The organism is Ramlibacter rhizophilus, assembly GCF_004681965.1.
Classification (GTDB): domain Bacteria; phylum Pseudomonadota; class Gammaproteobacteria; order Burkholderiales; family Burkholderiaceae_C; genus Ramlibacter; species Ramlibacter rhizophilus.
In genome coordinates, this window is record NZ_SMLL01000002.1 from 1 (window position 1) to 111400 (window position 111400).

General features: G+C 70.1%; 106 protein-coding genes and 2 pseudogenes (1 of these 108 cut by a window edge). 38 read left to right on the forward strand and 70 right to left on the reverse strand.

Annotated elements, in window-relative coordinates; genetic code table 11:
- The 5 genes and pseudogenes from EZ242_RS04670 to EZ242_RS04690 form a co-directional block, all read right to left on the reverse strand.
- Positions 1 to 827: pseudogene (locus tag EZ242_RS04670) on the reverse strand (hybrid sensor histidine kinase/response regulator); the annotation flags it as partial.
- Between the two features lie 266 nt (positions 828 to 1093).
- Complete coding sequence (locus EZ242_RS04675; RefSeq protein ID WP_135283986.1) at positions 1094 to 2227, reverse strand: branched-chain amino acid ABC transporter substrate-binding protein; 1134 nt, start codon at positions 2225 to 2227, stop codon at positions 1094 to 1096.
- A gap of 142 nt (positions 2228 to 2369) precedes the next feature.
- On the reverse strand, positions 2370 to 2657 hold the full coding sequence (locus tag EZ242_RS04680; RefSeq protein WP_135283987.1) for a hypothetical protein: 288 nt from the start codon (positions 2655 to 2657) through the stop codon (positions 2370 to 2372).
- The gene (locus EZ242_RS04685) at positions 2654 to 3088 is read right to left on the reverse strand and encodes a DNA polymerase III subunit chi (RefSeq protein ID WP_135283988.1); all 435 of its coding nucleotides are present in this window, start codon (positions 3086 to 3088) and stop codon (positions 2654 to 2656) included. Before EZ242_RS04685 ends, EZ242_RS04680 begins: the two co-directional genes overlap by 4 nt.
- Positions 3085 to 4662: a leucyl aminopeptidase gene (locus EZ242_RS04690; protein ID WP_135283989.1), complete on the reverse strand. Its 1578-nt coding sequence runs from the start codon at positions 4660 to 4662 to the stop codon at positions 3085 to 3087. Before EZ242_RS04690 ends, EZ242_RS04685 begins: the two co-directional genes overlap by 4 nt.
- 36 nt (positions 4663 to 4698) lie before the next feature.
- Here EZ242_RS04690 and lptF point away from each other — a divergent pair, with 36 nt between their 5' ends.
- Genes lptF through EZ242_RS04715 form a run of 5 tightly spaced genes read left to right on the forward strand, consistent with a single transcriptional unit; the run spans position 4699 to position 9429 of the window.
- Positions 4699 to 5808 carry an LPS export ABC transporter permease LptF gene (gene lptF, locus EZ242_RS04695; RefSeq protein WP_135283990.1) on the forward strand — a complete coding sequence of 370 codons (1110 nt, stop codon included), beginning with the start codon at positions 4699 to 4701 and terminating at the stop codon, positions 5806 to 5808.
- On the forward strand, positions 5805 to 6905 hold the full coding sequence (gene lptG / locus EZ242_RS04700; protein WP_135283991.1) for an LPS export ABC transporter permease LptG: 1101 nt from the start codon (positions 5805 to 5807) through the stop codon (positions 6903 to 6905). Before lptF ends, lptG begins: the two co-directional genes overlap by 4 nt.
- Positions 6902 to 7276: a sirohydrochlorin chelatase gene (locus EZ242_RS04705; protein WP_135283992.1), complete on the forward strand. Its 375-nt coding sequence runs from the start codon at positions 6902 to 6904 to the stop codon at positions 7274 to 7276. The genes lptG and EZ242_RS04705 overlap by 4 nt, the downstream gene beginning before the upstream one ends.
- 46 nt (positions 7277 to 7322) lie before the next feature.
- Complete coding sequence (locus EZ242_RS04710; protein ID WP_135283993.1) at positions 7323 to 8270, forward strand: CysB family HTH-type transcriptional regulator; 948 nt, start codon at positions 7323 to 7325, stop codon at positions 8268 to 8270.
- Entirely contained in the window at positions 8260 to 9429 is a 1170-nt protein-coding gene (locus EZ242_RS04715) for a pyridoxal phosphate-dependent aminotransferase (protein ID WP_135283994.1), read from the forward strand. The genes EZ242_RS04710 and EZ242_RS04715 overlap by 11 nt, the downstream gene beginning before the upstream one ends.
- Positions 9430 to 9435: 6 nt before the next feature.
- On the opposite strand, the gene EZ242_RS04720 is transcribed toward EZ242_RS04715, so the two are convergent.
- Positions 9436 to 10137 carry a Rieske (2Fe-2S) protein gene (locus tag EZ242_RS04720; protein WP_205960593.1) on the reverse strand — a complete coding sequence of 234 codons (702 nt, stop codon included), beginning with the start codon at positions 10135 to 10137 and terminating at the stop codon, positions 9436 to 9438.
- A 143-nt stretch (positions 10138 to 10280) separates the two neighbouring features.
- Entirely contained in the window at positions 10281 to 12413 is a 2133-nt protein-coding gene (locus tag EZ242_RS04725) for an AAA family ATPase (RefSeq protein WP_135283995.1), read from the reverse strand.
- 269 nt (positions 12414 to 12682) lie between these two features.
- Between EZ242_RS04725 and EZ242_RS04730 the strand changes: the two genes are divergently transcribed.
- Positions 12683 to 13276, forward strand: coding sequence for a chromate transporter (locus EZ242_RS04730; protein ID WP_135283996.1), 594 nt, complete (start codon positions 12683 to 12685; stop codon positions 13274 to 13276).
- A complete protein-coding gene (locus EZ242_RS04735) occupies positions 13273 to 13839 on the forward strand; it encodes a chromate transporter (protein ID WP_135283997.1) in 567 nt (188 codons plus the stop codon). Before EZ242_RS04730 ends, EZ242_RS04735 begins: the two co-directional genes overlap by 4 nt.
- Before the next feature lie 8 nt (positions 13840 to 13847).
- Here EZ242_RS04735 and rlmB read toward each other — a convergent pair whose 3' ends face one another.
- Positions 13848 to 14582 (reverse strand): 23S rRNA (guanosine(2251)-2'-O)-methyltransferase RlmB, encoded by a 735-nt coding sequence (gene rlmB / locus EZ242_RS04740; RefSeq protein ID WP_135283998.1) that lies wholly within the window; start codon positions 14580 to 14582, stop codon positions 13848 to 13850.
- 89 nt (positions 14583 to 14671) lie between these two features.
- Here rlmB and EZ242_RS04745 point away from each other — a divergent pair, with 89 nt between their 5' ends.
- The gene (locus tag EZ242_RS04745; protein ID WP_167784645.1) at positions 14672 to 15469 is read left to right on the forward strand and encodes a c-type heme family protein; all 798 of its coding nucleotides are present in this window, start codon (positions 14672 to 14674) and stop codon (positions 15467 to 15469) included.
- Positions 15470 to 15543: 74 nt separating this feature from the next.
- Positions 15544 to 16695 (forward strand): adenylate/guanylate cyclase domain-containing protein, encoded by a 1152-nt coding sequence (locus tag EZ242_RS04750; protein WP_135284000.1) that lies wholly within the window; start codon positions 15544 to 15546, stop codon positions 16693 to 16695.
- A gap of 12 nt (positions 16696 to 16707) precedes the next feature.
- On the opposite strand, the gene EZ242_RS04755 is transcribed toward EZ242_RS04750, so the two are convergent.
- Entirely contained in the window at positions 16708 to 17382 is a 675-nt protein-coding gene (locus tag EZ242_RS04755) for an ABC transporter ATP-binding protein (RefSeq protein WP_135284001.1), read from the reverse strand.
- A 12-nt stretch (positions 17383 to 17394) separates the two neighbouring features.
- Here EZ242_RS04755 and EZ242_RS04760 point away from each other — a divergent pair, with 12 nt between their 5' ends.
- Complete coding sequence (locus EZ242_RS04760; protein WP_135284002.1) at positions 17395 to 18024, forward strand: arylesterase; 630 nt, start codon at positions 17395 to 17397, stop codon at positions 18022 to 18024.
- Positions 18021 to 19076 carry a tRNA 2-selenouridine(34) synthase MnmH gene (gene mnmH, locus EZ242_RS04765; RefSeq protein ID WP_135284003.1) on the forward strand — a complete coding sequence of 352 codons (1056 nt, stop codon included), beginning with the start codon at positions 18021 to 18023 and terminating at the stop codon, positions 19074 to 19076. The genes EZ242_RS04760 and mnmH overlap by 4 nt, the downstream gene beginning before the upstream one ends.
- Before the next feature lie 23 nt (positions 19077 to 19099).
- Here mnmH and EZ242_RS04770 read toward each other — a convergent pair whose 3' ends face one another.
- The 23 genes from EZ242_RS04770 to EZ242_RS04880 all read right to left on the reverse strand — a co-directional run bounded on the left by EZ242_RS04770 (position 19100) and on the right by EZ242_RS04880 (position 41262).
- On the reverse strand, positions 19100 to 19615 hold the full coding sequence (locus tag EZ242_RS04770; protein WP_135284004.1) for a hypothetical protein: 516 nt from the start codon (positions 19613 to 19615) through the stop codon (positions 19100 to 19102).
- Positions 19616 to 19735: 120 nt separating this feature from the next.
- Positions 19736 to 19939 (reverse strand): hypothetical protein, encoded by a 204-nt coding sequence (locus EZ242_RS04775; RefSeq protein ID WP_135284005.1) that lies wholly within the window; start codon positions 19937 to 19939, stop codon positions 19736 to 19738.
- 75 nt (positions 19940 to 20014) lie between these two features.
- Positions 20015 to 21199, reverse strand: a complete 1185-nt coding sequence (locus EZ242_RS04780; RefSeq protein WP_135284006.1) for a PLP-dependent transferase — start codon at positions 21197 to 21199, stop codon at positions 20015 to 20017.
- Positions 21200 to 21231: 32 nt separating this feature from the next.
- Positions 21232 to 21756 carry a phosphoribosyltransferase gene (locus EZ242_RS04785; RefSeq protein WP_135284007.1) on the reverse strand — a complete coding sequence of 175 codons (525 nt, stop codon included), beginning with the start codon at positions 21754 to 21756 and terminating at the stop codon, positions 21232 to 21234.
- 30 nt (positions 21757 to 21786) lie between these two features.
- Positions 21787 to 23118, reverse strand: coding sequence for an adenylosuccinate synthase (locus EZ242_RS04790; protein ID WP_135284008.1), 1332 nt, complete (start codon positions 23116 to 23118; stop codon positions 21787 to 21789).
- Positions 23119 to 23141: 23 nt separating this feature from the next.
- Positions 23142 to 24290, reverse strand: a complete 1149-nt coding sequence (locus EZ242_RS04795; protein WP_135284009.1) for an ATP phosphoribosyltransferase regulatory subunit — start codon at positions 24288 to 24290, stop codon at positions 23142 to 23144.
- A gap of 79 nt (positions 24291 to 24369) precedes the next feature.
- Positions 24370 to 24558 (reverse strand): DUF2065 domain-containing protein, encoded by a 189-nt coding sequence (locus EZ242_RS04800; RefSeq protein ID WP_135284010.1) that lies wholly within the window; start codon positions 24556 to 24558, stop codon positions 24370 to 24372.
- 17 nt (positions 24559 to 24575) lie between these two features.
- Positions 24576 to 25535, reverse strand: a complete 960-nt coding sequence (gene hflC / locus EZ242_RS04805; protein WP_135284011.1) for a protease modulator HflC — start codon at positions 25533 to 25535, stop codon at positions 24576 to 24578.
- 21 nt (positions 25536 to 25556) lie between these two features.
- Positions 25557 to 26882: an FtsH protease activity modulator HflK gene (gene hflK, locus EZ242_RS04810; protein ID WP_135284012.1), complete on the reverse strand. Its 1326-nt coding sequence runs from the start codon at positions 26880 to 26882 to the stop codon at positions 25557 to 25559.
- Between the two features lie 45 nt (positions 26883 to 26927).
- On the reverse strand, positions 26928 to 28103 hold the full coding sequence (gene hflX / locus EZ242_RS04815; RefSeq protein ID WP_135284013.1) for a GTPase HflX: 1176 nt from the start codon (positions 28101 to 28103) through the stop codon (positions 26928 to 26930).
- Positions 28104 to 28170: 67 nt separating this feature from the next.
- A complete protein-coding gene (gene hfq, locus EZ242_RS04820; protein WP_135284014.1) occupies positions 28171 to 28419 on the reverse strand; it encodes an RNA chaperone Hfq in 249 nt (82 codons plus the stop codon).
- A 161-nt stretch (positions 28420 to 28580) separates the two neighbouring features.
- Positions 28581 to 29918, reverse strand: a complete 1338-nt coding sequence (gene der / locus EZ242_RS04825) for a ribosome biogenesis GTPase Der (protein WP_135284015.1) — start codon at positions 29916 to 29918, stop codon at positions 28581 to 28583.
- Between the two features lie 22 nt (positions 29919 to 29940).
- Complete coding sequence (bamB, locus tag EZ242_RS04830) at positions 29941 to 31098, reverse strand: outer membrane protein assembly factor BamB (protein WP_135284016.1); 1158 nt, start codon at positions 31096 to 31098, stop codon at positions 29941 to 29943.
- The gene (locus tag EZ242_RS04835) at positions 31095 to 31745 is read right to left on the reverse strand and encodes a YfgM family protein (RefSeq protein ID WP_135284017.1); all 651 of its coding nucleotides are present in this window, start codon (positions 31743 to 31745) and stop codon (positions 31095 to 31097) included. Before EZ242_RS04835 ends, bamB begins: the two co-directional genes overlap by 4 nt.
- Before the next feature lie 43 nt (positions 31746 to 31788).
- Positions 31789 to 33075: a histidine--tRNA ligase gene (hisS, locus tag EZ242_RS04840; protein ID WP_135284018.1), complete on the reverse strand. Its 1287-nt coding sequence runs from the start codon at positions 33073 to 33075 to the stop codon at positions 31789 to 31791.
- Between the two features lie 104 nt (positions 33076 to 33179).
- On the reverse strand, positions 33180 to 34469 hold the full coding sequence (gene ispG / locus EZ242_RS04845) for a flavodoxin-dependent (E)-4-hydroxy-3-methylbut-2-enyl-diphosphate synthase (protein WP_420821230.1): 1290 nt from the start codon (positions 34467 to 34469) through the stop codon (positions 33180 to 33182).
- Complete coding sequence (locus EZ242_RS04850) at positions 34466 to 35401, reverse strand: helix-turn-helix domain-containing protein (protein ID WP_135284020.1); 936 nt, start codon at positions 35399 to 35401, stop codon at positions 34466 to 34468. Before EZ242_RS04850 ends, ispG begins: the two co-directional genes overlap by 4 nt.
- Entirely contained in the window at positions 35394 to 36236 is an 843-nt protein-coding gene (pilW, locus tag EZ242_RS04855) for a type IV pilus biogenesis/stability protein PilW (RefSeq protein ID WP_135284021.1), read from the reverse strand. The genes EZ242_RS04850 and pilW overlap by 8 nt, the downstream gene beginning before the upstream one ends.
- Positions 36233 to 37384, reverse strand: coding sequence for a dual-specificity RNA methyltransferase RlmN (gene rlmN / locus EZ242_RS04860; RefSeq protein ID WP_135284022.1), 1152 nt, complete (start codon positions 37382 to 37384; stop codon positions 36233 to 36235). The genes pilW and rlmN overlap by 4 nt, the downstream gene beginning before the upstream one ends.
- A 16-nt stretch (positions 37385 to 37400) precedes the next feature.
- The gene (gene ndk, locus EZ242_RS04865) at positions 37401 to 37826 is read right to left on the reverse strand and encodes a nucleoside-diphosphate kinase (RefSeq protein ID WP_135284023.1); all 426 of its coding nucleotides are present in this window, start codon (positions 37824 to 37826) and stop codon (positions 37401 to 37403) included.
- A gap of 155 nt (positions 37827 to 37981) precedes the next feature.
- Positions 37982 to 39439 carry a pseudouridine synthase gene (locus EZ242_RS04870; RefSeq protein ID WP_240786994.1) on the reverse strand — a complete coding sequence of 486 codons (1458 nt, stop codon included), beginning with the start codon at positions 39437 to 39439 and terminating at the stop codon, positions 37982 to 37984.
- On the reverse strand, positions 39436 to 40065 hold the full coding sequence (gene scpB, locus EZ242_RS04875; protein WP_135284024.1) for an SMC-Scp complex subunit ScpB: 630 nt from the start codon (positions 40063 to 40065) through the stop codon (positions 39436 to 39438). Before scpB ends, EZ242_RS04870 begins: the two co-directional genes overlap by 4 nt.
- A gap of 132 nt (positions 40066 to 40197) precedes the next feature.
- Positions 40198 to 41262, reverse strand: coding sequence for an RluA family pseudouridine synthase (locus tag EZ242_RS04880; RefSeq protein ID WP_135284025.1), 1065 nt, complete (start codon positions 41260 to 41262; stop codon positions 40198 to 40200).
- 13 nt (positions 41263 to 41275) lie between these two features.
- Here EZ242_RS04880 and EZ242_RS04885 point away from each other — a divergent pair, with 13 nt between their 5' ends.
- Positions 41276 to 42082: an outer membrane protein assembly factor BamD gene (locus EZ242_RS04885; protein ID WP_135284026.1), complete on the forward strand. Its 807-nt coding sequence runs from the start codon at positions 41276 to 41278 to the stop codon at positions 42080 to 42082.
- Here EZ242_RS04885 and EZ242_RS04890 read toward each other — a convergent pair.
- Positions 42045 to 44168, reverse strand: coding sequence for a DNA repair helicase YoaA (locus EZ242_RS04890; protein WP_135284027.1), 2124 nt, complete (start codon positions 44166 to 44168; stop codon positions 42045 to 42047). The genes EZ242_RS04885 and EZ242_RS04890 overlap by 38 nt on opposite strands.
- A gap of 83 nt (positions 44169 to 44251) precedes the next feature.
- On the opposite strand from EZ242_RS04890, the gene EZ242_RS04895 reads away from it, so the two are divergent.
- Positions 44252 to 45013 carry a PP2C family protein-serine/threonine phosphatase gene (locus tag EZ242_RS04895; RefSeq protein WP_135284028.1) on the forward strand — a complete coding sequence of 254 codons (762 nt, stop codon included), beginning with the start codon at positions 44252 to 44254 and terminating at the stop codon, positions 45011 to 45013.
- 11 nt (positions 45014 to 45024) lie between these two features.
- On the opposite strand, the gene EZ242_RS04900 is transcribed toward EZ242_RS04895, so the two are convergent.
- The 7 genes from EZ242_RS04900 to EZ242_RS04930 all read right to left on the reverse strand — a co-directional run bounded on the left by EZ242_RS04900 (position 45025) and on the right by EZ242_RS04930 (position 54958).
- Positions 45025 to 45360: a hypothetical protein gene (locus EZ242_RS04900; RefSeq protein WP_135284029.1), complete on the reverse strand. Its 336-nt coding sequence runs from the start codon at positions 45358 to 45360 to the stop codon at positions 45025 to 45027.
- Entirely contained in the window at positions 45357 to 46460 is a 1104-nt protein-coding gene (gene zapE, locus EZ242_RS04905) for a cell division protein ZapE (protein ID WP_135284030.1), read from the reverse strand. Before zapE ends, EZ242_RS04900 begins: the two co-directional genes overlap by 4 nt.
- A gap of 10 nt (positions 46461 to 46470) precedes the next feature.
- Positions 46471 to 47904, reverse strand: a complete 1434-nt coding sequence (lpdA, locus tag EZ242_RS04910; RefSeq protein ID WP_135284031.1) for a dihydrolipoyl dehydrogenase — start codon at positions 47902 to 47904, stop codon at positions 46471 to 46473.
- Positions 47905 to 47915: 11 nt separating this feature from the next.
- Entirely contained in the window at positions 47916 to 49202 is a 1287-nt protein-coding gene (odhB, locus tag EZ242_RS04915) for a 2-oxoglutarate dehydrogenase complex dihydrolipoyllysine-residue succinyltransferase (RefSeq protein ID WP_135284032.1), read from the reverse strand.
- 92 nt (positions 49203 to 49294) lie between these two features.
- The gene (locus EZ242_RS04920) at positions 49295 to 52165 is read right to left on the reverse strand and encodes a 2-oxoglutarate dehydrogenase E1 component (RefSeq protein ID WP_135284033.1); all 2871 of its coding nucleotides are present in this window, start codon (positions 52163 to 52165) and stop codon (positions 49295 to 49297) included.
- A 261-nt stretch (positions 52166 to 52426) separates the two neighbouring features.
- Positions 52427 to 54334: a propionate--CoA ligase gene (locus EZ242_RS04925; RefSeq protein WP_276606533.1), complete on the reverse strand. Its 1908-nt coding sequence runs from the start codon at positions 54332 to 54334 to the stop codon at positions 52427 to 52429.
- A 24-nt stretch (positions 54335 to 54358) separates the two neighbouring features.
- A complete protein-coding gene (locus EZ242_RS04930) occupies positions 54359 to 54958 on the reverse strand; it encodes an isochorismatase family protein (protein WP_135284035.1) in 600 nt (199 codons plus the stop codon).
- Positions 54959 to 55108: 150 nt separating this feature from the next.
- On the opposite strand from EZ242_RS04930, the gene EZ242_RS04935 reads away from it, so the two are divergent.
- The 3 genes from EZ242_RS04935 (at position 55109) to EZ242_RS04945 (ending at position 57593) form a co-directional block, all read left to right on the forward strand.
- The gene (locus EZ242_RS04935) at positions 55109 to 56203 is read left to right on the forward strand and encodes an ATP-binding response regulator (RefSeq protein WP_135284036.1); all 1095 of its coding nucleotides are present in this window, start codon (positions 55109 to 55111) and stop codon (positions 56201 to 56203) included.
- 31 nt (positions 56204 to 56234) lie between these two features.
- Positions 56235 to 56885: a response regulator gene (locus tag EZ242_RS04940; protein WP_135284037.1), complete on the forward strand. Its 651-nt coding sequence runs from the start codon at positions 56235 to 56237 to the stop codon at positions 56883 to 56885.
- Positions 56886 to 57056: 171 nt separating this feature from the next.
- Complete coding sequence (locus EZ242_RS04945; protein WP_205960594.1) at positions 57057 to 57593, forward strand: C40 family peptidase; 537 nt, start codon at positions 57057 to 57059, stop codon at positions 57591 to 57593.
- A 16-nt stretch (positions 57594 to 57609) separates the two neighbouring features.
- On the opposite strand, the gene lpdA (EZ242_RS04950) is transcribed toward EZ242_RS04945, so the two are convergent.
- Genes lpdA (EZ242_RS04950) through aceE form a run of 4 tightly spaced genes read right to left on the reverse strand, consistent with a single transcriptional unit; the run spans position 57610 to position 64483 of the window.
- The gene (gene lpdA / locus EZ242_RS04950; protein ID WP_135284039.1) at positions 57610 to 59445 is read right to left on the reverse strand and encodes a dihydrolipoyl dehydrogenase; all 1836 of its coding nucleotides are present in this window, start codon (positions 59443 to 59445) and stop codon (positions 57610 to 57612) included.
- Positions 59442 to 60035 (reverse strand): Ntn hydrolase family protein, encoded by a 594-nt coding sequence (locus EZ242_RS04955; protein ID WP_135284040.1) that lies wholly within the window; start codon positions 60033 to 60035, stop codon positions 59442 to 59444. The genes lpdA (EZ242_RS04950) and EZ242_RS04955 overlap by 4 nt, the downstream gene beginning before the upstream one ends.
- Positions 60036 to 60055: 20 nt before the next feature.
- The gene (gene aceF / locus EZ242_RS04960; protein ID WP_135284041.1) at positions 60056 to 61738 is read right to left on the reverse strand and encodes a dihydrolipoyllysine-residue acetyltransferase; all 1683 of its coding nucleotides are present in this window, start codon (positions 61736 to 61738) and stop codon (positions 60056 to 60058) included.
- 36 nt (positions 61739 to 61774) lie between these two features.
- Complete coding sequence (gene aceE, locus EZ242_RS04965) at positions 61775 to 64483, reverse strand: pyruvate dehydrogenase (acetyl-transferring), homodimeric type (RefSeq protein ID WP_135284042.1); 2709 nt, start codon at positions 64481 to 64483, stop codon at positions 61775 to 61777.
- A gap of 189 nt (positions 64484 to 64672) precedes the next feature.
- On the opposite strand from aceE, the gene EZ242_RS04970 reads away from it, so the two are divergent.
- The 6 genes from EZ242_RS04970 to EZ242_RS04995 all read left to right on the forward strand — a co-directional run bounded on the left by EZ242_RS04970 (position 64673) and on the right by EZ242_RS04995 (position 72145).
- Positions 64673 to 67210, forward strand: coding sequence for a PAS domain-containing sensor histidine kinase (locus EZ242_RS04970; protein ID WP_135284043.1), 2538 nt, complete (start codon positions 64673 to 64675; stop codon positions 67208 to 67210).
- Positions 67207 to 67833, forward strand: coding sequence for a response regulator transcription factor (locus tag EZ242_RS04975; RefSeq protein ID WP_135284044.1), 627 nt, complete (start codon positions 67207 to 67209; stop codon positions 67831 to 67833). The genes EZ242_RS04970 and EZ242_RS04975 overlap by 4 nt, the downstream gene beginning before the upstream one ends.
- A 4-nt stretch (positions 67834 to 67837) precedes the next feature.
- Positions 67838 to 68689: a bifunctional methylenetetrahydrofolate dehydrogenase/methenyltetrahydrofolate cyclohydrolase gene (locus EZ242_RS04980; protein WP_135284045.1), complete on the forward strand. Its 852-nt coding sequence runs from the start codon at positions 67838 to 67840 to the stop codon at positions 68687 to 68689.
- A 69-nt stretch (positions 68690 to 68758) separates the two neighbouring features.
- Positions 68759 to 70789 (forward strand): M3 family metallopeptidase, encoded by a 2031-nt coding sequence (locus EZ242_RS04985; RefSeq protein WP_135284046.1) that lies wholly within the window; start codon positions 68759 to 68761, stop codon positions 70787 to 70789.
- A 42-nt stretch (positions 70790 to 70831) separates the two neighbouring features.
- On the forward strand, positions 70832 to 71497 hold the full coding sequence (locus tag EZ242_RS04990) for a glutaredoxin family protein (protein ID WP_135284047.1): 666 nt from the start codon (positions 70832 to 70834) through the stop codon (positions 71495 to 71497).
- 168 nt (positions 71498 to 71665) lie between these two features.
- Positions 71666 to 72145: a type III secretion system chaperone gene (locus EZ242_RS04995; RefSeq protein WP_135284048.1), complete on the forward strand. Its 480-nt coding sequence runs from the start codon at positions 71666 to 71668 to the stop codon at positions 72143 to 72145.
- Between the two features lie 105 nt (positions 72146 to 72250).
- On the opposite strand, the gene rpiA is transcribed toward EZ242_RS04995, so the two are convergent.
- Positions 72251 to 72925: a ribose-5-phosphate isomerase RpiA gene (gene rpiA / locus EZ242_RS05000; protein ID WP_135284049.1), complete on the reverse strand. Its 675-nt coding sequence runs from the start codon at positions 72923 to 72925 to the stop codon at positions 72251 to 72253.
- 35 nt (positions 72926 to 72960) lie between these two features.
- On the opposite strand from rpiA, the gene EZ242_RS05005 reads away from it, so the two are divergent.
- On the forward strand, positions 72961 to 74016 hold the full coding sequence (locus EZ242_RS05005; protein WP_135284050.1) for a quinone-dependent dihydroorotate dehydrogenase: 1056 nt from the start codon (positions 72961 to 72963) through the stop codon (positions 74014 to 74016).
- On the opposite strand, the gene EZ242_RS05010 is transcribed toward EZ242_RS05005, so the two are convergent.
- Genes EZ242_RS05010 through EZ242_RS05045 form a run of 8 tightly spaced genes read right to left on the reverse strand, consistent with a single transcriptional unit; the run spans position 74013 to position 81997 of the window.
- The gene (locus tag EZ242_RS05010) at positions 74013 to 75131 is read right to left on the reverse strand and encodes an NAD(P)/FAD-dependent oxidoreductase (protein ID WP_205960595.1); all 1119 of its coding nucleotides are present in this window, start codon (positions 75129 to 75131) and stop codon (positions 74013 to 74015) included. The genes EZ242_RS05005 and EZ242_RS05010 overlap by 4 nt on opposite strands.
- Entirely contained in the window at positions 75131 to 75982 is an 852-nt protein-coding gene (locus EZ242_RS05015; RefSeq protein WP_135284052.1) for an N-formylglutamate amidohydrolase, read from the reverse strand. Before EZ242_RS05015 ends, EZ242_RS05010 begins: the two co-directional genes overlap by 1 nt.
- A gap of 36 nt (positions 75983 to 76018) precedes the next feature.
- The gene (locus EZ242_RS05020) at positions 76019 to 76621 is read right to left on the reverse strand and encodes an ABC transporter permease subunit (protein ID WP_135284053.1); all 603 of its coding nucleotides are present in this window, start codon (positions 76619 to 76621) and stop codon (positions 76019 to 76021) included.
- Positions 76618 to 78309, reverse strand: a complete 1692-nt coding sequence (locus tag EZ242_RS05025; protein WP_135284054.1) for a transporter substrate-binding domain-containing protein — start codon at positions 78307 to 78309, stop codon at positions 76618 to 76620. Before EZ242_RS05025 ends, EZ242_RS05020 begins: the two co-directional genes overlap by 4 nt.
- Complete coding sequence (locus tag EZ242_RS05030) at positions 78306 to 79103, reverse strand: class I SAM-dependent methyltransferase (RefSeq protein ID WP_167784646.1); 798 nt, start codon at positions 79101 to 79103, stop codon at positions 78306 to 78308. The genes EZ242_RS05025 and EZ242_RS05030 overlap by 4 nt, the downstream gene beginning before the upstream one ends.
- Positions 79100 to 79981, reverse strand: a complete 882-nt coding sequence (locus EZ242_RS05035; RefSeq protein WP_135284055.1) for a transporter substrate-binding domain-containing protein — start codon at positions 79979 to 79981, stop codon at positions 79100 to 79102. Before EZ242_RS05035 ends, EZ242_RS05030 begins: the two co-directional genes overlap by 4 nt.
- A complete protein-coding gene (locus EZ242_RS05040; RefSeq protein WP_167784647.1) occupies positions 79978 to 80613 on the reverse strand; it encodes a PP2C family protein-serine/threonine phosphatase in 636 nt (211 codons plus the stop codon). Before EZ242_RS05040 ends, EZ242_RS05035 begins: the two co-directional genes overlap by 4 nt.
- A 1-nt stretch (position 80614) precedes the next feature.
- Positions 80615 to 81997: a PDC sensor domain-containing protein gene (locus tag EZ242_RS05045; protein ID WP_135284057.1), complete on the reverse strand. Its 1383-nt coding sequence runs from the start codon at positions 81995 to 81997 to the stop codon at positions 80615 to 80617.
- 229 nt (positions 81998 to 82226) lie between these two features.
- Between EZ242_RS05045 and EZ242_RS05050 the strand changes: the two genes are divergently transcribed.
- On the forward strand, positions 82227 to 83147 hold the full coding sequence (locus EZ242_RS05050; protein WP_135284058.1) for a fasciclin domain-containing protein: 921 nt from the start codon (positions 82227 to 82229) through the stop codon (positions 83145 to 83147).
- Positions 83148 to 83184: 37 nt separating this feature from the next.
- On the opposite strand, the gene EZ242_RS05055 is transcribed toward EZ242_RS05050, so the two are convergent.
- The 3 genes from EZ242_RS05055 to EZ242_RS05065 are packed head-to-tail and all read right to left on the reverse strand — an operon-like array spanning position 83185 to position 87190.
- Entirely contained in the window at positions 83185 to 83973 is a 789-nt protein-coding gene (locus EZ242_RS05055) for an SDR family NAD(P)-dependent oxidoreductase (RefSeq protein WP_135284059.1), read from the reverse strand.
- Positions 83974 to 83984: 11 nt separating this feature from the next.
- Complete coding sequence (locus tag EZ242_RS05060; protein ID WP_135284060.1) at positions 83985 to 85172, reverse strand: acetyl-CoA C-acyltransferase family protein; 1188 nt, start codon at positions 85170 to 85172, stop codon at positions 83985 to 83987.
- Positions 85173 to 85225: 53 nt separating this feature from the next.
- Positions 85226 to 87190, reverse strand: a complete 1965-nt coding sequence (locus EZ242_RS05065; protein WP_167784648.1) for an ATP-binding protein — start codon at positions 87188 to 87190, stop codon at positions 85226 to 85228.
- A gap of 251 nt (positions 87191 to 87441) precedes the next feature.
- Here EZ242_RS05065 and EZ242_RS05070 point away from each other — a divergent pair, with 251 nt between their 5' ends.
- On the forward strand, positions 87442 to 88041 hold the full coding sequence (locus tag EZ242_RS05070) for a DUF2939 domain-containing protein (protein WP_167784649.1): 600 nt from the start codon (positions 87442 to 87444) through the stop codon (positions 88039 to 88041).
- Between the two features lie 7 nt (positions 88042 to 88048).
- On the opposite strand, the gene EZ242_RS05075 is transcribed toward EZ242_RS05070, so the two are convergent.
- On the reverse strand, positions 88049 to 88858 hold the full coding sequence (locus EZ242_RS05075) for a metallophosphoesterase family protein (protein ID WP_135284063.1): 810 nt from the start codon (positions 88856 to 88858) through the stop codon (positions 88049 to 88051).
- A gap of 157 nt (positions 88859 to 89015) precedes the next feature.
- Between EZ242_RS05075 and EZ242_RS05080 the strand changes: the two genes are divergently transcribed.
- Positions 89016 to 89864, forward strand: coding sequence for a nucleotidyltransferase (locus tag EZ242_RS05080; protein WP_135284064.1), 849 nt, complete (start codon positions 89016 to 89018; stop codon positions 89862 to 89864).
- 8 nt (positions 89865 to 89872) lie between these two features.
- Here the strand turns inward: EZ242_RS05080 and EZ242_RS05085 are convergent, their stop codons facing one another.
- Complete coding sequence (locus EZ242_RS05085) at positions 89873 to 90115, reverse strand: hypothetical protein (protein ID WP_135284065.1); 243 nt, start codon at positions 90113 to 90115, stop codon at positions 89873 to 89875.
- 108 nt (positions 90116 to 90223) lie between these two features.
- Positions 90224 to 91273 carry a GlxA family transcriptional regulator gene (locus EZ242_RS05090; protein ID WP_135284066.1) on the reverse strand — a complete coding sequence of 350 codons (1050 nt, stop codon included), beginning with the start codon at positions 91271 to 91273 and terminating at the stop codon, positions 90224 to 90226.
- Between the two features lie 108 nt (positions 91274 to 91381).
- Here EZ242_RS05090 and EZ242_RS05095 point away from each other — a divergent pair, with 108 nt between their 5' ends.
- Positions 91382 to 92686, forward strand: a complete 1305-nt coding sequence (locus tag EZ242_RS05095; protein WP_135284067.1) for a tetratricopeptide repeat protein — start codon at positions 91382 to 91384, stop codon at positions 92684 to 92686.
- A 16-nt stretch (positions 92687 to 92702) separates the two neighbouring features.
- On the opposite strand, the gene EZ242_RS21925 is transcribed toward EZ242_RS05095, so the two are convergent.
- Entirely contained in the window at positions 92703 to 93212 is a 510-nt protein-coding gene (locus EZ242_RS21925) for a glycine zipper domain-containing protein (protein ID WP_167784650.1), read from the reverse strand.
- Between the two features lie 361 nt (positions 93213 to 93573).
- Between EZ242_RS21925 and EZ242_RS05105 the strand changes: the two genes are divergently transcribed.
- Positions 93574 to 93894 (forward strand): winged helix-turn-helix domain-containing protein, encoded by a 321-nt coding sequence (locus tag EZ242_RS05105; protein WP_420821235.1) that lies wholly within the window; start codon positions 93574 to 93576, stop codon positions 93892 to 93894.
- A 40-nt stretch (positions 93895 to 93934) separates the two neighbouring features.
- Here EZ242_RS05105 and EZ242_RS05110 read toward each other — a convergent pair whose 3' ends face one another.
- The 5 genes and pseudogenes from EZ242_RS05110 to EZ242_RS05125 form a co-directional block, all read right to left on the reverse strand.
- Positions 93935 to 95800: a sodium:solute symporter family protein gene (locus EZ242_RS05110; RefSeq protein WP_135284069.1), complete on the reverse strand. Its 1866-nt coding sequence runs from the start codon at positions 95798 to 95800 to the stop codon at positions 93935 to 93937.
- Positions 95797 to 97029 (reverse strand): fimbria/pilus outer membrane usher protein, encoded by a 1233-nt coding sequence (locus tag EZ242_RS21930; RefSeq protein WP_240786995.1) that lies wholly within the window; start codon positions 97027 to 97029, stop codon positions 95797 to 95799. The genes EZ242_RS05110 and EZ242_RS21930 overlap by 4 nt, the downstream gene beginning before the upstream one ends.
- A gap of 175 nt (positions 97030 to 97204) precedes the next feature.
- A pseudogene (locus EZ242_RS22630) lies at positions 97205 to 97651 on the reverse strand (gluconokinase); the annotation flags it as partial.
- Positions 97651 to 98292 (reverse strand): NrsF family protein, encoded by a 642-nt coding sequence (locus EZ242_RS05120; RefSeq protein ID WP_135284071.1) that lies wholly within the window; start codon positions 98290 to 98292, stop codon positions 97651 to 97653. The pseudogene EZ242_RS22630 and the gene EZ242_RS05120, both read right to left, overlap by 1 nt.
- Positions 98289 to 98849 (reverse strand): sigma-70 family RNA polymerase sigma factor, encoded by a 561-nt coding sequence (locus EZ242_RS05125; protein ID WP_135284072.1) that lies wholly within the window; start codon positions 98847 to 98849, stop codon positions 98289 to 98291. Before EZ242_RS05125 ends, EZ242_RS05120 begins: the two co-directional genes overlap by 4 nt.
- A gap of 170 nt (positions 98850 to 99019) precedes the next feature.
- Here EZ242_RS05125 and EZ242_RS05130 point away from each other — a divergent pair, with 170 nt between their 5' ends.
- From EZ242_RS05130 to EZ242_RS05165, 8 genes are all read left to right on the forward strand, one after another.
- Positions 99020 to 99316, forward strand: coding sequence for a BufA1 family periplasmic bufferin-type metallophore (locus EZ242_RS05130; RefSeq protein WP_135284073.1), 297 nt, complete (start codon positions 99020 to 99022; stop codon positions 99314 to 99316).
- A 13-nt stretch (positions 99317 to 99329) separates the two neighbouring features.
- On the forward strand, positions 99330 to 100184 hold the full coding sequence (gene bufB / locus EZ242_RS05135) for an MNIO family bufferin maturase (RefSeq protein WP_135284074.1): 855 nt from the start codon (positions 99330 to 99332) through the stop codon (positions 100182 to 100184).
- Positions 100181 to 100951, forward strand: a complete 771-nt coding sequence (locus EZ242_RS05140; RefSeq protein ID WP_135284075.1) for an HvfC/BufC N-terminal domain-containing protein — start codon at positions 100181 to 100183, stop codon at positions 100949 to 100951. Before bufB ends, EZ242_RS05140 begins: the two co-directional genes overlap by 4 nt.
- Before the next feature lie 5 nt (positions 100952 to 100956).
- On the forward strand, positions 100957 to 101445 hold the full coding sequence (locus tag EZ242_RS05145; protein ID WP_167784671.1) for a DoxX family protein: 489 nt from the start codon (positions 100957 to 100959) through the stop codon (positions 101443 to 101445).
- A gap of 13 nt (positions 101446 to 101458) precedes the next feature.
- On the forward strand, positions 101459 to 102562 hold the full coding sequence (locus tag EZ242_RS05150) for a sensor histidine kinase (protein ID WP_135284077.1): 1104 nt from the start codon (positions 101459 to 101461) through the stop codon (positions 102560 to 102562).
- Positions 102562 to 103260, forward strand: coding sequence for a response regulator (locus EZ242_RS05155; RefSeq protein WP_135284078.1), 699 nt, complete (start codon positions 102562 to 102564; stop codon positions 103258 to 103260). Before EZ242_RS05150 ends, EZ242_RS05155 begins: the two co-directional genes overlap by 1 nt.
- A gap of 108 nt (positions 103261 to 103368) precedes the next feature.
- Entirely contained in the window at positions 103369 to 103908 is a 540-nt protein-coding gene (locus EZ242_RS05160) for a TRAP transporter small permease subunit (protein WP_135284079.1), read from the forward strand.
- Positions 103905 to 105413, forward strand: coding sequence for a TRAP transporter large permease (locus tag EZ242_RS05165; RefSeq protein ID WP_135284080.1), 1509 nt, complete (start codon positions 103905 to 103907; stop codon positions 105411 to 105413). Before EZ242_RS05160 ends, EZ242_RS05165 begins: the two co-directional genes overlap by 4 nt.
- 472 nt (positions 105414 to 105885) lie before the next feature.
- On the opposite strand, the gene EZ242_RS05170 is transcribed toward EZ242_RS05165, so the two are convergent.
- From EZ242_RS05170 to EZ242_RS05190, 5 genes are all read right to left on the reverse strand, one after another.
- Complete coding sequence (locus tag EZ242_RS05170; RefSeq protein WP_135284081.1) at positions 105886 to 106584, reverse strand: DUF599 domain-containing protein; 699 nt, start codon at positions 106582 to 106584, stop codon at positions 105886 to 105888.
- Between the two features lie 60 nt (positions 106585 to 106644).
- On the reverse strand, positions 106645 to 107568 hold the full coding sequence (locus EZ242_RS05175; RefSeq protein WP_135284082.1) for a pirin family protein: 924 nt from the start codon (positions 107566 to 107568) through the stop codon (positions 106645 to 106647).
- A 10-nt stretch (positions 107569 to 107578) separates the two neighbouring features.
- Entirely contained in the window at positions 107579 to 108133 is a 555-nt protein-coding gene (locus EZ242_RS05180) for a flavodoxin family protein (RefSeq protein WP_135284083.1), read from the reverse strand.
- A 53-nt stretch (positions 108134 to 108186) separates the two neighbouring features.
- Positions 108187 to 108636 carry a DoxX family protein gene (locus EZ242_RS05185; protein WP_240786996.1) on the reverse strand — a complete coding sequence of 150 codons (450 nt, stop codon included), beginning with the start codon at positions 108634 to 108636 and terminating at the stop codon, positions 108187 to 108189.
- A 64-nt stretch (positions 108637 to 108700) separates the two neighbouring features.
- On the reverse strand, positions 108701 to 109402 hold the full coding sequence (locus tag EZ242_RS05190) for a pirin family protein (protein ID WP_135284084.1): 702 nt from the start codon (positions 109400 to 109402) through the stop codon (positions 108701 to 108703).
- Positions 109403 to 109509: 107 nt separating this feature from the next.
- Here EZ242_RS05190 and EZ242_RS05195 point away from each other — a divergent pair, with 107 nt between their 5' ends.
- Together EZ242_RS05195 and EZ242_RS05200 are read left to right on the forward strand one after the other, a co-directional pair.
- Positions 109510 to 110460 (forward strand): LysR family transcriptional regulator, encoded by a 951-nt coding sequence (locus EZ242_RS05195; protein ID WP_135284085.1) that lies wholly within the window; start codon positions 109510 to 109512, stop codon positions 110458 to 110460.
- Positions 110461 to 110477: 17 nt separating this feature from the next.
- On the forward strand, positions 110478 to 111400 hold the 5' portion of the coding sequence (locus EZ242_RS05200) for an NAD(P)/FAD-dependent oxidoreductase (protein ID WP_135284086.1). The gene runs 181 nt beyond the window's last position; only the first 923 of its 1104 coding nucleotides appear in the window; its start codon is at positions 110478 to 110480; the stop codon falls past the right edge of the window.

A 111400-nucleotide genomic window follows, 5' to 3' on the forward strand; every position in this document is an offset into this window, starting at 1 on the left:
TGCACCTCGGCCTGCCCGCCCAGCTTGCCCTCGGTGCCCACCTCGCGCGCCACGCGCGTGACTTCCGCGGCGAAGGTGCCGAGCTGGCGCACCATGCGGTTGATGATGGTGGCCGTGCGCAGGAACTCGCCCTGCAGCGCCCTGCCCTCGGCTTCCAGCGCCATCGACTTGGACAGGTCACCCTGCGCCACCGCGCCGATCACCCGGGCCACTTCCGAAGTGGGGTGCACCAGGTCGGCCATGAGGGAGTTGATGCAGTCCACCTGCTCGCGCCAGAAGCCCGCCGCGTGCGCCATCTGCGCGCGCTCCTTGAGCTTGCCTTCCTTGCCCACCACGCGCGACAGGCGCGACAGCTCGCGCGCCATGCGCAGGTTCTCGTCCACCACGTCGTTGAAGGCATCGGCGACCTTGCCGTACACGCCGGGCCAGTCCTGGGGCAGGCGCGCCTCGGGGTCGCCCTTCTTGAGGCGCTGCAGGGCGGCAAGACCCATGCGGGTGCGCTCGTTCGCACGCTCGGTCTGCTCGATCAGCACGTTGACGGCCGCGACGTCGTCGAGCCAGAAGCCCATGAGGCGGTCCTCCGGCAGGCGCCGGGGCTCGCTGCCGCCGGCAACATTGGCCTGCAGGCCACGCAGGCGGTGCGAAGAGCGGGCCGTCTGGGCCACCAGCTCGTTGAATTCGGCAGCGATGCGGCCGTGGATGCCGCCCCAGTCGGTCGGCAGGCTCACGCCGCTGTCACCCCGGCGGAACGCCCCCAAGGCCTGGAGGATCGCCGCCAGCTCGCGTTCGCGCCAGTCGGCAGGGTCCCGCTTCGCCACTACTTCCATACCTCGATCCTTGTCCTGAGCGCCGCCTGACGACAGCGCGCGGTGGAGGTTAGTGACTTCACGGTCGCATCACAAGCCGAAGAGGCTACGGATGAGCCGGAAGTGCCCTGCTGGCGCGGCATGTAGGCCGGCGCCTACCCCAACAGGAGGCGCAGGCCGACAGGCGTGACGGCTGCCGCTTGCAGCCGGCGCAGGCGCCGGGATGACGCGCCGGAAGGAAAAAAGCCGCCCGAAGGCGGCTTGGTGGCTGACGCGGAAAACGCCGATCAGTTCATCGGGGTCTTCTCACCCTTCTTGTAGGTGTAGAGCGTGGTGGCCGGGTTCTTCAGCTCACCGTTGGGCTCGAAGGCGATGTTGGCCGTGACGCCCTTGTAGCTGGTCTTGCCCAGGTGGGGGATGTAGTCCTTCGGGTTGGTGGAGTTGGCGCGCTTCATGGCGTCGACCAGCACGAAGGTGGCGTCGTAGGTGTAGGGGCTGTACACCTGGAACTGGCCGGGGAACTTGGCGTCGTACTTCTTCTTCCACTCGGCGCCGCCGGGCATCTTGTCGATGGACGAGCCGCCCACGGCGCAGATGACGTTCTCCAGCGTCTTGGCACCGCCGGCGAGCTTGGCGATTTCCGAGGTGCAGATGCCGTCGCCGCCGAAGTACTTCACGTTCGTCATGCCCAGCTGCTCCATCTGGCGCAGCATCGGGCCGGCTTGCGGGTCCATGCCGCCAAAGAAGATGGCGTCGGGGTTCTTGGACTTGATGGCCGTGAGGATGGCCATGAAGTCGGTGGCCTTGTCGGTCGTGAACTGCTGGTCCACCACCTGCATGCCCTTCTTCTGGGCGGTCTGCTTGAAGACGTCGGCCACGCCTTGCCCATAAGCGGTGCGGTCATCGATGATCGCGACCTTCTTGAGCTTGAGCGTGTCCGCTGCATGCAGTGCCAGCGCGGCGCCCAGGGCGTTGTCGTTGGCGATGATGCGGTAGGTGGTCTTGTAGCCGGGCTTGGTCAGGGCCGGGTTGGTGGCCGCACCCGTGACGTGCGGGATGCCGCAGTCGTTGTAGACCTTGGAGGCCGGGATGGTGGTGCCGGAGTTCAGGTGGCCCACGACGCCCGCGACGCGCGAGTCGCACAGCTTCTGGGCGGCGGCCGTGCCCTGCTTCGGGTCGGCGGCGTCGTCCTCGGCCTGGATCTCGAACTTGACCGGCTTGCCGCCGATGCGCAGGTTCTGCTTGTTCAGGTCCTCGATGGCCATGCGCACGCCGTTCTCGTTGTCCTTGCCGTAGTGCGCCTGGGCACCCGACATGGGAGCGACGTGGCCGATCTTCACGACCTGGGCGTCTTGCGCCGAGGCGATGGCGGCGACCGCGGCCAGGGTGGCGGCCACGGACAGTTTCATCTTCATTTGCATGGGTTCTAACCTCCAGATGGGAAATAGGTTGAGTTCAGGTTTCTCAACCGGGGGAACATATCGCAATTCCCGCGCCAGCAGCCTAGAGGAAAGCCTAGGTAGGGACGTCCCGGAGCCGTTCGAAGACCCAGCCGCAATCCGCTCAGGATTTCGCGGCCGCCTGCTCGGCCAGGGCCTGCGTCACGGCCAGGCGCACCTCTTCTTCGATCTCCTGGCGCAGTCGCGGACCGAGCGCGCGCGTCTGCTCCACCACCAGGGAGGCGACCGCCTCGCGCAGCCGCTGGTCGAGCTCGGCGTCGATGCGCTGCATGACCCGCTGCACGATGCGCTCCTCGGCGCTGGCCGGCGCGCTGGCGAAGACCTGTTGCGGCCCGGGCTCCACCACCTCGGTGAGAGTGGGCACGTTGCGGGGCACGGGACGCGTGGTCATGACGCGGCCTGCCCCAGGTCATGGCGCTGGATGGCAAGGCCCTGGTCGGCGTAGCGCTTCCAGCGCCTGCGGGCCCGCTGCCGCTCGTCCTCGTCCAGCGCCACCACCTCGATGACGCGCTCGAACTGCTCGAAGCCTTCCGGCACCTCGTCCCCGAGGTTGACCAGCACGTCGCGGTGCGGCGCCATCAAAGGCGCTCCGCTCAGCACGATGGGGCTGTGTCGCAACACCGCCTCGGAAGCGCCCGGCAGCCGGCAGTGCGGCAGGAAGTCGGTGGCAGAGAAGGTCCAGAGGGCGGTGTCGAGTTCGTCCAGCGTCTCGTCGCCGGCGGCGACGACCACCGTGGCACCCCCGGCAGTGGCCTTGCGCAGCAGCCGGCAGGCATAGGCCAGCCGCCCGGGCGCGTTGAAGTGGAAGGCGACCTGCGTCATGTTCCCCGGGCGCCACCCTGCGCCGTGGCCCGGCTGCGCGCGGCGCGGGCCGGCTTGTCGCGCTTGGCCGCGGGCCGTGCGGCCTTGCTGGCCCTATCGGCTGCCTTGCCGGCCTTGGGCACGGGGGCCGGTCGATGCTGCGCCTGCCCGAGCAGGTATTGCACCAGCAGGCCCACGGGCCGGCCGGTCGCGCCCTTGGCGGCGCCGCCCTTCCAGGCGGTGCCGGCGATGTCCAGGTGCGCCCAGGGCGCCTTGCCCGCGAAACGCTGGAGGAACTTGGCGGCCGTCACCGCGCCCGCAGGACGGCCACCCACGTTGGCGACGTCGGCGAAATTGGACTTGAGCGACTCGCCGTACTCCTCGTCCAAGGGCATGCGCCAGCAGGGGTCGAGCGCGACCTCGCCGGCCGACTGCAGCGCCTGGGCGAGGCCCTCGTCGCTGCAGAAGAGGCCGCTGCGCACGCCACCGAGCGCAATGACGCACGCGCCGGTGAGGGTGGCGATGTCGATGACCGCGCGCGGCTTGAAGCGCTCGGCATAGCTCAGTGCGTCGCAAAGAATGAGGCGGCCTTCGGCGTCGGTATTGAGGACCTCGATGGTCTGGCCGCTCAGGCTGGTGACCACGTCGCCCGGCTTGAAGGCACGGCCGCTGGGCATGTTCTCGCAGGCGGGGATCAGGCCGACCACGTTCAGGGCCGGCTTGAGCTCGGCCAGCGCGCGGAACGTTCCCAGCACGCTGGCGGCGCCGCCCATGTCGAACTTCATCTCGTCCATCTCGGGCGCGGGTTTGATCGAGATGCCGCCGCTGTCGAAGGTGATGCCCTTGCCGATGACGACCACGGGCGCCTCCGAGGCGGCCGCGCCCTGGTACTTCAGGACAATGAATCGCAGCGGCTCCTCCGAGCCCTGGGCGACCGCCATGAACGATCCCATGCCGGCCTTGGCCACTTCCTTGGGACCGAGCACCTCGCACTGGAAGCCGCCGGCCTTGGCCATGCGCTTGGCCTCCTCGCCCAGGCGGGTGGGGGTGGCCATGTTCGGCGGGAGGTTGCCCAGTTCGCGTGCCAGCTCGATGCCGGTGGCCGCGCCGCGGGCCGCGGTGAAATCGTCCTGGCAGGCCGCCGCATCGGCGCAGCCGATGACCACCTTCTCGATCTCCCGCGATTCGGGCTTGGACTTGGTGGAGGTATAGACGTAACTGGCTTCGGCGGCCGCGGCAACGGCGGCGCGCACCGCATGCGCCCCCGCCTCGCGCGGCAGGCAGACCACCAGGCGCCTGACGGCGGCGCTGCGCAGCGAGGCCGCCACCGCATGCACCGCGGCATGTACGCGGCGGGCGCTGCCGTCGCCGCAGCCGGCGAGGATCACGCGGGGCGATGCGATGTCGGCGGGGCGCCAGGCCTGCAGCGTCTTGCCCGGCTTGGCCTCGAACACCTTGGACTTGATGGCATCGGCGGCGAGCCGGGAGAGCGCATCGGCGCCCGGCTTGAACCCCTCCTCGACCAGGACCACCAGGGCGTCGCCCTTTTCGTTCGCCGCACCGGCCCAGTCCAGGGTCTTGAGTTCGAAGTCCATAATGCCTTGTTGTTTCGCCACTGCCTTTGCGCGTCGATGTTATTCCATTCCTCCGTCCGCAAGGAGCTCGCCAGAAGCTTCGGCGCGACGCTGGTGGTGCTGATCACCATCGTCATGACCATGACCCTGATCCGCACGCTGAGCCAGGCCAGCCGCGGCAGCGTGAACCCGCAGGAGGTGCTCATGGTCATGGGCTACACGGTGCTCGGCTACCTGGCGCCGCTGCTCGCCCTGTCGCTCTTCGTCGCCATCGTCGCAGTGCTGTCGCGCATGTGGCGGGACAGCGAGATGGTGATCTGGTTCGGGGCCGGCCGTGGTCTGTCGGCCCTGCTCGCGCCGCTCCTTCGCTTCGCCTGGCCCGTGCTGGCGGTCATCGGGCTGCTCGCCCTCTTCGGCTGGCCCTGGGCCAACGAGCAGGCCCGCGAGCTGCGCGATCGCTATGGCAGCCGCGGCGACCTCGAGCGCGTGGCGCCAGGGCAGTTCCAGGAGTCCGCCAGCGGCACGCGGGTGTTTTTCCTGGACAAGGACACGCCGGACAACAAGTCGGGCAAGAACATCTTCATCGCCACCCAGGAGAAGGGACGCGAGACCGTCACCTCGGCCCGCACGGGCCAGGTCGTCACCCAGGGCGACAGCCAGTTCCTGCTGCTGTCCGACGGCCAGCGCATGGAGCGCTCCACCGGCAACGACGAGGTCAAGCTCAGTGTGTTCGAGGAACTCGGGACCCGGGTGGGCGCGGCCTCGGGCGCCGAGCGTGACGAGGCGCCGGCGAAGGCCCGCGCTTCCATCGAGCTGCTGCGCGATCCGACCCCGCGCAACCGCGGCGAGCTGGCCTGGCGCATCGGCCTGCTGCTGGCCGCGTGCAATCTGGTGGTGATCGCGGCCGTGGTCTCCGGCGTGAATCCGCGCGTGGGGCGCAGCGGCCACCTGCTGTTCGCCCTGTTTGCCTTCGTCGTGTACTTCAACCTCCTGAACCTTGGCCAGAGCTGGATCGGCGGCGAACGCATCGGCGCCCTGCGCTTCACACTGCTGCTGCACGGCGGCGTGCTGGTGCTTGCACTGCTCACACTGGCCAAACAGCACAACAACTGGGTGCTGCGGCTGCGTCCGCGCCGGCGCGGCCGTGCGCCCGGGGGCAGCGCTTGAAGACGATCCGCCGCCTCATCTACCGCGAGGTGCTGGGGTCCGTGAGCTTCGTGGCCGCGGGCTTTCTGGCCCTCTTCTTCTTCTTCGACTTCGTGGACGAACTGCCCGACGTGGGCCGCAGGGGCGGGGCCTACGGCCTCACGCAGGCCCTGACCTACGTGCTGCTGCTCGTGCCCAGCCACCTCTACGAGCTGATCCCCATCGCCGTGCTGATCGGGACCATCTTCGTGATGGCCCGGCTGGCCCAGAGTTCGGAGTACACCATCCTGCGCACCTCGGGCCTGGGCCCCTGGCGCGCGATGCGGACACTGCTGCTGCTGGGCGCCGTGTTCACCGTGGTCACCTTCGCGGTGGGTGACTACCTGGCGCCCGTGGCCGACCGGACGGCGCAGCTGCTCAAGGCGCGCTTCCAGGGCAACATCAGCATCGGCCAGACCGGCGCCTGGCTCAAGGAACGCCGCGGCGACCACACCATCACCGTCAATGTCGGCGCACTGCGCGCCGACGGCACGCTGGAATCCATCCGCATCTTCGAGGCCGACCGCAGCGGCGCGCTGGTCTCGGCGACGCAGGCCGAACAGGCGCGCTTCGCACCCGAGGGCTGGACCCTCGCCAGCGTCCAGCAACGCGTGTTCGGCACCAGCGCGCAAGGCGTGCCCGTGGTGCGCAACCAGCAGCACGCCTCCCTGCACTGGCCGACCGACCTGAGCCCCGAGATGGTGACCGTGGCGCTGCTCAAGCCCGAGCGCATGCGCACCCTGGACCTGTTCCAGTACATCCGCCACCTGGAGGCGAACGCACAGAACACGCAGCGCTACGAGATCGAGTTCTGGCGCAAGGTCTTCTATCCGCTCAGCTGCCTGGTGATGGTGGTGATGGCCCTGCCCTTCGCCTACCTGCACTTCCGCTCCGGCAGCATCACGGGCTTCGTTTTCGCGGGGGTGCTCATCGGCATCAGCTTCTTCCTGCTGAACAACGTGTTCGGCTACATCGGCAACCTGCGCAACTGGTGGCCCTGGCTCACGGCGGCGGCCCCAGGGCTCATCTACTCCCTGCTCTCCCTGGCGGCCTTCGGCTGGCTGGTGCTGCGACGATGAGCGAGCACGCCGTCATCCTCTTTGCCCATGGCTCGCGCGATCCGCTGTGGCGCGCGCCCATGGACGCGGTGGCGCAGCGCATCGCCGCGCGCGCCCCCGGGCTGTCGGTGCGCTGCGCCTTCCTGGAGCTCACGGCGCCCGATCTGGCGACGGTGGCCAGCGAACTCGCCGGCCTGGGGATCGGTCGGGCGCGGATCGTTCCGCTGTTCCTCGGGGTGGGCCGCCATGCCCGGGAGGACCTGCCCGCGCTGGTGGATCAACTGCGCAAGACGCATCCGCAGGTCACCTGGGAGCTCGCCCAGGCGGTCGGCGAGGACCCGCGCCTGCTGGACCTGCTGGCCGAAATGGCCTTGGGTCGTGCTGGGTCGTGAGTCGGCCCGGCGGCATAATGAAGCCCTCTCTTATTAGAAATTTGGCATGAACCTCCACCAGTTCCGCTTCGTCCAGGAGGCGGTTCGGCGCAACCTCAACCTGACCGAAGCGGCCAAGGCGCTGCACACCTCGCAGCCGGGTGTCTCCAAGGCCATCATCGAGCTGGAAGAGGAACTGGGCATCGAGATCTTCGCGCGCCACGGCAAGCGCCTGAAGCGCGTGACCGAGCCAGGGCAGCACGTGCTTCGCAGCATCGAGCTGATCATGCGGGAGGTGGGCAATCTCAGGCGCATCGGCGAGCAGTTCAGCGCGCAGGACAGCGGCACCCTGTCCATTGCCACCACCCACACCCAGGCGCGCTACGTGTTGCCGCTGCCGGTGGCGAAGCTGCGCGAGTCCTACCCCAAGGTGAACGTGAGCCTGCACCAGGGCTCGCCCGAGCAGGTGGCCCGCATGCTGCTGGACGAGGTGGCGGAGATCGGCATTGCCACCGAATCGCTGTCCGCTTACGCCGACCTGGTCACCCTGCCCTGCTACGAGTGGCAGCACGTGCTGGTACTCGCGCCCGAGCACCCGCTGGTGCAAAAGGAGCGGATCACGCTGGAGGACCTGGCGAACGAGCCGCTGATCACCTACCACCCCTCGTTCACGGGCCGCACCCGCATCGACGCTGCCTTCGCACAGCGCAAGCTCACGCCGCGCATCGCGCTGGAGGCGATCGACTCCGACGTGATCAAGACCTATGTGCGCCTGGGCCTGGGCGTGGGCATCGTGGCGGAAATGGCCGTGCGCGACGAGGAAGCGCCCGGCGCCCGCCTGGCCGTGCGCCCCCTGGGACACCTGCTGGGCCAGAACGTCGCGCGCGTGGCCTTCAAGCGCGGCGCCTACCTGCGCAACTTCGTCTACCACTTCGCCGAGCTGTTGTCCGACCGGCTCGACCGTCACCTGATCGCCAAGGCCATGACCGGCCACGTGAACGACTATGAACTCTGAATTCCCGGTCCGCACCCCCACACTCGCCAGCAAGCTGCCGGCCGTGGGCACGACCATCTTCACCGTGATGTCGCAGCTGGCGAGCGAGCTTGGCGCCGTGAACCTGGGCCAGGGGTTCCCGGACTTCGACTGCGACCCGCGGCTGCTGGATGCCGTGAACGAGGCCATGCGCGACGGGCACAACCAGTACCCGCCGATGGCGGGCGTGCCCGCCCTGCGCGAAGCGATCGCCGCCAAGATGGAGGCGCTCTACCGGCGCCGCTACGACCCGCTGGGCGAGATCACCGTCACGGCCGGTGCCACGCAGGCCATCATCACCGCCGTCCTGGCCGTGGCACGCGCCGGCGACGAGGTGATCGTGCTGGACCCCTGCTACGACAGCTACGTGCCCAACATCGAGCTGGCGGGCGCCACGCCGGTGCGGGTGCCGCTGACGCCGCACAGCTTCCGCCCCGACTTCGACCGCATCGCCGCGGCGCTGGGGCCGCGCACGCGCGCCATCATCGTCAACACGCCGCACAACCCGAGCGCCACCGCCTGGACGCGCGAGGACATGCTGCGCCTGCAGGAGCTGCTGGCGCCGACCGACGTCCTGGTGATCAGCGACGAGGTGTACGAGCACATGGTCTTCGACGGCTGCGAACACCAGAGCGCGGCGCGCTTCGACGGGCTGGCCGCGCGCAGCTTCATCGTCTCCAGCTTTGGCAAGACCTATCACGTCACGGGCTGGAAGGTCGGCTACGTGGCCGCGCCGGCGCCGCTCATGGCCGAGTTCCGCAAGGTGCACCAGTTCAACGTGTTCACGGTGAACACGCCGATGCAGCATGGGCTCGCGCGCTACATGGCCGACCCCCGGCCCCACCTGGACCTGCCCGCCTTCTACCAGCGCAAGCGCGACCTGTTCCGCCAGGGCCTTGCCGGCTCGCGCCTGCGCCTGCTGCCCAGCGAGGGCAGCTACTTCCAGTGCGTGGACATCTCCGCCGTGAGCGAGCTGTCCGAATCGGAGTTCTGCCTCTGGCTCACGCGGGAAATCGGCGTCGCCGCCATCCCGCTGTCGGCCTTCTACGGCAACGGCTTCGACCAGCGGGTGGTGCGCTTCTGCTTCGCCAAGCGCGACGAGACGCTGCGCAGCGCGCTGGAGCGCCTGTCCCGCCTCTGACGGGGTTCAGCAACTGACGGGGTTGCGGCAGAAGCGCTCGAGCTCCATCACGCGCGCGTTGGCGCTGACGGGAAGCACCGCCTGCGGGCCCACGTCCAGGGCGAGCTTGGCGGCGTACTTCTCGAAGAACTGCTTGAACAGCTCCGGCCCGACGGTGCCGTAGGCCGTGAGCGTGTCTTCCCTGGCATCGTGACGCAGCAGCACGGCGGCCAGCGGCTGCTCGGCCGGGCCGGAGACCACGCGCGCGCCTGCGGCCGGGTCGTACTGGCTGTTCTCGGCGCAGCAGTGGATCAGCCCGTCCTGCACGCCGCGCCGCGCGCGCCCCTTGCGAAAGCTGATGAAGCTCACGTCCTTGTTGGGATAGACCAGCTTGTGCGCGCAGATCGCGGAGAAGGCGACGATGCTGCGATCCGGGCCGATGCCCCCCGGCCAGTCGTAGGAACCGCTGGGCCCCCGAACGGCTTGCCCGGGGACGGTGCGCCCCAGCCGCAGCAGGAACACCGGCGTGGCCACATAGGGATAGTGGAAGACGTAGTTCACCTGCGGCTTGAGGCTCGCCGCCTTCAGCGGCCGCCCGGACTCGTCGCCGAGCACCACGGGCTCGTACTCGGTGACGCGCGCGTTGCCCGCCAACGCCGGCAGCGCCGCCACCCATGAAGTGCAGGCAGTCGCTGCACTGCAGGTGCCGATGAAGTGCCGCCGGTCCATACGTCCATTTCCTGGGAGTGCGCCGGCCAGTGTGCCGGGCAGCCGCGGATCGCCAGACCCAGGGTTTCCCCGAAGAAAAAACGCTCAGCCGAAAAACGAAAAGCCGCCTCTCGGCGGCTGTTCCGTGTCCGGCGCGAAGCCCCTCAGACCGGCTGGACCAGGCCGACGCGGGCGTTGAAGCTCTGGCATGCGGCTTCGAAGTTGCGGATCTCGCCGAGCGCCTCCTTCAGGCTCATCTCGCCGGCTTCCATCAGCTTGCCCGCCAGGTGCTCGGTCAGCGGCTTCAGGCGCGACAGCGAGGCCTTGGTCTCGGTGTAGAGGCGCTCGCTCTGCGCCTCCATGATGCTGCGCGTTTCCTCGTCGACGTTGCGGCCACCGCCTTCCGAGGCCAGGGCGCCGAAGTTCAGGCGCGTCTTGCGGTACATGCCCATTTCGCCCACGGCGTGGTGCAGCAGGCGCGTGACGCGGGTGATGTCGTTGTGGGCGCCGTTGGTGGTGCCTTCCTCGCCGAAGAACAGTTCCTCGTTCGCCATGCCACCCAGCAGGACGCGCACGTCGTGCTCGATATCGCCCTTGGTCTTGAGCAGGTTGGCGCCCTGCTTGTGGAACACGAAGCCCAGCGCGTTGTTGCGCGGGTTGGCCTTCAGCGAGATCTTGAGCGTCTTCATTTCGCTCAGGATGCGCTCCCAGTCGTCGCCGCAGCGCTTGCGCTCCTGCTCGAAGTCCACCAGGAAGTGGCCCCATTCGTGGATGGCGATGATGCGGCGGTCGCGCTCGCGCTCCTTGGTGGTGTTGGTGTTGACGTTGCCCACCATCACCCGCTCGGCCGCCTGCATCAGCGTGTCCGCGCCGATCATGTCGCCGGCCTGCACGGCCGAGATGCCGGCCTGGTTGACGATGGTCTCGAGGTCCGCCGGGCTGCGGCCTTCGGTGATCTCCACCAGGTGGCGCAGGTCCAGGTCGGGCAGCACCTTGTCCGCACGCTGCGAGAGGTAGTGGCCGATGATGGCCGCGCGCTCTTCCTTGTTCGGCAGGCGGAAGTCCACCTTCATCTGGAAGCGGCGCAGCATGGCCTCGTCCATCTGCATGGTCTCGCTGTTGAAGTTGCTGGCCACGATCCAGATGATCTCGGCGTCGCTCTTGGTGCGCACCCCGTCGAGCACGGCCAGCAGCATGTTCTGCGTGTCGTCGTCGAACTTGCGGTGGCCGCCGCGCTTCATGAACAGGTCCTGCGCCTCGTCGAGGAAGACGATGCAGCGTTTGCGGCGCTTGGCCATGGACACGATGCGGTTGAGCGTGCTGGCGCCGCCGCCCACGTAGCCGGTCTCCAGGTTGACGGCCGAGTGGAACAGAATCGGGAGGTTCAACTCCTTGGCCAGGTAGCTCGCCAGCTTGGTCTTGCCGGTACCGGCGGGGCCGCTGAACATCACGTTGAACGGCTTCTTGATGCCGTACTCCGCGTACTCGGCGCGTCGCTGGTACTGGTCCTTGATCTGGGAGACCTCGGACTTGATGTCGTCCATGCCCACCAGGTCTTCCAGCGAACCCTGCACCTGCGCCGGCTCGATGAATTTGAGCGACTTGTGCTGCCCGCGCAGCTGGAAGTACAGGAAGCCGAGCAGGCCCAGGGTCAGCGAGGCCGACAGCACGCCGCTCACGCCGGCCTTCCAGGCGTCCTTCTCGGACTGCGGGCGGGCGCCTTCGAAGCGCTGGTCAAGGCGCGCGACCATCTGCTGGCTGCTGGGGCTGAGTTCGGCCTTGGGCACGAAGCTCAGCTTGCCGCCCCACGGCGCCGCCACGGCCTTGTCGGCAAAGATCTTGGTTTCCATGTCCGAGGGATAGAAGGCGTGCTGCCTGCCGCCGGACTCGACCAGGATGAAACGTTCGGACACATTCCACATCAGCGGGCGGTAGATCACCGTGATGCGCTCGATGGGGTTGTTCTCCAGGAAGGAAAGCACCGAGCCTGAGCCGAAGACGACCGGAAGCGACTCGTTGAGCTTCCACATCCCCTCGGCGCCCTGCCCCGCGCTCATGCGCTTGACCTCTTCGGCGACGGCCGCCTGGCGCTGCGTCAGGATGATGGAGTAGATCCCGGTGGCCGGGATCATCAAGGCGAGGGCCAGCAGCAGCAGCTTGACCGCGGTGGACTGGATCACGAACCAATCCGATAGCCTGGAAGCCGCCTTCTTGACGGCCAGCCACAAGCTGCCCTCGGGCGGCTCGTCCTTGGTGAATTCGGGTCTCTGGGGGGTGCTGGCCGATAAATCCGACATGTTGTCTTTCAAGGGCAGAACGTGGCACAAAGAATGTCGGAGCCATCCTACAGAGACACGGGCATAGCGCCGCAGCATGCAAGAGCATCTGCCGTGCTAGGGCGTACTCCCGTGACTTTTTTTGAAGGGAACCCACAGGCGCTTTGTTGCTCAAACGCAAGCCGGGTTTTCTTTCAAGTTTCTTCCCCCGGCAGTTCCCCCCCGGCGCGCAAGGCCGTGGGGGATTTTTTTCGTCCGGCTTACGGCCTGCGTGGCTCGATAATCCGGGCGTGATTCCGTCCCTTCCGACTGGCCAGGAGGCTGCGCCCGAGACGCCGCGGCCAGGCTCCCTCCTCGATCTCTTCCTCTCCTTCAGCTGGCTGGCCCTGCAGGGCTTCGGCGGCGTGCTGGCCGTGGTGCAGCGCGAACTGGTCGAACGCAAGCGCTGGATGACACGCGAGGAGTTCGTGGAGGACTGGGCGGTGGCGCAGATCATGCCCGGCCCCAACGTGGTGAACCTGTCCCTGATGATCGGCCACCGCTACTTCGGCCTGCGCGGCGCACTGGCCGCGCTGGCGGGCATGCTGGTGTTCCCGCTCCTGGTCGTGATCGGCCTGGCACTCGCGTACGCGGGCTATGCCGGGCATCCGCAGGTCATGGGCGCGCTGCGCGGCATGGGCGCGGTCGCGGCCGGGCTCGTCACCGCCACCGGGCTGAAGCTGCTGTCCACCCTCGGCCGCAACCCGATGGGGATGTTCGCCTGCGTCGGCCTCTCGGTGGCGACCTTCGTGGCCATCGCGCTGCTGCGCGTCCCGCTCGCCTGGGTGCTGCTCGTGCTGGGATCGCTCGCGTTCTGGCTGACCTGGCGACGGCTCGCCCCATGAGCGTCGCCACCGTCGACTGGCTCGCTTTCTTCGGCCACTTCCTCGCCTTGTCGCTGCTGTCCATCGGCGGCGCCATCACGACCGCGCCGGACATGCACCGTTACCTGGTGGACCGGCAGCAGTGGCTGACGGACGCGCAGTTCACCGCCTCCATTGCCATCGCGCAGGCCGCACCGGGGCCGAACGTGCTGTTCGTCGGGCTCCTCGGCTGGAACGTCGGACTGAACGCGGGCGGCCTGCCGGGTGCGGCCACGGGCATGTTCCTGGCGCTCCTGGGCATCCTGCTGCCCAGCACCACCCTCACCTATGCCGCCGCGAGCTGGGGCCACCGCAATCGGGAGCTGCGGGCCGTGCGCGCCTTCAAGCAGGGCATGACGCCCATCGTGCTGGCGCTGCTGGTCGCCACGGGCTGGCTGCTGGCCACGGGCGGGGGCTATGACCTCGGGCGCTGGCCTCTGTGGCTTGTCAGCGCCATCGCGACGCTGGTGGTGTGGCGCACCCGCATCCACCTGCTGTGGCTGCTCGGCGCGGGCGCGGTCCTGGGCTGGTTCGGCTGGGTCTAGGCTGGGCATCAGCCGCGCTGGCGGCGCGCCTCGTACAGGCAGATGCCGCTGGCGACCGAGACGTTGAGGCTTTCGACCGCGCCACGCATGGGGATGCTGACCAGCTCGTCGCAGGTCTTGCGCGTGAGCTGGCGCATGCCGGCGCCCTCGGCGCCGAGGACGAGGGCCAGCGGCACTTTCAGGTCCGCCTCGTAGAGGGTGCGGGGTGCGTCCCCGCTGGTGCCGACGCACCAGATGTTGCGCTCCTGGAGCTCGCCGAGCGTGCGCGCGAGGTTGGTCACCATGAAATAAGGCACCGTCTCGGCGGCGCCGCTCGCGACCTTGGCCACCGTGGCATTGAGGCCCACCGCGTGGTCCTTGGGCGCGATCACGGCGTGGGCGCCCGCGCCGTCGGCCACGCGCAGGCAGGCACCCAGGTTGTGGGGATCGGTCACGCCGTCCAGCACGAGGAGAAGTGGCGGGTCCTCCAGCGCATCGAGGAGATCGTCGAGCGAACGCGCCACTTCGACAGGCTCCACACGTGCGGCCACCCCCTGGTGGCCGGCACTCCCCGCGAGCTTGGCCAGCCGCAGGCTGTCCGCCTCGACGAGCCGCGCGCCGGCTTCGCGCGCCCGCTCCAGGAATTGGCGCATGCGCGCGTCGCGGCGGCCGGGATCGAAGAACACCTCGATGACCGTCTGGGGTGCCGTCTTGAGGCGCACGCCCACCGCGTGGAAGCCGAACAGGATCTTGGGAGCTGACATGGCGCGATTATCCGGGTGCCCCAGCACTAGAATCCGGCCACTGGAGGGAGATGAATACGATGGGATTACGCCCAAAGTTCAGCGTCGCCATGGGAGTCGGCCTCCTGGCGGGCTTGGCAGCCACGCTCCTGCTGTGCGAGCACGAACTGGAGCAGAACGCGAGGCGGGACGTCATTCGCCAGGCCCGTCTCGTTCTGGACGCCGCAGAAACGGCCCGCCGCGACACAATGGACCAACACCAGTCTCGAAGCCTCGTGATGCCTACCCCCCTCCTGCCGCCATCCGAGCCGTCGTTCGCGGCGTACGAGGCGGTGGAGCGCGTTCGCCGACGCCACGCCGAATTCCACTACACGGAAGCCGTCGCAAATCCGGTGCAGCCCGGCGGACCGGACGCGGATTGGGAACACGCACTGATCGACCGCTTCCGGCTGCAGGCGCAGCTGCATGAGCTGGTCACTGAGGCGGCCGGTGGGACACTCCTGGTACTGGCCCGCGCGGTCAGGACCGGCGGCGCTTTCCAGAGCGACGGGGCAGCGGACGGAACCACCCGAGGCGCCGGCGAACTGGCATCGGTGCAGATCGTCTCCGTGCCGGCGATCGTGGCGGCGCGGCAGGCGGACGCGGTGTTCTGGCCGCTGGCGCTCAAGTTGGCGGGTCTCTTCATCGCCGTGTTCGTGGTACTCGAACGCCTTTATGCCTGCTTCGTGGGGCGCCCCCTGCGGGAGTTGGCCGAGATCTCGACCCGCGTGAGCCTCGGTGACTTCGACCAGCCGGAGTTCTCGGACGCGAGCGCGGACGACATCGCACTGCTGGGTCATGCCTTCAACCGCATGCGCCGCAGCGTGACGCTCGCACTGCGGCTTCTCACGCCGGAGCCTTCCGCATGAATACAGCCATCGGGCCGACGCCAAGCCGAACGGACCTGTCGTCCGCCGCAGGCGTACGCGGTCCGCATGTCGCGATGGCGCCATCGCCTTTTTCCACCGCCTGCAACCGGCGCGACCTCCTGTGCACCATCCTGTTCGTCGACCTGGTCGGCTACACCATGCTGCCCGTGGACGGGCAGGTCGCAGCCAAGCACGCCATGAACCGGCTGGTGGCCCGCGCCATCCACGGCGTCCCCCGCCGCAACCGCCTGGCCATCGACACGGGCGACGGCGCCGCGATCTGCTTCATCGCCGACCCGCAGCAGACGCTGGAGGCGGCCGTGGTGCTGCGCGGGCTGCTGCAGCGGCTCCACCATCCGCGCCTGCGCGCCCGCATCGGGCTGCACCTGGGCTTCGTGCGCATCGTTCCGGACATCAACGACCACAAAAACGTGGTGGGCGACGGCATCAACGTGGCCCAGCGCATCATGGACTTCGCGCAGCCCGACCAGATCCTCGTGTCCAGCCCCTTCCGCTCGCTGCTGCTGCGCACCGGGGAACTCGGCCCCGGTGCCTGCGTGTCGCTGGGGCGCCTGCGCGACAAGCATGGGCGTGCGCACGAGGTGCATCGCCTCGCGCTGGAGCGCATCGATCGCTGGAGCTGCCGCGAGTCCGGTGGCGATCGTGCGCACCCGGACGGCGACGGCAAGGAGGCCGAGCGGCAGCGGATCGCGATTGAACTGACGGGCCTCGTCGGCCCCATCGCACCCATCCTGGTCGCGCGCCTTGCCGAGCGGGGCGCCACGCCGGCGCAGATGCGCCAGTGGCTGGCGGAGCTCCTGCCCGACCCCGCGGTGCGGAGGGCCTTCCTGGGCGACGCGTCGGGGGGTGTCCATCCCGGGCCGGCGGCCGGCCCCAAGGGTGCCGGCGAAGCCCGGCCACTGCACGAGGTGGCACCGCGCCCCCGTCCGCGGCGCGCACGCGCTGCACCCGCTGCGGTGGCGCCGTCCACCGTGGCCAAGTCGCCCGCGCCCCGTGCGCGGCGCGCGGCGCCGGCGCGGCCTGAGCCCCTGGATCGGCTCGAATCGGTGCTCGGCCGGTTCATCGGGCCCCTGGCCCGAGCGACCCTCGAGCGTGCGCTTTCCGCGGGCCTGCGTGGCCCCGAGCTGGTCGCCGCACTGGCCGAACAGCTGCCGGAAGGTCCGGACCGTGAAGGCTTCCTGCGGGCGGTCGCGCGCGAGCTGTAAGAGTCCTGACGTTCAGGCCACTGCGATGCGGCCGGCCTCGATGGTGATGCGCCGATCGCAGCGCGCCGCGATCTCGCGGTCGTGCGTGACCAGCACCAGGGTGGTCCCCTGCTCGCGGTTGAGGTCCAGCATCAGGGCCATCACGGTTTCGCCCGTCGCGAAGTCCAGGCTGCCGGTCGGTTCGTCGGCCAGCAAGACCGCCGGCTGCACGACGAAGGCACGGGCCAGGGCCACCCGCTGCTGTTCACCGCCGGACAGCACGCGCGGGTAGTGTCCCAGCCGCTCGGACAGGCCCACGCGGCGAAGCATCTCGGCGGCGGCCGCGCGCGCGTCACGCCGGCCCGCGAGTTCGAGCGGCAGCATCACGTTCTCCAGCGCGCTGAGGTTCGCCATGAGCTGGAAGCTCTGGAACACGAAGCCGATCTTCTGGGCGCGCCAGCCGGCACGCTCGTCCTCGTCCATGGCGAACAGATCGCGGCCCCCTAGGCGAACGGTGCCCCGCGTCGGCGTGTCCAGGCCGGCGACGATGGACAAGAGCGTGCTCTTGCCCGACCCGGAGGCCCCCACGATGGCGACTGTCTCCCGGTGCGCCAGGGTGAAATCGATATCGCGGAGAATCTCCAGGGTGCCCGTCGAGTCGGTGACCGATTTGTGGACGTGCTCGACGGCGATGATGGCTTCGGACATGGAGTGGTGGATTTGGAGCGAAGGCAATTTCTAGCCAGCCTGCTGCTGGGGCCCGCGGCCCTGGGGGCTGCGGCGGCAGCGGAGCCGGTGATTCTCGTGCTTGGCGATTCGCTGAGTGCGGAGTATGGCCTCAAACGCGGCAGCGGCTGGGTCGCCCTGCTGGAGCAGCGCCTGGCGCGCGAGAAGATCGCGGCCCGCGTGGTCAATGCCAGCATCAGCGGCGACACCACCTCGGGCGGGCGGGCGCGCCTGCCGGCCCTGCTGCAGCAGCACCGGCCCAGCCACGTGGTCATCGAACTCGGTGGCAACGATGCCCTGCGCGGGCTGCCGCTGGAGATGACGCAAGGCAATCTCGCGGCGATGGTCGAGGCGGCACGCCGGGCCGGTGCCAAGGTGCTGCTGGCCGGCATGCAGCTGCCGCCGAACTACGGGCGCGAGTATGGCGAGCGCTTCGCGGGGCTCTATGAGGCGGTGTCGCGGCGCCAGGGAACGGCCCTGGTGCCCTTCCTGCTCAAGGGCGTGGCCGACGGGCCGGACGCGCTGCGCCTCTTCCAGGCAGACCGCATCCACCCCACCGAGGAGGCGCAGCCCCTCATCCTGGCCAACGTGTGGCCGGAACTGCGCAAGCTGCTCGTCCCGTGAGCCTCGTTCGCATCACGGCCGCCGAGGCCATGCAGCGGCTCGGCGAGTTCGACACCCTCATCGACGCTCGCAGCCAGGCCGAGTACGAGGAAGACCGCCTGCCCGGCGCCGTGAACTGGCCGTCGCTGGACGACGCCCAGCGGCATCGCATCGGAACGCTGTACAAGCAGGTCAGCCCCTTCGAGGCCAAGAAACAGGGCGCCGCTCTGGTGGCCGCCAACATCGCGCGGCACATCGAGCGCGAGGTGCTGGACAAGCCCAAGGGCTGGCAGCCCCTTGTGTACTGCTGGCGTGGCGGCAAGCGAAGCGGCGCCCTCGCGCTGGTGCTGGACCAGATCGGGTTCCGCGTTCACTGGCTCGACGGCGGCTACAAGGCCTTCCGAACGCAGCTGCTGGCGCAGTTGCCCGCACTGGCGCAATGCCTGTCCTACCGCGTCGTCTGCGGTCCGACCGGCTCCGGCAAGACCCGGTTGCTGCAGGCGCTGGCCGAAGCCGGCGCCCAGGTGCTGGACCTGGAAGCCCTGGCCCAGCACCGCAGCTCGGTGCTGGGGCTGGCGCCCGGTGAAACCCAGCCGAGCCAGAAGCAGTTCGACACCCGCATCTGGGAACGCCTGCGCGGCTTCGATCCCGCCCGGGTGGTCTGGGTCGAAAGCGAAAGCAAGAAGGTGGGCAACGTGGCCGTGCCCGAGGCGCTCATCAGTGCCATGCGGGCCAGCCCCTGCTTCCACCTGGCGCTTCGCGACGAGGAGCGCGTCGCGTTGCTGCTGGAGGACTACGACTGGTTCGTCAAGGATCCCGAGCACTTCTGCAGCCGCCTGGACGCGTTGGCCGAGCTGCGCGGCAGGGGCGTGGTGCGCGAGTGGCAGGACCGGGTCCGCGCGGGCTTCACGTCGCAGGTGGTCCAGGAACTGCTCGTGCAGCACTACGACCCCATGTACGCGGCCTCGATCCGGCGCAACTTCGCCCAGTGGGAATCGGCCCGCACCGTGGAGGCCGCCAGCCGCGCCCCCAGCGCGATGCGGGACCTCGCCCGCGTCCTCATCGAGGCCTGAAGCGCCGCGGCTGCCGCACCGCGTCAGCGGGCGCCCGCCGGCTCGGGGTCGGCCAGGTGCACGCCCAGGGCGCCCAGGGGGTCCAGCCAGTGCTGCGGCGCGCACCAGCCCTTGAAGGTCAAGGGGCGGCGCTGCCCAGGCTGCAGCGCGCCGACGAGCTTGCCTCCGGATGCCTGGATGTAGGCCACGCTCAGGAGCGGCCGATGGCTTCCCGCGTCCAGGTAGATGCGGCGGTGCAGATGCATGGGCACCAGCGTGCCCTCCAGGAGTTCGGGCGGCACGTCGGTCTCGTAGGCAGTGCGGCCGCGGAGGCGGTCGGCATGCAGGGACACGTTGGCCTTGGTCGCGCACAGCTGGTCGAACTGCGGCTTGGCCAAGAGCTCGTCGATGACCGGCACGGGGAGCAAGGCCAGGAACATGACGATCTTGAGCTCCAGGCGCAGCGGCGACTCGATGAAGGCGTCTCCGATCCGGTGGGCAAGCCAGGCACAGGCGGCGGCCCAGCCGAGCGCGAGCGACCATACGAAAAAGCCGGTCATGTGACCGGCTCCTGGGACTGCTGCCCGGCGGTGCCCGCCGGGCGATGGACAACAACACGCAAACCCGAACCTTCGAACGAACGAAGCTTCGGATGCTAATCGTTAGGAACTATTTCTTTGCTAGCTGGAAGCTGACGCGTCGCGTGTGGAAGGGAAATTTTGCGCGGAACCGTCGCCTTCTTCGCCCTGCTCCGACGGGGTTTGCTCATCTGCAGGCCCTTGGCCGGATTTGCGTTCGGCCTTGGCGCGCAGCTTGTCTTCTTTTTTGCGCTTCTTGGCCAGTTCCTTCTGGCGCTTTTCATAGCCGTAATTGGGTGTGGGCACATCGACTCCTGAGACCGTTGACTGGCCCACTGTACGCCATTCGGGGCGCAGAGGACATTGGCCACCGGTGCCTGCTCAGGCGAGTGCCCGCAAGGCCTGGGCCAGGTCGTCCTGAAGGTCGGCGCGGGATTCGAGCCCGACCGAAAAACGCACCAGCACCCCGCGCCACCGGCCGGTGCCCAGATCGGCGCTGCGCATGGAGGAGAGCTCATAAGGCACGGCCAGGCTCACCGGTCCGCCCCAGGAGTACCCGAGCCGGAACAGGCGCAGCGCGTCGCAGAACGCATCGACGCGGCGGGGCTCGAGGTCGGGGCGGAACAGCACGGAAAACAATCCGGCCGCCAGCCCCTGCGGCCCGCACAGCTCGCGCCAGTGCTCGTGGCCGGGCGAGCCTTCCAGGGCGGGGTGCAGGACCTGCGCGGCTTCGCCGCGGGCGCTGAACCAGCGGGCCAGTTCCCGCGCGCTCGCGTCCTGCGCCCGATAGCGCAGCTCCAGGGTGGGCAGCGACCTGAGCACTGCCTCGGCGTCGTTGGCACCCACGCCCCAGCCCATGTGCATATGCGTCTCGCGCAGCCGCAGGTGCAGCGCTTCGTCGCGCGTGACCACGCTGCCCATGAGCACGTCGCCGCCACCGCTCGGGTACTTGGTCAGGGCCTGCACCACGATGTCCGCGCCGCCACCCTCGAAGCCGTTGAAGGCCAGGCCCGCGCCCCAGGTGTTGTCCAGCGCGGTGGTGATGCCGCGCTCCCGGCACGCCGCCGCGAGGCGCGCCAGCGGCGGAAACTCCATCGTGACCGAGCCGGGGGCTTCGAGCCAGACCAGCCGCGTCCGGGGGCCCAGGCGCGCTGCCAGGTCCTGCGGGTCCATGGGGTCGTACTTCTGGTGCGTGATGCCCCAGCGCGCGAGCTCAGCCTGCGCGAGCGCCTTGAGCGGCCCATAGGCGTTGTCCGGAACCAGGACCTCGTCGCCACTGGCCAGCAGGCTCAGGTTGACGTGCGCCAGCGCCGCCAGCCCGCTGGGCACGAGCAGGCACTGCCCACCTCCTTCCAGCGTGGCGATGCGCTCTTCCAGCTGGAACGTGGTGGGCGTGCCGTGCAGGCCGTAGGTGTAGCCGTGCTTGTGCTTCCAGTCGCGCGCGCGCATGGCCGCGACGTTGGCGAATATGACGGTGGAGGCCTTGAAGACGCCCGGCTGCGGCGCCTCGAAGCCGGCGGGCGGCTGGTAGGGGTGGTGAATGAGGTGGGTGACGCGGTCGCTCATGCGGCGATCTTAGGCGCACCCGCCGCCACTCCTCAGATGCGCCACTTCTCCAGCAGCTTCTCCGGCCCCATGCTGTCGTAGCCTTCGAAAGGCTGGTGGATCCAGGGATTGGTGGGGAGGAATTCGACCGAGTAGTCCGGCGTGAAGGTGGACAGGCCCTTGGTCCAGATCACGGCGCTGCGCAGCTCGGAGATGGGTTTGTAGTTGTTGCGCAGCTGGTCCACCACCTTGTGCAGCGTGTGGCCCGAGTCGGCCAGGTCATCCACCAGGAGCACGCGGCCGGCGATTTCCCCCTTGGGGGTGGTGATGTAACGGGCGATGTCCAGGTGGCCTTGCACCGTGCCGGCTTCGGCGCGGTAGGAGCTGGTGGACATGATGGCCAGCGGCTTGTCGAAGATGCGGCTCAGGATGTCGCCCGGGCGCATGCCCCCGCGCGCCAGGCACAGGATGGTGTCGAACTGCCAGCCCGACTGGTGCACCTTGATCGCGAGTTTCTCGATCAGGTTGTGGTACTCGTCGTAGCTCACGTACAGGTGCTTGCCGTCTTCCGTCAACATCTTGGGACTCCTCGTTCTCTCGGGTTCGCTTCAGGCGGCCAGATAGGGGTGGCGCATCATGATCGTGTGGTCGCGGTCCGGGCTGGTGGAGATCATGTCGATCGGCACCCCGGTCACCTGCTCGATGCGCTGCAGGTACAGGCGCGCATTGACCGGCAGCTGCTCGTACTGCGTCACGCCCACGGTGCTTTCGCTCCAGCCGTCCAGTGTCTCGTAGATGGGGCGGCAGCGGGCGATCTCGTCGGCGCCCAGGGGCAGCAGGTCGATGGTCTCGCCATCGAGCTCGTAGCCGGTGCACAGCTGCAGCTCCGTCAGTCCGTCCAGCACGTCCAGCTTGGTGATGCACAGGCCCGACAGGCCGTTGACCTGCGCGCTTCGCTTGAGCAGGGCCGCGTCGAACCAGCCGCAGCGCCGCGCCCGCCCCGTGGTGACGCCGCGCTCGGCGCCCACGGTGGACAGGTGGTAGCCCACGGTTCCGGGCGTCTCCCAGTCCAGCTCCGTGGGGAACGGGCCCCCGCCCACGCGCGTGCAATAGGCCTTGGTGATGCCCAGGATGTAGTGCAGCATGCCCGGCCCCACCCCCGCGCCCGCGGCGGCATTGCCCGCCACGCAGTTGCTGGAGGTGACATAGGGGTAGGTGCCGTGGTCCACGTCGAGCAGCGTGCCCTGCGCGCCTTCGAAGAGCAGGTTGCTGCCGTCACGGTGCGCTTCGTTGAGCTCGCGCGAGACGTCGGCCATCATGGGCTCCAGCTGCCGGCCCAGGGCCAGGGCTTCGTCCAGCGTCTGCTGGTAGTCCACCGCCGGTGCGTTGAGGAAGGTGGTGAGCACGTGGTTGTGCAGCTCCAGCAGCACCTTGAGCTTCTCGGCGAAGCGCTGCGGGTGCCTGAGGTCCTGCACGCGCAGCGCGCGGCGGGCGATCTTGTCCTCGTAGGCCGGTCCGATGCCGCGGCCCGTGGTGCCGATCTTCTCGCTGCCGCCCTGCTCGCGCAGGCGCTCGCGCGCCACGTCCAGCGCGGCATGGAACGGCAGGATCAGCGGGCAGGCCTCGCTGATGCGAAGGCGCGAGCGCACCTCCACGCCGGCCTTCTCCAGCCCTTCGATCTCCTCGAACAGCTTGGCCGGGGACAGCACGACCCCGTTGCCGATGTAGCACTTCACGCCCGGACGCATGATGCCGGACGGAATGAGGTGCAGCGCCGTCTTGACGCCGTTGATCACCAGCGTGTGGCCCGCGTTGTGGCCCCCCTGGAAGCGCACCACGCCCTGGGCCATCTCGGTCAGCCAGTCCACCAGCTTGCCCTTGCCTTCGTCGCCCCACTGGGTGCCGACCACGACCACGTTGCGACCAGATGTCTTGTTCATTTGCGAATACGTCGAAAAGATGTTCAGAGGGCGCGGACCGCCCAGGTGCCGCCCAGGAGGGCCAGCTCGCGGTCGCAGAGGAATTCGTCCGCTTCGCTTTCGTGGCCCGGGAGCACGCACACCACGGTTTCGCCCTGCGTGCGCAGCCGCGCGATGGCACCGCGCAAGGCCGCGTCCTCGCCCCAGGGCGCGCGGATGGCGGCCTTGAGCGCACGCCGGCTCGCCACGCCCACGAGTTCCTTGAGGTCCAGGCTGAAGCCGGCCGCGGGCCGCTTGCGGCCGAAGACCGCACCCACCTCGTCATAGCGCCCGCCGCGCACCAGCGCCTCGGTGGCGCCGGGCGTGTAGATGCCGAAGCGCACGCCGGTGTAGTAGGCATAGCCGCGCAGGTCGGCCAGGTCGAAGCTGATGGCGGCACCTTCCAGGTGCGAGGCCAGCCAGCGCAGGCTGGCCAGCGCCTCGCCGATGGCCGGAAGGTCCGGCAGCGCGCGGGTCGCTTCGTCCAGCACGCGGACGTCGCCATAAAGGCTGACCAGGCGCGCCAGCCCGTCGCGGCTCTGGGCACTGAGGGAGCGCGTCAGCGCGGCCAGCGTGCTCGCATCCTTGGCCGCGAGCGCGGCGTGGATCTCGGCCAGGCGCTGGGGCGCGATGGCATTGCCTTCGAGCAGCGCGGCGACGATGCGGGCGTCGGCCATGTCCACGGTGAGTGCACTCACCTGGGTCTCGCGCAGGCAGTCCAATGCGAGCGTGAGGGCTTCGAGATCGGCTTCGAGGCCCGCGTGGCCGTAGATCTCCGCTCCGAACTGCAAAGGCTCGCGCGTGGCGTGGGGCCGGCCCGGCCGCGTGTGGAGCACCGGCCCGCAGTAGCACAGGCGCGCCACACCGCTGCGGTTGAGCAGGTGCGCGTCGATGCGCGCCACCTGCGGCGTGCTGTCGGCGCGCAGGCCGAGCATGCGCCCGGACAGCTGGTCCACCAGCTTGAAGGTCTGCAGGTCCAGCGCCTCGCCCGTGCCGGTGAGCAGGGACTCCAGGTGTTCGAGCAGCGGCGGCATCACCAGCTCGTAGCCATAGCTGCGGGCGGTGTCGAGCAGTTCTCGTCGAAGCTCTTCGATGTGCCGGGCCTCGGAAGGCAGAACATCGGCGATGTGATCCGGCAGGACCCAGGCAGACATGGGGAGGCAGGCTGAAAGAAACGCGTATTCTACCGAGCGCCCATCAGGCGCCCGGGCAACTCAGCCGGCACGAACCGATTCAGCCGACCAGCCAGAGCAGCAACAGGCCCAGCAGCAGGCTGCACAGGCCGAAGAAGCGCAGCTGCCCGTCGCGAAGCTGCGTGAGCTGCAGGAAGGTGCGGCGCCAGTTGCCCGGCGCGAGCAAGGGGAAAAGGCCCTCGAACACCAGCACCAGGGCCAGCGCCGTCCAGAACACTTCCGAGCTCAAGGCAGGCGCCGTCCGGTTCAGCGGCGCGGAGCGGAAGTTCCGGCTGCGGCCGCTGCCGCTGCCGGCGGTGCCGGCGTGGCGGCGGAGGCGCCCCCGCTGCCGCCGCCACCGCGGAAGGTGCGGAAGAACTCCGAGGTGGACGGGTCCAGCACCAGCACGTCGCCGCGCTTTCCGATGCTGGACTTGTAGGCTTCCAGGCTGCGGTAGAACTGCGCAAACTGCGGGTCGCGGCCGAAGGCCTCGTTGTAGACGGCGGCGGCCTGCGCGTCCCCTTCGCCCTTGACCTTCTGCGCCTCGCGGTACGCGTTGGCGATGGTGACCTCGCGCTGGCGGTCCGCCTCGGCGCGGATCTTCTCGCCTTCGGCCGCGCCGGTGGAACGCAGTTCATTGGCGACGCGCTTGCGCTCGGCCTCCATGCGCCGATAGACGGATTCGGTGATGGCATCGACGTAGTCGGCCCGCGTGATCCGCACGTCCACCACGTCCACGCCCCAGGGGTTGTTGCCCTTGACCACTTCCTGCGCCTCGCGCTTGACGTCGGCCATGAGCTCGTCACGGCGCGTGGACAGCAGCTCGCTCACCGTGCGGCGGTTGATCTCTTCCTGGAAGGCGTTGCGAACCACCCGGTTGAGCTGCACGGCGCCGGCCTGTTCGTCCAGGCCCACGTTGCGGATGTACTGCAGCGGGTCGGTGATGCGCCAGCGCACGAACCAGTCGATGACCACGCGCTGCTTCTCCGCCGTGAGCATGGGTTCGGCGTCGGCGCTGTCCATGGTGAGCAGGCGCTTGTCGATGTAGCGCACGTTCTGGAACGGCGGCGGCAGCTTGAAGTGCAGCCCCGGCTCCGTGATGACCTGCTTGATCTGGCCGAGCGCATACACCACGCCGAACTGGCGCTGGTCCACCACGAAGAGCATGGAGCTGGCCACTGCCAGCACGACCAGCAGCGCAGCGATGATGATTCCGAGTCGATTCATGTGAGTTGTCCCCTGCCCTGGTCAGCGCGTCTCGCGCTCGCGGCTGCGCATGTTGTCCCGCGCCCGCGCGTCGTTGGGCACGGGCGTGCCGTTGGATGGCGCAGTCACCGGCGCCGGTGCCGTGGTCGCCGCCGAGGTGCCGGCGCCCTCCGCGCTTTGCTGGATCAGCTTGTCCAGGGGCAGGTACAGCAGGTTGGAGCCCTGTCGCGAATCGACCAGCACCTTGTTCACGTTGGAGTAGATCTGCTGGAGCGCGTCGACGTACATGCGCTCGCGCGTGACCTGCGGGGCACGCTGGTACTCGGTGAGCACGGAGCGGAAGCGCTGGGAGTCGCCCTGGGCCTGCGCCAGGATGCGGGCCTTGTAGCCCTCGGCCTCCTCGCGCAGGCGCGACGCGGAACCCACCGCGCGCGGGATCACGTCGTTGGCATAGGCCTGTGCCTCGTTCTTCGCGCGCTCGCGCTCCTGGCCAGCCTTGAGCACGTCGTCGAAGGCCGCCTGCACCTGCTCGGGCGGACGCACGCCACCCTGCTGCAGGTTCACCGCCACGATTTCGACCCCGACGCCATAGCGATCCAGGATGTTCTGCATGAGCCTGCGCACGCGCGGCGCGATCTGGTCGCGCTCCTCGGACAGGGCCGCATCCATGCGCATATTGCCCACCACCTCGCGCACCGCCGTCTCGGCGACGTTGACCACGGTTTCCGCCGGGTTGCGGCTCTCGAAGAGCCAGGCGCGCGCGTCGTTCAGGCGGTACTGCACCGCGAACTTGATCTCCACGATGTTCTCGTCCTGCGTGAGCATGGCCGAGTCGCGCAGGCCGGTGGCGCGGATCACGTTGTCGCGGCCGATGTCCACCGAGCGGATCTGCGTGACCGTCACCGGCTCGTGGCGCTGGATGGGGTACGGAAGCCGCCAGTGGAAGCCGGCGCCCACCGTGGACTGGTAGCGCCCGAACTGCGTGATGACAGCCTGCTGGCCTTCCTGGACGATGAAGAAACCGGTGCCCAGCCAGATCAGCACGACGACCGCCGCGATGAGGCCGATGCCCACGCCCGCGCTCTTCATGTCCGGTTGGAAGTTGCCGCCGCCGCCGGGATCGGGGCCGCGCCCACGGCCGCCGAAGAGGCCGCCGAGTTTGCGGTTGAAGTCGCGCCAGAGCTCATCCAGGTCCGGCGGGCCCTGGTTGGGGCCCTTGGGCGGGCCTCCCTGCGGACCGTCGGGGCGGTTGTTGTTCTCCGACCGGACGTCGTCTTCCCGCCCCCAGCGCGGGTCGTTCAGGTTGAACATGCCTAGCACACGAGCGACGAGCGGTGGGCGGGAGCGCTTGGCGAGCGGAGGATTCATTCGGGCTTTGATGGGTTTGTCCTGTAGCGGTTGCATTGTGCCCAATCAGGCGGACGTCTCATGCAACTCGGGGGTATCCACGTGGGCGGCGGCCGCGCCACCCTGCGCCGAGCGGGCGAGCTGCTCGCGCAGCGCGGGCAGGCCCGCGCCCGTGCGGCCGCTCACGAAGAGGCGTGGAACGTTGCGCCCCTCCAGCTCGAAGCTGTCCACCGCGCGCGTGGGCGTTTGCTGCGGCGAGACGGCGTCCAGCTTGTTGAACACCAGCACCTGCGGCACGTCGGCCGCCCCGATTTCGTGCAGCACGCGCTGCACCTGCGCAATCTGCTCGGGATGGTTCGGGTTCGCACCATCGACCACGTGGAGCAGCAGGTCGGCGTCGGCCGCTTCCCGCAGCGTCGCCTCGAAGGCGTCGATCAGGCCGTGTGGCAGGTCCCGGATGAAGCCGACGGTGTCCGACAGCGATACCGAGCGGCCAGCCCCCTGGCCGTCGCCAAGGTACAGCTGACGCGTCGTGGTGTCCAGGGTGGCGAAGAGCTGGTCGGCGGCATAGGCGCGCGCCTTGACCAGGGCGTTGAACAGCGTGGACTTGCCGGCGTTGGTGTAGCCGACCAGGGAGATGTTGAAGGCACCCTGCCGCTCGCGCTGGCGGCGCTGCGTGCTGCGCTGGCGCTTGACCTTTTCCAGCCGCTCTCGCGTTCGCTTGATGGCGTCGCCGATCATCCGGCGGTCGAGTTCGATCTGCTTTTCGCCCGGGCCGCCGCGCACGCCGGCACCGCCGGTCTGCCGCTCCAGGTGCGACCAGCGTCGCACCAGGCGCGTGCTCACGTACTGCAGCCGTGCAAGCTCGACCTGCAGCTTGCCCTCGTGGCTGCGGGCCCGCTGGGCAAAGATTTCCAGGATGAGCAAGGTGCGGTCATTGACCGGCAGCCCGATGTGTCGTTCGAGGTTGCGCTGCTGGGCGGGGCTGAGCGACTGGTCGAACAGGATCTCGGTGGCGCCGCAGGCCTCGGCCAGCGCCTTGATCTCGTCGGCCTTGCCCGAGCCGACGAACAAGGCGGCGTCGGGCGCCTTGCGCTTGCAGCTGATGCGCTCGACGGGGCGCATGCCGGCGGTCTGCGCCAGCAGGCCGAGTTCCTCGAGTTCGGAATCGAAGTGGGGAGTTCCGAAGTCGACGCCGACCAGCAGGACGGGGACCAGGGACTCAGGGGTGGTGGATGGCAATGCGTTCGGACCCGGAATCTTTCAGTTGAGAAGACCCGGGCGGCGCGACGGGCGCCCTGTCCGCACCTTAGGCGGCAGGCGCCTCGTGGCTGTCAGCCGTGGAGAAATTCACGGCGCGCCCGGGGACGATCGTGGAGATGGCGTGCTTGTAGACCATCTGCGTCACGGTGTTGCGCAACAGGACGACGTACTGGTCGAAGGACTCGATCTGCCCCTGCAGCTTGATCCCATTGACCAGGTAGATCGACACAGGCACATGCTCGCGGCGCAAGGTGTTGAGGAAGGGGTCTTGTAGTAGCTGCCCTTTGTTGCTCACGATATTCTCCGTGTTCGGAAGTTTTTTGAAATCGCACCTTACCACAGCAAAGCGCCGAGCAAGCCAAGCACCGCATACGTCCCCACATGGGCCCGAAGCCGGTGCGTTCAAGCCCCGAACGGCACTGTTCGGGTGCCGCGCCCCGCACCGCGAACGGGAACTCAGTCCTTGTCCGCGTAGGGGTTGGACGACGTCTTCATCTCGATGCGCAGCGGCGTGCCGATGAGGTTGAACTCCTTGCGCAAGCGGCCTTCCAGGAAGCGCTTGTACGCGTCGGTCACGTGCTCAAGCGAGTTGCCGTGCACCACCACCACCGGCGGGTTCATGCCGCCCTGGTGGGCATAGCGCAACTTGGGGCGAAACATGCCCGCGCGCTTGGGCGCCTGGAACTGGACGGCTTCGTGCAGCAGGCGGGTGAGCACGGGCGTGGACATCTTGCACATGGCCGACTGGTGCGCCTGCGCGATCGAGGCCCAGACCGGGCCCAGCCCCTGGCGCTTGCGCGCCGAGATGAAATGCAGCGCCGCGAACTTGAGGAAGGGAAGGCGCGATTCGATCTGCCGCTGGACCTGCTGGCGCTCGTACTCGTCCACCGCATCCCACTTGTTGATGGCGATCACCACGGCGCGCCCGCTCTCCAGGATGTAGCCGGCGATGTGCGCGTCCTGGTCGGTCACGCCCTGCGTCGCGTCCAGCAGCAGCAGGACCACGTTGGCCGACTCGATGGCCTGGAGCGTCTTGACCACCGAGAACTTCTCGATCGCCTCGAACACCCGCCCCTTGCGCCGCAGGCCGGCCGTGTCGATCAGCTCGTACTTCTGTCCGGCCCGCTCGAAGGGCACGCTGATGGCGTCACGGGTGGTGCCCGGCAGGTCGAAGGCGATCAGCCGCTCCTCGCCCAGCCAGGTGTTGATGAGGGTGGACTTGCCGACGTTCGGTCGCCCCGCCACGGCCAGCTTGATGACGCTGGTGTCCGGCTCGGCCTCCTCCTCGTCCAGCTCCGGAAGGGACAAGGCATCGAGCGCCTGCTCGACGAGGCTGCGCACGCCCTGCCCGTGCGCGGCCGACACCGGCAGCACCTCGCCCAGGCCCAGCTCGTAGAACTCGGCCAGCTGCGTGCCCTCGGTCATGCCTTCGGCCTTGTTGGCCACGAGCACGGTGGGCTTTCCCAGCTTGCGCAGGTAGTTGGCGATGTCGTGGTCCTGCGCCGAGAGCCCGTCCCGTGCGTCCACAACGAACACCACCACGTCGGCTTCGGCCACCGCCTGGCGCGTCTGCTTGGCCATCTCCACGTAGATGCCGGTCTCGGCGGTCGGCTCGAAGCCGCCCGTGTCGATGACGATGAACTCGCGCTTGCCCATGCGCGCATTGCCATAGTGGCGGTCGCGGGTAAGCCCGGCGTAGTCGGCGACGATGGCGTCGCGCGACTTGGTCATGCGGTTGAAGAGCGTGGACTTGCCCACGTTGGGGCGGCCCACGAGGGCGACGACGGGTTTCATGGCGTGGCGCCCTGGCGCAGGATCAGTTGGGAACGAAGCCGAAGACGCCGCCGCTGCGGGTGACCACGACCAGGGTGTTGCCGGCCAGCACCGGCGCCGCCGCGATGGCGGAGCCGTCCGTGGACAGGCGATTGAGCAGGCTGCCGTCTTCGCGCGAGAGCAGGTGGACCAGGCCGGTGCTGTCGCCCACGGCGACCGAACGGCCGATCAGGAGCGGCGCCGTGAGGCCCCGCCACTTCAGGAGGTCCGTATTCCAGGCGGGATCGCCGTCGGCGCGGTTCCAGGCCTGGACCCGGCCGTCGGCCTCGGTGCCGAAGACCTGGCGCTCGTCGCCGGCCAGGCCCTCGGCGCCGCTCGCGCGGCGCGTCCAGCGCACGCTGCCGCGCTGCACATCCACGCAACCCACCGCAGCCTGGAAGGCGCGCGCGCAGACCGATTCGCCCACCCGGCTGGCCGGACCGACCAGGTCCACCAGGCGTTCCACGTCATTGGTGCCGCGGGAGGTGCCGATCGGCGCCTCCCAGCGGACGTTGCCGGTGTCCGGGTCCAGGGCCGCGAGGCGGCCGCCCTGCCCCACCAGCAGCGTATTGCCCACCGGCAGCAGGACGCCTGCCTGGCGCAGCACCAGCGGCTCGCCGGGCCGCTGCAGGGACCACAGCCTGCGGCCGGTGGCGCCGTCGTGCGCGGTGACCGAGCGGTCCGCCGCCAGCACGAACACGCGCCCACCCGCCACCAGCGGCGGCGTGTAGCTTTGCGCCTGGAGCGGCTCGCGCCAGGCCACCTTGCCGTCGGCCAGGCCCACGAGCTGGTTCTCGCGCGTGACCACCGCGCTGCGCGTACCGTCGCTGCCCACGCCGGCCGCGAGCGGCGCGCCCACGGCGGCCCGCCACAGCTCGCGCCCGGTCGCCGCATCGAAGGCCGCCACGGTGCCGTCGCCCGCCGCGACGGTGACACGCGTGTCGTTCACCTGGACCGACAGCGGAAAGCCCACGTCCCCGATGCGGGCCGACCAGGCCTGCCGCACGCCGATGAGCGCCGGGTTGGGGGCGAGCTCGGCCGGCTTGGGCCGGTCCGGACCGCCACCGAGGAAGCTGGGCAGCGCGGAGCAGGCGGACAGCATCGCTGCCAGCGAAACCAGCACCGCCACGCGTGCGCCACGGACGAGGGGCGCGCCGCTCATGACTTGGCGATCTCGCCGCCGAGCGAGGCGAGCTTCACTTCCACCAGGCGGCGGTACTCGGAGCCGGCGTCGAGCCCGGCAACGGCCTTCTGGTACTGCGCGATGGCTTCGGCCGTCTTGCCTTGCAGGGTGTAGATGTCGCCGCGCCGGTCCGCCGCCAGCGGCTCGAAGGCGGCGGGCATGGGTTCGGCCAGGCGCTGCAGGGCCTCGTCATAGGCCTTGGCCTGCGTGAGCAGCGCCGCCAGGCGCAGCCGCGCGACCGAGCGATAACCTGCATCGGAGGTCTTGTCCGCCACCCAGGCCAGCGCGGCGCGGGCGGGATCGACCTGTCCTGCGTCCTGCAGGGTCTTGGCCGCCAGCAGCGCGGCCTGCTGCGCGTAGGTGGTGCCGCCGTAGGACTTCTGGATGTCCGCCAGGGCCCGCTGCAGGCGCTCGGTCTCGCGTGCCGCGGCGGCCTGCTCCACCTGCTCGTAGAGCGCGGCAGCTTCGCCGGCCTGCCGCGTCTGCCACCAGTTCCAGCCGTTGAAGGCGGCGATGCCGCCGAACACGACGATCAGGACGGTGCTGATGAGGTTGCCGTACTTGTTCCAGAAGTGCTTGATCTCGGCAAGCTGCTCCTGTTCTTCGAGGTCGAGGTGTTTGGCCATGCGGATGGTGAAAAACTGTGCGCGATTGTAGTGATGCGACTCTTCAGGGCTTGAGGCTCGCGGCCCACTCGTCCACCTGTGCCAGGACGCGGCGGCTCTGGGCGCCCGCGCCGTCCCGCAGGGACTTGAGCGTGACCTCCCCGGTGGCGAGCTCGTCGGCGCCGAAGATCAAGGCATGGCGGGCGCCGCTCACGTCGGCCTTCTTGAACTGCGACTTCATGCTGCCCAGGCCCTCGGCCGAGGCCGCATGCATCTGCACGCTCACGCCGGCCGCGCGCAGGGCCCGCAGGGTGCGCAGCACCAGCGGCATGGCCTGGGCATCGGGCACGATGGCGTACACGTCCGGCTGCAGCGCAGGCGCTTCGGTGCCCTGCTCGCGCAGCAGCTCCAGCACGCGCTCCACGCCCAGCGCCCAGCCGACCGCCGGTGCGGGCTTGCCGCCGATCTCGCCGATCAGGCCGTCGTAGCGCCCACCGGCGCAGACGGTGCCCTGCGCGCCGAGCCGGTCGGTCACGAACTCGAAGACCGAGAGGTTGTAGTAGTCCAGGCCGCGCACCAGCCGGGGGTTGATCCGGTAGGCGATGTCGTTGGCGTCGAGGATGGCGCGCAGGCCCGCGAAGTGGGCCAGGGATGCCGCGCCCAGGAAGTCGATGAGGCGCGGCGCACCCTCGACCAGCGACTGCATGGCCGGGTTCTTGGTGTCCAGGATCCGCAGCGGATTGCTGTGCAGCCGCCGGCGCGCGTCCTCGTCGAGCTGGTCGGCGTGCCGCTCCAGGTAGGCGATGAGCTCGGCGCGGTGACGCTGGCGCTCGTCGAGCTGGCCCAGGCTGTTGATCTCCAGGCGCACGTCGGTGAGGCCCAGCTCGCGCCAGAGCGCGTCGGCCAGCAGGATCAGTTCCGCATCCACGTCCGGTCCCGCGAAGCCGAGCGCCTCGGCGCCGATCTGGTGGAACTGGCGATAGCGGCCGCGCTGCGGGCGCTCGTGGCGGAACATCGGACCCATGTAGTAGAGGCGCTTGCCACCCTCGTACAGCATCGAGTGCTCCACGACGGCCCGCACCACGCCGGCCGTGTTCTCCGGGCGCAGCGTGAGTTGCTCGCCGTTGAGCCGGTCCTCGAAGGAGTACATCTCCTTTTCGACGATGTCGGTCACCTCGCCCAGTCCGCGCACGAAGAGCTGCGTCGGCTCCACGATCGGCGTGCGGATGTTGCGATAGGCGTGGCGGGCCATCAAGGAGCGAACGATGCCTTCGAGCCACTCCCACTGCCCCGAGACGGGCGGCAGGATGTCGTTCATGCCTTTGATGGCGGCGAGTTTGGGCGGGGACATGTTTTCCGGGGACTGGGGCTGGGAACGAGGGACTCGGGCGCGGGCCGGGGGCCAGGACGTCCATGGGCGCAAGCCGCGCTCCGTGACCTCCAGGTCCGCAGTCCCTAGCCTGCGGCCCCGAACCTCTTCTCGATATAAGTCTCGACGATCTGGTGGAACTCGGCCGCGATGTTGTCGCCGCGCAGCGTGAGGGCCTTCTCGCCGTCGATGAAGACTGGCGCGGCCGGCGCCTCGCCGGTGCCGGGCAGGCTGATGCCGATGTCGGCGTGCTTGCTCTCGCCCGGGCCGTTGACGATGCAGCCCATCACGGCCACCTTCAGCCGCTCGACCCCGGCATAGCGCTCGCGCCACACCGGCATCTGCGCGCGCAGGTGGTCGTCGATCTGCTTGGCCAGCTCCTGGAAGGTGGTGCTGGTCGTGCGGCCGCAGCCGGGGCAGGCGGTCACGCTGGGCACGAAGCTGCGCAGGCCCAGGGCCTGCAGGATCTCGGAGGCGATCACCACCTCCTGCGTCCGGGCCTCGCCAGGCTGGGGCGTGAGCGAGACGCGGATGGTGTCGCCGATGCCCTCCTGCAGCAGGATGCCCATGGCCACGCTGGAAGCGACCGTGCCCTTGGTGCCCATGCCGGCTTCGGTCAGGCCCAGGTGCAGGGCGTAGTCGCAGCGCCGGGCCAGTTCGCGGTACACCGAGATGAGGTCCTGCACGCCGCTGACCTTGCAGGACAGCAGGATCTGGTCCGGGTTCATGCCCAGGCCCCGCGCCCGCTCGGCCGAGCCGATGGCCGAGGTGATGAGCGCCTCGTACATCACGGCCTTGGCGTCCCAGGGCTCGGCGCGGCGGCTGTTCTCGTCCATCATGCGCGCGAGCAGCTCCTGGTCGAGGCTGCCCCAGTTCACGCCGATGCGCACCGGCCGGTCCCAGCGCAGGGCCGCTTCGATCATCTGCGCGAACTGCCGGTCGTGCTTGTCGCCCTTGCCCACGTTGCCGGGGTTGATGCGGTACTTGGACAGCGCCTCGGCACAGGCGGGATGGTCCGACAGGAGGCGGTGGCCGTTGTAGTGGAAGTCGCCCACCAGCGGCACGTCGATGCCCATGCGATCGAGCTGCTCGCGGATGTAGGGAACCTGCTGCGCCGCCTCGGGCGTGTTCACCGTGATGCGCACCACCTCCGACCCGGCCTGCGCCAGCTCCTTGACCTGGATGGCCGTGCCGATCGCATCGACGGTGTCGGTGTTGGTCATGGACTGCACGCGCACCGGCGCGTCGCCGCCCACGGTGACCACGCGCGAGCCCCAGGCGATGCGCGCCTGCCGCGAGCGGCGCGGGCGCGGCGCCGCGGCTTCGATGGGCGTGCAGGCTGCGTTCATGTCGGCGGCGCTCCCGGGGGTGCTCATCGGATCTCGAAGCGGGCGACGTTGTCCCGGGTGAACGGGCGCAGGTCGAAGGCGCTTCCGCGCACCTGCACCTGCGTGCCCGAGGCACTGCCGACCACCACCTGCAGCGGCGTGGCGCCGGAGACGTTCACCACCTCGCCGGCCGCCACCATGCGGCGCAGGTACACGGCGCCGCGCGGATCGGTCACCTGGATCCACGAGGGCTGCGAAGCGCGGAATTCGACGACGGGCGCGCCGGCGGCGGCCGCCGGGTTGGGCGTGGCCGCGGCCGTGGTGGGCACGGGCGCCGCCGCGGGCGGGGCCGGCGCCGCTTGAACCGGGGCCGTTGCGGTGGCCGGCGCGGTGGCGCTTGCAGGCGCGGGCGCAGCAGCGGGTGCGGCTGCGACGTCCTGGGCCGGCGCCAGCGGCGGCGTGACGGTCTCGCTCACCATGCCGGTCGGTGCACCGGGCACCGACCCCGCGGGGCCCGCGGGGTCGGCCGCCGATGCGGCGGGCGCGTCGGCCACCGGGGCGCGGTTGGGAATGAGGGGCAGCGCCAGCAGCACGAGTGCGCCCACCAGCAAGGCCAGTGCCGCGAACACCGGCGGGCGCAGCAGCAAGGCCCGCACGGGCGAATGCGCGGCATCGCCGGTGGCGCGGAAGGGAACGTTGATCGGGACGTCCTTGCCCAGGCGCGAGTCGCTCCCCTTGGGCAGGCGCGTGAGCACCAGCTGCGGATCCAGCCGGAGGTTGCGGCACACGCTCGCGGCCAGGGCACGCGCATAGACCACGTCCGGCAGGAGCTCCAGCCGATCCTGCTCCAGGGCCTCCAGCTGGCGCTGCGGAACCTTCAGTGCGCCCGCGAGCGCTGCGACATGCAGGCCCGCGCCTTCACGTGCCTGCCGCAGCAGCGCGCCGGCGCTGATGTCACTCTCGGCGACGGTCTCACTCATGGAATGCTCCCCGCTCGTACGCAGCCAGCTCGCGGGACTGCGGATAGCGTTTCTTCAGTTGCTCGGCCAGCTGCGTCATGGCGAGCTTGTCGCCCAGCCGCTGCTCGACCCGGATGCCGAGCCAGAGCGACTCGGCGTTGGCCAGCTCGCTGTTGTTCAGCCGGCGGATGTAGAACTGCGCCCGGGCCAGCTCGCCGCGCCGCATCAGCAGGCTGGCGAGGTTGTAGCCGGTCACGGGATTGCCGGCGTCCAGCTCGTAGGAGCGCGCGAGCGACTGCTCGGCGTCCTCGAAGCGTCCCGCCCGTGCCTGGCACAGGCCCAGGGTCATGGTGGTCTTGGCGCGGCCGCCGTAGGTGGGGTTGGCCAGCGCCTGCCGGAAGGCATTGATCGCCTCCTCGTGCCGGTCCTGCGTGCAGGCGAGCCAGCCCAGGTTGTGCAGGGCGTCGGCGTCACGCGGGTTGATGGCCAGCGCGCGCCGCAGGCTCTCTTCGGCCTGGCGGCTGTCGTTCAGGCGCATGTAGATCAGGCCGCGCAGGTTGTAGGCCGGGCCGAAGGCCGGGTCGCTCGCGAGGGCCTGCTTGATCTCGTCGAGCGCGATCTCGGTGCGGCCCTGCTCGAAGTAGCCGATGGCCAGTTCCAGCCGGATGCGGGCCCGCTTGCGCTCGGGCGTTTCGTCCGACTCGGTCATGACCTCACGCGCGCCGGAGGCGCCGGCGGCCGGCGATCCCGGGGGCGAGGCGCACCCCGACAGGAGCAGCAGGGCGACCAGGAGGCCGCCCGCAGGCCAGCCGGCAAGGCGCGCCGATACGGCCTGTGCGTTCTCGCGGGTGCTCATTCGATCCTCTCCTTGGCTGTGGGTGCCGTGGGCACCGGCGTGAGCATGACGGTGCGCCGCTGGGCCATGCGCTCGTCAACGCGCGTGCGGTCGCGGACGTCACCGGCCAGCTGGCCGCAGGCCGCGTCGATGTCGTCCCCTCTCGTCTTGCGCACGGTGGTGACGATACCAGCATCGCTGAGCCGTTTCGCGAAGGCGAGCACCTGCGCGTGGGGCGACCGAGACAGGCCCGAGGCGGGGAAGGGATTGAAGGGAATGAGGTTCAGCTTGCAGGCGATGCCGCGGCCCCCATGCCCGTGCAGAAGCGCGATGAGCTGGTCCGCATGCTCGGCCTGGTCGTTGACGCCGTCGAGCATGCAGTACTCGAAGGTGATGAAGTCCCGCGGCGCGAAGGCGAGGTAACGCTGGCAGGCGTCCAGGAGTTCGGCGAGCGGGTACTTGCGATTCAGGGGCACGAGGGGGTCGCGCAAGGCGTCGCTGGGCGCGTGCAGCGAGACCGCCAGCGCCACGGGGCAGTCGGCACCGAGCCGGTCCATCATGGGCACCACGCCCGAGGTGGACACCGTCACGCGACGACGCGACAGGCCATAGGCATGGTCGTCCAGCATGGTGCGCAGGGCGGGCACCAGCGCTGCATAGTTCTGCAGGGGCTCGCCCATGCCCATCATCACCACGTTGGAGATGACCCGCTCGCTCGTGCCCAGGCGGCGGCGCAGGAAGTGCTCGGCGAACCAGAGCTGCGCGACGATCTCGCCCGTGCTCAGGTTGCGCGCGAAGCCCTGGTGGCCGGTGGAGCAGAAGCGGCAGCCCACGGCGCAACCGGCCTGGGAGGAGATGCACAGCGTGCCGCGGTCGTCCTCGGGGATGAAGACGGACTCGACGGCGTTGCCGCCGCCGACGTCGAACAGCCACTTGATGGTGCCGTCGGCGGATTCCTGCTGCGTGAGGACCTTCAGGCCCTCCACGCGCGCCGTGGCCTGGAGCTTGCCGCGCAGCGACTTCGCCAGGTCGGTCATCTGCTCGAAGTCGCTCGCGCCGCGCTGGTGGATCCAGCGATACAGCTGGGTGGCGCGGAAGCGCTTCTCGCCCAGCGACTCGCAGAACGCGGCCAAGCCCTCCAGGTCGAAGTCGAGCAGGTTGGCCGTCATGGGATGTGAAGCGCGATCAGCGCCCGTACACGTTCATGCCGGGGAAGAAGAAGGCCACTTCCACGGCAGCGGTTTCCGCGGCGTCGGAGCCGTGCACCGCATTGGCGTCGATGCTGTCGGCGAAGTCGGCGCGGATGGTGCCCTTCTCGGCCTTCTTGGGGTCGGTGGCGCCCATGAGCTCACGGTTCTTGGCGATGGCGTTCTCGCCCTCGAGCACCTGGATCATCACCGGGCCGGAGACCATGAAATCGACCAGGTCCTTGAAGAAGGGACGGGCCTTGTGCACGGCGTAGAACTGCTCGGCCTCGCCGCGCGAGAGGTGCGCCATCTTGGCGGCGATGACCTTCAGGCCCGCGCCTTCGAAGCGCGAGTAGATCTGGCCGATGACGTTCTTGGCGACAGCGTCGGGCTTGATGATGGACAGGGTGCGCTCGATGGCCATGTTGTTTTCCTGGATGGAGTGAATGAAACGGGAAAGGCGCCGGCCTTCGCACCGCCAGCGGGTGCGGCACAGGCTTCGTGTCGAGCCGGCGTCCGAAAGTTCGGCAAAGCCGCTGATTCTAAGCCGCCACGCTTCGTGGCGAGCACCGAGTCAGCTCAGCGGCCCCGGTTGCGGCGCGGCCCGGCGCCGCCGCCGCCACCACCCCCACCGCCCCCACCGCCTCGTCGTTGCCCGGGCATGCCGCCCTGGCGCTGGCGCGTGAAGCTGTCGGCGCCGATGTAACCCAGCGAGGTCTTCATGGGATCGGGCTGGCCGCCTGCCGGGCGATCGCCCCGCTCCTTGCGGCGCGACTGGCCGCCACCGCCTCCGCCACCGCCACCACCACCCATGCCGGGTGGCTTGCCCGCGCGGTTGGGCGGACCGTCGCCGCCGCGCCGGGGCTTGCCGCCGCGCCTTCCGTCCGCGCCATTGCCCTTGCCCTGGCCTTGGCCGCGACCATCCGGTGCGTTGACGCCTGCCGCATGCATGAGGGCCCGGATGTCGCGTTCGTCCAGCTCCATCCAGGCGCCGCGCTTGAGGCCGCGCGGCAGGACCATGGCCCCATAGCGGATGCGGATGAGGCGGCTGACCGCGTGGCCCACGGCTTCGAACAGGCGCCGCACCTCGCGGTTGCGGCCCTCGGAGATGGTCACGCGGTACCAGGCGTTGGCGCCTTCGCCGCCACCGTCCTCGATGGAGCCGAACTGCGCCCGCCCGTCGCCGAGCTCGACACCGTCCAGCAAGCGCTGCTTCTCTTCATCGCTCAGGGGGCCGAGCACGCGCACCGCGTACTCGCGCTCCAGGCCGAAGCGCGGATGCATGAGCCGGTTGGCGAGCTCGCCGGAACTCGTGAACAGCAGCAGGCCCTCGGTGTTGAGGTCCAGCCGGCCGACGGATTGCCACTTGCCCTGGTACAGCTTGGGCAGCTTGCGGAACACCGTGGGGCGGTTCTGCGGATCGTCGTGCGTGACCACCTCGCCGACCGGCTTGTGGTAGGCGATGACACGGGCCGGAGGCGGCGCGATGCGGACCTTGATGGGCCGGCCGTTCACCTTGATCTGGTCGCCCCACTGGATGCGCTGGCCGATGTGGGCCGGCTCGTTGTTCACCGAGATGCGACCTTCGGTGATGAGTTGCTCCATCTCCAGCCGCGACCCCAGGCCGGCCTGGGCCAGCACCTTGTGCAGCTTGGGCGTCTCGGGCTGCGGGGCGAGCACGCGCTTGGGCAGCGCCACCTCGGCACTTTGCTCGTCGGCGTCGAACTGCCCCGAGACCACGTCCTCGAAGCGGATCGCCGGCACGGGGCCCTGCGCACGCGCGGCGGAGGCGCCGGCGCGCGGCGGCTCGTCACGCTCTTCATCGCCGTCGCCGTCGTAGTCGTCGTCGATGTCGTCGTCGTTGTCGTTGTCGAGGGCTGCCTTCGTCTCGGCCTGCTCGGAGGCCTCGGCATCGGTCTCGTCCTCGCGCGGCGCGCCATCGGCGGCATCCATGGGCTTCGGCTGTACCGGCTCGTGGGGGTCCGGCTCGGAGGAATCGCCGTCGGTCGCGCCGGTGTCGTGGGAATGTCGTGTCATGCTGGGTCGGAGGAGCTGGAGGTGGCCTCGTCAGGGCCGGCGGTGTCGCCTTCGATGGCGAGTTCGGCCTGACCCGCCTCGGGGGCGACGGCCTGCAGGGCGGCGACGGCCTGCGAAGGGTGTTCGAGGACGGGCAACTGGTCGAGCGACTCGAGCCCGAGATCGTCCAGGAACTGGCGGGTAGTGGCAAAGAGCGCGGGACGGCCAGGAGCTTCCCGATGGCCGATGGACTCGACCCAGCCGCGGTCTTCGAGCTGCTTGATGATGAGGGAGTTGACGGTCACGCCGCGAATGTCCTCGATGTCACCGCGCGTGACGGGCTGCCGGTAGGCGATGATGGCCAGCGTCTCCAGCGTGGCGCGGGTGTAGCGCGGCGGCTTTTCCGGATGCAGGCGGTCGAGGTACTCGCGCATCTGCGGGCGGCTCTGGAAGCGCCAGCCGGTGGCGACCTGCACCAGTTCCACCCCGCGCTGCGTCCACTCCTCCTGCAGCTCGCGCAGCAGCGTCTTGACCGTGTCGGCGCCGAGCTCGTCATTGAACAGCACGCGCAGATCACGCACCGCAAGCGGTTGCGGCGAACAGATCAGGGCGGTCTCCAGGACGCGCTTGGCATCCAAGGTGTTCATGGTCTCGTGTCGCAGGAAGGCCGCCGAGGCGGCTGGCGAAAAATGAAGGCCTGCAAGGCCTTCAGGAAGGGCCCGGCATGGCCGGGCTGGCCGGGAATCGCATGTCCGGGCATGCGTGGGCGGATTGTATCGTCAGTGCCCCGACCCGCTTCCCGGAGGTACCACCAGGCCCCAGGCGGCCAGCGCCTGCGCGAGGTCCGCAGGCAAGGGCGCTTCGAACACGAGCGCCTTGCCGGTCTCGGGGTGCCTGAAGGCCAGGCGCTCGGCATGCAAGGCCTGGCGGGCCATGCCGGCCGCCGGTGCACCGCCATAGAGGCCATCGGCCAGCAGCGGATGCCCGAGGTGCGCCAGGTGAACGCGGATCTGGTGCGTGCGCCCCGTGTGCAGTCGGGCCCGCACCAGGCAGCCGGACTGCGCGTTCTGCAGCAGCTCGAAGTCGGTCCGGGCCGGCTTGCCCGGGTGGCGCTGTGGGTCCACGACCGCCATGCGCAGGCGATTCGCCGGGTCACGGCCGATGGCGGCATCGACGGTCCGCGCGGGCGGCCCGCTCCAGGGGCGGTGCGCCAGCGCCAGGTACTGGCGCGAGACCTCCCGCGCGGCGATGAGGCGCACCAGCGCGTCCATGGTGCGCCGCTCGCGCGCCACCACCATCAGGCCGCTGGTGTCCTTGTCCAGCCGGTGGACGATGCCCGCGCGCGGCAGCGCGGCGGCCTTGGGGTCCCGCGCGAGCAGGCCATTGAGCACCGTGCCGCGCCAGTTGCCCGGGGCCGGGTGCACCACCACGCCCGCCGGCTTGTCGATCACCAGCAGGCAGGAGTCCTCGTACACCACCGGTAGCTCGATGGCTTCGGGAACGAACGCCTGGCTCTGGGGCGTGGCCCGCAGTTCGATGCGCCCGCGCTCGCCCGCCTTGACCCGCTGGGCACTGCGCAGGCACGGCCGGCCCTGCAACTGCACCGCCCCGCCCTCGATCAGCTGCTGGAGGTAGCTGCGGGAGAACTCGGGCACGATGCCCGCGAGCGTGCGGTCCAGGCGCTGCCCGTGGTCCGGCGCACCGATGGTGAAGTCACGCACTTCCACCTCGGCGGCGCTGTCCGCGGCTTCGTCGATCACCTGCTCAAGCGCCGCGTCCAGCGGGGACGGCGAGCCGGTCGGATGGGGGTCGGTCGATATAATTGCGGCCCTTTTGACGTCCATAGAAGCCTGCGCGATGTTGCGTGCGAAATTATCGTTCCTCGCCCCTTGCCTCCTCGCGTGCGGCATGGGCCTCGTGGCCGGCTGTTCCACGACCGAAGCAGACAAGACCGCCAATTGGAGCCCGGGTCGCCTCTACAGCGAAGCGCGGGACGAAGCCTCCGCCGGCTCCTACGACAAGGCCATCCCGCTCTTCGAGCGCCTGGAAGGCCGCGCCGCCGGCACGCCGCTGGCGCAGCAGGCCCAGCTGGAGAAAGCCTACGCCCACTACAAGGCCGGCGAGAAGGCCGACGCCATCGCCACGCTGGACCGCTTCCTTCGCCTGCACCCGGCCAGCCCCGCGGCCGACTACGCCATGTACCTCAAGGGCCTGGTCAACTTCAACGACCAGCTCGGACTGTTCTCGTTCCTGGCTCGCCAGGACCTGTCGGAGCGCGACCAGCAGGCTGCGCGCGAATCCTTCGAGGCTTTCCAGGAGCTGGTGCGCCGCTTCCCGGAATCGCGCTATGCCCCCGACGCGCAGGCGCGCATGACCTACATCGTGAACTCGCTCGCGCAGTACGAGGTGCACGTGGCGCGCTACTACTACAACCGCGGCGCGTACGTCGCGGCCATCAACCGCGCGCAGGCCGCCATCGCGGACTACAAGGAAGTGCCGGCGGCCGAGGAGGCCCTGTTCATCCTGCACCGCTCGTATCAGGCCCTTGGCATGGACCAGCTTGCCGCCGATGCGCGCCGCGTGCTGGAGAAGAACTACCCCGCCAGCGACTACCTGGCCCGCGGATTCAAGCCGAAGCAGGATCCGTGGTGGAAGCTCTGGTAGCCGCCGCGAGCGTTGCCAGCGCCGCCTCGAAGGCGTCCATCGAATCCAGCCGCCGCATCGGCGGCAGCGCCGCCAGCAGCCGGCGCCCATAGCCCATGGTGGCCAGGCGCGGGTCGCACACCACCAGGATGCCGGTGTCCGTCTCGCGCCGGATCAGCCGTCCGGCACCCTGCTTGAGCGCCACCGCGGCCTCGGGCAGGTGGTAGTCGCTGAAGGCGCTGCGCCCGCTCGACTCCAGCCGCTTGGACCGCGCCTCGACCAGCGGGTCGCCCGGCGGCGGAAAGGGCAGCTTGTCGATCACCACGGCCTGCAGCTCGTCCCCGGGAACGTCCACGCCTTCCCAGAACGAGGCCGAGGCCACCAGCACGCACCCGGGCCGGCCCTGCGTCGCCCCTTCGCGAAAGCGTTCGATCAGGCTGCGCTTGGGCCCCTGCCCCTGCACCAGGATGTCAAGGCCGCCCTCGATCCCGAAACGCGTCTGCAGCGCATCCCCGATGGTGCGCAGTGCGCGCAATGTGGTGGTGAGCACGAGCGTGCGCCCGCCGAGCGCGCCAGCCGCCTGCGCCGCGACGGCAGCGACGCGCGTGCTGTGAAGCGGATCGCCCGGGCGCGGCATGTCACGCGGCACGAAAAGCGCCGCCTGCCGCGCGTAGTCGAAGGGGCTGCCCACCCGCAGGACCTCGGCCCCCTGCAGGCCGCAGGGCTCGGTGAACCAGCTCAGGCGGGCATCGTCGCCCAGCGTGGCCGAGGTGAAGATCCAGGCCCGCGATGCAGCGGCCTCGGCGCGGATCGACCGGGCTTCGTCATCGGCCGCATCGTTCTGCGTTGACTCGCTTGCGGGATCGCCCGCCGGCGATTGACCCAGCAACCTCGTACGCACCGCCTCGGCGATGTCCAGCGGCGACTCCAGCAGCCGAAGCTGCAGGCCGACATCGACCCAGCGCACCACGCCGGACGGGCCGGGCTGCGCGAAACGGTCGGCGCGCTGCGCGAGCGAGTGCGCCCGCTCGGACAGGCGCACGAAGTCCGGCGCGATTTCGCTGACCGTCTCCAGGGCTTCCATCGCCTCTTCGCAGGCCCGCGCCACGCCGTCCAGGGCGGACTGCCAGTCATGTTCATCGGCCTGCTCGGGCGCGGCGCCGGTCCAGCGCAGCCTCGCCCCCGTGGGCGTGCGTCCGACCACCAGGCGCAGGTCGCGGGCCGCGCGTTCCACGGCGCTGGCGACACCCTGCCAGTCCACGAGGCCCCGGGCGAGCTGCAGGCCGGCACCCAGGAGGTCGCGGGCGAAGTCGATCAGTTGCCCCGTCGCCAGGTGCGCACCGAGGAACTGCACCCCGGTCTCGTTCAGCTGGTGCGCCTCGTCGAAGATTGCCACGCGCACCGAGGGCAGCAGTTCCGCCATGCCCGACTCGCGCACCGCGAGGTCGGCGAAGAACAGGTGGTGGTTGATCACCACCACGTCGGCCGCGAGTGCCTCGCGGCGCGCGTTGGCGACGTGGCAGGCGCGAAAGCGCGGGCACTGCGAGCCCAGGCAGTTCTCGCGCGTGGAGGTGACCAGCGGGATGATGGGCGAGCGCTCGTCCAGGCCGGGCAGCTCGGACAGGTCGCCGCTGCGCGTGACCTGCGCCCAGGACTCCACCTTGGCGAGCGTGCGCAGGGCACTGCGATCGGGCAGGCTCGCGTCCTGGCGGGCCATCTCCATCCGGTGCACGCACAGGTAGCTGCCGCGCCCCTTGAGAAGCGCCGTGCGTACCGGAAGGCCCAGGGCCTTGACCAGCCGGGGCAGGTCGCGCCCATAGAGCTGGTCCTGAAGGGTCTTGGTGGCCGTCGACAGCAGCACGCGTTCGCCCGAGAGCAGGGCCGGCACCAGGTAGGAGAAGGTCTTTCCCACGCCCGTGCCGGCTTCGACGACGAGCACGCCCCCGGACTCGATGGTGCGCGCGACCGCCATCGCCATGTCGGTCTGACCCGTTCTGGGTCGAAAGGCATCGGCCGCGCGCGACAGGGCGGCGCCGGCCTCGAAGGCTTCGCGCACCGCGTCCTGCAGGGAAGGCGGGCCGGTGGGGGTGGATTCGGGGGTATGCAACAGGGTGACGCCGCAATGGGCGAAGGGCAGCGGGCCGCGCTGATAATAGCGGCTCGCGGACGCCGTCCGGATCTGGGAAACGCATGGCCAAGGGCTTCCGAATCACCGCAGCGACGGGTCTGCACAAGGGCGATCGAGACTACCAGCAGGACCAGCTCGCGCTGATCGGCCACCCCCGCTTTCCCGGTTGCGTGCTCGGCGTCGTCGCCGATGGCATGGGCGGCCGCAGCGGCGGGCGCAAGGCCTCGGACCAGGTGATGCTCACCGCCCGCCAGCTGTTCGAGCGCTACTCGCCCGAGCAGGACGATGCAGCCCACTTCCTGCGCCGGCTGGTGCAGGAGGCGCACACGGTCATTCGCCTGACCGCCATCTCCGCCGAGGAAGAGCCCCACAGCACCCTGGCGGCCTTCCTGATCAACCCGGGTGGCGACTGCCACTGGGTGCACGCCGGCGACTCGCGCATCTACCACTTCCACGGCAGCGAGCTCGTGCACCGCACGCTGGACCATTCCTATGTGCAGGCCCTGGTGTCGCGAGGCGAGCTGAGCGAAGCGCAGGCGCGCGACCATCCGCAGTCCAACATCCTCCTGGGCTGCCTGGGCGCCGACGAAGACCCGCCGGCCGACCTGCACTTCATCCCGCAACTGCGCCCGGGCGACACCCTGCTGGCCTGCAGCGACGGGCTGTGGCACTACTTCGAGACCTCGGAGCTGGGGTCCGCGCTGGCCACGCTGTCGCCGCGGGAGGCCAGCGAGCACCTGGTGGAAAAGGCCCGTTCGCGCGCGAAGGGCGCGGGCGACAACCTGTCGCTGGTGGTGGTGAAGCTCGAGGCGCTGATGGACTGAAAACGTTCGTCTCAGCGCACCGGTGCGCTGCCCGCCTCGCGCGCCCGCTCGTCCAGTTCCCGCCGCCGCGCCTCGCCTTCGCGCTGCCGCTCGGCCGTGTTGACGGCCAGCTCCTGGCGACGCAGCGCTGCCAGCATGGCGCGCAGGCGCGTGCGCGCCTCGGCCACGCAGTCGTTCACGGCGAAGCGGGCCCGGCAGGCCAGTTCCTCGCGCGCGAACTGCGCCTGCGCGGCTGAACGCTCGATGTCGATGCGGGCGCGCTCGGCGTCCGGATCGATCCGGTCCTGCGCGCCCGCCGCGCAGGCCAGCACCACCAGGACCACGGTCAACGCTGCGCTTCGTTTCATGTGAGCCTCGTGTCGACGGTGCGCCGCTCCTGAGCAAGGAACTCGGCCGATTGCATTTCCATGAGCCGGGAGACGGTGCGGGGAAATTCGTGCGCCAGCGCGCCTTCGGTGTAGAGCCCCTCGGGCGGCGCTTCGGCAGAGAGGATCAGCTTGACCCGCCGGTCGTACAGCACGTCCACCAGCCAGGTGAAGCGCCGCGCCTCGGAGGCCATGCGCGCCGACATGGCCGGCACGTTCGAGAGCAGCACCGTGTGGAACTGCGTGGCGATCTCCAGGTAGTCGTTCTGGGAACGGGGTCCGCCGCAGAGCGTCCTGAAGTCGAACCACACGACGCCGCCCGCCTTGCGCCGCGCGCGGATCTCGCGCTGCTCGATGTGCAGCACGGGGTTCTCGTCGTGCGAGGCGGCCAGCTCGTTGAAGGCGGCGTCCATGTCGGCGTCGGCCTGCGGGCCGAGCGGCGTGTGATAGAGCTTGACGTGCTCGAGCGTACGGCGCCGGTAGTCGGTGCCGTTGTCCACGTTGATCACCTCCAGCCGGTCGTTCAGCAGCGCGATGGCCGGAAGGATGCGGTCCCGGTGCAGGCCGTTCGGGTACAGGTCGTCGGGCCGGAAATTGGAGGTGGTCACGAAGCCGACGCCATTGTCGAAGAGCGACTGCAGCAGCCGGTGCAGGATCATGGCGTCGGTGATGTCCGCGACGTGGAACTCGTCGAAGCAGATGAGGCGATAGCGGCGCGCCATGCGCTCGCCCAGCACGTCCAGCGGGTTGACCGTGCCCTGCATGTCCGCGAGCTCGCGGTGCACCTCGCGCATGAACTCGTGGAAATGCAGCCGCGTCTTGCGACGCAGCGGGACCGCGTTGTAGAAGCAGTCCATGAGGAAGCTCTTGCCCCGCCCCACCCCGCCGTACATGTACACGCCGCGCGGGATGTCGGGCCGGTTGATCAGCTTCTTGAACAGGTTCGAGCGCTGTTCCTTGAACTCGGCCCACTCGCGCGCGCAACGCTCCAGCGCCTCGACCGCGCGCAGTTGCGCGGGGTCGCTGGAGTAGTGTCGCGCGGCGAGTTCGGCGTCGTAGGCCTGGCGCACGGGACCGGACATGCGCCTGTGCTTAGAAGTTGAGCGTGCGCTTGTCCACTGCCAGGGCGGCCTCCTTGGTGGCCTCCGAGAGCGACGGATGCGCGTGGCAGATGCGCGCGATGTCCTCGCTGGATGCCTTGAACTCCATGGCCACCACGGCCTCGGAGATCAGTTCGCTGGCCATGGGGCCGACGATGTGCACGCCCAGGATTTCATCGGTCGCCGCGTCGGCGAGGAACTTCACCATGCCGGTGGTGTCCCCCAGCGCCCTCGCCCGCCCGTTGGCCAGGAAGGGAAAGGTGCCGGCCTTGTACTTCACGCCGTCGGCCTTGAGCTGCTGCTCGGTGCGGCCCACCCAGGCGATCTCCGGGCTGGTGTAGATCACCCAGGGGATGGTGTTGAAGTTCACGTGCCCGTGCTGGCCCGCGATGCGCTCGGCCACGGCCACGCCCTCTTCCTCCGCCTTGTGCGCGAGCATGGGGCCGCGCACCACGTCACCCACGGCCCACACGCCCGGCAGGTTGGTGCGGCACTCGTCATCGACCAGGATGGCGCCGCGCTCGTCCAGCTTCAGGCCCACGCCCTCGGCGTTCAGGCCGACGGTGTTGGGGACGCGGCCGATGGAGACGATCAGCTTGTCCACGTCCAGCGACTGTGCCTGCCCCTTCGCGTCGGTGTAGGCGATGGAGACGCCCTCCCCGTCGCTGCGGACCTCGCCGACCTTCACGCCCAGCTCGATCTTCAGGCCCTGCTTGGTGAAGGCCTTGTGCGCCTCCTTGGCGATCTGCTCGTCCACCGCGCCCAGGAAGGTGGGCAGGCCTTCGAGGATGGTGACCTCGGCGCCCAGGCGGCGCCACACGGACCCCATCTCCAGGCCGATGACGCCCGAGCCGATCAGGCCCAGCGTCTTCGGCACGGCGCCGATCCGAAGCGCGCCGTCATTGGACAGCACCTTGGTTTCGTCGAAGGGAACACCCGGCAGCGGGCGGGCGTTGGAGCCGGTGGCCACGATGACCTCCTTGCCGACCAGCGTCTCCTCCGCGCTGCCCGTCACCTTGATCTCGTAGCCTGCGCCGCCTTCGGCCGCCTTCACGAAGGCGCCCCGGCCGTGGAAGAACGCGACCTTGTTCTTCTTGAACAGGTACAGGATGCCGTCGTTGTTCTGCTTCACGACGGCGTCCTTGCGCCCGATCATCTTCGGCAGGTCGAGCCCCAGGCCCTGGACCTGGATGCCGTGTTCGCCGAAGTGCTTGCCCGCGTGCTCGAAGTGCTCGGAGGACTGCAGCAGCGCCTTGGACGGGATGCAGCCCACGTTGGTGCAGGTGCCGCCCGGGGCCGGGCCGCCCTTGTCGTTCTTCCACTCGTCGATGCAGGCGGTGTTGAAACCCAGCTGCGCCGCGCGGATGGCCGCGATGTAGCCGCCGGGGCCACCGCCGATGACGATGACGTCGAATTGCTTGCTCATGTCGCCGCGCCTCAGATGTCGAACAGCAGTCGCGCCGGATCTTCAAGCGCTTCCTTCATGGCGACCAGGCCCAGCACGGCTTCGCGGCCGTCGATGATGCGGTGGTCGTAGGACATGGCCAGGTAGTTCATGGGCCGCACCACGACCTGCCCGTTCTCCACCACGGCGCGGTCCTTGGTGGCGTGCACGCCCAGGATGGCCGACTGCGGCGGGTTGATGATGGGCGTGGACAGCATGGAGCCGAACACGCCGCCGTTGGAGATGGAGAAGGTGCCGCCGGTCATCTCCTCGATGCCCAGCTTGCCGTCGCGCGCCTTCTGACCGAATTCGGCGATCTTCTTCTCGATGTCGGCGAAGGACATCTGGTCGGCGTTGCGCAGGATCGGAACCACCAGGCCACGCGGCGAGCCCACGGCGATGCCGATGTCGAAGTAGCCGTGGTAGACGATGTCGTTGCCGTCCACGCTGGCGTTGATGACCGGGAACTTCTTGAGCGCGTGCACCGCCGCCTTCACGAAGAAGCTCATGAAGCCGATCTTGACGCCGTGCTCCTTCTCGAACTTCTCCTGGAAACGCTTGCGCATCTCCATCACCGGGGCCATGTTGACCTCGTTGAAGGTGGTGAGGATGGCGTTGGTGGATTGCGACTGCAGCAGGCGCTCGGCCACGCGGGCACGCAGGCGGCTCATGGGCACGCGCTGCTCGGGGCGTTCGCCCAGGTTGGCAGGCGCGGGCGCCGCCACCTGCTGCAGCGCGGGCCGCGGCGCGGGCGCCGGCACGGCCGCAGCGGCGGGCTTGGCGCCGGAGGACAGCGCGCCGAGCACGTCGCCCTTGGTGACGCGGCCGTCGCGGCCGGTGCCGCCCACGGAGCCGGGGGCGAGCTGGTTGTCCGCCATGAGCTTGGCGGCCGCCGGCATGGCGACGCCGGCCTTGGCACCGCCCGCGGCGGGCGCGGACACAGGGGCCGGCATGGGTGCGGCCGTGCCGTCGGAGCCGGCGGCAGCGGCGGGAGCACCGGGCGCTGCGGCGGAGATGCCGGCCGCCGCGCTGGCGCGGCTTTCGCTGTCGATGCGGGCGATGACCTGCTCGGCCACCACCGTGCCGCCGTCGCCGACGACGACTTCCGCCATCACACCGGCGCTGGGCGCGGGCACTTCGAGCACGACCTTGTCGGTCTCGATCTCGATCAGGATCTCGTCCTGCGCCACGGCATCGCCGGGCTTCTTCTTCCACTGCAGCAGGGTCGCCTCGGCAACCGATTCGGACAGCTGCGGCACTTTGACGTCAACGATAGCCATTTGTGTTCTTTCCTCTGAGGATGATTCTTTTCCTACGCGCGATGTGAAGCGACCCCGGCGCGCCGGGCGCCGAGGTCGTGTCGTTCAGATCGTCACTTGGTCAGCACGAAGCCCTTGAGCTTGGCGAAGGCCGCATCGACCAGCGCCTTCTGCTGCTCCTGGTGCAGGTGCGAATAGCCCACGGCCGGGGAGGCCGAGGCCGCGCGGCCGGCGTAGCCGAGCTTCTGGCCTTCCAGCATGTTCTCGTGGATGTTGTGCTGGATGAAGAACCACGCGCCCTGGTTCTGCGGCTCGTCCTGGCACCACACGATATCGGTCGCGTTGGGGTACTTCTTCAGCTCCGCCGCGAAGGCCTTGTGCGGGAAGGGATAGAGCTGCTCGACCCGCAGGATGGCCACGTCCGCCAGCTCGCGCTCGGCGCGCTGCTTGGCCAGGTCGTAGTAGACCTTGCCCGAGCACACGATCACGCGCTTGACCTTCTCGGCCCGCAGCTCCATGGCATCAGGGATGACGGTCTGGAAGCTGCCCTTGGTGAACTCGGAAATCGGGGAGGTGGCGTCCTTGTTCCGCAGCAGCGACTTGGGCGTCATGATGACCAGCGGCTTGCGCAGCGGGCGCACCATCTGCCGGCGCAGCAGGTGGAAGATCTGGCTGGCCGTGGTGGGCTGGCAGACCTGCATGTTGGCATCCGCGGCCAGCTGCATGAAGCGCTCCAGGCGCGCCGAGCTGTGCTCGGGGCCCTGCCCCTCGTAGCCGTGCGGCAGCATGAGCGTGATGCCGTTGACGCGGCCCCACTTCACCTCGCCCGAGGCGATGAACTGGTCGATGACCACCTGCGCGCCGTTGGCGAAGTCGCCGAACTGCGCCTCCCAGACCACGAGCGTGTTGGGGTCGTTGGAGGCGTAGCCGTACTCGAAGCCGAGCACCGCCTCCTCGGACAGGATGGAGTCGATGACGACGAAGGGCGCCTGGCTCTCGGCCACGTTCTGCAGCGGCACGTAGGTGCCCACGTCCCAGCGCTCGCGGTTCTGGTCATGCAGCACGGAGTGGCGGTGCACGAAGGTGCCGCGGCCCACGTCTTCGCCGGACAGGCGCACCGGGTAGCCGCTGGCCACCAGCGAGGCGTAGGCCATGTGCTCGCCCATGCCCCAGTCCACGTTGGCCTCGCCGCGGCCCATCGCGGCGCGGTCTTCCAGCACCTTGCGCACCAGCGGATGGACGGTGAAGTTCTCGGGCACCGTGGTGATGCGTTCGGCCAGGCGCTTCCACTCGGTGAGCGGAATCGCGGTGTCGCCGGCGTCGGTCCACTTCTTGCCGAGGAAGGGACTCCAGTCGACCGCGTACTTGCTCTTGAAGTTGGTGAGCACGGGATCGACCGTGTGGGTTCCGGCGTCCATGGCGGCGCGGTACCCGCGAACCATGTCGTCACCCAGCGAGTCACCCAGGCCCTGCGTGGCCAGCTTGTCGGCGTAGAGCTTGCGCGTGCCGGCGTGCTGGGCGATCTTCTTGTACATGAGCGGCTGGGTGAGCGAGGGCGTGTCCTGCTCGTTGTGGCCCAGCTTGCGGAAGCAGACGATGTCCACGACCACGTCCTTGCTGAACTCCATGCGGTACTCGAGGGCCAACTGCGTGGCCAGCACCACGGCCTCGGGATCGTCGCCGTTCACGTGCAGCACGGGCGCCTCGATCATCTTGACCACGTCGGTGCAGTACAGCGTGGAGCGGCTGTCGCGCGGATCGGAGGTGGTGAAGCCGATCTGGTTGTTGATGACGATGTGCACCGTGCCGCCGGTGAAGTAGCCGCGCGTCTCGGCCAGTGCCAGCGTTTCCTGCACCACGCCCTGGCCGGCGAAGGCCGCGTCGCCGTGCACCAGCACCGGCAGCACCTGCTGGCCCTTGGCGTCGCCGCGGCGGTCCATGCGGGCGCGCACGCTGCCCTCGACCACCGGGTTGACGATCTCCAGGTGCGAGGGGTTGAAGGCCAGGCTCAGGTGGACCGGGCCGCCGGGGGTGGACACGTCGGAGCTGAAGCCCTGGTGGTACTTGACGTCACCCGCGGGGAGGTCTTCCTTGGCGGTGTGCTCGAATTCGGCGAACAGGTCGCGCGGCATCTTGCCGAGGGTGTTGACCAGGACGTTCAGGCGACCACGGTGGGCCATGCCGATCACGATTTCCTGCACGCCCTTGGTGCCGGCCTGCTGGATCAGCTCGTCCATCGAGGCGATGAAGCTCTCGCCGCCTTCCAGCGAGAAGCGCTTCTGGCCGACGTACTTCGTGTGCAGGAAGCGCTCCAGGCCCTCGGCGGCGGTGAGCCGGTCGAGGATGTGCTTCTTCTTGTCCGCGCTGAAGTTGGGCTTGGCGCGGATCGACTCCAGCTTCTGCTGCCACCAGCGCTTGCTGGCCTGGTCGGTCATGTACATGTACTCGGCGCCGATGGTGCCGCAGTAGGTCTCGCGCAGCGCGTTCATCAGCTCGCGCAGCGTCATCGTCTCCTTGCCGAAGAAGGTGTTGCTGGTGTTGAACACCGTCTCCTGGTCGGCATCGGTGAAGCCGTAGAACGAGGGCTCCAGCTCGGGGATGTTCGGGCGCTCGGCGCGCTTGAGCGGGTCGAGGTCGGCCCAGCGCTGGCCGACGTTGCGGTAGGCGGCGATCAGCTGCTGGACGGCGGTGCGCTTGCGGCCCAGCTCGGAGTCCGCGCCCGAGGCGACCACGACCTGCGTGCCGCCCTGCTTGGCGCGCTGCGCGAAGGCGTTGATGACCGGGAGGTGGGGAACGTCCTTGGCGTTGCTGCCGTCGGAGGCGGGGACGTTCTGCAGCGCGTCGAAGTACTCGCGCCAGTTGTCGGGGACGCTGCCGGGATTGGCGAGGTAGTTCTCGTACATCTCCTCGACATAGGGCGCGTTGCCGCCGAAGAGGTAGGAGTTGCCTCGATAGGCCGTGTAGACGGGGCTCGTCTCACTCATGTTTTCGCTACTTTCCGCCCCCCTGCAGGGAGCATTGAGCTGGTTGATCAACCTTCCGCGACACGGCTGAACCGGTTGGCGGATGCGACTGTGGCTGGAAGGACCGCGTTGCAAACCGGATTATGCCCCCCGAAGCGCCTTCGGCGGACCCCCGTCGGGCTATCGCCCTCTTCCCCCCCAGGGGGGCCACCAGCGGCCCGGCAAAGCCGGTTCCGCGGTGGCCGCTGGTATGGGAACGTGGCGTTCCTGCGACGTGTTCGGTTACCTGCCCTTGATCTGCTCCAGCGCGGTCGGGTCCTCGATGGTGCTGAGGTCGCCGGGGTCGCGGCCCTCGCACACGGCCTGGATGGCGCGGCGCAGGAGCTTGCCGCTGCGGGTCTTGGGCAGCGCGCCCACGAAGCGCACGCGGGCCGGGCGGGCCAGGGCGCCGAGCTGGGTGTCCACCGTTTTCATGATGTCGCCCTCCAGGCGCAGGCGTGCGGCCTCGTCCTCCAGGACAGCGGCCTCGCGCGGGACGACGAAGGCCATGGCCACCTGTCCCTTCACGGCATCGGCCACGCCGACGACCGCCACTTCGGCCACGGCGGGGTGGCTGGAGACGCTCTCCTCGATCTCGCGGGTGCCCAGGCGGTGGCCCGCGACGTTGATCACGTCGTCGGTGCGGCCCAGGATGAAGTAGTAGCCGTCCTCGTCGCGGATGCCCCAGTCGAAGGTGCTGTAGACCGTGCGACCCGGGATGCCTTGCCAGTAGGTGCGCACGAAGCGCTCGTCGTCGCGCCAGATGGTCTGCATGAAGCCCGGCGGCGTGGGCAGCTCGATGGCGACCACGCCCTTCTTGTTCGGCTCGGTGAGTTCCTCGCCGGTGGCCTGGTCCAGGATCTTCACGCGCCAGCCGTACATGGGCAGGCCCGGGCTTCCGAACTTGGCGGGCTGCCGCTCCACGCCGTGCGCGAGGGTGAGGATGGGCCAGCCGGTTTCGGTCTGCCAGTAGTTGTCGATCACCGGCACGCCCAGGGCCTCGTTGATCCAGCGCGCGGTGGGCTCGTCCAGCGGCTCGCCGGCGAGGAAGAGCGCGCGCAGGCTGCCCAGGTCGTGCCGCTTCATGTGCTCGATGTCGTGTTTCTTGAGCACCCGCACCGCCGTGGGCGCGCTGAACATCACGTTGACGCGGTACTTCTCCACCAGCTGCCACCAGATGCCCGCGTCCGGCCGGATCGGCAGGCCCTCGTACAGGATCGTGGCCATGCCGGCGATCAGCGGACCGTAGACGATGTAGCTGTGCCCCACCACCCAGCCGATGTCGCTGGTGCAGAAGTAGGTCTCGCCCGGCGCGCCCTGGAAGATGTGCTTCATGCTGGCCGCCAGGGCGACGGCGTAGCCGCCCACGTCGCGCTGCACGCCCTTGGGGCGGCCGGTCGTGCCGCTGGTGTACATGGTGTAGCTGATCTCGCCGCTGTCCAGCCATTCGCAGGGCACCTGCGCGCCCGCATGGCGCTCGGCCAGCGTCTCCCAGGCATGGTCCCGGCCCGGCACGCGCTCCATGGGCGCGAGCTGCCGGTCCACCAGCAGCACCGCGTCGGGCTGGTGCGCCGACAGGCGCAGCGCCTCGTCCAGCAGCGGCTTGTACGGGATGACCTTGCCGCCGCGCGAGCCGGCGTCGGCGCTCACGACCAGGCGCGGCATGGCGTCCTCGATGCGCGAGGCGAGCGAGACCGAGGCGAAGCCGCCGAACACCACCGAATGAATGGCCCCGATGCGTGCGCAGGCCAGCATGGTGAACACCGCCTCGGGAATCATGGGCATGTACACCAGCACGCGGTCACCGCGGCCCACGCCCAGGGCAAGCAGCATGGCCGCGGTGCGCTGCACCTGCTCATGGAGCTGGGTGAAGGAGTAGCGCTCCTCGCGCCCCGTTTCGGTGGAGACGTGGATCAGCGCCGGCTGGTCGCCCCGTTCACGCAGGTGGCGGTCCACCGCGTTGTGGCACAGGTTGGTGCGCCCGTCGGTGAACCAGCGGGTGAACGGCGGCCGGCTCTCGTCCAGGATCTGGGTGGGGGTGCGTTCCCAGTCGATGAGGCGGGCCTGCTCGGCCCAGAAGGCTTCGGGCTCGTCGATCGAGCGCTGGTAGAAGGCTGCGTAGCTCATGACGTGTCTCCTGGTTCGTTCGATCCACCGCGCCTGTCGCCTGGGCGCCTACTTGATCAGTCCTTGCAGTTCCTTGAAGCGCGGATGCTCGCTGCTGCGCAGCCACTCGAAGACCACCATTTCCGTGGTGACCAGCTCGGCGCCGGCGGCGGCCAGGCGGTCGAAGGCGGCGTCCCGATTGCGTTCGGTGCGCGAGCCGCAGGCGTCCGTGACGACCCAGACCTCCAGCTCTTCGTCCAGCAGCTCCAGCGCGGTCTGCAGCAGGCAGACATGCGCCTCGCAGCCCGCCATGACCAGGGTGCCGCGCGCGGGGGCGGCCGGGGCGGGCTTCTGCAGGTGGCGCGGCAGGCTGCGGGCGTTGCCGGCGGGCGCCTTGGGCGGCGGCACCAAGCGGGGAAGCAGGACGCCGGCGGCGCTGAACTCCATCTTGGGGAGCACTTGCGCCGCCTGCGACCGCAGCTCGGCCACGGTGGGGCCCAGCCCGGCCGGGTTCTGCTCGGTGGCCAGCACCGGTACCGCAAGCGCCTGGGCAGGACGCGCGAGCCGCACGGCGTTGGCCAGGACGGCCTGCGCACCGTCGATGGCCGGCATGAGCCGTTCCTGGAAATCGACCAGGATCAGTTGGGAGTCTTCAGAATCAAGGAGCATCAGGGGATTATTCCAGCCGCCTTCGCTGTCCCGGAACTGACACAGCCGCGCCGCCTGGCCCCTAGGAAAAATACCTATGCAGCCAGCCCCGGCGCAGCCGAAGCTTGGGCTGCGGATCACACCGATTCCCGAACGACGACCCACGCCTTCATGCTCCACGCCCCGAACGCGGCACCGCCCTCCGTCGTCCACCTGCTGTGCGTCGAGGCCCGTGCGGACGACGCCGCACGCATCGCCCGCGCGCTGCACGGCGCGGAGTCGCTGCGCCAGTACGAGCTGCAGCGGGTCGGGGACGAGGACGCCCTGCTCGCCGCCCTGCATCCGCGCATCGACGTCGTGCTGTGCGATTTCAAGCTGCCCGAGGTCTCGCCCTATCGCGTGCTGGACCTGCTGCGCGCGCGCGGCTGGCACATTCCGGTGGTGGTGCTCACCCATGCCATCGGTGAGGAGGCGGCGGTCCACGTGCTGCGCTACGGCGCCAAGGACTACGTCACCAAGGACCGGCTGGCCACGCTGCCGCAGGTGATCGACCGCGTCCTGGCCGAGCGGCGCCAGCAGCGCGAGCAGGAGCACATGGCTGCCGAGCTGGAGAGCGCCTTGCGGCGCCTGAAGGGGGTGTCGGCGCGGCTGGTCGCCTCGCAGGAGCGCGAGCGCGACCTCATCTCGCGCGAGCTGCACGACGAGCTCGGCCAGGCGCTGGCCGGGATGATGATGCACCTGCACGCCGCCCGCCTGAGCCCGGCGGCCGAGAACGCCCGGCGGCACACCGACACCGCGCTGGACATGGCGCAAGGCGCCATCGACCGGCTCAAGGCCCTGTCGTTCTCGCTGCGTCCGGCGCAGCTGGACCTGCTCGGCCTGGCGGCGACGGTCGAGACCGCCGTCAGCCAGGCGGCCGAACCCGCTGGACTGCACGTGGAGTTCAGCACGCGCGGCCAGGAGCCGCCGGCACTGGCCGCCAATGCGTCGGCCGCCGTGCGCCTGGTGCAGGAGGCGGTGGAAAACGTGGTTCGCCACGCCCGCGCGGCCACGGTGCACGTCCGCCTGCGATTCCGGCCGGATGGCCGGCTGGTGGTGATCGTCGCCGACGACGGCATCGGCTTCGACAAGGAACGCCTGCTGCAATCGGGCGCGCAGCGCCACCTGGGCCTGCGCGACATGATCGAGCGCACCGAGCTGGGCGGAGGGCGGCTGCAGATCCGCACCGCGCCCGGACGCGGGGTCACGCTGCGGGCGGTGCTGTAGGCTACGCCGAATTCCGCTTCGCGCCCACGCCATGAACACCAACAAGGACAACCCTCCCGCGATCCGCGTGGTCCTCGCCGACGACCATGACCTGGTCCGCTCCGGCATCAAGGCGCTGCTGGGCATGATCAAGGGCGTGGAAGTGATCGCGGAGGCGCGCGACGGCGGCGAGCTGGTCACCCTGGTGGACAGCCTGCGCCCCGCGGTGGTGATGACCGACATCTCCATGCCCGGCATGGACGGCATCGCCGCCATTTCGCAGATCCATGCGCGTCACCCCGAGGTGCGGCTGCTGGTGCTGTCCATGTACGACACGGTGGACTTCGTCAAGCGTGCGGTGGCCAGCGGCGCCTGCGGCTACCTGATGAAGGACGCACCGCCCTTCGAGCTGGAACAGGCCCTTCGCAGCGTCATGGCCACGGGCAGCTACTTCAGCCCCGCGATCGCGCAGCGCCTGCTGCAGCCTTCGGAGCCGACGGTGGACGACGAGCTCACCCACCGGCAGGTGGAGATCCTGCGCCTCATCGCCCAGGGCAAGGCCTCCAAGGAAATCGCCTACGACCTGGGCCTGTCGCCCAAGACCGTGGACGTGCACCGCGCCCGCATCATGGAACGCCTGCAGATCAACGACATCGCGGGACTGACGCGGTATGCGGTGCGCAAGGGGCTGGTGAAGCCTTGAGTCAAGGAGCCGACGTGGCTGGGCGAAGCCCTTCGACAGGCTCAGGGCGAACGGAGGTTGGGGCTCAGGGCGAACCAAACCACACCGTTCGGGCTGAGCCTGTCGAAGCCCTTCGCCAAGCTCAGGACAGGCCCTTCGACAAGCTGTAGCCTCGTCGATATGCTCCAGCTCATGAATTTGCGCAGCTTCTTCTGCCTGCTCGTGGTGGCGCTCTCGCTCGTCGGCTGCGCCAGCCCGCCCCAGGGGGGCGGGCGTGACATCGAAGGGCCGTCGGCCACATCGCCGCGCAGCCCCGCCGAGGAGCGCAATGCGGCCGACCTGGTCGTCCATGCCATGGGCTTCGTCGGCGTTCCCTACCGGCTCGGCGGCAACTCGGCGCAAACCGGTTTCGACTGCAGCGGCTTCGTCAAGGCGGTGTTCGAGCAGACACGGGGCGTGGCCCTGCCCCGCCGTGCCGACGAACAGGCAGCCACGACGCAGGTGATCGACCGCCAGGACCTGCAGCCCGGCGACCTCGTGTTCTTCAACACCCTGCGCCGCGCCTACAGCCACGTGGGCATCTACGTGGGGGACGGCCGCTTCATCCACTCGCCGCGTGCCGGGGCCGAGGTGCGGGTGGAGAGCATGCAGGGCCGCTACTGGGCGCGGCGCTTCGACGGCGCGCGCCGGGTGATGGCGAGCACCGGTTCAGCGCAAACCGGGTACTAGCCGGCCCGAAACGAGTTCAGCGCCGCGCCGGCGGAACGTCCGTGCAGGTGCCGTGCGCCACTTCCGCCGCCATGCCGATGCTCTCGCCCAGCGTGGGGTGGGGGTGGATGGTCTTGCCGATGTCCACCTCGTCGGCGCCCATCTCGATGGCCAGTGCCACCTCGCCGATCATGTCGCCGGCGTGCGTGCCGACGATGCCGCCGCCCACGATGCGGTGCGACTGGGCGTCGAACAGCAGCTTGGTGAAGCCTTCGTCGCGGCCGTTGGCGATGGCGCGGCCCGACGCCGTCCAGGGGAAGTGGCCCTTCTTGATGGCGATGCCCTGCGCCTTGGCCTGTTCCTCGGTCAGGCCCACCCAGGCGATCTCCGGGTCGGTATAGGCCACGCTGGGGATCACCCGCGCGTCGAACACGGCCTTCTCGCCGGCGGCCACTTCGGCCGCCACATGCGCCTCGTGGACCGCCTTGTGGGCGAGCATGGGCTGGCCGACGATGTCGCCGATGGCGAAGATGTGCGGCACGTTGGTGCGCATCTGCACGTCCACCGGAATGAAGCCGCGCTCGTTCACCGCGACGCCGGCCTTGTCGGCCCCGATCTTCTTGCCGTTGGGCGTGCGGCCCACGGCCTGCAGCACCAGGTCATAGACCTGCGGCTCCTTGGGCGCCTGCTCTCCCTCGAAGCGCACCAGGATGCCGTCCTGCGTGGCCTCGGCGCCCACGGTCTTGGTCTTGAGCATGATGTTGTCGAAACGCGGCGCGTTCATCTTCTGCCAGACCTTCACCAGGTCGCGGTCGGCGCCCTGCATGAGCCCGTCCAGCATCTCGACCACGTCCAGGCGTGCGCCGAGGGTGGAGTACACCGTGCCCATCTCCAGCCCGATGATGCCGCCGCCCAGGATGAGCATGCGCTTCGGGACGGCCGAGAGGCCCAGCGCGCCGGTGGAGTCCACCACGCGCGGGTCCTGCGGCATGAAGGGCAGGCGCACGGCCTGCGACCCCGCGGCGATGATGGCCTGCTTGAAGCGGATGGTCTGCGACTTGCCCGTGCGCTCCTGGCCCTCGCCACCGGTTTCCTCCACCTGCACGTGGTGCGGGTCGATGAAGCTGCCGTAGCCGCGCAGGACCGTGACCTTGCGCATCTTGGCCATGGCCGCCAGCCCGCCGGTGAGCTTGCCCACCACCTTGCCCTTGTGCGCACGCAGCTTGTCCAGATCGACCGTGGGCTTGCCGAAGCTCACCCCCAGCGACTCGAAGTGGCTCACCTCGTCCATCACCGCGGCCACGTGCAGCAGCGCCTTGGACGGAATGCAGCCCACGTTCAGGCACACGCCGCCCAGCGTGGCGTAGCGTTCCACCAGCACCACCTTCATGCCGAGGTCGGCTGCGCGGAAGGCCGCCGAGTAGCCGCCCGGGCCGGCGCCCAGCACGAGCATGTCGCACTCCAGGTCGGCGCCGCCGGCGTAGGAGGACGCGACCGGCGCGGGTAGCGGGCCCCCTCCCCCGCTGGGGGACGGCTGGGGTGGGGGCACGGGCGCCGCGGACGAGGTGGCTGCTGCTGGCGCGGCGGCCCCCACCCTGCCCTCCCCCAGGGGGGGAGGGGAAGAGGCCTGCGCGTCTTGCGAATCCAGCACCAGCAGCACGCTACCCTCGGAGACCTTGTCCCCCAGCTTCACGCGCAGCTCCTTCACCACGCCCGCGTGGCTGGAAGGAATCTCCATGGACGCCTTGTCGCTCTCCACGGTCACCAGCGACTGCTCGGCGCGGATGGTGTCGCCGGGCTGGACCAGCACCTCGATCACGGCGACCTCGTCGAAATCGCCGATGTCCGGCACCTTCACATCGATCAGGCTCATTTGTTGTTGTCCTTGGTCTTGACGGTGAAGACGTCCCAGGGTCCGGCCGAGTTGCGGTCGAACTCGCAGCCCGCGGAGATGCCAGCCTCGGCCACCTCGCGCGCGGTCTTGGCCTTGCCGTAGATGGCATGCATGGCGCCCAGCGCGAAGCTGCGGCCCGAGCCGATGCCCCAGAACTCCTTGAACTCGAACACCTCGCGGTAGCTGTAGAGGCCGTAGATGCCGCTGGCGTTGGCGATCACGACGCTGAACTGGCTGGACTCGTAGGGGTCCGAATCCTCTTCCTTCGTCTGCAGGAAGAAGTTGTCCTTCAGGTAGGGATGCAGCTTGGTGAAGGTGTCGAAGACCTCGTCCTTGCTGCCCAGCTGCAGGATCTCGCGCGGCATGGTGCCCAGCGCCTTGCGCAGCACAGGGAAGTGCGCCACGGTGCCGGCCATGCCGATGTAGTTGGGTCCAGCGTCGGTGTCGATCCGGAAGATCTTCGTGTTCTCTTCGTAGCGTTGCGCCAGGCGCGTGTCACCGAAGGTCACCAGGGTATCCGCCGCGATGGCGATCTGCCCCGCCTTGCGCACCACAACCACAGTCGTCATGTAGAAGCCGCTTTTCTTCTTTAGAGGAGCACCCGCCGGAAGTCGGCCAGGATCTGCCCCAGGTAGGCGTTGAAACGAGCCGCCGCAGCGCCATCGATCACGCGATGGTCCCACGACAGCGACAAGGGCAGCATCAGCCGCGGCTGGAACTGCTTGCCGTCCCAGACCGGTTCGGTCTGGCTCCTGCAGACGCCAAGAATAGCGACTTCGGGCGCGTTGATGATCGGCGTGAAGTAGCGCCCGCCGATACCGCCGAGCGAGGAGATGGTGAAGCTCGCGCCCTGCATCTCGGCGGGGCTCAGCTTGCCGTCGCGTGCCTTCTTGGCCAGCTCGCCCATCTCCTGGCTGATCTGCAGCACACCCTTCTTGTCCGCATCCCGGATCACCGGCACCACCAGGCCGTTGGGCGTGTCCGCCGCGAAGCCGATGTGGAAGTACTGCTTGAAGACGATCTGGTCGCCGTCGAGCGAACTGTTGAATTCCGGGAATTTCTTCAGCGCCGCGACGCAGGCCTTGATCAGGAAGGCGAGCATGGTGACCTTCACGCCGCTCTTCTCGTTCTCCTTGTTCAGCAGCACGCGGAAGGCTTCGAGCTCGGTGATGTCCGCGTCGTCATGGTTGGTGACGTGCGGGATCATGACCCAGTTGCGATGCAGGTTGGCGCCGCTGATCTTGCGGATCCGCCCGACCTCCTTGCGTTCGATGGGGCCGAACTTGGTGAAATCCACCTTGGGCCAGGGCAGCAGGCCCAGCGCCTCGCCACCGCCCGCCGGCGCCTTGCCGCCCGCCGCCTTGGTGCTGGCCTCGCCCTTCATCACGGCCTTGGTGAAGGCCTGGACGTCTTCCTGCGTGATGCGCCCCTTGGGTCCGGTGCCCTTGACCTCTTCGAGGGGCACGCCGAGCTCGCGCGCGAACTTGCGCACCGAGGGCGAGGCGTGCGGCAGTCCCGTGCGCACCTCCGGCTGGTGCGGCGGCAGCGAGGCGGTGGGGGAGATGCGCTCGGTCGCCGGCGACGGAGCCGACGCAGGCACCGGGGCAGCCGCGGGCGGCGCGGATGCGGCGGGCGCTGCGGATGCCGCGGATGCTGCAGGCGCCGCGGCGCCTGCAGCACCTTCGAGCACCGCGATCAGGTCGCCGATGTTGAGCTTGTCGCCCAGCTTGACCGTCAGCTCCTTGAGCGTGCCGGCGGCCGACGACGGGATCTCCATCGAGGCCTTGTCCGATTCGACCGTGATGAGCGACTGTTCCTGCTTGATGGCGTCACCCGGCTTGACCAGCACCTCGATGACGGCGACGTCCTTGAAATCGCCGATGTCGGGCACGCGCACTTCGACCGGGCCTCCACTCCCTCCCCCACTGGCGGAGGGTTGGGGTTGGGGCTCTGGTGCGGCGGACGAGGATGCGGCTGCCGGCGCGGCCCCCACCCTGCCCTCCCCCGGAGGGGGAGGGGAAGACGCGCTCGCTGCCTCGCCTTCCAGCACCAGCAGCACGCTGCCCTCGGCCACCTTGTCGCCGAGCTTGACCTTCAGCTCCTTGACCACGCCGCCCGCCGAGGACGGGATCTCCATCGAGGCCTTGTCCGATTCGACGGTGACCAGCGACTGCTCGGGCTTGACGGTGTCGCCCGGCTTGACCAGCACCTCGATGACCGACACTTCATCGAAGTCCCCGATGTCGGGAACCTTCACTTCGATCGACGCCATGTTTCGTGTTCTCCTTCTTGTCGTTGACGCCGGCTCTCAGGCGTAGAGCGGGTTCACGCGGTCGGTCTTGATCCCGTACCTGGCGATGGCCTCGGCCACCTTGGCGGCAGGCACCGTGCCCTCGTCGCTCAGCGCCTTCAGCGAGGCGACCACGATGTAGTGGCGGTTCACCTCGAAGTGCTCGCGCAGCTTGGTGCGGAAGTCGCTGCGGCCGAAGCCGTCGGTCCCCAGCACGCGGAACGTGCGGCCCTGGGGAATGAAGTTGCGGATCTGCTCGGCGTAGGCCTTCATGTAGTCGGTGGACGCGACCACCGGCCCCTCGCGCTTTTCCAGCTGCGTGGTCACGAAAGCCTTGCGCGGCGCCTCGGTCGGGTGCAGCAGGTTCCAGCGGTCGCAGTCCATGCCGTCGCGGGCCAGCTCGTTGAAGCTGGGGCAGCTCCACACGTGGGCGGAAACGCCCCAGTCCTTCTCCAGCAGCTCCTGCGCCGCCAGCGACTCGCGCAGGATGGTGCCGGACCCGAGCAGGTTCACCTGCGCCTTGCCCTGGCCGGCGCCCGGCTTGAGGAGGTACATGCCCTTGACGATCTCGCCCTCGGTACCGGGCTGCAGGCCGGGCATGGGGTAGTTCTCGTTCAGGAGCGTGATGTAGTAGTACACGTTCTCCTGGTCTTCCACCATGCGCTTGAGGCCGTGCTGCATGATGACCGCCACTTCGTGCGCGAAGGTGGGGTCGTAGCTGATGCAGTTGGGGATGGTGCCGGCCATGATGTGGCTGTGCCCGTCCTCGTGCTGCAGGCCTTCGCCGTTGAGCGTGGTGCGCCCGGAGGTGCCGCCCAGCAGGAAGCCGCGCGCCTGCATGTCGCCGGCCGCCCAGCACAGGTCCCCCACCCGCTGCAGGCCGAACATCGAGTAGTAGATGTAGAACGGCACCATGATGCGGTTGTTGGTGGAGTAGGAGGTGGCCGCCGCGATCCAGCTGGCCATGCCACCGGCCTCGTTGATGCCCTCCTGCAGGATCTGCCCGGACTCGTCCTCCTTGTAGTAGGAGACCTGGTCGCGGTCCTGCGGCGTGTACTTCTGGCCCTCGTGGCTGTAGATGCCGATCTGGCGGAACAGGCCCTCCATGCCGAAGGTGCGCGCCTCGTCCACCAGGATGGGGACGGTGCGGGGGCCGATCTCCTTGTCACGCAGCAGCACGGTGAGGAAGCGCACGTAGGCCTGCGTGGTGCTGATCTCGCGGCCTTCGGCCGTGGGGTCGAGCACCGCCTTGAAGGCCTCCAGCGGCGGCACCTTGAGCTGCTCGTCGGCGCGCGCGCGCCGCTTCGGCAGGTAGCCGCCCAGGGCCTGGCGCCGCGCGTGCAGGTACTGCATCTCGGGCGTGTTGTCCTCGGGCTTGTAGAAGGGAATCTCGGCGAGCTTGTCGTCCGGCACCGGGATGTTGAAGCGGTCGCGGAAGGTGCGGATGTCCTCGTCGGACAGCTTCTTGGCCTGGTGCGCGATGTTGCGACCCTCGCCGGCCTTGCCCATGCCGAAGCCCTTGACGGTCTTGATCAGGAGCACCGTGGGCTGGCCCTTGTGGTTGACCGCGCGGTGGTAGGCCGCATACACCTTCTGGGGATCGTGGCCGCCGCGCTGCAGGCGCCAGATGTCCTCGTCGCTCATGTTCGCGACCATCTCCAGCGCCTTGGGGTGCTTGCCGAAGAAGTGCTTGCGCACGTAGGCGCCGTCGTTGGCCTTCATGGCCTGGTAGTCACCGTCCAGCGTCTCCAGCATGATCTGGCGCAGGATGCCTTCCTTGTCGCGCGCGAGCAGCGGATCCCAGTAGCTGCCCCAGATCAGCTTGATGACGTTCCAGCCGGCGCCGCGGAACTCGCCTTCGAGTTCCTGGATGATCTTGCCGTTGCCGCGCACCGGACCGTCCAGGCGCTGGAGGTTGCAGTTGACAACGAAGATCAGGTTGTCCAGCTTCTCGCGCGCGGCCACGCCGATGGCGCCCAGGCTCTCCACCTCGTCCATCTCGCCGTCGCCGCAGAACACCCAGACCTTGCGCTTGGAGGTGTCCGCGATGCCGCGGGCATGCAGGTACTTGAGGAAGCGCGCCTGGTAGATCGCCATCAGCGGGCCCAGGCCCATGGACACCGTGGGGAACTGCCAGAAGTCGGGCATGAGCTTGGGGTGCGGGTAGCTCGACAGCCCCTTGCCGTCCACCTCCTGGCGGAAGTTCAGGAGCTGCTCCTCGGAGATGCGCCCTTCCATGAAGGCCCGCGCATAGATGCCCGGGGCGCTGTGGCCCTGGAAGTAGATGAGGTCGCCGCCGTGCTGCTCGCTCTCGGCGTGCCAGAAGTGGTTGAAGCCCGCGCCGAACATGGTGGCGAGCGAGGCGAAGGAGCTGATGTGGCCGCCCAGGTCACCGCCGTCCTCGGGATGGATGCGGTTGGCCTTGACCACCATGGCCATGGCATTCCAGCGCATGTAGGCGCGCAGGCGCTCCTCGATCTCCAGGTTGCCGGGGCAGCGCTCCTCGTCCTGCGGCTCGATGGTGTTGACGTAGCCCGTGGTGGCCGAGAACGGCATATCGATGCCTTCCTGCCGCGCCTGCTCCAGCAACTGTTCCAGCAGGAAGTGCCCGCGCTGCCGACCTTCCTGCGCGATGACCGCGGACAGGGCATCGAGCCATTCACGGGTTTCCTGGGCGTCCGCGTCGTTGGCGGCCGCACCGAGGGGACGGTCGGGCTGGGCTGACATGGGCTTGTCTCCTGATTGAGTGAGGCAGGTTAACGGATGGACTCAAGGTCCGCAGCGGGGGCGAGTGTGACACAGGCCACCGTGTTTTTCAAATAGCGCTTCCCCGTTCAGCATTATGAAAAACAAGAGCCCTATACCGACGTTTGTCCCCCGCAGCCACTTGCGGCGCCAGCCTACACTCGGCGGGGTATGCAGGACTCGGTCACCCCGTCGGAATTGCACGAAAGCGTGCCGCCCGCCCCCTGGCTCAAGCGCTGGTGGCGTCGGCAGACGCCCAGCCGGCAGGACCGCTTCGCCATGCTGGCGCCGCTGGTGGCGGTGTTCCTCTTCCTCGCGGCCATCGCCTCGGCCTTCGCCTACCTGCGGCTGGAGGAAGAAGACCGCGAGATGGAGGCCGTCAAGCGGGACGTGGAGTACGCGCAGCAGCGCGTGCGCCTGCGCCTGCTGGAGCGGCAGGAGCAGCTGATGCGCATCGCCCGCGACATCTCCAACCAGGAGGTGGACCCGGACGAATTCGTCGGCCGCGCCGAGAGCATGGTGATCCAGTACCCGGAGCTGCAGGCCCTGTCCTGGATCGACGAGCGCAGGCGCATCAAGGCGAGCTATTCGGCCCCCAGCGTGGCCAGCTTCCAGCAGCGGCTGGCCGGCGAGGTGCTGCGCGCGGGCGAGACGGAAACCATGTACAGCCTCGCGCGCGACCTGCAGCAGCCGGTGTATTCGCAGCCCACCGCCCGCGCGGACAACGCGGGCCTGCTGCAGCTGCACGTGCCGCTCACGGAACAGGGCCGCTTCGCCGGCGTGATCCTGGGCGAGTACTCGATCGACAGCCTGCTTCGCTACGGCGTGCCCACCGAGGTCGCCGCCAAGTACGCCGTCGCCCTCCTCGACGGCAACGGCCAGATGCTCGCCGGCACCACCGTGCCGGTCCGCAGCGCGGCCGGCCAGCTCCTGCCCTGGATCACGCCGCAGGCCAACAGCTACGAGGTGCCGGTCTCCCCGGTGGGCAATGGCCTGGTGATCCGCGCGCAGGCCTACCGCACGTCCCTGGGCGTGATCGGCAGCGGCCTGTTCTGGCTGGTGGGCACGCTCAGCGCCATGACCGCCTGGATGCTGATCGGCAACTGGCGCCACGTGCGCAGGCGCCTGCAGGCCCAGCGCGCCCTGGTGGCCGAGACGAACTTCCGCCGCGCGATGGAGAACTCGGTGCTCACCGGCATGCGCGCCATGGACATGCAGGGCCGCATCACCTACGTGAACCACGCCTTCTGCCAGATGACGGGCTGGAGCGAACAGGACCTGGTGGGCCGCAAGCCGCCCTTTCCCTACTGGCCCGACGAGGACCGCGACCTGCTCACCGCGCGGCTGGAGGACGAACTGCAGGGGCGCACCACCCCCGGCGGCTTCCAGGTCCGCGTCAAGCGCCGCGACGGCAGCCTCTTCGATGCCCGCCTGTACGTCTCGCGGCTGATCGACGCCAAGGGCCAGCAGACCGGCTGGATGACGTCCATGACCGACATCACGGAGCCCAATCGGATCCGCGAGCAGCTGCAGGCCTCGCACGAACGCTTCACCACGGTGCTCGAGGCGCTGGATGCGTCGGTCTCCGTCGCGCCCCTGGGCAGCGAGGAACTGCTCTTCGCCAACAAGCTGTACCGCCAGTGGTTCGGCACGCATACGGTCGGCCACCTGCAGATGGTGGCGCAGGCGGGCACGCCCGGCCATGCGCGCTCGGACGAGACCATGGACGAAGTCGACTCCTACGTGGGCCTGCCCACGGGGCAGCTCGACGCCGTGCACAGCGGCAACGCCGAGATCTTCGTGCCGGAGCTGGGCAAGTGGCTGGAGGTGCGATCGCGCTACCTCAACTGGGTGGACGGCCGACTGGCGCAGATGGTGATCGCCACCGACATCAGCGCGCGCCGGCATGCCGAGGAGCAGGCGGCGTTGCAGGCCGAGCGCGCCCAGTCAGCCAGCCGCCTGATCACCATGGGCGAGATGGCCTCCAGCGTGGCGCACGAGTTGAACCAGCCGCTCACGGCCATCAACAATTACTGCAACGGGCTGCTGACCCGCATCCGCAGCCGCCAGATCCAGGAGGACGACCTGCTGGCGGCGCTGGAGAAGACCGCGCGGCAGGCGCAGCGCGCCGGGCAGATCATCCAGCGCATACGCAGCTTCGTGAAGCGCAGCGAACCCAATCGCACCCTGTCCGAGATCGCGCCCATGGTGACGGAGGCCGTGGAACTGGTGGAGATCGAACTGCGCCGCCGCAACGTGAAGCTGGCGCACTTCGTCGCGGCGCGGCTGCCGGCGCTGATGGTCGATCCCATCCTGATCGAGCAGGTGCTGGTCAACCTGCTGAAGAACGCCGCCGAATCCATCGACCTCGCGCGGCGGGGACCCTCGGCGCGCAGCATCGAGCTGCGCGTCGTGCCGCGCCAGATCGACGCGCAGGAGGTCGTGGAGTTCTCGGTGCGCGACACCGGGCGGGGCCTCGCGCCTGAGGTGATGGACCGCCTCTACGAAGCCTTCTTCTCCACCAAGGCCGAGGGCATGGGCATCGGCCTGAACCTGTGTCGCACCATCGTGGAGTCGCACCAGGGAAGGATGCATGCACAGAACATCTACAATGGCCCGGACGTGGCGGGCTGCGAGTTCTCGTTCTGGATTCCGGTCAACGTCGCGATGAACAACACAGCAGGCAAGGACGCAGGGGTGACAGCATGAGCCTGGTTCCCAAGAAGGGCACCGTCTATGTGGTGGACGACGACGAAGCCGTCCGAGACTCGGTCCAGTGGCTGCTCGAAGGCAAGGACTACCGCGTCCGCTGCTTCGATTCCGCCGAGACCTTTCTTTCCCGCTACGACCCGCGCGAGGTCGCCTGCCTGATCGTGGACATCCGCATGGGCGGCATGACCGGCCTGGAGCTGCAGGACAAGCTGATCGAGCGCAAGTCGCCGCTTCCCGTCGTCTTCATCACCGGCCATGGCGACGTGCCCATGGCCGTCAACACCATGAAGAAGGGCGCCATGGATTTCATCCAGAAGCCCTTCAAGGAAGAAGAACTCCTGAACCTGGTCGAGCGCATGCTCGATCACGCGCGCGGCTCCTTCGCCGAGTACCAGAGCGCCGCCAGCCGCGACGCCCTGCTGGCCAAGCTCACCTCGCGCGAGGCGCAGGTGCTCGAGCGCATCGTCGCCGGCCGCCTGAACAAGCAGATCGCCGACGACCTGGGCATCAGCATCAAGACGGTGGAGGCGCACCGCGCCAACATCATGGAAAAGCTCAATGCCAACACCGTGGCCGACCTGCTGAAGATCGCGCTCGGACAGAACGCACCCAAGAGCTGATCCCATGGCGGCTCACCTGATCGACGGCAACGCGCTCGCCGCGAAGATCCGCGCCGACGTGGCGCACCGCACGGCGGCCCTGAAGGCCCGCGGCATCGAACCGCGCCTGGCCATCCTCCTGGTCGGCGACGACCCCGCCAGCGACGTGTACACCCGCCACAAGGTCAAGGACGGCACCGAGACCGGACTGGCCGCCACCCTGGAGCGCTACCCGGCGCAGATGGCCGAATCCGAGCTGCTGGCACGCATCCGCGCCCTCAACGAGGACCGCGCGGTGCACGGCATCCTGGTGCAGCTGCCGCTGCCGCGGCACATGGACGCGCAGAAGGTCATCGAGGCCATCTCGCCGGCCAAGGACGTGGACGGCTTCCATGTCGCCAGCGCCGGCGCGCTGATGGTGGGCCGGCCGGGCTTCTGGCCCTGCACGCCCTATGGCTGCATGAAGATGCTCGAGTCCATCGGCTATGAGCTGCGCGGCAAGCACGCGGTCGTCATCGGCCGCAGCAACATCGTGGGCAAGCCCATGGCCATGATGCTGCTGCAGAAGAACGCCACCGTCACCATCTGCCACAGCGCCACGCCGGACCTCGGCGCCTTCACCCGGCAGGCCGACGTCATCGTCGCGGCCGTCGGCAAGCGCAACATCCTCACCGCCGACATGGTTCGCCCCGGCGCGGTGGTGATCGACGTGGGCATGAACCGCGACGAAGCCGGCAAGCTCTGCGGCGACGTGGACTTCGAAGCGGTGCGCCAGGTCGCCAGCCACATCACCCCCGTGCCCGGCGGCGTGGGCCCCATGACGCGGGCCATGCTGCTGGTGAACACGCTCGAGGCGGCCGAACGCGCCAGCGCCTGATCGGGTCCATCGGGCAAATCAATTCGCCCCGGCCCTTGTGGCCTGGGACGCTGGCGCAAAATGCCGGCCATGAGCAATCCCCTCCTCGACTTCGACGATCTCCCCCGCTTCGACCGCATCCGGCCGGAGCACGTGGGCCCGGCCGTGGACACGCTGCTGGCGCAGGGCGAGCAGGCCCTGGAACAGGTGGTCGCCCCGGACTTCCCCGCCGACTGGACGCGCCTGGCGGCCACCCTGGACTGCGCCACCGAGCGCCTCGGCTGCGCCTGGGGCGCGGTGAGCCACCTCAACAGCGTGGCCGATACGCCCGAGCTGCGCGCCGCCTACAACGAGGCGCTGCCCCGCGTCACCGACTTCTGGACCCGCCTGGGCAGCGACGAGCGCCTGTATGCCAAGTACAAGTCCATCGACCCCGCCGGCCTGAACCCCGAGCAGCGCCAGGCCCACAAGAACGCGATGCGCAACTTCGTCCTCGGCGGCGCCGAGCTGACCGGCGCGGCCAAGGAGCGCTTCGCCGCCATCCAGGAACGGCAGGCCGAGCTGAGCCAGAAGTTCAGCGAGAACGCGCTCGACGCGACCGATGCCTTCGCCTACTACGCCAGCGCCGATGAACTGGAGGGCGTTCCGCATGACGTGGTCCATGCCGCGCGCGCAGCGGCCCAGGCCGAAGGCAAGGAAGGCTACAAGCTCACGCTCAAGATGCCCAGCTACCTGCCGGTGATGCAGTTCGCCCGCAGTGGCGCCCTGCGTGAGCGCCTGTACCGCGCCTATGTCACGCGCGCGAGCGAGCAGGCCGGCGAGGAGCTGCGCCGCTTCGACAACTCCGCGCTCATTCGCGAGATCCTCGCCCTGCGGCAGGAAGAAGCGCGCCTGCTCGGCTACGGGAGCTTCGGCGAGATGTCGCTCGTCCCCAAGATGGCCGACTCACCGAAGCAGGTGATCGAGTTCCTGCGCACCCTGGCCGCCAAGGCGCGGCCGTATGCCGAGCGCGACGTCGCCGACATGCGGGCCTTCGCGGCCGAACACCTGGGGATCGCGGACCCGCAGCCCTGGGACTGGTCCTTCATCGGCGAGAAGCTCAAGGAAGCGCGCTACGCCTTCAGCGAGCAGGAGGTCAAGCAGTACTTCACCGCGCCCAAGGTGCTGGGCGGCCTCTTCAAGATCGTGGAGACGCTGTTCGAAGTCGCCATCCGGCGCGACCAGGCACCGGTGTGGCACGAGTGCGTGGAGTTCTACCGGATCGAGCGTGGTGGTGAGCTGGTGGGCCAGTTCTACCTGGACCCTGCCGCCCGCAACGGCAAGCGCGGCGGCGCCTGGATGGACGACGTGCGCGCCCGGTGGCTGCGGCCGGACAACGGCCGCCTGCAGACCCCCGTGGCGCACCTGGTGTGCAACTTCGCCGAGGGCGTGGACGGCAAGCCGCCACTGCTCACGCACGACGACGTGACCACCCTGTTCCACGAATCCGGACACGGCCTGCACCACATGCTCACGCGCGTGAACGAGCACGACGTCTCCGGCATCAGCGGCGTGGAGTGGGACGCGGTCGAACTCCCCAGCCAGTTCATGGAGAACTTCTGCTGGGAATGGAACGTGCTGCGGCACATGACCGCGCACGTGGACAGCGGCCAGCCCCTGCCGCGCGAGCTGTTCGACAAGATGCTGGCGGCGCGTAATTTCCAGAGCGGCCTGCAGACGCTGCGGCAGGTGGAGTTCGCCCTCTTCGACATGCTGCTGCACACCGAGCATGCGCCCGATGCGGACTACATGGCACTGCTGCGGCGCGTCCGCGACGAAGTGGCCGTCCTTCCGGCGCCCGCGTTCAGCCGCACGCCCAACACCTTCAGCCACATCTTCGCGGGCGGATACGCCGCGGGCTACTACAGCTACAAGTGGGCCGAGGTCCTGTCGGCGGACGCCTGGTCGGCCTTCGAGGAAACGATGGACGCGCAGGGCTTGCCCAGCCTGGAAACCGGCCGAAAATACCGGCAGGAGATCCTCGAGGCCGGTGGAAGCCGCCCGGCGATCGAATCGTTCAAGGCGTTCCGGGGGCGCGAGCCCACCCTGGATGCGCTCTTGCGGCACCAGGGCATGGCCTGAAGCGGCCGCTCCGGCGCCCGATCAGAAACAAGGAAGTACTCGATGTCCCTGCTTCGCAGCCTGTCCGCCCTCGCCACCCTTGCCCTCGCCGTGCCCATGGCCGTGCAGGCCCAGGGCGTGTATCGCAGCGTCACGCCGGACGGGCGGGTGGTCTTCACGGACCGTCCTGCGGCCGAGGCCGCCCATTCGCCGGTCATCCCTGGCGCCGGCGCTGCGGGCGCGAACCCGGCCCTGCCCTTCGCGCTGCGGCAGGTCGCGGGCAAGTTTCCGGTGGTGCTGTACGCCGCACCGAACTGCGCGCCCTGCGACAGTGGCCGTGCGCTGCTCGCGACCCGCGGCATCCCGTATTCGGAGCGCACCGTGAGTTCGCAGTCGGATATTCAGGCGCTGCAGCGTCTGACCGGCGGCCGCGACCTCCCGCTCCTGGCCATCGGCGCGCAGCACATCAAGGGCTTCTCGGGCAGCGAGTGGAACCAGTACCTCGATGCGGCCGGCTACCCCAGGACCTCCGCACTGCCGGCCGGCTGGAAACCGGCGCCTGCGCAGGCCCTTGCCGGCAGCACGGTGGAAGCCGCGGCCTCGCCGTCGGCCCCGTCCGCGGCCGCGACTGGTCCGGAAGCGCCCGCGGCCACGGCGAGCCGCCCTGCCACCCCGCATTCCGCGCCCCGAAGCGGGGGCGGCAGCAATCCGGCCGGCATCCAGTTCTAGTGCGAAGCAAAGCGGCGCGCGTCCAGCGGGTCAGCTCGGAACCCGCCTCCGACGGCCGTCACAGAAGGCGGGCCCAGCCACAGCGAGTAGCTGCAAGCGCGAAATGCGTGTCCTGCTCCCGACGATCCCCGTCTCGCTGCCTGGCCCCGGGCGTTCAGGAGCAACCCCATGGACAAACGCCAGCTCGCCGAGAAGCTGATTTCCAAGTTCGGCACCCTACTTACCCTTCCGGAACTCAGGCTCGACGACCACAGCAACAGCTGCGTCCTGCTCTTCGACGGAGACATCGTCCTCAACATCGAATTCGACGAACCGACCGGACAGCTGATCCTGTCCACCTACCTGGACGAACTGCCGGTCGATTCGCCCGAGGCGATCCTGCGTGAACTGATGGTCGCCAACCTGTACTGGCACCGCACCGACGGCGCCACCCTGGGCCTGGAAGATGCCACCAACGGCGTGATCCTGGCCCAGGCCCGCATGGTGACCGAGCTCGACGACGCCTCGTTCGAGAAGATGGTCGAGACCTTCGTCAACCAGGCCGAGCGCTGGAAGAAGCGGCTGGGCGAAGCCAAGACCTCCGTGAACGCCGCGGCACCCATGGCCCAGTTGCCGCACCTGGCCGAAGGGCCGCGCATCTTCGGTTGATGCCCCGGCCGCCGGTAAGGCGGCCGTTTCACCTTCCAGCCGCCCGCGAGGCGGCCGTGTCGGTCCCCGGCCGCCCGCAAGGCGGCCGTCTCATTTTCGCGCCGCTCAGGACCAGTCGATCGTCCGCACGCCCTGCGAGGTTCCCAGCAGGCACACGTTCGCCTTCTGGTGTGCGAACACCCCCACGCAGACCACGCCCGGCCACTGGTTGACCTGCGACTCGAAGGCCAGCGGGTCGGTCACCGACAGGCCCGACACGTCCAGGATGTGCTGGCCGTTGTCGGTCACCAGGGGCGCATCGCCACGCAGGCGAAGGCGTGCGGTGCCGCCCAGGGCGGCGAACTGCCGGATGATGCGACCGGCGGCCATGGGGATCACTTCCACGGGCACCGGGAAACGCCCCAGCACCGGCACCTGCTTGGACTCGTCCGCGATGCACACGAAGCGCCGCGACTGCGCGGCGACGATCTTCTCGCGCGTGAGCGCCGCGCCGCCGCCCTTGATCATGTAGCCCTGGCCGTCGATCTCGTCGGCGCCGTCGATGTAGACGGACAGCTCCTCCACCTCGCTCGCATCGAACACCTCGATGCCCGCTGCCCGCAGCCGTGCGGTGGATGCCTCGGAGCTGGAGACCGCGCCGCGGATGCGGTCCTTGATGGACGCGAGTGCATCGATGAACTTGTTGACCGTCGAGCCCGTGCCCACGCCGACCAACTCGCCCGGCACCACGTACTTCAGCGCCGCCTGGCCGACGAGCGCCTTCAATTCATCCTGAGTCACGCGACAATCCCCCGCTTCGGAACCCGCGATTATCCATGGCCCTCCTGCCCTACCCGCTGGCGCGCAGCCTGCTTTTCCGCCTCGACGCCGAAGCCGCCCACGACCTCACGCTCAACACGCTCGCCCGCCTACAGGGCACGCCCCTGCAGCTCGGTTGGCAGCAGCCGCGGGTGGATGACCCCATCGACATCGCCGGGCTGCGCTTTGCGAACCGCGTGGGCCTGGCCGCGGGCCTGGACAAGAACGCGCGCTGCATCGATGCCTTCGCGGCCATGGGCTTCGGCTTCGTGGAAGTGGGAACCGTCACGCCACGGCCGCAGCCCGGAAACCCGAAGCCGCGCATGTTCCGGCTGCCCCAGGCCGACGCCCTGATCAACCGGCTGGGCTTCAACAACGAAGGCCTGGAGGCGTTCCTCGCCAACGTGCGCCGCTCGCACGCCCGCAGGCGCGGCAGCCCGCTGGTGCTGGGCCTGAACATCGGCAAGAACGCCGCCACGCCCATCGAGCGCGCGACCGAGGACTACCTCGCCGGCCTGGACGGCGTGCATGCGCATGCCGACTACGTGACGGTGAACATCTCCAGCCCGAACACGAAAAACCTGCGGCAGCTGCAGTCCGACGAGGCGCTGGACGCGCTCCTGGGCGCCCTGGCGCATCGCCGCGCCGAGCTGCAGGCACGCAGCGGCCGCCGCGTGCCGCTGTTCGTCAAGATCGCGCCCGACCTGGACGCCGACCAGGTGGCCGTGATCGCCGCCACGCTGCGCCGGCAGGGCATGGACGGCGTGATCGCCACCAACACCACGCTCGCGCGCGATGCGGTGGCGGGCCTGCCGCACGCGCAAGAAGCCGGGGGCCTGAGCGGCCGACCCGTGTTCGACGCCAGCAACCGCGTCATCACCCAGCTGCGCGTCGCCCTCGGCCCGGGCTTTCCCATCATCGGCGTGGGCGGCATCTTCGGCGGCGCGGACGCCGTGGCCAAGCTGCGCGCGGGGGCGGACCTGGTGCAGGTGTACACGGGCCTGATCTACCGGGGCCCCGGACTGGTTCCGGAAGTGGCCCGGGCGATGGCGAAGGCGAAGGCCGGGCGCTAAGCCTGCGCCACCCGCTGCGCCACCAGCTCCCCGATCGCCATCGCGCTGGTCAGGCCCGGCGACTCGATGCCGAACAGGTTCACCAGGCCGCCGACGCCGTGGCGCTCGGGCCCGTCGATGCGGAAGTCCGGTGCCGGCTGGTCCGGCCGATGGATCTTGGGGCGCACCCCGCTGTAGCTGGGCGCGAGCACGCCGTCCGGAAGCTCCGGCCAGTAGCGGCGCACCTCGGCATAGAAGCCGTCGGCGCGGCGCGGATCGACGGTGTAGTCGATGGCCTCGGGCGAGTCCACGTCCAGCCATTGCAGGTCGGGCCCGAAACGGGCCTGGCCGCCCAGGTCCAGCGTGAGGTGCACGCCCAGCCAGGCGTCGGCCGGTGCGGGATAGACCAGGCGCGAGAAGGGCGAGCGGCCCGTGAGCGCGTAGTAGTTGCCCTTGGCGTACGAGGGCTCGGGCACGTGCTCGGCGGCCAGGCCGTCGAAGCGCCGCGCGAGCTGGCAGGCGTGCAGCGAGGCCGAGTTCACGACGATGCCGGCGGCGATCTCGCTGCCGTCCGCCAGGCGCAGCACGTGCGGCTCGCCGCGCGCGCCCAGCACCGCCCCGTCCACGCGCGAAGCCAGGGCCACCATGCCGCCGGCGCGCTCCAGGTCGCCCTGCAGCGCCAGCATGAGGCCGTGGCTGTCCACGATGCCGGTGCTCGGTGACAGCAGGGCCGCCGTGCAGCGAAGCGCCGGCTCCAGCGCGCGCGCCTCGCCGGCGTCCAGCCACTGAACGGCCACGCCGTTGGTCGCCGCGCGGGCGGCGAGTGCCTTCAAGGCCTCCGCCTCCTGCGCGCTGTTGGCCACGACCAGCTTGCCGCAGTTGCGATGCTCCACGCCATGGCTTTCGCACAGCGCGTACAGCATCTCCTTGCCCCGCACGCACAGGCGCGCCTTGAGCGAACCCGGCGCGTAGTACAGGCCGGCGTGGATCACCTCGCTGTTGCGCGAGCTCACGCCCTGGCCGATGGCGGTCTCGGCCTCCAGCACGATGGTCTCGTGCCCGGCCTGCGCGAGTGCGCGTCCCACCGCCAGGCCGACGGCACCGGCGCCGATCACGATGGCATCGACGCGTTCCATCAGGCGAGGCTCCGCGGGTCCAGCGCCAGCAGCCGCCCCACGAGCGAGCGCAGGTTCGCCTTCAGGCGCTCGAAGCCTTCATGGCGCTGCAGCGTGTCTTCGTTCATGTAGAGGCCCCGGTTGATTTCGAGCTGGATGCTGTGGCGGCCGTGCGCCGGGTCGCCGTAGCGTCGCACCAGCTCCACGCCCTTGTAGGGATGGTTGTAGGAGACGCTGTAGCCCAGGTCCTGCAACTGCTCGCACAGCCACCGGGACAAGGCCGGCGACGAGGTGCTGCCGTCGCGGTCTCCCACGACGAAGTCCGCATGGACCAGGCCAGGGAAATCGGTGGCGTGGCTGGCGGCCACGGCCGGCATGGAGTGGCAATTGATATGGATGCTGTAGCCGTGCCGCGCGTGCGCCGCCTCGATGGCGGCGGCCACGCTCGCGTGGTAGGGCTTCCAGCACTGCTCGATGCGGGCCTGCACCTCGGCCACGCCCAGGCGCCGGTCGTACAGGGGCACGCCGTCGTCGGTGCAGCGCCAGATCAGGCCCTTGCCCAGGCGCACCTTGGCCAGCACGGCCGGGTCGCTGGCGCACTCGCCGGGCCAGGGCTCGTCGAGCAGTTCGAGGTCGATTTCGGTGACGTTGCGGTTGGCGTCTAGGTAGCTGCGCGGAAAGAGCGCCTCGATCCAGGCCACGCCCAGGGAAGGCGCGAAGTCGTAGAGCGCCTCCACATGCGTGTCCTCGGCGCGGCGCAGCACGCCATGCTCGCAGCAGAACCGGAAATCTTCGGGATAGGCAGTGCCGCTGTGCGGCGAATCCAGCACCAGCGCGGTGGTGCCCGGCACATAGACGACCTGTGAATGCATCCGGCCGATTGTGACCGAGGCGAACCCGCGGCAGGCTCAGGCGAGGTACCGACGCGCCAGGGCGCCGCGCAGCCATCCGAGCATGCCGCTCGCAGCCCAGCAAAAGAGCAGGAACACGAGGCTGGCGTAGAGATATACCGGAACCATGATCCCCGGGTCGTCGCTCGCGGCGATCACGGTGTTGGCGCGGCTGACCAGCTCACCCACGCCGATGATGGAGGCCGTGCTGGAGGCGATCACCACCACCAGCAGGTAGCTGCCCCAGGACGGCACGAAGAGCAGCGCCACGGCGCGGCGGTCCTCGCGCCAGGCCCGCAGGGCCACCAGCAGGTTGTCGGAGGTGAAGCCCACCACGGCAAGGGCCAGCGCCAGCGAAGCCTTCAACCACGCCGGCCAGGAATCGCCCGGCAGCATGAGCGCGAGGTAGAACTGGAACACGAGGGTCGGCACGTTGCGCGACAGCGCCGTGGCAGCTTCGCTCGCGCGTCGCAGGCTGCGTGCCGGCGACAGCCGCGCCCAGGCCAGCGATGCGCCGCCCAGCGTTCCCAGCAGCATCGCGACGGACGCGATCAGCACGTTCCAGGCGAGGCCTTCCAGCAGGAAAGGCGTCCAGGTGGCGAGCGCCGCAAGCTCCTTCACCGCGACGGCTCCACTGCGCTGGCGGACGCCCGCGCCTGCGGCCGCAGGGCCAGCCGGCAGAGCCTGCGCTCCAGGGCCCGCAGCAGGCGAACCGCGGCGGCGACGAGCAGCAGGAAGGCCAGCATCAGCAGGTTCATCACCTCCGCCACGTTGCCGCTGTCGGCCAGGATGCCGGTGGCCGCCGACAGCAGCTCCGGCACCGCGATGGCCGAGGCGATCATGGTGGCCTTGCAGACATTGACCAGCGTGGCGGTGATGGACTCGGCCGCGTGCGCGTAGGCCAGCGCCAGGCTCCTGCGGTCCAGCCGGAAGCCGGGGCTGCGCTCGCGCAGGTACCGCGCGGCCTCCTCCAGCGCCGCCATCACCGCCGCGCCGGCATAGGCGCTCAGCGCCCACACGGCGACCGCCCAGGCCGGCAGGCTCAGGCCCCACAAGGCCCACGTGGCCGCTCCGGCGCCGAAGAACAGCAGGTACATCTGCAGCAGGGGCGGCGTCATCCGGCTCCATAGCGCCGCGGCCCGGGCCGGCACGGCCAGCAGCTGCCAGCGCGACTGGGCGAGCAGCGCGCCCGCGATGCCCAGGGCCAGGCTGCCCAGCACGCAGGCTGCCATCAGGCCCGTGGTGACGCCCAGCCCCCGCAACAGCCGCCCGCGGTCGAAGTCGTCATAGACGAAGCTCAGGTCCCAGCCGGTGAGTTCGCGCAGCCGCAACCCCAGCCGGTGCAGGCCGCCCACGTCCTGCACGGTCAGCAAGGCCTTGTTCCGGCAGGCCGCCGGCCAGTCGCCATCGGGGCCGCGCCGGCACCGCCACGCTCCGTCCGGCTCGCGCGCCAGCCAGAGCGCGCGCATGTCCGCGAGGAAGGGCGAAGGCGCAAGGCCCCAGGCCCGCTCCCGCTCGATCAGGAAACCCTCGCGGTGCCACTGCGCCAGCCGCTCGCCGACCCAGTGCGCGAGTTCGCTGCCCGCCTCGCGCCGGGACAGCGCGACCACCCAGGGCACCGGCATGGCCGGCGGCAGGGGCGCCTGGTAGAAGGACCACTGGGGATCGCGCAGGTCCGCACCGATCGCGGTGCTGTCGTAGAGCAAGCCGACGCAGCGGCCGTCGCGCAGCGCGAGCCGGGCATCGCGCGCATTGCCGAAGACCAGCAGCTGCAGCAGGTAGCGCTGGCTCATGCCCCGGTTGAAGTAGCTGCCCTGCACGGCGCAGACGGTCTGGCCGCGCAGCTCCTGCCACTGGCGCACGCGCGACTCGGGACGTAGCAGCAGGGTGGCGCCCGAGGCGTAGTAGCTCGGCTCCACGACCGTGGCGACGCGGCGCCGCTCGGCCGTGTCACCCATGGTGGCGATCACCATGTCCACGGCGCCCTCCTCCAGCCGCTGCAGGCGGTTGGCCGCGGTCACCGGCACCAGCCGCAGCGACACGCCCAGCGCCGCCGCCAGCTCGGCGGCCATGTCGATCTCCAGGCCACGCAGGCGGCCTGCGGCGTCAGGGGCTGCGAAGAGCGGGTAGTCGTTCTTCACGCCCACCGCCAGCGCGCCGCGTGCCCGGATGGCCTCCAGCGCCGGGCTGGCGCGGCGCGGCGCCTCCTCGGCGCGCACGGGGGCCGCGGCCAGGCACAGCAGAAGGCCGATCAGCGCCAGGCGCCAGGCGCGCAGCGCCGCCGTGCCCAGGCCGTGGTGCCGGCTCATGGTTCAGGCGCCGGCCGGGCCACCACGCGGATTCCGTAGCCGAGACACGCCGGGACCCAGGGCTGCAGCGCCGCGTCGATGCGGCCCCAGCGCGGCCAGCGCGTGACCAGCCACTCCGGCGCCAGGCTCTCGGCTTCGGCCGCCTCCAGGATCCAGCCGCCCAGGGCGAGGTCCTCGCGCAGGCCGCGCAGGCTGTAGAGGTGGTAGTAGAACTGCCGGCGCTGGCCGCCCAGCGTGCGGGCGTAGCGCACGTCGCCCCAGGACTCGTGGCCCGGCTGGAACAGGGACGCGAGCAGTTCGAGCGGCCAGCGGCGCCCGAGGGTGGGCACCGACAGCAGCAGGCGCGCATCGGGCGCGGCGCGATCGCGCAGCTCGCGCAGCGCCTGCAGCCGCGCCGCGCGCGGGCCGATGTGGCTGAGCACGCCGAACATCATGAGCAGGCGGTCGAAGCGCTCCTGCCGTGGCAGGGCTTCCGGCCCGCCCAGGACGGGCTGGACCCGGTTGCCCAGCGGGTGCCTGGCCAGGCGCTGCGCCAGCGCGTCCAGCGCGCCGGGCGAGAGATCGCAGGCCACCAGCCGGCGAACCGCGCCGGCATCCAGCAGCGGCAAGGCATAGCGGCCGTTGCCGCAGCCGACGTCGGCCACGCATCGGGCGCGGGCGAGGCCGTGGCGCCAGAGGAAAGCGAGCGTGCCGGGGTTGGGGCGCGGATAGCGCCGCTGGTAGTCGCTGGACTGGAAGTACAGGTCATAGAGCGCGCGCATCTGCTCGCGCAGCGCCTTGTCCGGCGCGTTCACAGGCAGTCCGCGGGCGTGCGCGGGCCCGCCCATTCGCCGCAGTACGGCTCACCCGAGGGCAGGCGCCGGTTCCACTGCGTGTTCATGCGCCGGCTGAAGGCGCTGACCGGAATGCCCCACTTGCGCTCCAGCCGGATCAGCTCGCCCGAGCGGTGCCATTCGACGACCGCGCGCGACACCAGCGCCTCCAGCCGTCCGCCCGCCTCTTCGGGGTGCAGGGCGATGGCCCAGGGGACCACCTGCACGGTCGGCAGCGGCATCTCGAACCCGCGTGCCCAGGCCGGGTCCTGCAGCAGGGCGACGATGTTCGTGTCGTCGTACAGCACGGCGTCGCAGCGCCCGTCGCGCAGCGCCGCCAGGGCGAGCTGGTTGCTGTGCAGCGCGACCACGTCCACACCATGGGCGACCGTGATGGCGCGGTTGTAGAACGCGCCGCGACGGCCGCAGACACGGTGGTGGCGCAGTTCGGTCCACGCGCGAAAGCGGGTCTGCCGCCGCACCATCACGTTCACGCCCGAGGCGTAGTAGTGCGGCCGCACCAGCGCGAGCTGCCGGCGACGCTCGGGTGTGTCTGAGAAGGTGGCGATCATGACGTCCACGCGCCGCTGCGCCATCGCGTCCATGCGGTCGGAGGACAGCAGGCCCACCAGCTCCAGCTTCACGCCCAGCCGACGCGCGAGATCGGCCGCCAGGTCAGGCTCCAGGCCCTCGGGAACACCCTGTCGACCCCGCTGCCCCCACAGCGGGACGTCCTTCTTCACGCCCACGATCAGCGTGCCGCGCTGCACGATGTCGTCCAAGCGGTCGGCACGGGCGGCGGGAGCGAGGAGGCCGCAGCACGCGAGCGCGCAGGCCACCCAGCGCAGCGGCGCACTCATGCCGGGGCCCCGTTTCGATGGCACTGCAGCGCCATGCAGGTGATGTCGTCCGAGGGCTGCGCGCCCTGCGAAAAGTCGGCCACCGCCTGCAGCACGCGATCGACCGCTTCGCGCGCGCTGGCGCAGGGCCGCTGCTCGAACAGGGTCTGCAGACGCGCCCGCCCGAACAGCTCGCCCTGCGCGTTCTCGGCTTCGGTGACGCCATCGGTGTAGGCGAACACGGTGTCGCCCGGCAAAAGCACGACCGTGGCCTGCGCATAGCGCGCCTCCTCGACGACGCCCAGCGCAGCCCCGCCGGTGGGGGACAGCCACTCGCATGCGCCGTTCGAACGCACCAGCAGCGACGGCGGATGGCCGGCACTGACGTAGTCCAGACGGGCGGACTCGGGGTGGTACTGCCCGACGAAGGCCGTGACGAACATGCTGCTTTCGTTGTCGGCGCACAGGCCCTCGTTCACGTGCCGGGCGACTTCGGGCGGGTCTGCCTGGCGCTGGAGGGCCACGGCGCGCAGCAGGGTGCGGCAGACCATGGCGAAGAGGCCCGCCGCGACGCCCTTGTCGCTCACATCGGCGACCACAAGAACGCAGCGGCCGTCCGCGAGCAGGAAGTGGTCGTGGAAATCGCCCCCCACCTCACGTGCCGCCGTGGTGGTGCCGCAGAGCCCGAAGCGCGGGTCGGCCGGCCAGCGGCGCGGAAGGATGGACTTGCTGCAGGCGCGCGGCGATGTCCAGCTCGGCGCGCAGCGCGTTCAGCTCCAGCGAGCGACGGAAGGCCTGGGTGATCGCCTCGAACCAGGGCCGCCAGGCCGCAGGCACGCGGGGAATGGGGCGCGGCGCCAAGCGGGCCTGCGCCACCAGGTGCTCCACGAGCCGCGCCGCCGGCCCGACGAACTCGCGCCGGGTGATGGCGTAGGTCACGAGCATGATCGCGGCCAGTGCCAGCAGCACTGCGCCCATGGTGCCGGCCCGCTCGGCCAGCAGCTTGCGCCACAGCTGCTCCTGCGGCGCGGCCCACACCAGCTGCCAGGGCGCCGCACGGAAGGAGCGCCGCAGCAGTGTCCAGCCGCCACGCTGGACGAGCTCGCCTTCGGGCAGGGCGAGCAGCGCGTCCATGGAGTCGATCGCGTCCGGCTCGAACAGCTGCCGCAAGCCCGCGGGCACCCGCACCGCCAAAGGGTCAGCGTAGAGGCCCGGATGCGCCAGCACTTTGCCCGAGTCATCGATGACAGCGATCTTTCCGAGCGCATGGCCGAATCCGGCATTGATCCGCTGGAGCTGGTCCAGGCTCAGGTCGATGGCCATCACGCCCATGAAGCGATCGCGGTCGAAGACCGGCGCGGCAACGGTGGCGAGCAGGCCGGCATCGGCGCCGCCGAAATGGACCGGTACCCAGTACTTCAGGCGCTCGGGATTGGCCGCCGGCTGGCCGAGGCGCCACACGGGGTCGTCGTACAGGTCGCCGGCGAACGGCAGCTCGCGAGCGGGGCGCCAGGGCGCGACCAGCTGGAAGCGCTGGCCGGACAGGAAGCGGACACGGGCCGCCTGCGGCAGGTGGAAGGCCATGGCGGCCAAGTGGCTGTCCAGGGCCAGCGCGGCCTGGAGGTCGCAGTAGAAATGCGCCGAGCGCCCGCCGAGCGAGCCCTCGCCGACGAGGTTGGCGCCCGCGTCACGATCCTGTAGGGCGTCCCGATCGAAGCCGGGACCCTGCTCGCGCAGGCCGGCCTGGGCCAGACGCGTCGATGGCATCGGGCAGGACCGCCGGGCAGGCGCTTCGCTGGCCGCCGGGCGCCCTGCCGCCATGCGCAGCGTCTCCACCTGGTCGGCGGCGCTGCGAAGCAGGAACTCCAGGAACTGGTGGTGCCGATCGACCTGGCCGCGCACGAGGGCGAGTTCCTGGCGCAGGGTGTCCTGCAACTGCCAGGCGAAGAACGCCGCGACGGCAAGCAGCAGCGCGCCGTAGGCGAGCGCGATCGTGCGGTTGTAGCGCTGGAAGAAGCGGCCGGCGTCGGCACTCATGCGGACCTGCTCTGCATAGGCATGAAGTCGGAACTTCGTCGATCAGGGACTGAAGCATAAACGTCTACATGGTCCCGATGTAAGGATTCTTTCGGACGAAGTCGAAACGCTTGACGGCAGGGCGCCGGCGAAATCACCCACTCATCAGACGCTTTTTATACTTACCGGTTTTCGTAATTACCATGCAGTCATAGACTGCCGCTCTTTGGCCCCAACCGAAGGAGCATCCATGGACTTGAACCGAAGGACAGTTTTGCGAGCCTGCGCCCTGGTGCCCGCCACGAGCCTATTGGCGGCTTGCGGCGGCGGTGACGACCCGAACGTGCTCGGGGTGGTCCAGGCCGAGCCGCGCCTGGGCATCCTGGAGTCCGCCGTCGCGGCCGCGGGCCTGGGCGACACGCTGTCCGGCACCGGCCCGTTCACCCTGTTCGCGCCCACCGATGCGGCTTTCGCCGGCCTGCTCACCGAGCTGGGCGTCACCCAGCAGGCCCTGCTCGCGGACACGGCGCTGCTGCGCACGGTGCTGACGTACCACGTGCTTCCGGCGCGCGTTCCGGCTGCGGAAATTCCCTTCGGCCAGGCGATCACCACGGTCCAGGGCGGCATCTTCAAGATCGACAACGGCCCGGTCATCACCGACGGCCGCAACCGCACGGCCAATGTCGTGGAAGCGAACCTGTTCGCAAGCAACGGCGTGGTCCACGTGATCGACCGCGTGCTCCTGCCCGCCAACCAGAACATCGTGCAGACCCTGCAGCAGCATTCGCAGTTCTCGACGCTGGTGGCGGCCGCACAGGCGGCGGGCCTGGTCGATGCCCTCTCCGCCGCCGGACCCTTCACCCTGTTCGCCCCGACCGATGCCGCTTTCACCAGCCTCCTGGCCGAGCTGGGCACCACGGCGCCGGCCTTGCTGGCCAACACCGCCCTGCTCGACCAGGTGCTGCGCTACCACGTGGTCCAGGGACGCGTGCTGCGCGCGGGCGTCCCCGTCGGGCAGCCCATCACCACGCTGGAAGGCGACACCTTCACCGTGGGGTCGGACCTCGCGATCACCGATGCACGCGGCCGCCGCAGCACCATCACGGCGACGGACACGCTCGCGAGCAATGGCGTGATCCACACCATCGGCAACGTGCTGCTGCCGCTGTAGGCGTCTGCCCGCGCAGGCGCCTCGGGAGAAGGCGTTCCTACACGACCATCGGCGTCACCGCGCCGTCCATCGCGATGACGGCGCCGGTGATGTACGCGGCGCGCGTACTCGCCAGGAACACGACCGCGTCGGCGATCTCCTCGGGCTGCGCCAGGCGGCGCAGGGGCAGGCGCTGCTCGTGGCGGCGCAGGACCTCGTCCGCGGCGATGCCCTGCAGGCGCGCTTCGGCGGCCAGGCCCTCGTCCAGTCGCTCCGTTCGCGTGAGGCCTGGATTGACCACGTTCACGCGCACGCCCTGCGGGGCATAGGCCGCCGCCAGTCCGGCGCTGGCCAGCATCAGGGCGGCATTGGCGGAGCCGCCGGCCAGGTGCGTGGGGCTGGCCACCTTGCCGCCTGCGCCCACCACGTTGACGATGCTGCCCCGGCCCGCGGCGGCCATGCGCTTGACGAGAGGGTCCATGACATGGACGTAGGCGAAGAACTTGGCCTGCATGGCGTCGTGCCAGGCCTGCGGCGTGAGTTCGGCGAACGGGGTGCGACGCGCGGCGCCCGCGCAGTTGACGAGCACGTCCACCGGACCGCGCTCGCTCCACGCGCGCTCCACCATGGCCTGCGCCGCCGCCGCGTCGCGCAGGTCCGCCTGCAGGCCTTCCGCATCGACGCCGTCGGCTCGCAGTCGGTCCACGGCGCGGGCGAGCGCACCGGGGTCGCGGCCCACGATCGTGCAGCGCGCCTTCTCGCGCCCGAAGGCCTGGGCGCAAGCCAGGCCGATGCCTCTGCTGCCGCCGGTGATGAGGACGTGGCGGTCCTGGAGTCCGAGATCCATGGCCGTTCCCCTCAAGCGCGCTCGAAGACCGCAGCGATGCCCTGGCCGCCGCCGATGCACATGGTGACCAGCGCATGCCGCCCGCCGATGCGCTGCAACTCGTGCAGCGCCTTGGTGGTGATGATCGCGCCCGTGGCGCCCACCGGATGCCCCAGCGAGATGCCCGAGCCATTGGGGTTGACCTTGTCCGGGTCGAAGCCGAGTTCCTGGGCCACTGCGCAGGCCTGGGCAGCGAAGGCTTCGTTGGACTCGATCACGTCCATCTGGTCCACCCGCAGCCCGGCCCGCGCCAGCGCACGCCGGCTCGCCGGCACCGGGCCGATGCCCATGACCTTCGGATCGACGCCGGCATGCGCGTACGACACCAGCCGCGCCATCGGCGTGAGGCCGTGGCTGCGCACGGCCTCGCCGGTGGCCAGCACCACCGCCGAGGCCCCGTCGTTGATGCCCGAGGCATTGCCCGCGGTGACCCGCCCGCCCTCCTTGCGAAAGGCCGGCTTCATCTTCGCGAGCAGTTCGGCGGTGGTGTCCGGCTTGACGTGTTCGTCGGTGTCGAATGTCACCTCGCCCTTGCGGGTGGCGAGCGTCACCGGGACGATCTGCCCGCGAAAGCGCCCTTCGGCCGTGGCGCGCGCCGCGCGGCGGTGGCTTTCGGCCGCCAGCTCGTCCATCTGCGCGCGGCTGATGCCCCAGCGGTCGGCCACGTTCTCGGCGGTCTCGCCCATGTGGATGCGGTGGAAGGGGTCGTGCAGGATGTTGAGCATGTAGTCCAGCATCTGCACGTCGCCCATGCGAACGCCCCAGCGGGCGCCGGTGGCGAAGTACGGGCCGCGCGACATCGATTCCGCGCCGGCCCCGACGGCCAGCTGCGCGTCGCCGAGCATCAGTGCCTGCGCCGCCGAGACGATGGCCTGCAACCCGGAGCCGCACAGCCGGTTCACGTTGAATGCAGGCACCTCCTGCGGCAGCCCGGCCTGCATGGCGGCCACGCGGCTGAGGTAGGCGTCGCGCGGCTCGGTGGGAATGACGTTGCCCATGGCCACATGCCCGATGGCATCGGCAGGCGCGCCGCTGCGCTCGACGGCGGCGCGCACCGCGGTGGTGGCCAGCTCGGCCAGGGGAAGGTCCTTGAGGCTGCCGCCGAAGGTACCGATGGCGGTGCGGACGGCGGAGACGATGAAGATGTCGGTCTGGGGCATGGTCGGATCGCACTGGAGGGGTGAAGCGCCCGATTGTCGCGCCCTGCCCGCCTTCAGCCTCCGCGCGTGCCGAAGCTCGTGCTCGCCAGCCAGAAACTCAGCACGCCCCCGAGCAGGCCCGCGTCGATCGGCTTGGCGACATAGTCGTTCATGCCGCTTTCCAGGCAGCGCTCACGGTCGTTGCTCACCGCGCCGGCGGTGAGCGCGACGATGGGCATGTGCATGCCCTGCTCCCGCATGCGACGCGTGGCCTCGAAGCCGTCCATCACCGGCATCTGGCAGTCCATCAGCACGAGGTCGAACGCGCGTTCCTGCGCAAGGCGCAGCGCTTCTTCGCCGTGCTCGGCCACGGTGACGTCGGAATAGCCGAGCTTTTCCAGCAGGGCCTGTGCGACCAGCTGGTTAATGGGGTTGTCCTCCACCAGCAGCAGGGCCCGCGTGCTCGCCGCCGCGGCGGTATCGGCCGCCTGCGGTGCGGCCGCCGCGGCCTCGACCAGCGGGATTTCCAGCGTGAAGGTTGAACCCGCCCCTGTGGCGCTGGACAGGCGGATGTCGCCGCCCATGAGCTGGGCCAGGTCGCGCGAGATCGCCAGCCCCAGGCCGCTGCCCTGGAAGCGCCGCGTGCTGGAGGCATCCACCTGCGAGAAGCGCTTGAACAGCTTGGCCTGATCCTCCGGAGGAATGCCGATCCCCGTGTCCGTCACCGCGAACTGCAGCGAACGCTGCCGCGCCAGCATGCCGGTGCCCACGCGCAGCGAACAGCTGCCTGCGGCGGTGAACTTCATGGCGTTGCCCAGAAGGTTCATGAGGATCTGGCGCAGGCGATTGGCGTCCAGCGTGACCCAGCGCGGCACCTCGGGCGCGAGTTCGACGGCAAAGTCGATGCCCTTGCTGCGGGCCCGGTCGGCGAACACGTCGCCGGTCTCCCGCACGAGGGCGTGCAGGTCGCACTCGCTGGGCTCCAGCACCATCTGGCCGGCCTCGATCTTGGAGAAGTCGAGCACGTCGTTGACCATGCCCAGGAGGCTGTTGGCGCAGCTGTTGATCAGGCGCACGTAGCCGGCCTCGCGCTCGGGCAGTGCGGACTGCTCCAGCACGCGCGAGAGGCCGATCACGCCGTTGAGCGGCGTGCGGATCTCGTGGCTCATGGTGGCGAGGAACTCCGCCTTGGCGCGGCTGGCGCTCTCCGCCGCCTCGGCAGCGGCCTTGAGCGCCTTCTCCTCGCGCTTGCGCTCGGCGATGTTCTTGGTCGTGCCGACCACACGCAAGGCCCGGCCGTCCAGATCGCGGCCGGCGACCTGGGCTTCGGTCTGGAACCACACCCGCGTGCCGTTGGCCCGGATGCCCTCGTGCTCGAAACACAGCTGCGCGATCCGGCCCTTGAGCAGATCGACCAGGCCGGCGCGCATCGCGGCGGCGCTCGCCTCGTCCACGGCCAGGGGCAGCAGTTCGCGCGACGAGACCGTCCGGGCGCGCGCCGGGAAACCCATGATCTGCTGCCAGCTGGCCGAGAGATAGACGCGGTCGTCGCCCGGCGTGAACTCCCACAGGCCCAGGCCGCTCGCCTGCAGGGCCACCTCCAGCCGCTCCTCGCTCGCCCGCAGGCGGGCTTCGGCAGCCCGCTCCTCGGTCACGTCCTGGTAGGTCTGCACCACCCAGCCGTTGTCCAGGTACGTCACGCGCAGCTCCAGCAGCCGCCCGCCGGGTGCGTTTCGCTCCCGGCGGAAGGAGGTGCCCGACTGCGCCAAGGCGATGCGCTGGGCCACCAGGTCCTCCACGTTTCCCGGGCCATAGTCGCCCCGCTCGGCGAGGTAGCGCGCCACGGTGTGCAGCGTCAGGCGCGCCTGCGCGAACAGCTCGCGCGGCAGCTGGAGCAGCTCGCGCAGGCGGCTGTTGCTGGCGACCACCCGCAGCTGCTCGTCCAGCACGATCAAGCCGGCCGGGATGTTCTCGATCACCAGCTCGAGCAGGTTGTTGCGCTCGATCAGTGGGTCTGTGGAATTGAAGGGGACAAGCATCGTGGGTCGGGACCCGGCTGCGGCCGGGCGCTGGCATGCTAGCTCACCCGGGCCGGCGCCCATCCGTCCAACCCTGCGAGATATGCCGGCTGCGTACGGATCGCCGCGAGCGTTGCGCCGAAGCCGCACATCCCAAGGCCCGGAAGTGCGGATACCGTGCAGGAACTGCGGCAAGCCCGATCGCCCGGCGGCAGCGCAGCCCCGGTGAGGGGCGGGCACGCCACTTGCCCCCTTCCGGCCGAGGCCCAGCCATGTCCCGCCCTTCCATTCGCCGCGGCACGCGCGCTGCCGCCCTCGCCCTTGCCGGGCTTGCCTTGCTGCTGGCCGCCTACTGGTGGGCGTCGCCCTACCTGGCGGTGCGCGAATTAGGCGCCGCGGCGCGGGCCGGAGACGGCGAGCGCTTCAGCGCCCATGTCGACTACCCGCGCGTGCGCGAAAGCCTCAAGGCCCAGATGGCCGCCCGCCTCCAGCGCTCGGCCACCGACGTGCCGGGCGAGCACCCGCTGGCCGGCATGGGCCGCATCGTGGGCCTGGCCATGATCGACCCGGTGGTGGAGACCCTGGTGCGCCCGGAGGTGGTCATGCTGGCGTTGCGGCAGGAGCTGGTCGTGTCCGGGGACGGCGCGGCGCCACGGGCGCCCACGGCGCCGGCGACGTCCCCGGCCGATGCGGCTCGCGGGCGCACGAGTGCCTGGCACTACGAGCGCGAGGGGCCCAACCGCCTCGTCGTCGTCCCCCGGCCTGCACCGGATGGCGCCAGCTCGCCCAAGCGGCCGGTCACGCTGGTCTTCGAGCGGCGTGGCTTCGCACGCTGGGACCTCGTCGAACTGCGCCTGCCGCCGGCCGGCTGAAGCGCGCTCAGGCCGCGGGCCCTGCGGCGGCCGACTCCGAGGCCGCTTCCTCCTCGCGTGGCAACTCGTAAAGCCAGAACGGCGGCTGCTCGGGACGCCGGCGTAGCAGGAGCGGCCGGGCGACGTTGAACACCGGCACGCCGTTCATCGTGCGCGCCTCCACCGTGCCGCGATGCGCATGGCCATGGAACACCGCATCGACCGGGTAGCGCAGGAGCGGCTCCTCCAGGCGGCTGCTGCCCAGGAAGGGGAAGATCTCCACCGGCTCGCCCTGCACCGTGCCGACGATCGGCGCGTAGTGCAGCAGCGCGATCCGCCGCGGCGTGCGCAGCTTGGCCAGGGCGGCCTCCAGCTTCATGGCCTCGTTCAGCGCCTCCTTGACGAACAGCTTGATGACCGGCTCGCCCCAGGCACCGAGCGAGCCGCGGCCGAAACCGCCCGCGAAGCCCTTGGCGCCGGCGATGCCCACGCCCTCGATCTCGCACACGCCCCCGTCGAGGACGCGCACGCCGGCCTGCGTGAGGATGTCCGTGACCACCTCGGGCGTGCCGGACTCGAAATCGTGGTTGCCCAGCACCGCGACGATGGGCACCGACACCGTGGCCAGTTCCTCCGCCAGCACCTGCGCTTCTTCGGCCGTGCCGTAGTCGGTGAGGTCGCCGCACAGGAGCAGCGCATCCGCCGCTTCGCTCGCCTGCGCGAAGAAGCCGCGCAGGCTGCCGGCCGAATCCTTGGTCACGTGAATGTCGCCGACGGCCGCGAAGCGCACGGTGCTTTCCGAGCGGGCGTGTCGGGCGGGTCGAGGCGTGTGGGGCATGGGAAGCCATGCTGAAGGCTCAGGCGGGCCGGGGCCATCGTCCATCCGCCGTGCCGGGCTGTAGGCCGATGCTGATGGTGCGCGGGCCTCTTGTCCTGTACGGCGGCGCGTTGCCCCTGGTTAGGCTCGCGCTCCCTGAACCCGTAAAGCCCATCGCATGCCCTCCCCGGCCCTGGCCCCCTCCCTGGAGGAAGAAGTCGCCACCGGCACCGCCGAGTTCTACCGCGGGGTGCTGCGCACGCTGCAGGCCGCGCGCATTCCCTTCCTCGTGGGCGGCGCATTTGCGCAGGCCTGCTTCACCGGGATACGGCGCTCCACCAAGGACCTGGACCTGTTCATCCGCCGGGAGGACTACCCGCGAGCGACGCGCGTGCTCACCGATGCCGGCTGGCGCTGCGAGCTGCCCTACAGCCATTGGCTGGCGAAGGTGTACCAGGGCGAGGAGTTCATCGACCTGATCTTCAACTCCGGCAATGGCGTGGCGCCGGTGGACGAGCGGTGGTTTCGCAACAACATCGAGGTCGAGGTCCTGGGCGTCGCCGTGCGTGTGGCCAACCTGGAGGACAGCCTGCTGACCAAGGCCTTCATCATGGAGCGCGAGCGCTATGACGGCGCCGACGTCGCGCACCTGCTGCAGGCGAATGCGGAGCATGTGGACTGGCCGGGCCTGATCGAGCGCTTCGGCAGCCACTGGCGCGTGTTGCTGGCCCACCTGTCCCTGTTCGGCTACATCTATCCCGGCGAGCGGCACCGCATCCCGCGCTGGGTCATGGACCGGCTGCTCGCCCGGCTGTTCCTGGAGACGGCCGCACCGCCCGGCGAAGACCCGCACGTGTGCGCGGGCACCCTGCTGTCGCGCGAGCAGTACCTGCACGACGTGACCCGATTGGGCTACATGGACGGACGCCTCACGCCGGCGAGCACCATGACCGCCGAAGAAATCGCAGTCTGGACGCAGGCCATCCCCGAACGCCAGGACGGCGGCGCGGACCCCGGAACGCGCTGAGGTTTGTTTCAGGCGCCGCTGGCGACCGCGAACAGCTTGCGGCCGGTTCGCCCTTCGACGTACACGCCCTCGACCTCTTCGCGCAGGTATTCCCCGGTTGCGAGCAGCTGCACGAAGCGGCGCAGGGGGTCGGTCTCGATGCGCCTGACGCCTCGAACCGCCGTGCTGGCCCAGAACTCCACCACGGGCTCGGCCCGGCCGGATTCGTCGACGACGGTGAAATAGCGGGTGCGTTGCGCGGGATCGGACATGGTGCGCGCCCCAAAGGAATTGCTGCGGCGCAACAAGTATGGCCCGCCCGGGCGCATGCCGCAATGCCCAGGCTGTAACAGCGAGGGGGGCTGCGCGCGGACGGCGCCTCAGCCGCTCACGGGGTCGCCGCTGCGCAACTCCCGCGCCAATCGCCCGAAGCGCTGGCGGTACTGGGCCGGCGGCAGGCCGACCTTGCGCCGGAAGAGCCGGGTGAAAAAGCTGGTGTCGCTGTAGCCCACCTCCAGGGCCACCGCATCGACTGGCAACTCGCTGGCTTCGAGCATCTGCTTGGCCTCCTCCAGGCGCACGTGCTGCACGTACTCCAGCGGGGCCATGCCGGTGGCCAGGCTGAAGCGGCGCTTGAAGGTGCGCTCGGGCAGGCGCGACAAGGCGACCATGCGGGCCACCGGGCTCGGGTCGCCATAGTGCTCGGCCGCCCAGGCCTGGCAGCGGGCGATGAGCGGGTCCGCGGCGTGGCAGCCGTGCGTGAGCGACGCGTAGGCCTGGGGGCTCGTGGTGTTGAGGTCCATGAGGTTGATGCGTGCCACCCGCATGGCCTCCTGCGGTCCCGCGAAGCGCGCGATCAGCGCCAGGACCAGCAGGTGCCAGGACACGCCGCTGCCGGCCATGAGAATGCGCCGCTCCTCGCCGCCGACCACCAGGCCACGGTCGGCATGCCAGCGCACCTGCGGATGGCTGCGCCGCAGGTGCTCGCAGTAGGCCCAGTGCGAGGTGGCGTCCAGCCCGTCGAGCAGGCCGGTGTGCGCCAGCACCAGTGCACCCGAGCAGGCCGAGGCGAGCAGGCCGCCGGCCGCATGGCACTGCCGCAGCCAGGCCACCACGGGCTCGAAGCGGGCGTCCAGCGGCGTGCCCGGCGCCACGTTGATGTCGGTCACCACGGCCACCTCTGGAGTGGGCACGTCCGCCAGGCACGCCTGCGGCGTGATGCGCACCCCGTTGCCGGTCGCGAGCGGCTGGCCGTCGAGGCTCACCACCACGGGACGGAAGGGCGAGGGCTGTACCGGCTCCCCATGCAGCAGCGACCAGTCGCGGCGCACGCTCGCCAGTGCGTCATAGAAGCCGTAGAGCGTGGCCGCCGAGGACTCCTCGACCGCCAGCAGTGCGACGGTGATCGCTTGGGCCGGGGCATCGGACATGGCAGGAACGACCGGTTCGTTGCACGAATGCCGCTAGTGTAGGCAGCGCCTGCCGCCCAGACTACAGGCCGGATCTCTCCCCACCCTTCACCACCCGCAGGAGCCACCATGAGACACGACGAACTGGGACTGGACCTTAGCGGCGCAAGCGAGCGCGCGGCCGCCGCCTACCAGGGCGGACTCGACCAGCTGAGATGCTTTGTCGGCGACCCCCTGGCCGCCGCCGACCAGGCCCTGGCCGACAGCCCGGGCATGCCGATGGCACACGCGCTGCGCGCCTGGCTCCACCTGCTCGGCACGGAACCCGACGGCCCGGCGGTGGCGCTCGCGGCCTGCGAGGCGGCCGCCGCGCTCCCCGCCACCGAGCGCGAGACCCTGCACCTGCGCGCCGCCTCGGCGCTGGCACAGGACCGCTGGAGCGAGTCCGCGCGCCTGCTGGAGGACCTGAGCGTGCGCTGGCCGCGCGACCTGCTCGCACTGCAGGTCGGGCACCAGCTCGACTTCTTCACCGGCGACTCCCGCATGCTGCGCGACCGCATCGCGCGGGCCCTGCCGCACTGGGAACGCACGCTGCCCGGTTACCACGCCCTCCTCAGCATGCACGCCTTCGGGCTGGAGGAGACGGGCGACTACGCCGCGGCCGAGCGCGCCGGCCGAGAGGCCGTCGCGCTGGAGCCGCGCGACGGCTGGGGCTGGCATGCGGTCGCCCACGTCCACGAAATGCGGCACGAGCCGGCCGCCGGCACGCAGTGGCTGGGCCCCACGCAGGACACCTGGCAGGAAGGCAGCTTCCTGGCCACGCACAACGCATGGCACCTGGCCCTCTTTCACCTGGCGCTGGACGACGCGGAAGAAGTGCTGCGCCTGTACGACCGGGCCATTGCGGGCGCGGGCTCCAGCCTGATGCTCGACCTCGTCGATGCGAGCGCCATGCTCTGGCGCCTCCTGCTGCGCGGCGTGGACACGGGCGACCGGTGGCAGGCGCTGGCACAGCGCTGGCAGGACGCGGGCGTGCCCGGCCACTACGCCTTCAACGACCTGCACATGATGATGGCCTTCGTGGGCGCCGGCTGGCAGGACGCTCAGCAGCGCGTGCTGGCGGCGCAGGACGAGGCGCTCGCGCGCGCCGGGGACAACGCACGGTTCACGCGCGAGGTCGGCGCGGCGGCCACGCAGGCGGTGTACGACTTCGGCCAGGGCCACGATGCGCGATGCGCGCGCTTGCTGCGCGACATCCGCAGCCGCGCCCATCGCTTCGGCGGCAGCCATGCGCAGCGCGACGTGATCGACCTCACCCTCATCGAGGCCGCGCGCCGCGCGGGGGATGCCGCGCTCACCCGCGCCCTGGAGGACGAACGGGCCGCCATGCGCCCGCACCGGCCCCAGCGCCGGGTGCTCGCCGCGGCCGCCTGAGGGGCCCCAATCGGGTTCAGTGCCGCCCGTGCTTGTCCCAGCCCAGCGCACGCCCCGGCGGCCGGCCGTGCTTCTTGCCCTTGCCCGGGTGCCCCCCGTGCACGATCACCGGCGAGGGCGCCGCCTGGACCGCGATCACGGCCGGCGCGCCGCCCGGCTTGCGCTGGCTCGTGACGGAACGCCCCAATTCGGCGCCCAGGGCGCCCCCGGCACCGGCGCCGACGACGGCACCCGTGCTGCCCCCTACCTGCTGGCCCACCGCGGCGCCGGCGGCGCCTCCGGCGGCAGCGCCGATGACGGCACCCGTTTGGCCGCGCCCCGAGGTGGTGGCGCCCGCGCCGACCGCCGCGCCGAGGGCGCCGCCGATGACGGCGCCGTTGGATCCGCCGACACCCTGGCCGATGATGGCCCCCGCAGCGCCGCCCGCCCCACCGCCCACGGCGGTGGCGAGTTCGGCCGAGACCCATGGCGCATGCGCCAGCGCGGCGCCTGCCAGGGCGAGGAGGAAGGTGGTGCGTGTTGCCATGAGCGTTCGATGAAGTGAGTGCCGGGCCATTCTAGGAATGAACGGATGAGCCTGCGTCTGCGACGCACGTCGGGACGTATCGAGGTGTATCCGCACTCCATGGCGCTGGTTCGCTGCGGCGTGTCGGCGCATGCGGATGGCCCTGCCTCGGGGAAACCACCAACACACGCACGTGGCGTCGCGAGGAACAACGCGTTCGCGGACCGAACCAAGTTATCGTGGAGGCGCGACAGGGGCAGCGGATGCGCTTGTTAGCATCGCGGTCAGCGAGGCAAGAGGGGACGCTGGAGACGTCGCAACGAACCGCTACCGCAACCGAGGAGAAGTCTTGAAAAAATCACGCCCGGGCGCCGAGGTGTACATGCGCTTCCTGCAGCTTGCGGAAGCCATTCGCGGGCTGCCTACGCTGCCGCCGCTGGACCCGCTGGAGGAACGCATCCTGCAACTGGTGGCGCGCGCGACGCAGCAGCAGGCCCGGCTTTCCGTTCGCGACATGATGGCCAAGGACGAACTGGGTGCCCCCGCGACCATCCACGGGCGCCTGAAGTCCATGCGCGAGAAGGGCTGGATCGTGCTGGCCGAGACCGAGGACGCGCGCCGCAAGCAGATCGAGCTGACCAAGGCCGCCCTGCAGCACATGGCCAAGCTCTCGCAATGCATGGAGCAGGCGACGCGCGGCTGATTGGCGACGCGGCGCGCGGGCGCCGGCAGCGAGCGCGCTCCTACGAGCGCAGCGCCCGCCACCAGAGCGGCACCAGCGCGAGTCCGACCGCAAGCGCCACCCAGGCGGCTACCAGCCCCTCGCCCGGCGCGGGGAACAGCAGCTTGCCCAGCCCGTACAGGATCGTGAACAGCGACAGCGCGCAGCCTGCCGCCCGTCGCAGGGGCGCGACCAGTCCGCGCAGCGGCGCGCCCGGGTTCTCGCCGCAGCGCCGGGCGGTGCGGCCCCACCATCCGAGCGGCCGCACGCGACGGTAGAACGCATCCAGCGTGTGCGCCTGCGTCGGCGCCGTGACCAGGCTGGCGATGACGGCCACCCCGGTGCTCACCGCGGCCATGACGGCCAGGCGCTTCCATTCGTCCCCCGGCGCGGTGCCCCAGAACACCAGCAGCAGCGGCGCGGTGACCAGCGAGGCGACCATGGCGGCGACCTCGGCCTGCAGGTTCACGCGCTCCCACAACCAGCGCAGCACGAGCACGCCGCCCATGCCGGCACCGAACAGCAGCGAGATGAACCAGGCGGTCTGGATCGACCCGAGCCGCGCCATGACCGCCATCGCCAGCACCAGGATCAGGACGTTGGACAGGCGCGCCACGCGCACCAGCTCGCGGCCGCTCGCCGCGCGCCGCAGGATGCGGCGGCACACCAGCCCGTCGTAGAGATCGTTGCTCCAGTAGGAAGCGCCCCAGTTTAGGTGGGTGTCCACCGTGGAGGCCAGGGCCGCCAGCAGGCCCACCAGCATCAGCCCGCGCACGCCGGGGGGCAGGAGGTCGGCGATCCCCTGCACGAACAGCAGCTCGCGCGCGGCGGCGAAGCCTTCCGCCTGGGCCTGGGCCGCATCGAAGGGATACAGCACCAGCAGGCCCAGCGCGATCGCGAGCCACAGCAGGCTGCGCAGCAGGATCTGCAGCCAGGCGAACACCACGCCGGCCACCCGGGCGTCCCGCTCACTGCGGCAGGCCATGGCCCGTTGGGCCAGGTAGCCGGTCCCGTCGGCGTTCATCTGGAACAGCCACTGCATGCCCACCAGCACGAAGAATGGCGTGAGCCATTCGCCCGGACCCGGCGCCGGGCCGAAGGACATCAGCTGCGCACCCCGCTCGCCATACAGCTCGGCGATGCGCGCACCCAGTCCGTTCAGCCCACCCACGGCGTCGATCACGTAGAACGCGTACAGGGCGGTCCCGAGCAGCGCAATGGCGAGCTGCAGCACGTCGGTGCGCACCACCGCACGCAATCCGCCGGTGATGGAATAGGTCGCGGTGAAGGCCAGGATCAGCGCGATGGAGATCAGGTTGTTGGCGCTGGCCACCCGCGCCTCCAGGCCGGTCACGCTCTCGCCCAGGCGCACGCCGGCTGCTTCCAGCGTGCTGGCGATCGGCTCGTAGATGCCGCTGGGCAGCCACTGATGCCAGGGCAGGAAGACCTCGGCGATGCGGATCGCAGCCACCAGCACCATGGCCAGCACCACGCAGTTGATCACCGTGCCGTAGTACACCGCCTTGAGCACGCGCAGCGGCAGCACGCCGCGGCCGCTGTAGCGGACCTCGGTGAGCTCGGCATCGGTCAGCACGCCGGCACGGCGCCACCAGGCGGCAAAGAGGAAGGCGAACAGCAGGAAGGCCAGGCCGTAGATCCACAGGCGCCATAGTGCGAAGACGCCCGCCGTCGCAACCAGCCCGGTCACCAGCAGCGGCGTGTCGGCGGCGAACTGCGTCGCCGCCATGGAGGTTCCGGCCTGCCACCCCGGCAGGCTGCGGCCGGCGAGGAAGTACTCGTGCAATCCCTGCGAAGCCTGGCGCCGCGCGCGCAGTCCCGAGGCCAGGCCCCAGAGCACGAAGGCGAGCAGGATCGCCAGGTCGATCATCGACCGCGCGGCACCGGGCCCCAGAGCGGGAGCGTATAGACGATGCGGGCCTGCCGCCCCGCCTGGTCACCCAGGCGGTCCGTGAGGTTGATGGCAAGGCTGCGTCCCCCGGCCAGCCGCAGTTGCGTCGTGAGGCCGAAGACCTGCGCGGCCGGCGCGTTCCAGGCCGACTCGCGGGCATAGCTGAGTCCAGCGTGCCAGTGTCGCGCGAGCTGCGCGTTGACCGCCGCCTCCAGGCGCGCACGCGGGTCGGCCTCGCCTTCGTGAAAGGCCACGGGCGTGTAGTCCTGCTCGAAGGCATCCCAGGACAGGCGCCAGGTGGCATCCAGCGCCTGCCGCACCGTGCCCAGGCCCCAGCGCAGGCCCGATTCACCCAGGGCGGCCGAGTGCGCCACCACCGCATGGACCAACGCCGCAGACCCGAAGCCGTGCACCAGCTCCAGGCCGGTGGCCTGGCGCAGGCGGGTCCACTCGCTGCGCCACTCCCCGGTGAAACCGTGGCCGAATCCGCGCCGGAAGGCCGCGGCCGCATACCCCTCGCCATAGCGGTCCTGGTCGGTGCCCCAGCCGGTGCGCAGGCGGCCGAGCTCGATTTCATAGTCGTAGTGACCGGCCCCAAGCGGCCGAGGCCCGGAAGTCGCCGGCAGCCGGGGGGCGGGCGCGGGCGGGTGCAGCCGGGGGGTTCCGAGCAGCCCGCCCTGCGCGGATGGTCCAGCGAAGCCGAGGCCAGCCCGCGGGAGCGCCCCGGCATTGCCCACGCGGGCCAGGGGCGTGGCGTCGAAGCCCGGGGGCAGCGCCAGCGGGCGCCCCAGGCGCAGGCCGCCCAGGCGCACCGGCCGGCTCCACGCGCCGCCGCTGGCCAGCGTGTCGCCGACCACCACCGTGCGAAGCGGCCCCATGCCTTCAAGCTGCAGGCCGGAGTCGAGCCGCAGGGTGCGCGGCGTGAGCTCGGCCCCCGGCACCACCAGCATGCTGCTGCGCAGCTCCCACTGCCGCCCGGAGACGATGCCTTCCAGCCGCCCCGGCCCCGCACTCCCGGGTGCCTCCAGCAGTCGGTAGCGGATCTCGAGGTTGGGCGCCGGGCGCACGGCCACGGCCGAGGGCAGCGGGGGCGGTTTGGCCAGGCCCGGTGCCTGCGCCAGCACCACGGGCGCCGCGAGCGCTGCGGCGGCCAGGGCCGCGGGACGGAGCAGGAGTCGGGGCGAACGAAGCAGGAGTGACTTCGGCATGGGCGCGTTGTAGCTCATCGTAGGCGCCCCACCCCACATGTGCACGGGGGATGTCCCGGATCAGCTGCAAAGCGTGAATATGGCCGAGCTCAGGGCGACGCCGATGCCACGGCTGCAACACAAAGTTCCACCACGCGTTCGAAAGGCTTGCGGCCTCGATGACCCGGACGCCCGGCTCGCCTTCCGGCGATTCAAGGTCGCGCGCCTGGCTGTAGGCCAGCGCAGCCGGCATGAAATGATCCTGGCGCTGTGCCATGCGCGCCCGCGCGGACCTCTCGTCCAGGCGCAGGTACAGCACGCGCAGGCCCGGCAGCCGCTCGCGCAGCAGCTCACGGTAGCTGCGCTTGAGCGCCGAGCAGGCCACGAAGACGGGGCCGGGGCCTTCCGCCGAGGTCCGCGCGGCCGCCTCGGCCACGGCGGCGAGCCAGGGCCAGCGATCCTCGTCCCTCAGCGGCAGGCCGGCGGCCATGCGGTCCAGGTTGCGCCGGGGATGGAGGTCGTCCGCATCGATCCAGCGGGCGCCCAGGCGCTGCGCCAGCTCGCCCGCCAGCCTGGACTTGCCGCTGCCGGACACGCCCATGACCAGCCAGGCCGTGCTGTCGGCGCGGGCGCTGCCGGCCATCACCAGCGCAGAACCCGGCCGCCCACGGCCGCCCCCAGAGCGACCGGCACGGCCATGCCCAGCACGTACCACACGGCCAGGAACGGCGCAGCCAGCTCGGGGCAGTGCATGGCGTAGATCGCAGCGCCGGCGCCCCCCGAAAATGCCCCCGCCGCCGCGCCCGCCAGGCGGGGCCGCGTGGGCGCCAGGCCGCGCAGCGCCCACAGCGAGGCGACGAACACCGGCATCGCCATCAGGGCGACATTCGGCACGCATACCTGCCAGGTGCTGCCCCACAGGAGCGCAGGCCGCAGCGCCGACGGCGCCGCCAGCCAGGTGGCCAGGCCCAGGGCCCAGAGGGCCACGACCGGCAGCCCCATGCCCCACAGCCAGCGGCCGGCCGGCACGCCCGGGCGACCCAGGCGCTCCAGGGCCACGAAAGCGCAGGCCGCCACGGCGGCAGGCAGCAGGATCTTGGCCCAGTCCATGATCCCCACTGCGCCCGCGAGCAGCTGCGGCCGCAGGCCATAGCCCAGCGCCATCCACGCCATCGACATCACCAGCGCCGGCAGCGTGAGCCGCGCGAGACGCCGCAGCGCCGCCTGCCGGGGCACCGGCCGCGCCTGCTGCGCGAGCAGGGTGATGAGGTCGTCGGTTCTCATGTGGCGATCTCCCGTGCGGCGAGCCGGCTCGCCAGCGCCTTGATGCCCCGGTGGATGCCGACCTTCACCGCGGCCTCCGACATGCCGGTCAGCCGCGCGGCCTCGGCGACGGATCGGCCTTCGAGCTTGACGTGCACGATGGGCAGGCGATGCCGCTCGGGCAGGCTGGCGAGCAGGCCGTCCAGGTCGCGCCTCGTTTCGCGGGCCTGGGTGTCGGAGGCGGCGAACACCGGCAGCTCGTCATCCAACTCCTCGTGCAGCGCCTCGCGGGCGGACTTCGCGCGCAGCAGGTCGATCAGCTTGTGGCGGGCGATGGCATGCACCCAGGCCGTCAAGGGCTGGGCGGGCTGGTAGGTGTGTCGTTGAAGGTGCATCGCGAGCAGGCAGTCCTGAACCAGGTCTTCCACGTCATCGGGCCATCCGAACAGCTTGCGGCCGAGCCAGGCCCGCAGGTGGGCACCGATGCGGCGCAGGCACTCATGGTAGGCCGCCGCGTCGCCCTCCAGGCCGCGCACGAAGAGCGCGTGCAACTGCGCTTCGGTGTCGTTCGGGGTCATCGTTTGGTTCCTGGCGGGAAGTTCGGGCCGGCGGCCCTGGCGGTTACAGCCGCCCGAAGAACAAATTTCGCCACTGCCGCGTAACGCTTCGCGTCGGCGATCCGAAACCGGAGGGACCGCGCTGCCAGCCGGTCCCGACCTTCGCATCAACCGTCCATGGAGAGATCCGCATGAGCCACAACCCCAGCCACACCCTCGCCGTCTCCGCGATCGCCCTGTCCGCCCTCGCCGCGGGCGCCGCACTGGCCCAGTCCAAGCCCATGAACGACGGCAAGCCCGCGATGGAGAAGTGCTACGGCGTCGCGCTCGCCGGCAAGAACGACTGCGCGGCCGGCCCCGGCACCACCTGCGCCGGCACCTCCAAGGCGGACTGGCAGGGCAATGCCTGGAAGTACGTTCCCGCCGGCACCTGCACGGAGATCAAGACGCCCAAGGGCACGGGCTCGCTCACCCCCATCCGCAGCTGAGGCCGTCGGCGCCATGGCCGAATCGATCCGCGCCGGCGTCGGGCTCAAGCCCGAGCACTTCGAGGCCGCCCGTGCCGCGCGCGAACCGGGCCTGTGGCTGGAGGTGCACCCGGAGAACTACGCCATGGCCGGCGGACCGCGCCTGGCGGCACTGGAGGCGGTCCGCGCACGGCATGGGCTGTCGCTGCACGGGGTGTCGCTCTCGCTGGCCGGCGAAGCTCCACCCGATGCCGCGGCGCTGCAGTGGCTCGCTTGCCTGGTGCGGCGCTTCGAGCCGCTGTGCGTCTCGGAGCACCTCGCCTGGTCGCGCGTGGGTGGCCACTACCTGCCCGACCTGCTGCCCTTCGCGCGCACCAGCCGCGCGCTCGCGCGCACCGCGCGCCACGTGGCGCAGGTGCAGGAGGCGATCGGGCGCCCCATCGCCATCGAGAACCCTAGCCACTACCTGCCGCTGGCCGGCCACGAGTGGGACGAGATCGACTTCCTGGACGCCCTCGTCCGGCGCAGCGGTTGCCGCCTGCTGCTGGACGTCAACAACGTGCTGGTCTCGGCCCACAACCTCGGCTTCGACGCGGCCGCCTGGCTGGACCGCTTTCCCGCGCAGCACGTCGCCGAGATCCACCTGGCCGGCCACTCGCGCGATCCGGCACTCGGCGAGCGGCTGCTGGTCGATTCGCACGATGCGCCGGTCGCTCCCGAGGTCTGGGCCCTGTACCGTCGCTTCCTCGACCGGGCCGGTGCGCGGCCGACGCTCGTCGAGCGGGATGCGAACATTCCATCCTGGCCCGAGCTGCTGCGGGAGGCCCGGCAGGCACGCGCGCTGATGGACGACGCCCTCGCGCAGCGCTGCGGGGAGCTCGCGGCATGAGCTTCCAGTCGCTCTTCGCGCGGGCCGTGCGGGACCCGGCAGCCACGCTGCCGCCGCCCTGGGCCGCGCTCCCGGCGCACCCAGCCTTCGCGGTCTATCGCAACACCGTCGCCTGCGCCTGCATCGATGCCCTGGAAGCCAACTTCCCGGCCGTGGCGCGCCTGGTCGGCCGCGAGTGGTTCCGCTCGGCTGCGGCCCTCTACGCCCGCGCGCATCCACCCCGCACGGCCTGGCTGCACGCCTACGGCGACGAGGACTTCGGCGTCTTCGTGCAGTCGCTCCCCAGCGCCGCGCCGCTGCCCTGGCTGGCCGACGTGGCCAGCCTGGACGGCGCCTTCCGCGCGAGCGAAGGCGCGGAAGGCGCCGCCGCGCTGCCGGCCGACGGCCTGGGCGCGATGCCGCCCGAGCGCCTGGCCGCACAGCGACTGGCGCCCCACCCCACCGCCCGCTGGGCCTGGTTCGAGGCGCACCCCGCGGCCTCGATCTGGCGGCGCAACCACCCGGCCACCGCCGGCTCCGCCCCCGCCGAGTGGGACTGGCAGGCCGAGGGCCTGCTCCTCACCCGGCCCCAGCTCAAGGTGCAGTGCACGCGCGTGAGCCGTTCGGCCTGCCTGCTGCTGGACGGCTGCGCCCAAGGGCTGCCCCTGGGCGCGGCGGCCGAACGCGTCCTGTCCCTGCGCGCGCAGGCCAACGACCTGCCGGCCGCCCTGGCCACGCTGCTGGCCGCCGGCGCCTTCCGCTCGCCTCAACCCGGAGACCCGACATGAACAGCATGGAGTCCTTCACCCGCTCCCCCTCGACGGGGGCTGCCCGCGTGCCGCTGCATGAACGCCTGCACCGAGCCGTGAGCGACGACCTGCTCGCACTGGCAGCGCGCATCGCCATCGCCGGCATCTTCTTCCGCTCGGGCCAGACCAAGGTCGAGGGCTGGCGCGTGACCGACAGCGCGATCGAGCTGTTCCGAAGCGAGTACCAGGTGCCCGTGCTGCCGCCGGAATGGGCCGCGCACCTGGCCGCCTTCGCGGAGCATCTGTTCCCGCTGCTGCTGGTGCTGGGCCTGGCCACGCGCCTGTCGGCCGCGGCGCTCCTGGGGATGACGCTGGTGATCCAGGTCTTCGTCTATCCCGACGCCTGGTCCACCCACCTGTCCTGGGCGGCGCTCATGCTGTTCCTGATCGGGCGCGGCGCGGGCCGCTGGTCGCTGGACGCCCTGCTGATGCGCGCGCGCAGGGGCCGCGCAGCTTCGAGCCACGGAGTGTGAGAATGCGCGCGACGTGGACAAGCCCGTTACGCCCCCCGCTCGCGCCCTTCCTTCCCAGGCCCGCCCCGATGCCGCGGCGCCCGCCAGAGCGCTGCCCGGCGCGCTGCGCGCGCTCGGCGTGGTGGCCGCCTGCACCGCCCTGTCGGAGCTGATCGCCAGCCGCCTCGACCTGGCCAACATCATCATGGTGTACCTGGCCGGGGTCGTGTACGTGGCCCTGCGCGAGCCCGTGCGCATCGCGCTGGGCACCGTGGTTGCCAGCACCTTCCTTTTCAACCTCCTCTTCGTTCCGCCCCGGTGGGGGCTGAACCCGCTGAACACCTCGCACTTCTTCACCTTCGCCGTCATGCTGGGCGTGGGTTTCATGATCAGCCGCCTGGCCGAGCAGGCGCGCCAGCAGCGGCGGCTGGCCGAGCAGGCGGAGACCGAGCGCTTTCGCAGCACGCTGCTGGCCGGCATCTCGCACGACCTGCGCACGCCGCTGACCACCATCGTCGGCACGGCCACCAGCCTGCTTGAACAGGGCGACCGGCTCGACCGCGCGCAGCACGAGCTGCTCCTGCGCGGCCTGCTCGAACAGGCCCAGCGCCTGCACCGGCAGATGACCGACCTGCTGGACCTCGCGCGCATGGAAGAAGGTGCGGTGCAACTCCAGCCGGAATGGTGTCCGGCCGACGACCTGGTGGCCGAGGCGCTCGCGCCCCTGGCCGCGCGCCTGCAGGGCCGCCGGCTGGACACCACGCTTGCGGCCGACGCCATCGTCTGGTGCGACCCGCGCCTGATGGAGCAGGCCCTTTTCAACCTGGTGGACAACGCCCTGCGCTACACGCCCGCCGAGGCTCGCATCCGCATCGAGGTGCGCCTGCAGCCCGGCGTGTGCCAGTTCGTCGTGGCCGACGAGGGACCGGGACTGCCCGAAGGCCGCGAGCAGGAGCTGTTCCGCAAGTTCCAGCGCGGGCAGTCCGAGCCCGCCGGCGGCGGCTTCGGACTCGGGCTGGCAATCTGCGCCGCCGTCGCCCGGCTCCACCAGGGTGGCATCCAGGCCGAGAACGACGCGGGCGCGCGCTTCATGCTGAACCTGCCGCAGCCCGCGCGCCCCGACCTGGGGGACGATTGATGTCCCCCATGCCCACGGTCTTGCTGGTCGAGGACGACGAGGCCATCCAGCGCTTCCTGCAGGCCTCGCTGGAAGCCGAGGGCTACCGGGTGCAGGTGGCCGCCGGCGTCCGCCAGGCCGAGGCCATGGCGGCGGGCCGCCGCATCGACGTGTTCCTCGTCGACCTCGGGCTTCCGGACGGCGAAGGGCTGGATTTGATCCGGCGCCTGCGCGAATGGACGCTGCGGCCGGTGCTGGTCCTGTCCGCGCGTGCCCACGAAGCGCAGAAGGTGCAGGCCCTGGACGCCGGCGCCGACGACTACCTGGTCAAGCCCTTCGGCGCGGCCGAACTCCACGCCCGATTGCGCGTTGCGCTGCGTCACGCTGCGCAGACCACGCTGCAGGGCAGCGCCGTGGTCTGCGCGGCGGGCGGCGTGCGCATCGACCTGCAAGCCAGGAGCGTCTCGCGTGCCGGCGCTGCCGTTCGACTCACGGCCACCGAGTGGCGGCTGCTCGAAGCCCTGGCGCGCCGCGCCGACCGGGTCGTGACCACGAGCCAGCTGCTGCGGGACGTCTGGGGGCCGGGTCACCTGGAGCAAGGGCACTACCTGCGCATCTACATCCGCCAGCTGCGCCAGAAGCTGGAGGAGGCGCCCACCGAGCCGCGCATCCTCATGACCGACATCGGCGTCGGCTACCGGCTGATCTCCGCATCCTGACGGCGACCTGAAGCCGGGGCGCAGCCGCGCGCGCAGGCTCGGTCTTTTTACGCGCCGTTTACGGGGGCGCCGATACATTGCCGCGTCATTCCGGCTTAGGACGCACCCGTGCACGCACTGCTCGCCCTGGCCCGCTGCATCGACTGGGTCACCGACCGGTTCGGAACCCTGGCGCAGTGGTCCGTCATCCTCGCCTGCGCCATCAGCGCGGGCAACGCCATCATCCGCTACGGCCTGGACATCAGCTCCAACGGCTGGCTCGAGATCCAGTGGTACCTGTTCGCCGCCTGCGTGATGCTGGGCGCATCGCAGGTGCTGCGCCTGAACGAGCACGTGCGCGTGGACATCTTCTACGGCCGGCTCTCGGGCCGGGGGCGCGCCTGGATCGACCTGCTCGGCCTCGTGTTCTTCCTGCTGCCGGCCATGGCCGTGATGCTCTATCACGCCTGGCCCCTGTTCCTGCAGATGTGGCGCAGCGGCGAGATGTCCAGCAACGCCGGCGGCCTGGTGCGCTGGCCGGCCATGCTCATGCTGCCCCTGGGCTTCACGCTGGTGATCCTGCAGGGCGTCTCCGAGATCATCAAGCGCGTGGGCTGGCTCACGCATGCCCACGAGATGGACACGCACTACGAGAGGCCCCTGCAATGAGCATGGAGCACTTCCCCCCGCTCATGTTCGCGGGCCTGATCCTGATCATGCTGATCGGGTTCCCCGTGGCCTTCTCGCTGGCCGCCCTGGGCCTGCTGTGCGGCTTCTACGGCATCGCCATGGGCTGGTTCCCGGCGGCCTTCATGGCCAACCTGCCGCTGAACGTGTTCGGCATCCTCTCCAACGAGCTGCTGCTGGCCATTCCCTTCTTCACGCTCATGGGCGCGGTGCTGGAGAAGTGCGGCCTGGCCGAGGACATGCTCGACTCCATGGGCCAGCTGTTCGGCACCGCGCGCGGCGGCCTGGGCTACTCGGTCATCATCGTCGGCTTCATCCTGGGCGCGGTCACGGGGACCGTGGCCGGGCAGGTGATCGCCATGGCCATGATCTCGCTGCCGGTCATGATGCGCTACGGCTACAACATGCGCTATGCCACCGGCGTGCTGGCCGCCTCGGGCACCATCACGCAGCTGGTGCCGCCCTCGCTGGTGCTGGTGGTCATGGCCGACCAGCTCGGACGCTCGGTGGGCGACATGTACAAGGGCGCCTGGGGGCCCTCGGTGCTGCAGGTGCTGCTGTTCGCGCTCTACACCTTCGTGCTCACGCGCCTGCGCCCCGAGATGCTGCCGGGCGTGCCGGCATCGGCGCGCACGCTGCAAGGCTGGGCGCTGTGGAGGAAGTGCCTGCGCGGCATCATTCCTTCGGCCGTGCTGATCTTCCTCGTGCTGGGCAGCATGGGCGGCCTGCCCGGCATCTCGACGGCGATCGCCACGCCGACCGAGGCCGGCGCCATGGGCGCGGTCGGCGCCATCGTGCTCGCGGCCCTGCACCGGCGGCTGGACTGGCCGCTGATGAAGGGCGCCATGGCCGGCACCATGCGCGTGACCGCCATGGTGGTGTTCATCCTCATCGGCTCGCGCGTGTTCTCGCTGGTGTTCCAGGGCGTGGACGGCGGCAAGTGGATCGAGCACCTGCTCTCACACCTGCCCGGCGGACAGATCGGCTTCCTGCTGGTCGTCAACCTGTTCATCTTCTTCCTGGCCTTCTTCCTCGACTTCTTCGAGATCGCCTTCATCATCCTGCCCATGCTCGGTCCGGTGGCCGACAAGATGGGCATCGACCTGATCTGGTTCGGCGTGCTGCTGTGCGTGAACATGCAGACCAGCTTCATGCACCCGCCCTTCGGCTTCGCCCTCTTCTACCTGCGCGGCATCTCGGACAGCCTGTTCAAGAGCGGCGCTTTGCCCCGGCCGGTGGAATCGCGGGACATCTACCTGGGTTCCATCCCCTGGGTGCTGCTGCAGCTGGCGCTGGTGCTGGTGGTGATCTTCGTTCCGCAGAGCGTGACCATGTTCCTGGACGAGGCGCCCACGGTGGACGTGGACAAGGTGCAGATCGAAGCGCCCATGGCGCCGCTGGATGCGCCCTCCCCGGTGGACGAACAGAAGACCATCGACGACCTCTTCAAGCTGCAGCCGTCGCCGGCCACGGAAGGCGCGCGATGAACGCGCACGCGACGCAGCCCCCGGACGCCGACGCCGTCGAGGGCCCCGCCTTCCCCCGGGCCACGCGCCTGCTGGCGACCTCGATGGTCCTGCTCATGCTGTACTGGGCCGCGCGCAGCAGCCCGCAGGTCCTGCAGGCGCAGTGGACGGCGAGCGCCGCGCTGCTCACACTCGGCGCCCTGGCGCTGGTGCTGTGGTGCCTGGCCTGGATGTGGCGTTCGCGCACCCGCGTCGATGCGCAGGGCGTGCAGCAAAGCTGGGTCTGGCGCAAGCAGGTCCGCTGGAGCGAGGTCACGCAGGCCCGGCTGGTCGGCATGCCGGGGCTGGAGTGGCTCATCACGCCGCGCCTGGTGGTGCGTCCCCGGGGCGGCGGGATCATCGTCTTCCACGCGGCGGACCGCCGGGTGATCACCGCCTTCGCGCGCTTCGTCACCCTGGGCCTGCCGCCGGCGCCGGCGAGCGACGCCGCGGCTCAATGCCGCAGCACGTCGAGCACGTTGGAGTGGAACTCACGCCCGTACAGCACCGCGGTCACCAGCGCCGCCGCGACCGCGAAGGCCAGCGGGGAGACGAACCAGGCGATGGCCGCGAACGCGAAGTAATACGCGCGGATGCCGTCGTTGAAGGTCTCGGCCGCCATGCCCACCAGCTTGCCCGCGCGCTGCGCGAAGCGCTCGCGATCGACCTCGCCGCGCTCGAAGGCCTCGGGCGGCGGCATGGCTCCGAGCATCAGCGCCGCGAAGGTGTACTGGCGCATGGACCAGGAGAAGCGGAAGAAAGCGAAGATGAAGATGCCGGCCAGGAGCAGCATCTTCAGCTCCAGCACCTGCAGGCTGGTCTGCGCGGCGAAGGGGATCTCGCGCACCACCTGCGCGGTGCTGTCGGTCGTGCCGAGCAGCGCGAGCAGGCCGCCGATGATGATGATGGCCGTGGAGGCGAAGAAGGACGGGCTGCTGGAGAGCCCCTGCACGATCAGCCCGTCCAGCATGCGCGGCTCGCGCGAGGTGGCCTGCAGCATCCAGGCCCTTCGGTACAGGTTGGTGGTCGCCAGCAGGGTCACGGACCCGGATTCGCTCGCCCGCGCGCTGTACCAGGCGTAGCCGGCCCACACGCAAAGGAACCACGCGAGGGCCAGCGCGTCGGGCCAGGGGAGCAGGTCGAGGGTGGGCATGGCGCGATCATAGGATCGCGACGCCGGTGTTGACGCCTCCCCGCGCGCGCAGCGGCGAGGTCACAGGTACTGCGGATCCGCTCCGTTCCCCTGCGGGGCGGGGGGTGCCACGAAGCGGTGCGCCGGCAATGGAATGAACTCCGACTCCCCCGGTATCGGCTCGAAGGCCCGCTCCTCCCAGCGCTGTGCAGCCTCATGAATGCGTGCGGGCTGGCTGTGGACGAAGTTCCACCAGATGTGGCGCGGGCCGTCGAGCGGCTCGCCGCCCACCACCGCCACGCGCGCGGCGCCGCGCGCCTGCAGGCGCACCTCCTGGCCGCCGCCCAGCACCACCATCTGCTGCGGGGGCACGGCCTGGCCGTCCAGCAGCAGCTCGCCCTCCACCGCATACACCGCCATCTCGGGCGCGAGCGGTGGCAGCTCGATGCTCCAGCCGTCGCCCAGCTTCAGGTCCAGGTACAGGGTGGGCGACGCCGGCTCGACCGGGGAGCGCAGGCCGAAGGCCTCGCCCACGAGCACGCGCACGCGCGCACCCTGCACGGCGTCCTCGGGGATGTCGGCCGCGGGGGTGTGCGTGAAACCGGGCGGGCCGTCTTCGCGCTGCGTGGGCAGGCCCACCCAGAGCTGCAGGCCGTGGTTGACGAAGGCGGTCTGGCGCAGCGAGGCCGGGCGGCGCTCGGAGTGCGCAATGCCCGCGCCGGCGGTCATCCAGTTGATGGCGCCGGGCTCGATCAGCTGTTCGGAGCCCAGGCTGTCGCGGTGCATCATCGCGCCCTCGAACAGGTAGGTGACCGTGGCCAGGCCGATGTGCGGGTGCGGCCGCACATCGTGGTTCGCCTCCGGCACTTCGGTCACGGGACCGAAGTGGTCGAAGAAGATGAAGGGCCCGACGGTGCGGCGACGCGGCGCGGGCAGGTAGCGCCGCACTTTGAAGCCACCGCCCAGGTCCTTTTCGCTTCCGGCAATCAGCTGCGCCGCGGCCATGGCGGGCTCCTCAGCGCTTCCAGCGCGCTGCGGCCTGGGCCACGCGCTCGCCGAAGCGGCGCGCGAGGTTCAGGTCACCTTCGAACATCTCGGCCGGCGACGCGTCCGAGGGCGAGACCGAGGCCGCGCCGCTCCACACGCCGATCCAGTTCAGGTCGTCGCGGGTGGCGGCCTTGGTGTTGGACGGCATCATGCCGTTGCCGACCCACAGGCCGCCGTGCTGCAGGGCCAGGGTAATGAAGTAGTTGAGCGTGGCGGTCTTGTCGCCGACCGTGCTCGCGCTGTTGGTGAAGCCGGCGAAGAGCTTGTCCTTCCAGGCCTGCGCGAACCAGGGCTTGGAGGTGGCGTCGGCGAACTTCTTGAACTGCCAGCTCGGCCCGCCCATGTAGGTGGGCGAGCCGAAGACGATGGCGTCCGAGGCGGCCAGCTGCTCCCAGCCGCCCTCGGGCAGATTGCCGTCCGCGTCGATGGCGATGAGGTGGGCGTCCGCCCCCTGGGCGACGGCCTGCGCCTGGCGCTGCGTATGGCCGTAGCCCGAGTGGTAGACGACTGCGATCGTTGCCATGAAAGAAGCTCCTCGATGTCAGAAAGATTGAGACAAGAAAAACGAAAACGGAATCAGTGGCGGCCGGTGCGGGCGTCCAGGCTCCAGCGTCCGGGACCGAAAGCCATGAAGGCCAGCAGGCCGCCGACGACGGCGATGTTCTTGAAGAAGGCCTGCTGCTGCTGCATCACCTGCTCGGCCGGCATGGCCCAGAAGTTGTGGAAGATGAAGGTGGCCACCACCGTGAACAGGGCGATGCCGAGCGCCGCCAGGCGCGTGCGCCACCCGAACAGCAACATCAGGCCCAGGCCCAGCTCGACGGCGATGGCGATGGCGGCGGCCACCTCCGGCAGGGGCAGCCCCTTGGAGGCGATGTAGCCGGCCGTGCCCGCGAAGCCGCCGATCTTGGAAAAGCCCGCGGGAATGAACAGCAGGGCGATCAAGGCGCGGCCCGCCAGCGCGAGCGCATCCTGGCCCGTGGTGGTGGTGACGCCGGTCGAATGGGTCATGGTGGTCGTGTTCATGGTGATTTCCTCTGGTGGATGGGTGTGTCGGACCCGGCCGGGGCCGGGCATGCGAAAGGGTCGATCATTGGCCCAGGTCGAAAACCAGGACCTCGGCATGGCTTGCGCCCGCAAGCGCGACGCGTTCCTCCTGCTCGAGCTTGGCGGCATCGCCCGCGCGCAGGCGCTGGCCGTTGACCTCCAGCTCGCCGCGTACCACGTGCACGTAACCACGCCGGCCCGCGGCCAGCGCCAGCTCGGCGGTCTCGTCGCCGTCGAAGAGGCCGGCGTACACCCGCGCGTCGGCGTGGATCGTCACGGAGCCCTCGGCGCCATCGGGCGACGCCACCAGGCGCAGCCGGCCGCGCTTGTCGGACTCGGCGAAGGAACGCTGCTCGTAGCTCGGCTCGATCCCGCGGACGTTCGGCTCGATCCAGATCTGCAGGAAGTGCGTGACCTCGTCGCGGGCGTGGTTGAACTCGCTGTGCATCACGCCGGTGCCGGCGCTCATGCGCTGCACGTCGCCGGGCGGAATGCCCTTGACGTTGCCCAGCGTGTCGCGGTGGGCCAGCTCGCCCGAAAGCACATAGCTGATGATTTCCATGTCGCGGTGCCCGTGCTCGCCGAAGCCGCGGCCGGGGGCGATGCGGTCCTCGTTGATCACCCGCAGCGGCCCGAAGCCCATGTGCCGGGGGTCGTAGTAGCCGGCGAAGGAAAAGCTGTGGTACGAGTCCAGCCAGCCGTGGTTGGCGTGGCCCCGTTCCTGGGATCTGCGCAAGGTGAGCATGGGGTCTCCGGTAGGGATGCGATGCCGCCATGGTGCCGGCCGAGCGCCCCGTCGAGTGCCAATCGGCTTGATGGCATCATTCAAAACTTTCGAACGGTCTCACGTCCATGCCCGGCCCCCGCGACGTCCTCACCCCCGACACCCTGAGCCTGCTGCAAGCGGTGGCACGCAGCGGCAGCTTCGCCGGTGCGGCCCGCGAGCTGGGGCTGGTGCCCAGCGCCGTGACCTACCGCGTGCGGCTGGTCGAGGACGCGCTCGACGCACTCCTCTTCGACCGCGCGTCCCGCCAGGCCCGCCTCACGCCGGCCGGTGCCGAGCTGCTGCGCGAAGGTGAACGGCTGCTGGGCGAAGTGGATGCGGTCGCCAACCGCGTGCGTCGCGTGGCCACGGGCTGGGAGTCGCAGCTGACCCTGGCTGTCGATTCGGTGATCGACTGCGGCACCGTGATGGAGCTCGCCGAGGCCTTCCTCGCGGTCGCGCCGCAGACGCGGCTGCGCCTGCGAGACGAAGCGCTCTCGGGCACGCTGGAGGCGCTGGTCTCGGGCCAGGCGGACCTGGCCATCGGCGTGTCCAGCGAGCCCGGCACCGCCGCCGGCATTCGCAACCGCGTGCTGGGCGAACTCGCCTTCGTGTACGCCGTCGCGCCACATCACCCGCTCGCCTCGGCGCCCGAGCCCCTGTCCGACGAGCTGGTGCAGCGCTATCGCGCCGTTGCCGTGGCGGACTCGGTCCCGCGCGGCAGCGGGCTCACCCTGGGCCTGCTCGCCGGGCAGGACGTGCTCACCGTGCCCAGCATGGGCGCCAAGCTGGAGGCGCAGCTGCGCGGCCTGGGCAGCGGCTTCCTGCCCGAGCCGCTGGCCCGCCCCTACATCGACACCGGCCGGCTCGTCGCCAAGCGCATGCAGCGCCCGGCGCGCGTGGCGCGGGCCAGCTACGCCTGGCGCGAAAGCGGCCCCCCAGGGCCGGGGCGGGGCCTGCAGTGGTGGCTCGCGCAGCTCGAAGGCGAGGCCACCCGCAGCGCCCTGCTGCAGCACCGCCCCGGGCATGCGAGCTCGTGATGCCACAATCGCCGCCCATGCAGCGCCTCGCCTCTCGTTCGTCCTCGCGAACCCGCCCCACTTCCGATTCCCCCAGCACGCCGCACGCGCGCGCGCGCCGCGTCGCCGTCATCGGCGCCGGCATCGCGGGCCTGGCCTGCGCCCGCACCCTGGCCCAGGCCGGGCACGAGGTGTGGGTCTTCGACAAGGGCCGGCAGGTGGGCGGCCGCATGGCCTGCCGCGATACGCCTTTCGGCGGCTTCGACCACGGGGTGCAGTACTTCACCGTCCGCGACGAACGCTTCGCCCGCGTGCTGAAGCTGAACCCGGGCCTGTGCAAGCCCTGGCGCGCGAACGCCGTGCGCGTGCTCGATCCGCTCGGCCGCGTGGCCGAGGTGGCCCGCCATCGGCCGGAAGCCCACTGGGTGCCGGTGCCCGGCATGAACGCCCTGCCCCGCGCCTGGGCCGAGCCCCTGGCGGCGCAGGGCCGCATCGCGCAGGGTGTGCGCGTGGTCGGCATCGAGGCGGCCGACGCGGGCGACGCGCGCTGGCGGCTGAAACTCGAAGGCGGCGAGATGCCGGCCGAAGCCAGCGCCGGCTTCGACCAGGTGCTGCTCGCCCTGCCCTCCGCGCAGGCGAGCGAACTCCTGCGTGCCAGCGGGCTCGCGGCGGATTTCGTCGAGCGTATCGAGGCCGTGCGCGTGGCGCCCTGCTGGACGCTGATGGTCGCCTTCCCGCATGCACAGTCGGCCGGGCAGCTCGGCCCGCAATGGAACGCCGCCACCAGCACGCACCACCGCATCGCGTGGCTCTCGCGCGAGTCGTCCAAGCCGGGGCGCGACCCGGTGGAGCGCTGGACGGTCCAGGCCAGTGCCAGCTGGTCCACCGAGCACCTGGAAGACGACGCGCAGCGCGTGGCCGCGAAGCTGCTCAAGGGCTTCGCGGAGGTGACCGGCATCCG

Excerpts from the sequence above, each read along its gene's own strand:
- EZ242_RS05165 (WP_135284080.1), top strand. The coding sequence starts at position 103,905 with ATGAGCATGGAGCACTTCCCCCCGCTCATGTTCGCGGGCCTGATCCTG.
- EZ242_RS05070 (WP_167784649.1), top strand. The coding sequence starts at position 87,442 with ATGTCCCGCCCTTCCATTCGCCGCGGCACGCGCGCTGCCGCCCTCGCC.
- EZ242_RS05025 (WP_135284054.1), bottom strand. The coding sequence starts at position 78,309 with ATGAGCCGGCACCACGGCCTGGGCACGGCGGCGCTGCGCGCCTGGCGC.
- EZ242_RS05180 (WP_135284083.1), bottom strand. The coding sequence starts at position 108,133 with ATGGCAACGATCGCAGTCGTCTACCACTCGGGCTACGGCCATACGCAG.
- EZ242_RS04780 (WP_135284006.1), bottom strand. The coding sequence starts at position 21,199 with ATGAGCGACCGCGTCACCCACCTCATTCACCACCCCTACCAGCCGCCC.
- aceE (WP_135284042.1), bottom strand. The coding sequence starts at position 64,483 with ATGTCAGCCCAGCCCGACCGTCCCCTCGGTGCGGCCGCCAACGACGCG.
- EZ242_RS04680 (WP_135283987.1), bottom strand. The coding sequence starts at position 2,657 with ATGACCACGCGTCCCGTGCCCCGCAACGTGCCCACTCTCACCGAGGTG.
- EZ242_RS04895 (WP_135284028.1), top strand. The coding sequence starts at position 44,252 with ATGGCCAAGGGCTTCCGAATCACCGCAGCGACGGGTCTGCACAAGGGC.
- EZ242_RS04710 (WP_135283993.1), top strand. The coding sequence starts at position 7,323 with ATGAACCTCCACCAGTTCCGCTTCGTCCAGGAGGCGGTTCGGCGCAAC.
- EZ242_RS21930 (WP_240786995.1), bottom strand. The coding sequence starts at position 97,029 with ATGCCGAAGTCACTCCTGCTTCGTTCGCCCCGACTCCTGCTCCGTCCC.
- EZ242_RS05130 (WP_135284073.1), top strand. The coding sequence starts at position 99,020 with ATGAGCCACAACCCCAGCCACACCCTCGCCGTCTCCGCGATCGCCCTG.
- EZ242_RS04750 (WP_135284000.1), top strand. The coding sequence starts at position 15,544 with ATGGCGCCATCGCCTTTTTCCACCGCCTGCAACCGGCGCGACCTCCTG.
- EZ242_RS05145 (WP_167784671.1), top strand. The coding sequence starts at position 100,957 with ATGGAGTCCTTCACCCGCTCCCCCTCGACGGGGGCTGCCCGCGTGCCG.
- EZ242_RS05015 (WP_135284052.1), bottom strand. The coding sequence starts at position 75,982 with ATGCATTCACAGGTCGTCTATGTGCCGGGCACCACCGCGCTGGTGCTG.
- EZ242_RS04755 (WP_135284001.1), bottom strand. The coding sequence starts at position 17,382 with ATGTCCGAAGCCATCATCGCCGTCGAGCACGTCCACAAATCGGTCACC.
- EZ242_RS05005 (WP_135284050.1), top strand. The coding sequence starts at position 72,961 with ATGGCCCTCCTGCCCTACCCGCTGGCGCGCAGCCTGCTTTTCCGCCTC.
- aceF (WP_135284041.1), bottom strand. The coding sequence starts at position 61,738 with ATGGCGTCGATCGAAGTGAAGGTTCCCGACATCGGGGACTTCGATGAA.
- odhB (WP_135284032.1), bottom strand. The coding sequence starts at position 49,202 with ATGGCTATCGTTGACGTCAAAGTGCCGCAGCTGTCCGAATCGGTTGCC.
- EZ242_RS05075 (WP_135284063.1), bottom strand. The coding sequence starts at position 88,858 with ATGCCCCACACGCCTCGACCCGCCCGACACGCCCGCTCGGAAAGCACC.
- EZ242_RS05095 (WP_135284067.1), top strand. The coding sequence starts at position 91,382 with ATGAGACACGACGAACTGGGACTGGACCTTAGCGGCGCAAGCGAGCGC.
- EZ242_RS04975 (WP_135284044.1), top strand. The coding sequence starts at position 67,207 with ATGAGCCTGGTTCCCAAGAAGGGCACCGTCTATGTGGTGGACGACGAC.
- EZ242_RS04690 (WP_135283989.1), bottom strand. The coding sequence starts at position 4,662 with ATGGACTTCGAACTCAAGACCCTGGACTGGGCCGGTGCGGCGAACGAA.
- EZ242_RS05140 (WP_135284075.1), top strand. The coding sequence starts at position 100,181 with ATGAGCTTCCAGTCGCTCTTCGCGCGGGCCGTGCGGGACCCGGCAGCC.
- EZ242_RS04990 (WP_135284047.1), top strand. The coding sequence starts at position 70,832 with ATGTCCCTGCTTCGCAGCCTGTCCGCCCTCGCCACCCTTGCCCTCGCC.
- EZ242_RS04795 (WP_135284009.1), bottom strand. The coding sequence starts at position 24,290 with ATGTCTGCCTGGGTCCTGCCGGATCACATCGCCGATGTTCTGCCTTCC.
- EZ242_RS05060 (WP_135284060.1), bottom strand. The coding sequence starts at position 85,172 with ATGCCCCAGACCGACATCTTCATCGTCTCCGCCGTCCGCACCGCCATC.
- lpdA (WP_135284031.1), bottom strand. The coding sequence starts at position 47,904 with ATGAGCAAGCAATTCGACGTCATCGTCATCGGCGGTGGCCCCGGCGGC.
- EZ242_RS04675 (WP_135283986.1), bottom strand. The coding sequence starts at position 2,227 with ATGCAAATGAAGATGAAACTGTCCGTGGCCGCCACCCTGGCCGCGGTC.
- EZ242_RS04685 (WP_135283988.1), bottom strand. The coding sequence starts at position 3,088 with ATGACGCAGGTCGCCTTCCACTTCAACGCGCCCGGGCGGCTGGCCTAT.
- EZ242_RS04930 (WP_135284035.1), bottom strand. The coding sequence starts at position 54,958 with ATGCTCCTTGATTCTGAAGACTCCCAACTGATCCTGGTCGATTTCCAG.
- EZ242_RS04870 (WP_240786994.1), bottom strand. The coding sequence starts at position 39,439 with ATGACACGACATTCCCACGACACCGGCGCGACCGACGGCGATTCCTCC.
- EZ242_RS05090 (WP_135284066.1), bottom strand. The coding sequence starts at position 91,273 with ATGTCCGATGCCCCGGCCCAAGCGATCACCGTCGCACTGCTGGCGGTC.
- ispG (WP_420821230.1), bottom strand. The coding sequence starts at position 34,469 with ATGAGCACCCCCGGGAGCGCCGCCGACATGAACGCAGCCTGCACGCCC.
- ndk (WP_135284023.1), bottom strand. The coding sequence starts at position 37,826 with ATGGCCATCGAGCGCACCCTGTCCATCATCAAGCCCGACGCTGTCGCC.
- EZ242_RS05080 (WP_135284064.1), top strand. The coding sequence starts at position 89,016 with ATGCCCTCCCCGGCCCTGGCCCCCTCCCTGGAGGAAGAAGTCGCCACC.
- EZ242_RS04770 (WP_135284004.1), bottom strand. The coding sequence starts at position 19,615 with ATGACCGGCTTTTTCGTATGGTCGCTCGCGCTCGGCTGGGCCGCCGCC.
- EZ242_RS04715 (WP_135283994.1), top strand. The coding sequence starts at position 8,260 with ATGAACTCTGAATTCCCGGTCCGCACCCCCACACTCGCCAGCAAGCTG.
- EZ242_RS04880 (WP_135284025.1), bottom strand. The coding sequence starts at position 41,262 with ATGGACGTCAAAAGGGCCGCAATTATATCGACCGACCCCCATCCGACC.
- EZ242_RS04935 (WP_135284036.1), top strand. The coding sequence starts at position 55,109 with ATGCTCCACGCCCCGAACGCGGCACCGCCCTCCGTCGTCCACCTGCTG.
- EZ242_RS05175 (WP_135284082.1), bottom strand. The coding sequence starts at position 107,568 with ATGGCCGCGGCGCAGCTGATTGCCGGAAGCGAAAAGGACCTGGGCGGT.
- EZ242_RS04970 (WP_135284043.1), top strand. The coding sequence starts at position 64,673 with ATGCAGGACTCGGTCACCCCGTCGGAATTGCACGAAAGCGTGCCGCCC.
- lptF (WP_135283990.1), top strand. The coding sequence starts at position 4,699 with ATGTTATTCCATTCCTCCGTCCGCAAGGAGCTCGCCAGAAGCTTCGGC.
- bufB (WP_135284074.1), top strand. The coding sequence starts at position 99,330 with ATGGCCGAATCGATCCGCGCCGGCGTCGGGCTCAAGCCCGAGCACTTC.
- EZ242_RS05155 (WP_135284078.1), top strand. The coding sequence starts at position 102,562 with ATGTCCCCCATGCCCACGGTCTTGCTGGTCGAGGACGACGAGGCCATC.
- EZ242_RS05170 (WP_135284081.1), bottom strand. The coding sequence starts at position 106,584 with ATGCCCACCCTCGACCTGCTCCCCTGGCCCGACGCGCTGGCCCTCGCG.
- EZ242_RS04900 (WP_135284029.1), bottom strand. The coding sequence starts at position 45,360 with ATGAAACGAAGCGCAGCGTTGACCGTGGTCCTGGTGGTGCTGGCCTGC.
- EZ242_RS05125 (WP_135284072.1), bottom strand. The coding sequence starts at position 98,849 with ATGACCCCGAACGACACCGAAGCGCAGTTGCACGCGCTCTTCGTGCGC.
- EZ242_RS05065 (WP_167784648.1), bottom strand. The coding sequence starts at position 87,190 with ATGCTTGTCCCCTTCAATTCCACAGACCCACTGATCGAGCGCAACAAC.
- der (WP_135284015.1), bottom strand. The coding sequence starts at position 29,918 with ATGAAACCCGTCGTCGCCCTCGTGGGCCGCCCCAACGTGGGCAAGTCC.
- EZ242_RS05045 (WP_135284057.1), bottom strand. The coding sequence starts at position 81,997 with ATGAGTGCCGACGCCGGCCGCTTCTTCCAGCGCTACAACCGCACGATC.
- EZ242_RS05010 (WP_205960595.1), bottom strand. The coding sequence starts at position 75,131 with ATGGAACGCGTCGATGCCATCGTGATCGGCGCCGGTGCCGTCGGCCTG.
- EZ242_RS04985 (WP_135284046.1), top strand. The coding sequence starts at position 68,759 with ATGAGCAATCCCCTCCTCGACTTCGACGATCTCCCCCGCTTCGACCGC.
- zapE (WP_135284030.1), bottom strand. The coding sequence starts at position 46,460 with ATGTCCGGTCCCGTGCGCCAGGCCTACGACGCCGAACTCGCCGCGCGA.
- hisS (WP_135284018.1), bottom strand. The coding sequence starts at position 33,075 with ATGTCCCCGCCCAAACTCGCCGCCATCAAAGGCATGAACGACATCCTG.
- EZ242_RS05120 (WP_135284071.1), bottom strand. The coding sequence starts at position 98,292 with ATGAGAACCGACGACCTCATCACCCTGCTCGCGCAGCAGGCGCGGCCG.
- EZ242_RS04980 (WP_135284045.1), top strand. The coding sequence starts at position 67,838 with ATGGCGGCTCACCTGATCGACGGCAACGCGCTCGCCGCGAAGATCCGC.
- EZ242_RS04735 (WP_135283997.1), top strand. The coding sequence starts at position 13,273 with ATGAGCGTCGCCACCGTCGACTGGCTCGCTTTCTTCGGCCACTTCCTC.
- EZ242_RS04940 (WP_135284037.1), top strand. The coding sequence starts at position 56,235 with ATGAACACCAACAAGGACAACCCTCCCGCGATCCGCGTGGTCCTCGCC.
- EZ242_RS05110 (WP_135284069.1), bottom strand. The coding sequence starts at position 95,800 with ATGATCGACCTGGCGATCCTGCTCGCCTTCGTGCTCTGGGGCCTGGCC.
- rlmN (WP_135284022.1), bottom strand. The coding sequence starts at position 37,384 with ATGACGGCCAACCTGCTCGACTTCGACCTGGAGGGCTTGGCCGCGTTC.
- EZ242_RS04850 (WP_135284020.1), bottom strand. The coding sequence starts at position 35,401 with ATGAGTGAGACCGTCGCCGAGAGTGACATCAGCGCCGGCGCGCTGCTG.
- EZ242_RS05055 (WP_135284059.1), bottom strand. The coding sequence starts at position 83,973 with ATGGATCTCGGACTCCAGGACCGCCACGTCCTCATCACCGGCGGCAGC.
- EZ242_RS04785 (WP_135284007.1), bottom strand. The coding sequence starts at position 21,756 with ATGTTGACGGAAGACGGCAAGCACCTGTACGTGAGCTACGACGAGTAC.
- EZ242_RS05190 (WP_135284084.1), bottom strand. The coding sequence starts at position 109,402 with ATGCTCACCTTGCGCAGATCCCAGGAACGGGGCCACGCCAACCACGGC.
- EZ242_RS04955 (WP_135284040.1), bottom strand. The coding sequence starts at position 60,035 with ATGACGACTGTGGTTGTGGTGCGCAAGGCGGGGCAGATCGCCATCGCG.
- bamB (WP_135284016.1), bottom strand. The coding sequence starts at position 31,098 with ATGAGCGGCGCGCCCCTCGTCCGTGGCGCACGCGTGGCGGTGCTGGTT.
- EZ242_RS04705 (WP_135283992.1), top strand. The coding sequence starts at position 6,902 with ATGAGCGAGCACGCCGTCATCCTCTTTGCCCATGGCTCGCGCGATCCG.
- pilW (WP_135284021.1), bottom strand. The coding sequence starts at position 36,236 with ATGAGCACCCGCGAGAACGCACAGGCCGTATCGGCGCGCCTTGCCGGC.
- EZ242_RS04790 (WP_135284008.1), bottom strand. The coding sequence starts at position 23,118 with ATGAACAAGACATCTGGTCGCAACGTGGTCGTGGTCGGCACCCAGTGG.
- EZ242_RS05050 (WP_135284058.1), top strand. The coding sequence starts at position 82,227 with ATGGACTTGAACCGAAGGACAGTTTTGCGAGCCTGCGCCCTGGTGCCC.
- EZ242_RS04995 (WP_135284048.1), top strand. The coding sequence starts at position 71,666 with ATGGACAAACGCCAGCTCGCCGAGAAGCTGATTTCCAAGTTCGGCACC.
- EZ242_RS04945 (WP_205960594.1), top strand. The coding sequence starts at position 57,057 with ATGAATTTGCGCAGCTTCTTCTGCCTGCTCGTGGTGGCGCTCTCGCTC.
- EZ242_RS04720 (WP_205960593.1), bottom strand. The coding sequence starts at position 10,137 with ATGGACCGGCGGCACTTCATCGGCACCTGCAGTGCAGCGACTGCCTGC.
- hflK (WP_135284012.1), bottom strand. The coding sequence starts at position 26,882 with ATGAATCCTCCGCTCGCCAAGCGCTCCCGCCCACCGCTCGTCGCTCGT.
- EZ242_RS05035 (WP_135284055.1), bottom strand. The coding sequence starts at position 79,981 with ATGAGTGCGCCGCTGCGCTGGGTGGCCTGCGCGCTCGCGTGCTGCGGC.
- scpB (WP_135284024.1), bottom strand. The coding sequence starts at position 40,065 with ATGAACACCTTGGATGCCAAGCGCGTCCTGGAGACCGCCCTGATCTGT.
- EZ242_RS21925 (WP_167784650.1), bottom strand. The coding sequence starts at position 93,212 with ATGGCAACACGCACCACCTTCCTCCTCGCCCTGGCAGGCGCCGCGCTG.
- EZ242_RS04835 (WP_135284017.1), bottom strand. The coding sequence starts at position 31,745 with ATGGCCAAACACCTCGACCTCGAAGAACAGGAGCAGCTTGCCGAGATC.
- EZ242_RS04745 (WP_167784645.1), top strand. The coding sequence starts at position 14,672 with ATGGGAGTCGGCCTCCTGGCGGGCTTGGCAGCCACGCTCCTGCTGTGC.
- EZ242_RS05085 (WP_135284065.1), bottom strand. The coding sequence starts at position 90,115 with ATGTCCGATCCCGCGCAACGCACCCGCTATTTCACCGTCGTCGACGAA.
- EZ242_RS04920 (WP_135284033.1), bottom strand. The coding sequence starts at position 52,165 with ATGAGTGAGACGAGCCCCGTCTACACGGCCTATCGAGGCAACTCCTAC.
- EZ242_RS05185 (WP_240786996.1), bottom strand. The coding sequence starts at position 108,636 with ATGAACACGACCACCATGACCCATTCGACCGGCGTCACCACCACCACG.
- EZ242_RS05195 (WP_135284085.1), top strand. The coding sequence starts at position 109,510 with ATGCCCGGCCCCCGCGACGTCCTCACCCCCGACACCCTGAGCCTGCTG.
- rlmB (WP_135283998.1), bottom strand. The coding sequence starts at position 14,582 with ATGTCAGCTCCCAAGATCCTGTTCGGCTTCCACGCGGTGGGCGTGCGC.
- hflC (WP_135284011.1), bottom strand. The coding sequence starts at position 25,535 with ATGAATCGACTCGGAATCATCATCGCTGCGCTGCTGGTCGTGCTGGCA.
- lpdA (WP_135284039.1), bottom strand. The coding sequence starts at position 59,445 with ATGAGCCTGATCGATGTGAAGGTGCCGGACATCGGCGATTTCGACGAG.
- EZ242_RS05105 (WP_420821235.1), top strand. The coding sequence starts at position 93,574 with ATGCGCTTCCTGCAGCTTGCGGAAGCCATTCGCGGGCTGCCTACGCTG.
- EZ242_RS04725 (WP_135283995.1), bottom strand. The coding sequence starts at position 12,413 with ATGTCGGATTTATCGGCCAGCACCCCCCAGAGACCCGAATTCACCAAG.
- EZ242_RS04885 (WP_135284026.1), top strand. The coding sequence starts at position 41,276 with ATGTTGCGTGCGAAATTATCGTTCCTCGCCCCTTGCCTCCTCGCGTGC.